This is a genomic window from Ethanoligenens harbinense YUAN-3 (assembly GCF_000178115.2).
In the GTDB taxonomy this organism is placed as follows: domain Bacteria; phylum Bacillota; class Clostridia; order Oscillospirales; family Ethanoligenentaceae; genus Ethanoligenens; species Ethanoligenens harbinense.
Window position 1 is genome coordinate 457,501 of sequence record NC_014828.1, and the last position, 110,827, is coordinate 568,327.

General features: G+C 55.3%; 118 protein-coding genes, 1 tRNA gene, 1 rRNA gene, 1 other RNA gene, 2 pseudogenes and 1 riboswitch (1 of these 124 cut by a window edge). Of the genes and pseudogenes, 48 read left to right on the plus strand and 75 right to left on the minus strand.

The genetic code is table 11. The annotated features are described in order from the left end of the window. Positions 1-185 precede the first annotated feature (185 nt). Positions 186-302, plus strand: a 5S ribosomal RNA gene (rrf, locus tag ETHHA_RS02215). Positions 303-856: 554 nt separating this feature from the next. Next, on the plus strand, positions 857-2,662 hold the full coding sequence (gene glmS, locus ETHHA_RS02220) for a glutamine--fructose-6-phosphate transaminase (isomerizing) (RefSeq protein WP_013484393.1): 1,806 nt from the start codon (positions 857-859) through the stop codon (positions 2,660-2,662). Positions 2,663-2,796: 134 nt separating this feature from the next. On the opposite strand, the gene ETHHA_RS02225 is transcribed toward glmS, so the two are convergent. After that, a complete protein-coding gene (locus ETHHA_RS02225; protein WP_013484394.1) occupies positions 2,797-10,422 on the minus strand; it encodes a GH36-type glycosyl hydrolase domain-containing protein in 7,626 nt (2,541 codons plus the stop codon). A gap of 199 nt (positions 10,423-10,621) precedes the next feature. Here ETHHA_RS02225 and ETHHA_RS02230 point away from each other — a divergent pair, with 199 nt between their 5' ends. From ETHHA_RS02230 to ETHHA_RS02245, 4 genes are all read left to right on the plus strand, one after another. Continuing rightward, complete coding sequence (locus ETHHA_RS02230; RefSeq protein WP_013484395.1) at positions 10,622-10,912, plus strand: YerC/YecD family TrpR-related protein; 291 nt, start codon at positions 10,622-10,624, stop codon at positions 10,910-10,912. Further along, complete coding sequence (locus ETHHA_RS02235; RefSeq protein ID WP_013484396.1) at positions 10,909-11,655, plus strand: class I SAM-dependent DNA methyltransferase; 747 nt, start codon at positions 10,909-10,911, stop codon at positions 11,653-11,655. The genes ETHHA_RS02230 and ETHHA_RS02235 overlap by 4 nt, the downstream gene beginning before the upstream one ends. Positions 11,656-11,660: 5 nt before the next feature. After that, positions 11,661-12,539, plus strand: a complete 879-nt coding sequence (gene hslO, locus ETHHA_RS02240; protein WP_013484397.1) for an Hsp33 family molecular chaperone HslO — start codon at positions 11,661-11,663, stop codon at positions 12,537-12,539. A gap of 44 nt (positions 12,540-12,583) precedes the next feature. Then, positions 12,584-12,660: riboswitch (Fluoride riboswitch) on the plus strand. A gap of 83 nt (positions 12,661-12,743) precedes the next feature. Beyond that, on the plus strand, positions 12,744-14,039 hold the full coding sequence (locus ETHHA_RS02245; protein WP_013484398.1) for a chloride channel protein: 1,296 nt from the start codon (positions 12,744-12,746) through the stop codon (positions 14,037-14,039). A gap of 244 nt (positions 14,040-14,283) precedes the next feature. On the opposite strand, the gene ETHHA_RS02250 is transcribed toward ETHHA_RS02245, so the two are convergent. Next, positions 14,284-14,964, minus strand: coding sequence for a metallophosphoesterase (locus ETHHA_RS02250; RefSeq protein WP_013484399.1), 681 nt, complete (start codon positions 14,962-14,964; stop codon positions 14,284-14,286). Between the two features lie 151 nt (positions 14,965-15,115). On the opposite strand from ETHHA_RS02250, the gene ETHHA_RS15750 reads away from it, so the two are divergent. After that, positions 15,116-15,283 carry a DUF1540 domain-containing protein gene (locus tag ETHHA_RS15750; RefSeq protein WP_013484400.1) on the plus strand — a complete coding sequence of 56 codons (168 nt, stop codon included), beginning with the start codon at positions 15,116-15,118 and terminating at the stop codon, positions 15,281-15,283. Between the two features lie 94 nt (positions 15,284-15,377). Here the strand turns inward: ETHHA_RS15750 and thrC are convergent, their stop codons facing one another. From thrC to rplS, 7 genes are all read right to left on the minus strand, one after another. Next, entirely contained in the window at positions 15,378-16,877 is a 1,500-nt protein-coding gene (thrC, locus tag ETHHA_RS02260) for a threonine synthase (protein WP_106919177.1), read from the minus strand. 155 nt (positions 16,878-17,032) lie between these two features. Beyond that, positions 17,033-17,410, minus strand: coding sequence for a YraN family protein (locus ETHHA_RS02265; protein ID WP_013484402.1), 378 nt, complete (start codon positions 17,408-17,410; stop codon positions 17,033-17,035). Continuing rightward, positions 17,397-18,020: a ribonuclease HII gene (gene rnhB, locus ETHHA_RS02270; RefSeq protein ID WP_013484403.1), complete on the minus strand. Its 624-nt coding sequence runs from the start codon at positions 18,018-18,020 to the stop codon at positions 17,397-17,399. The genes ETHHA_RS02265 and rnhB overlap by 14 nt, the downstream gene beginning before the upstream one ends. A 2-nt stretch (positions 18,021-18,022) precedes the next feature. Then, positions 18,023-18,883 carry a ribosome biogenesis GTPase YlqF gene (ylqF, locus tag ETHHA_RS02275; protein WP_013484404.1) on the minus strand — a complete coding sequence of 287 codons (861 nt, stop codon included), beginning with the start codon at positions 18,881-18,883 and terminating at the stop codon, positions 18,023-18,025. A gap of 43 nt (positions 18,884-18,926) precedes the next feature. Next, complete coding sequence (lepB, locus tag ETHHA_RS02280) at positions 18,927-19,511, minus strand: signal peptidase I (RefSeq protein WP_013484405.1); 585 nt, start codon at positions 19,509-19,511, stop codon at positions 18,927-18,929. A 24-nt stretch (positions 19,512-19,535) separates the two neighbouring features. Beyond that, a complete protein-coding gene (gene lepB, locus ETHHA_RS02285; protein ID WP_013484406.1) occupies positions 19,536-20,099 on the minus strand; it encodes a signal peptidase I in 564 nt (187 codons plus the stop codon). A 94-nt stretch (positions 20,100-20,193) separates the two neighbouring features. After that, positions 20,194-20,538 (minus strand): 50S ribosomal protein L19, encoded by a 345-nt coding sequence (gene rplS / locus ETHHA_RS02290; RefSeq protein ID WP_013484407.1) that lies wholly within the window; start codon positions 20,536-20,538, stop codon positions 20,194-20,196. A gap of 225 nt (positions 20,539-20,763) precedes the next feature. Between rplS and ETHHA_RS02295 the strand changes: the two genes are divergently transcribed. Further along, positions 20,764-21,558 carry a GH25 family lysozyme gene (locus tag ETHHA_RS02295; RefSeq protein ID WP_049776524.1) on the plus strand — a complete coding sequence of 265 codons (795 nt, stop codon included), beginning with the start codon at positions 20,764-20,766 and terminating at the stop codon, positions 21,556-21,558. Here ETHHA_RS02295 and ETHHA_RS02300 read toward each other — a convergent pair. From ETHHA_RS02300 to lon, 4 genes are all read right to left on the minus strand, one after another. Continuing rightward, entirely contained in the window at positions 21,546-22,043 is a 498-nt protein-coding gene (locus ETHHA_RS02300) for a DNA-deoxyinosine glycosylase (protein ID WP_013484409.1), read from the minus strand. The genes ETHHA_RS02295 and ETHHA_RS02300 overlap by 13 nt on opposite strands. Continuing rightward, positions 22,036-23,334 (minus strand): diaminopimelate decarboxylase, encoded by a 1,299-nt coding sequence (gene lysA / locus ETHHA_RS02305; protein WP_013484410.1) that lies wholly within the window; start codon positions 23,332-23,334, stop codon positions 22,036-22,038. The genes ETHHA_RS02300 and lysA overlap by 8 nt, the downstream gene beginning before the upstream one ends. Before the next feature lie 69 nt (positions 23,335-23,403). After that, the gene (yihA, locus tag ETHHA_RS02310) at positions 23,404-24,006 is read right to left on the minus strand and encodes a ribosome biogenesis GTP-binding protein YihA/YsxC (RefSeq protein ID WP_013484411.1); all 603 of its coding nucleotides are present in this window, start codon (positions 24,004-24,006) and stop codon (positions 23,404-23,406) included. A 2-nt stretch (positions 24,007-24,008) separates the two neighbouring features. Continuing rightward, positions 24,009-26,438, minus strand: a complete 2,430-nt coding sequence (gene lon / locus ETHHA_RS02315; RefSeq protein ID WP_013484412.1) for an endopeptidase La — start codon at positions 26,436-26,438, stop codon at positions 24,009-24,011. A gap of 210 nt (positions 26,439-26,648) precedes the next feature. On the opposite strand from lon, the gene ETHHA_RS02320 reads away from it, so the two are divergent. Both ETHHA_RS02320 and ETHHA_RS02325 read left to right on the plus strand, forming a co-directional pair. After that, complete coding sequence (locus ETHHA_RS02320; protein ID WP_013484413.1) at positions 26,649-27,905, plus strand: serine hydroxymethyltransferase; 1,257 nt, start codon at positions 26,649-26,651, stop codon at positions 27,903-27,905. After that, a complete protein-coding gene (locus ETHHA_RS02325) occupies positions 27,905-29,176 on the plus strand; it encodes a replication-associated recombination protein A (protein ID WP_013484414.1) in 1,272 nt (423 codons plus the stop codon). The genes ETHHA_RS02320 and ETHHA_RS02325 overlap by 1 nt, the downstream gene beginning before the upstream one ends. Before the next feature lie 62 nt (positions 29,177-29,238). On the opposite strand, the gene ETHHA_RS02330 is transcribed toward ETHHA_RS02325, so the two are convergent. Then, positions 29,239-29,514, minus strand: a complete 276-nt coding sequence (locus tag ETHHA_RS02330; protein ID WP_013484415.1) for a DUF3892 domain-containing protein — start codon at positions 29,512-29,514, stop codon at positions 29,239-29,241. A gap of 522 nt (positions 29,515-30,036) precedes the next feature. Between ETHHA_RS02330 and ETHHA_RS02335 the strand changes: the two genes are divergently transcribed. Genes ETHHA_RS02335 through ETHHA_RS02345 form a run of 3 tightly spaced genes read left to right on the plus strand, consistent with a single transcriptional unit; the run spans position 30,037 to position 33,069 of the window. Further along, on the plus strand, positions 30,037-30,801 hold the full coding sequence (locus ETHHA_RS02335) for a glycosyltransferase family 2 protein (protein ID WP_013484416.1): 765 nt from the start codon (positions 30,037-30,039) through the stop codon (positions 30,799-30,801). Between the two features lie 9 nt (positions 30,802-30,810). Continuing rightward, a complete protein-coding gene (locus ETHHA_RS02340; RefSeq protein ID WP_013484417.1) occupies positions 30,811-31,605 on the plus strand; it encodes a glycosyltransferase family protein in 795 nt (264 codons plus the stop codon). A 39-nt stretch (positions 31,606-31,644) separates the two neighbouring features. Further along, entirely contained in the window at positions 31,645-33,069 is a 1,425-nt protein-coding gene (locus ETHHA_RS02345; protein WP_013484418.1) for a lipopolysaccharide biosynthesis protein, read from the plus strand. Between the two features lie 85 nt (positions 33,070-33,154). Here the strand turns inward: ETHHA_RS02345 and ETHHA_RS02350 are convergent, their stop codons facing one another. The 3 genes from ETHHA_RS02350 to ETHHA_RS14275 form a co-directional block, all read right to left on the minus strand. Then, a complete protein-coding gene (locus ETHHA_RS02350) occupies positions 33,155-33,598 on the minus strand; it encodes a DUF2752 domain-containing protein (protein ID WP_013484419.1) in 444 nt (147 codons plus the stop codon). Next, positions 33,595-34,086 (minus strand): DUF4190 domain-containing protein, encoded by a 492-nt coding sequence (locus tag ETHHA_RS14270; protein ID WP_013484420.1) that lies wholly within the window; start codon positions 34,084-34,086, stop codon positions 33,595-33,597. Before ETHHA_RS14270 ends, ETHHA_RS02350 begins: the two co-directional genes overlap by 4 nt. 63 nt (positions 34,087-34,149) lie before the next feature. Beyond that, positions 34,150-34,572, minus strand: coding sequence for a DUF4190 domain-containing protein (locus tag ETHHA_RS14275; RefSeq protein WP_013484421.1), 423 nt, complete (start codon positions 34,570-34,572; stop codon positions 34,150-34,152). A 289-nt stretch (positions 34,573-34,861) separates the two neighbouring features. On the opposite strand from ETHHA_RS14275, the gene ETHHA_RS02365 reads away from it, so the two are divergent. Together ETHHA_RS02365 and ETHHA_RS02370 are read left to right on the plus strand one after the other, a co-directional pair. Continuing rightward, on the plus strand, positions 34,862-36,247 hold the full coding sequence (locus tag ETHHA_RS02365) for an NAD(P)/FAD-dependent oxidoreductase (protein WP_013484422.1): 1,386 nt from the start codon (positions 34,862-34,864) through the stop codon (positions 36,245-36,247). Positions 36,248-36,283: 36 nt separating this feature from the next. Beyond that, on the plus strand, positions 36,284-37,372 hold the full coding sequence (locus tag ETHHA_RS02370) for an undecaprenyldiphospho-muramoylpentapeptide beta-N-acetylglucosaminyltransferase (RefSeq protein WP_013484423.1): 1,089 nt from the start codon (positions 36,284-36,286) through the stop codon (positions 37,370-37,372). Between the two features lie 54 nt (positions 37,373-37,426). Here the strand turns inward: ETHHA_RS02370 and ETHHA_RS02375 are convergent, their stop codons facing one another. Then, a complete protein-coding gene (locus ETHHA_RS02375) occupies positions 37,427-37,903 on the minus strand; it encodes a metal-dependent transcriptional regulator (protein ID WP_013484424.1) in 477 nt (158 codons plus the stop codon). 154 nt (positions 37,904-38,057) lie between these two features. Here ETHHA_RS02375 and ETHHA_RS02380 point away from each other — a divergent pair, with 154 nt between their 5' ends. After that, positions 38,058-39,359 (plus strand): Nramp family divalent metal transporter, encoded by a 1,302-nt coding sequence (locus ETHHA_RS02380; protein ID WP_013484425.1) that lies wholly within the window; start codon positions 38,058-38,060, stop codon positions 39,357-39,359. 2 nt (positions 39,360-39,361) lie between these two features. On the opposite strand, the gene ETHHA_RS02385 is transcribed toward ETHHA_RS02380, so the two are convergent. The 3 genes from ETHHA_RS02385 to ETHHA_RS02395 all read right to left on the minus strand — a co-directional run bounded on the left by ETHHA_RS02385 (position 39,362) and on the right by ETHHA_RS02395 (position 42,024). Beyond that, positions 39,362-39,850 (minus strand): DUF1648 domain-containing protein, encoded by a 489-nt coding sequence (locus tag ETHHA_RS02385; protein WP_013484426.1) that lies wholly within the window; start codon positions 39,848-39,850, stop codon positions 39,362-39,364. Positions 39,851-39,881: 31 nt separating this feature from the next. Then, complete coding sequence (locus ETHHA_RS02390) at positions 39,882-40,568, minus strand: DUF1648 domain-containing protein (protein WP_013484427.1); 687 nt, start codon at positions 40,566-40,568, stop codon at positions 39,882-39,884. A 121-nt stretch (positions 40,569-40,689) separates the two neighbouring features. Beyond that, on the minus strand, positions 40,690-42,024 hold the full coding sequence (locus ETHHA_RS02395; RefSeq protein WP_013484428.1) for an alanine/glycine:cation symporter family protein: 1,335 nt from the start codon (positions 42,022-42,024) through the stop codon (positions 40,690-40,692). A gap of 193 nt (positions 42,025-42,217) precedes the next feature. Between ETHHA_RS02395 and ETHHA_RS02400 the strand changes: the two genes are divergently transcribed. After that, positions 42,218-42,294 (plus strand) — tRNA-Met (locus tag ETHHA_RS02400). 163 nt (positions 42,295-42,457) lie between these two features. Here the strand turns inward: ETHHA_RS02400 and ETHHA_RS14280 are convergent. Further along, positions 42,458-43,870, minus strand: a complete 1,413-nt coding sequence (locus ETHHA_RS14280) for a tyrosine-type recombinase/integrase (RefSeq protein WP_013484429.1) — start codon at positions 43,868-43,870, stop codon at positions 42,458-42,460. Further along, positions 43,842-44,597, minus strand: a complete 756-nt coding sequence (locus ETHHA_RS14285; protein ID WP_013484430.1) for a helix-turn-helix domain-containing protein — start codon at positions 44,595-44,597, stop codon at positions 43,842-43,844. Before ETHHA_RS14285 ends, ETHHA_RS14280 begins: the two co-directional genes overlap by 29 nt. A 171-nt stretch (positions 44,598-44,768) precedes the next feature. Between ETHHA_RS14285 and ETHHA_RS14290 the strand changes: the two genes are divergently transcribed. The 7 genes from ETHHA_RS14290 (at position 44,769) to ETHHA_RS02450 (ending at position 50,730) form a co-directional block, all read left to right on the plus strand. Next, on the plus strand, positions 44,769-45,005 hold the full coding sequence (locus ETHHA_RS14290; protein ID WP_013484431.1) for a helix-turn-helix domain-containing protein: 237 nt from the start codon (positions 44,769-44,771) through the stop codon (positions 45,003-45,005). 56 nt (positions 45,006-45,061) lie between these two features. After that, positions 45,062-45,397: a plasmid mobilization protein gene (locus tag ETHHA_RS02420; RefSeq protein WP_013484432.1), complete on the plus strand. Its 336-nt coding sequence runs from the start codon at positions 45,062-45,064 to the stop codon at positions 45,395-45,397. A 12-nt stretch (positions 45,398-45,409) separates the two neighbouring features. Then, positions 45,410-46,813: a relaxase/mobilization nuclease domain-containing protein gene (locus ETHHA_RS02425; protein WP_013484433.1), complete on the plus strand. Its 1,404-nt coding sequence runs from the start codon at positions 45,410-45,412 to the stop codon at positions 46,811-46,813. A gap of 470 nt (positions 46,814-47,283) precedes the next feature. Beyond that, on the plus strand, positions 47,284-47,505 hold the full coding sequence (locus ETHHA_RS02435) for a helix-turn-helix domain-containing protein (RefSeq protein ID WP_013484434.1): 222 nt from the start codon (positions 47,284-47,286) through the stop codon (positions 47,503-47,505). A 135-nt stretch (positions 47,506-47,640) separates the two neighbouring features. Continuing rightward, positions 47,641-49,146: a type I restriction-modification system subunit M gene (locus ETHHA_RS02440; protein WP_013484435.1), complete on the plus strand. Its 1,506-nt coding sequence runs from the start codon at positions 47,641-47,643 to the stop codon at positions 49,144-49,146. Next, entirely contained in the window at positions 49,133-50,167 is a 1,035-nt protein-coding gene (locus ETHHA_RS02445) for a virulence RhuM family protein (protein ID WP_013484436.1), read from the plus strand. Before ETHHA_RS02440 ends, ETHHA_RS02445 begins: the two co-directional genes overlap by 14 nt. Then, on the plus strand, positions 50,164-50,730 hold the full coding sequence (locus tag ETHHA_RS02450; RefSeq protein ID WP_013484437.1) for a restriction endonuclease subunit S: 567 nt from the start codon (positions 50,164-50,166) through the stop codon (positions 50,728-50,730). Before ETHHA_RS02445 ends, ETHHA_RS02450 begins: the two co-directional genes overlap by 4 nt. Here ETHHA_RS02450 and ETHHA_RS02455 read toward each other — a convergent pair. Next, complete coding sequence (locus ETHHA_RS02455; RefSeq protein WP_049776526.1) at positions 50,719-51,342, minus strand: restriction endonuclease subunit S; 624 nt, start codon at positions 51,340-51,342, stop codon at positions 50,719-50,721. The genes ETHHA_RS02450 and ETHHA_RS02455 overlap by 12 nt on opposite strands. 77 nt (positions 51,343-51,419) lie before the next feature. On the opposite strand from ETHHA_RS02455, the gene xerA reads away from it, so the two are divergent. Then, entirely contained in the window at positions 51,420-52,412 is a 993-nt protein-coding gene (gene xerA / locus ETHHA_RS02460; protein WP_013484439.1) for a site-specific tyrosine recombinase/integron integrase, read from the plus strand. 13 nt (positions 52,413-52,425) lie between these two features. Then, the gene (locus ETHHA_RS02465) at positions 52,426-52,962 is read left to right on the plus strand and encodes a restriction endonuclease subunit S (RefSeq protein WP_013484440.1); all 537 of its coding nucleotides are present in this window, start codon (positions 52,426-52,428) and stop codon (positions 52,960-52,962) included. Here ETHHA_RS02465 and ETHHA_RS02470 read toward each other — a convergent pair. Further along, positions 52,951-53,532, minus strand: coding sequence for a restriction endonuclease subunit S domain-containing protein (locus ETHHA_RS02470; RefSeq protein ID WP_013484441.1), 582 nt, complete (start codon positions 53,530-53,532; stop codon positions 52,951-52,953). The two genes, ETHHA_RS02465 and ETHHA_RS02470, sit on opposite strands and share 12 nt — an antisense overlap. A 106-nt stretch (positions 53,533-53,638) precedes the next feature. Between ETHHA_RS02470 and ETHHA_RS02475 the strand changes: the two genes are divergently transcribed. Together ETHHA_RS02475 and ETHHA_RS02480 are read left to right on the plus strand one after the other, a co-directional pair. Next, positions 53,639-56,656 (plus strand): type I restriction endonuclease subunit R, encoded by a 3,018-nt coding sequence (locus tag ETHHA_RS02475; protein WP_013484442.1) that lies wholly within the window; start codon positions 53,639-53,641, stop codon positions 56,654-56,656. Between the two features lie 72 nt (positions 56,657-56,728). Then, positions 56,729-57,400, plus strand: coding sequence for a restriction endonuclease (locus ETHHA_RS02480; protein WP_013484443.1), 672 nt, complete (start codon positions 56,729-56,731; stop codon positions 57,398-57,400). Positions 57,401-57,517: 117 nt separating this feature from the next. Here the strand turns inward: ETHHA_RS02480 and ETHHA_RS02485 are convergent, their stop codons facing one another. From ETHHA_RS02485 to ETHHA_RS02530, 10 genes are all read right to left on the minus strand, one after another. Beyond that, positions 57,518-58,084 (minus strand): recombinase family protein, encoded by a 567-nt coding sequence (locus ETHHA_RS02485; RefSeq protein WP_013484082.1) that lies wholly within the window; start codon positions 58,082-58,084, stop codon positions 57,518-57,520. A gap of 293 nt (positions 58,085-58,377) precedes the next feature. Beyond that, positions 58,378-59,160: a C1 family peptidase gene (locus ETHHA_RS02490; RefSeq protein WP_013484444.1), complete on the minus strand. Its 783-nt coding sequence runs from the start codon at positions 59,158-59,160 to the stop codon at positions 58,378-58,380. A gap of 2 nt (positions 59,161-59,162) precedes the next feature. Beyond that, positions 59,163-59,417 (minus strand): hypothetical protein, encoded by a 255-nt coding sequence (locus ETHHA_RS02495; protein ID WP_013484445.1) that lies wholly within the window; start codon positions 59,415-59,417, stop codon positions 59,163-59,165. A 12-nt stretch (positions 59,418-59,429) separates the two neighbouring features. Continuing rightward, positions 59,430-60,605: a glycoside hydrolase family 25 protein gene (locus tag ETHHA_RS02500; RefSeq protein ID WP_013484446.1), complete on the minus strand. Its 1,176-nt coding sequence runs from the start codon at positions 60,603-60,605 to the stop codon at positions 59,430-59,432. A gap of 74 nt (positions 60,606-60,679) precedes the next feature. Further along, a complete protein-coding gene (locus ETHHA_RS02505; RefSeq protein WP_013484447.1) occupies positions 60,680-61,408 on the minus strand; it encodes a gp53-like domain-containing protein in 729 nt (242 codons plus the stop codon). Positions 61,409-61,421: 13 nt separating this feature from the next. Further along, positions 61,422-62,477 carry a hypothetical protein gene (locus ETHHA_RS02510; protein WP_013484077.1) on the minus strand — a complete coding sequence of 352 codons (1,056 nt, stop codon included), beginning with the start codon at positions 62,475-62,477 and terminating at the stop codon, positions 61,422-61,424. Beyond that, positions 62,477-63,754, minus strand: a complete 1,278-nt coding sequence (locus ETHHA_RS02515) for a phage distal tail protein (RefSeq protein WP_013484076.1) — start codon at positions 63,752-63,754, stop codon at positions 62,477-62,479. Before ETHHA_RS02515 ends, ETHHA_RS02510 begins: the two co-directional genes overlap by 1 nt. Beyond that, positions 63,754-64,659 (minus strand): hypothetical protein, encoded by a 906-nt coding sequence (locus ETHHA_RS02520; protein ID WP_013484075.1) that lies wholly within the window; start codon positions 64,657-64,659, stop codon positions 63,754-63,756. The genes ETHHA_RS02515 and ETHHA_RS02520 overlap by 1 nt, the downstream gene beginning before the upstream one ends. Continuing rightward, positions 64,659-65,204, minus strand: a complete 546-nt coding sequence (locus ETHHA_RS02525) for a phage tail family protein (RefSeq protein ID WP_013484448.1) — start codon at positions 65,202-65,204, stop codon at positions 64,659-64,661. Before ETHHA_RS02525 ends, ETHHA_RS02520 begins: the two co-directional genes overlap by 1 nt. A gap of 12 nt (positions 65,205-65,216) precedes the next feature. Continuing rightward, a complete protein-coding gene (locus tag ETHHA_RS02530) occupies positions 65,217-68,396 on the minus strand; it encodes a tape measure protein (RefSeq protein ID WP_013484449.1) in 3,180 nt (1,059 codons plus the stop codon). Between the two features lie 72 nt (positions 68,397-68,468). On the opposite strand from ETHHA_RS02530, the gene ETHHA_RS02535 reads away from it, so the two are divergent. Continuing rightward, a complete protein-coding gene (locus tag ETHHA_RS02535; protein WP_013484450.1) occupies positions 68,469-69,005 on the plus strand; it encodes an SHOCT domain-containing protein in 537 nt (178 codons plus the stop codon). On the opposite strand, the gene ETHHA_RS02540 is transcribed toward ETHHA_RS02535, so the two are convergent. From ETHHA_RS02540 to ETHHA_RS02685, 31 genes are all read right to left on the minus strand, one after another. Continuing rightward, the gene (locus tag ETHHA_RS02540) at positions 69,002-69,610 is read right to left on the minus strand and encodes a bacteriophage Gp15 family protein (protein ID WP_013484451.1); all 609 of its coding nucleotides are present in this window, start codon (positions 69,608-69,610) and stop codon (positions 69,002-69,004) included. The two genes, ETHHA_RS02535 and ETHHA_RS02540, sit on opposite strands and share 4 nt — an antisense overlap. Beyond that, positions 69,607-69,990 carry a DUF6673 family protein gene (locus ETHHA_RS02545; protein ID WP_013484452.1) on the minus strand — a complete coding sequence of 128 codons (384 nt, stop codon included), beginning with the start codon at positions 69,988-69,990 and terminating at the stop codon, positions 69,607-69,609. The genes ETHHA_RS02540 and ETHHA_RS02545 overlap by 4 nt, the downstream gene beginning before the upstream one ends. A 13-nt stretch (positions 69,991-70,003) precedes the next feature. Then, positions 70,004-70,507, minus strand: a complete 504-nt coding sequence (locus tag ETHHA_RS02550; protein WP_013484453.1) for a phage tail tube protein — start codon at positions 70,505-70,507, stop codon at positions 70,004-70,006. A 2-nt stretch (positions 70,508-70,509) separates the two neighbouring features. Continuing rightward, a complete protein-coding gene (locus ETHHA_RS02555) occupies positions 70,510-70,929 on the minus strand; it encodes a hypothetical protein (protein WP_013484454.1) in 420 nt (139 codons plus the stop codon). Next, a complete protein-coding gene (locus ETHHA_RS02560) occupies positions 70,929-71,339 on the minus strand; it encodes a minor capsid protein (protein ID WP_013484455.1) in 411 nt (136 codons plus the stop codon). The genes ETHHA_RS02555 and ETHHA_RS02560 overlap by 1 nt, the downstream gene beginning before the upstream one ends. Positions 71,340-71,343: 4 nt before the next feature. Beyond that, the gene (locus tag ETHHA_RS14295) at positions 71,344-71,766 is read right to left on the minus strand and encodes a DUF6751 family protein (protein ID WP_013484456.1); all 423 of its coding nucleotides are present in this window, start codon (positions 71,764-71,766) and stop codon (positions 71,344-71,346) included. Continuing rightward, positions 71,763-72,131 (minus strand): head-tail connector protein, encoded by a 369-nt coding sequence (locus tag ETHHA_RS14300; protein ID WP_013484457.1) that lies wholly within the window; start codon positions 72,129-72,131, stop codon positions 71,763-71,765. Before ETHHA_RS14300 ends, ETHHA_RS14295 begins: the two co-directional genes overlap by 4 nt. A gap of 12 nt (positions 72,132-72,143) precedes the next feature. Continuing rightward, complete coding sequence (locus ETHHA_RS02575; protein WP_013484458.1) at positions 72,144-73,319, minus strand: phage major capsid protein; 1,176 nt, start codon at positions 73,317-73,319, stop codon at positions 72,144-72,146. 12 nt (positions 73,320-73,331) lie between these two features. Further along, entirely contained in the window at positions 73,332-73,871 is a 540-nt protein-coding gene (locus ETHHA_RS02580; protein ID WP_013484459.1) for a phage scaffolding protein, read from the minus strand. A 162-nt stretch (positions 73,872-74,033) separates the two neighbouring features. Then, positions 74,034-74,255, minus strand: coding sequence for a hypothetical protein (locus ETHHA_RS02585; protein WP_013484460.1), 222 nt, complete (start codon positions 74,253-74,255; stop codon positions 74,034-74,036). 2 nt (positions 74,256-74,257) lie between these two features. Then, positions 74,258-75,928 (minus strand): phage minor capsid protein, encoded by a 1,671-nt coding sequence (locus tag ETHHA_RS02590; protein ID WP_013484461.1) that lies wholly within the window; start codon positions 75,926-75,928, stop codon positions 74,258-74,260. Next, positions 75,928-77,352, minus strand: a complete 1,425-nt coding sequence (locus tag ETHHA_RS02595; protein ID WP_013484462.1) for a phage portal protein — start codon at positions 77,350-77,352, stop codon at positions 75,928-75,930. The genes ETHHA_RS02590 and ETHHA_RS02595 overlap by 1 nt, the downstream gene beginning before the upstream one ends. Before the next feature lie 26 nt (positions 77,353-77,378). After that, positions 77,379-78,830, minus strand: coding sequence for a phage terminase large subunit (gene terL, locus ETHHA_RS02600; RefSeq protein ID WP_013484463.1), 1,452 nt, complete (start codon positions 78,828-78,830; stop codon positions 77,379-77,381). Between the two features lie 229 nt (positions 78,831-79,059). Further along, positions 79,060-79,554 carry a transcription termination/antitermination NusG family protein gene (locus ETHHA_RS14305; RefSeq protein WP_013484464.1) on the minus strand — a complete coding sequence of 165 codons (495 nt, stop codon included), beginning with the start codon at positions 79,552-79,554 and terminating at the stop codon, positions 79,060-79,062. Further along, positions 79,551-80,123, minus strand: a complete 573-nt coding sequence (locus ETHHA_RS02610) for a phage protein Gp27 family protein (RefSeq protein ID WP_013484465.1) — start codon at positions 80,121-80,123, stop codon at positions 79,551-79,553. Before ETHHA_RS02610 ends, ETHHA_RS14305 begins: the two co-directional genes overlap by 4 nt. 21 nt (positions 80,124-80,144) lie before the next feature. Continuing rightward, positions 80,145-80,471, minus strand: a complete 327-nt coding sequence (locus ETHHA_RS02615; protein WP_013484057.1) for a hypothetical protein — start codon at positions 80,469-80,471, stop codon at positions 80,145-80,147. Continuing rightward, the gene (locus tag ETHHA_RS02620) at positions 80,464-80,802 is read right to left on the minus strand and encodes a hypothetical protein (protein WP_013484056.1); all 339 of its coding nucleotides are present in this window, start codon (positions 80,800-80,802) and stop codon (positions 80,464-80,466) included. The genes ETHHA_RS02615 and ETHHA_RS02620 overlap by 8 nt, the downstream gene beginning before the upstream one ends. A 297-nt stretch (positions 80,803-81,099) precedes the next feature. Further along, on the minus strand, positions 81,100-81,297 hold the full coding sequence (locus tag ETHHA_RS14310; protein WP_013484466.1) for a Mor transcription activator family protein: 198 nt from the start codon (positions 81,295-81,297) through the stop codon (positions 81,100-81,102). Positions 81,298-81,357: 60 nt separating this feature from the next. Beyond that, positions 81,358-81,795 carry a phage protein GemA/Gp16 family protein gene (locus ETHHA_RS02630; RefSeq protein WP_013484467.1) on the minus strand — a complete coding sequence of 146 codons (438 nt, stop codon included), beginning with the start codon at positions 81,793-81,795 and terminating at the stop codon, positions 81,358-81,360. 30 nt (positions 81,796-81,825) lie between these two features. After that, positions 81,826-82,491 carry a hypothetical protein gene (locus tag ETHHA_RS02635; RefSeq protein WP_013484053.1) on the minus strand — a complete coding sequence of 222 codons (666 nt, stop codon included), beginning with the start codon at positions 82,489-82,491 and terminating at the stop codon, positions 81,826-81,828. Further along, positions 82,488-82,751, minus strand: coding sequence for an AbrB/MazE/SpoVT family DNA-binding domain-containing protein (locus tag ETHHA_RS02640; RefSeq protein WP_013484468.1), 264 nt, complete (start codon positions 82,749-82,751; stop codon positions 82,488-82,490). Before ETHHA_RS02640 ends, ETHHA_RS02635 begins: the two co-directional genes overlap by 4 nt. Position 82,752: 1 nt before the next feature. Continuing rightward, positions 82,753-83,193 carry a hypothetical protein gene (locus ETHHA_RS02645; protein WP_013484051.1) on the minus strand — a complete coding sequence of 147 codons (441 nt, stop codon included), beginning with the start codon at positions 83,191-83,193 and terminating at the stop codon, positions 82,753-82,755. A 101-nt stretch (positions 83,194-83,294) separates the two neighbouring features. Further along, complete coding sequence (locus ETHHA_RS02650; protein ID WP_013484469.1) at positions 83,295-83,603, minus strand: hypothetical protein; 309 nt, start codon at positions 83,601-83,603, stop codon at positions 83,295-83,297. Then, the gene (locus tag ETHHA_RS02655) at positions 83,596-83,988 is read right to left on the minus strand and encodes a hypothetical protein (protein ID WP_041686600.1); all 393 of its coding nucleotides are present in this window, start codon (positions 83,986-83,988) and stop codon (positions 83,596-83,598) included. Before ETHHA_RS02655 ends, ETHHA_RS02650 begins: the two co-directional genes overlap by 8 nt. An 87-nt stretch (positions 83,989-84,075) precedes the next feature. After that, positions 84,076-84,363, minus strand: coding sequence for a DUF3789 domain-containing protein (locus ETHHA_RS02660; RefSeq protein WP_013484471.1), 288 nt, complete (start codon positions 84,361-84,363; stop codon positions 84,076-84,078). A gap of 10 nt (positions 84,364-84,373) precedes the next feature. Continuing rightward, a complete protein-coding gene (locus ETHHA_RS02665) occupies positions 84,374-85,324 on the minus strand; it encodes an AAA family ATPase (protein ID WP_013484472.1) in 951 nt (316 codons plus the stop codon). 15 nt (positions 85,325-85,339) lie between these two features. Further along, a complete protein-coding gene (locus ETHHA_RS02670) occupies positions 85,340-87,292 on the minus strand; it encodes a Mu transposase C-terminal domain-containing protein (RefSeq protein WP_013484473.1) in 1,953 nt (650 codons plus the stop codon). 25 nt (positions 87,293-87,317) lie between these two features. After that, positions 87,318-87,384, minus strand: an RNA gene (locus ETHHA_RS14905) — hammerhead ribozyme type II. A 2-nt stretch (positions 87,385-87,386) separates the two neighbouring features. Continuing rightward, positions 87,387-88,220, minus strand: a complete 834-nt coding sequence (locus ETHHA_RS02675) for an ATP-binding protein (RefSeq protein WP_013484474.1) — start codon at positions 88,218-88,220, stop codon at positions 87,387-87,389. 1 nt (position 88,221) lies between these two features. Continuing rightward, positions 88,222-88,563 (minus strand): conserved phage C-terminal domain-containing protein, encoded by a 342-nt coding sequence (locus ETHHA_RS02680; RefSeq protein WP_013484475.1) that lies wholly within the window; start codon positions 88,561-88,563, stop codon positions 88,222-88,224. A 16-nt stretch (positions 88,564-88,579) separates the two neighbouring features. After that, the gene (locus ETHHA_RS02685; protein ID WP_013484043.1) at positions 88,580-88,759 is read right to left on the minus strand and encodes a hypothetical protein; all 180 of its coding nucleotides are present in this window, start codon (positions 88,757-88,759) and stop codon (positions 88,580-88,582) included. A gap of 157 nt (positions 88,760-88,916) precedes the next feature. Here ETHHA_RS02685 and ETHHA_RS14315 point away from each other — a divergent pair, with 157 nt between their 5' ends. From ETHHA_RS14315 to ETHHA_RS16285, 3 genes are all read left to right on the plus strand, one after another. Next, complete coding sequence (locus ETHHA_RS14315) at positions 88,917-89,327, plus strand: helix-turn-helix domain-containing protein (RefSeq protein ID WP_013484476.1); 411 nt, start codon at positions 88,917-88,919, stop codon at positions 89,325-89,327. Next, positions 89,314-89,730 carry an ImmA/IrrE family metallo-endopeptidase gene (locus ETHHA_RS02695; RefSeq protein WP_041686602.1) on the plus strand — a complete coding sequence of 139 codons (417 nt, stop codon included), beginning with the start codon at positions 89,314-89,316 and terminating at the stop codon, positions 89,728-89,730. The genes ETHHA_RS14315 and ETHHA_RS02695 overlap by 14 nt, the downstream gene beginning before the upstream one ends. 419 nt (positions 89,731-90,149) lie before the next feature. Then, complete coding sequence (locus ETHHA_RS16285; RefSeq protein WP_423219401.1) at positions 90,150-90,443, plus strand: restriction endonuclease; 294 nt, start codon at positions 90,150-90,152, stop codon at positions 90,441-90,443. A gap of 558 nt (positions 90,444-91,001) precedes the next feature. On the opposite strand, the gene istB is transcribed toward ETHHA_RS16285, so the two are convergent. From istB to istA, 3 genes are read right to left on the minus strand one after another with little or no spacing between them, the layout of a single operon-like run. Continuing rightward, entirely contained in the window at positions 91,002-91,799 is a 798-nt protein-coding gene (istB, locus tag ETHHA_RS02705) for an IS21-like element helper ATPase IstB (protein WP_013484478.1), read from the minus strand. Beyond that, the gene (locus ETHHA_RS15970; RefSeq protein WP_242822084.1) at positions 91,796-92,281 is read right to left on the minus strand and encodes a Mu transposase domain-containing protein; all 486 of its coding nucleotides are present in this window, start codon (positions 92,279-92,281) and stop codon (positions 91,796-91,798) included. Before ETHHA_RS15970 ends, istB begins: the two co-directional genes overlap by 4 nt. 37 nt (positions 92,282-92,318) lie before the next feature. After that, positions 92,319-93,017 carry an IS21 family transposase gene (gene istA, locus ETHHA_RS15975; RefSeq protein ID WP_106919181.1) on the minus strand — a complete coding sequence of 233 codons (699 nt, stop codon included), beginning with the start codon at positions 93,015-93,017 and terminating at the stop codon, positions 92,319-92,321. A gap of 464 nt (positions 93,018-93,481) precedes the next feature. Between istA and ETHHA_RS02715 the strand changes: the two genes are divergently transcribed. Genes ETHHA_RS02715 through ETHHA_RS02730 form a run of 4 tightly spaced genes read left to right on the plus strand, consistent with a single transcriptional unit; the run spans position 93,482 to position 96,827 of the window. After that, positions 93,482-94,033, plus strand: coding sequence for an RNA polymerase sigma factor (locus ETHHA_RS02715; RefSeq protein WP_013484479.1), 552 nt, complete (start codon positions 93,482-93,484; stop codon positions 94,031-94,033). Next, complete coding sequence (locus ETHHA_RS02720; RefSeq protein WP_013484480.1) at positions 94,020-94,814, plus strand: hypothetical protein; 795 nt, start codon at positions 94,020-94,022, stop codon at positions 94,812-94,814. Before ETHHA_RS02715 ends, ETHHA_RS02720 begins: the two co-directional genes overlap by 14 nt. Continuing rightward, a complete protein-coding gene (locus ETHHA_RS02725; protein WP_013484481.1) occupies positions 94,805-95,695 on the plus strand; it encodes an ABC transporter ATP-binding protein in 891 nt (296 codons plus the stop codon). The genes ETHHA_RS02720 and ETHHA_RS02725 overlap by 10 nt, the downstream gene beginning before the upstream one ends. Next, the gene (locus tag ETHHA_RS02730; protein ID WP_013484482.1) at positions 95,676-96,827 is read left to right on the plus strand and encodes an ABC transporter permease; all 1,152 of its coding nucleotides are present in this window, start codon (positions 95,676-95,678) and stop codon (positions 96,825-96,827) included. Before ETHHA_RS02725 ends, ETHHA_RS02730 begins: the two co-directional genes overlap by 20 nt. Before the next feature lie 112 nt (positions 96,828-96,939). On the opposite strand, the gene ETHHA_RS15980 is transcribed toward ETHHA_RS02730, so the two are convergent. Then, the gene (locus ETHHA_RS15980; RefSeq protein WP_041686603.1) at positions 96,940-97,155 is read right to left on the minus strand and encodes a hypothetical protein; all 216 of its coding nucleotides are present in this window, start codon (positions 97,153-97,155) and stop codon (positions 96,940-96,942) included. Here ETHHA_RS15980 and ETHHA_RS15985 point away from each other — a divergent pair. From ETHHA_RS15985 to ETHHA_RS02750, 4 genes and pseudogenes are all read left to right on the plus strand, one after another. Then, a complete protein-coding gene (locus ETHHA_RS15985; protein WP_013484483.1) occupies positions 97,144-97,548 on the plus strand; it encodes a hypothetical protein in 405 nt (134 codons plus the stop codon). The genes ETHHA_RS15980 and ETHHA_RS15985 overlap by 12 nt on opposite strands. A 114-nt stretch (positions 97,549-97,662) precedes the next feature. Continuing rightward, on the plus strand, positions 97,663-98,094 hold the full coding sequence (locus ETHHA_RS02745; protein ID WP_013484484.1) for an RNA polymerase sigma factor: 432 nt from the start codon (positions 97,663-97,665) through the stop codon (positions 98,092-98,094). A 39-nt stretch (positions 98,095-98,133) separates the two neighbouring features. Then, a pseudogene (locus ETHHA_RS14925) lies at positions 98,134-98,343 on the plus strand (DUF3847 domain-containing protein); the annotation flags it as partial. A gap of 335 nt (positions 98,344-98,678) precedes the next feature. Further along, a complete protein-coding gene (locus tag ETHHA_RS02750; RefSeq protein WP_242822085.1) occupies positions 98,679-99,974 on the plus strand; it encodes a MobA/MobL family protein in 1,296 nt (431 codons plus the stop codon). A gap of 48 nt (positions 99,975-100,022) precedes the next feature. Here ETHHA_RS02750 and ETHHA_RS02755 read toward each other — a convergent pair whose 3' ends face one another. Then, complete coding sequence (locus ETHHA_RS02755) at positions 100,023-100,298, minus strand: type II toxin-antitoxin system YafQ family toxin (protein WP_013484485.1); 276 nt, start codon at positions 100,296-100,298, stop codon at positions 100,023-100,025. Between the two features lie 2 nt (positions 100,299-100,300). After that, the gene (locus ETHHA_RS02760) at positions 100,301-100,576 is read right to left on the minus strand and encodes a type II toxin-antitoxin system RelB/DinJ family antitoxin (protein ID WP_013484486.1); all 276 of its coding nucleotides are present in this window, start codon (positions 100,574-100,576) and stop codon (positions 100,301-100,303) included. A gap of 464 nt (positions 100,577-101,040) precedes the next feature. Between ETHHA_RS02760 and ETHHA_RS02765 the strand changes: the two genes are divergently transcribed. The 7 genes and pseudogenes from ETHHA_RS02765 (at position 101,041) to ETHHA_RS02790 (ending at position 106,110) form a co-directional block, all read left to right on the plus strand. Next, positions 101,041-101,241, plus strand: coding sequence for a transposon-encoded TnpW family protein (locus tag ETHHA_RS02765; protein ID WP_013484488.1), 201 nt, complete (start codon positions 101,041-101,043; stop codon positions 101,239-101,241). A 262-nt stretch (positions 101,242-101,503) separates the two neighbouring features. Beyond that, a pseudogene (locus tag ETHHA_RS14930) lies at positions 101,504-101,614 on the plus strand (transposase); the annotation flags it as partial. Between the two features lie 233 nt (positions 101,615-101,847). After that, entirely contained in the window at positions 101,848-103,179 is a 1,332-nt protein-coding gene (locus tag ETHHA_RS02770; RefSeq protein ID WP_013484489.1) for a ferredoxin reductase family protein, read from the plus strand. 34 nt (positions 103,180-103,213) lie between these two features. Further along, positions 103,214-103,597: a cytochrome b5 domain-containing protein gene (locus ETHHA_RS14935; RefSeq protein WP_013484490.1), complete on the plus strand. Its 384-nt coding sequence runs from the start codon at positions 103,214-103,216 to the stop codon at positions 103,595-103,597. A gap of 79 nt (positions 103,598-103,676) precedes the next feature. Further along, positions 103,677-103,931, plus strand: coding sequence for an SHOCT domain-containing protein (locus ETHHA_RS02780; protein WP_013484491.1), 255 nt, complete (start codon positions 103,677-103,679; stop codon positions 103,929-103,931). Positions 103,932-103,987: 56 nt separating this feature from the next. Further along, positions 103,988-104,674, plus strand: a complete 687-nt coding sequence (locus tag ETHHA_RS02785) for a response regulator transcription factor (RefSeq protein WP_041686605.1) — start codon at positions 103,988-103,990, stop codon at positions 104,672-104,674. Beyond that, complete coding sequence (locus ETHHA_RS02790) at positions 104,671-106,110, plus strand: sensor histidine kinase (protein ID WP_013484493.1); 1,440 nt, start codon at positions 104,671-104,673, stop codon at positions 106,108-106,110. The genes ETHHA_RS02785 and ETHHA_RS02790 overlap by 4 nt, the downstream gene beginning before the upstream one ends. Positions 106,111-106,382: 272 nt before the next feature. Here ETHHA_RS02790 and budC read toward each other — a convergent pair whose 3' ends face one another. After that, entirely contained in the window at positions 106,383-107,159 is a 777-nt protein-coding gene (gene budC / locus ETHHA_RS02795; protein ID WP_013484494.1) for a meso-2,3-butanediol dehydrogenase, read from the minus strand. Next, on the minus strand, positions 107,156-107,875 hold the full coding sequence (locus ETHHA_RS02800; protein ID WP_013484495.1) for an SDR family oxidoreductase: 720 nt from the start codon (positions 107,873-107,875) through the stop codon (positions 107,156-107,158). The genes budC and ETHHA_RS02800 overlap by 4 nt, the downstream gene beginning before the upstream one ends. A gap of 246 nt (positions 107,876-108,121) precedes the next feature. Here ETHHA_RS02800 and ETHHA_RS02805 point away from each other — a divergent pair, with 246 nt between their 5' ends. Beyond that, the gene (locus ETHHA_RS02805; RefSeq protein WP_013484496.1) at positions 108,122-108,994 is read left to right on the plus strand and encodes a LysR family transcriptional regulator; all 873 of its coding nucleotides are present in this window, start codon (positions 108,122-108,124) and stop codon (positions 108,992-108,994) included. A gap of 560 nt (positions 108,995-109,554) precedes the next feature. On the opposite strand, the gene ETHHA_RS02810 is transcribed toward ETHHA_RS02805, so the two are convergent. Beyond that, a protein-coding gene (locus tag ETHHA_RS02810) for a phosphodiester glycosidase family protein (RefSeq protein ID WP_242822086.1) crosses the window boundary here: on the minus strand, positions 109,555-110,827 show its final stretch. Its footprint extends 4,022 nt past the window's final position; only the last 1,273 of its 5,295 coding nucleotides appear in the window; its start codon lies beyond the right edge, outside the window; it ends in the stop codon at positions 109,555-109,557.

Below are 110,827 nucleotides of genomic sequence, written 5' to 3' on the forward strand. Positions count from 1 at the left end.
AGAGTACCAGTCTGCGGGGTTGCAAAACCAAACGGATTGTGCTATATTAAATAGGCCTTTTTCCGGCGCGATCACTTCAAACCGGATGAAGATACAACCACAGGGCAGCAGACAGGTAAAGGTTTCAGGCAGAGCCGCATTTGGTTTCTGCTGAGTATCCTGAACCTGGTTGCATGGCCAGTGCAGCCGGTGTCAATGACGATGAGGTTCCACCCGTTCCCATTCCGAACACGGCAGTTAAGCTCATCGGTGCCGAAGATACTTGGAGGGAAGCTTCCTGGGAAAATAGGTCGGTGCCGGCACAAGCAGACCAAGAGAAGAGGAACAGTTAAGTTTTTTGCTGTTCCTCTTCTTTTTGTCTGTTGTTTTGCGTTATATGCAAAACAATTTTTTGGCTAAGCACATATATATGTAACATGCACAACGATTTCACTGCCAAATAACTTGACAATAAGAAAAAGTCGTGTATTATGAAGGGTATAACTTGGAGTGCTTGAGAAAGGAGGTTCTATATTCAGATTTAGGAAGGAGGCCATAAACCAATCGAAAACATATGCAGCTAGCGCCTGGACCGGTTCTGGCCGGTTGACGAGGAGAAAGGTTATCGAAAGATTCGGCGGATGCCTTTCCGGCCGCTTAACCACGGTCGTTACATTTGCCTGTAAAACCCGCGGGTAACCGCGAAACAGAGGGTAGATGCTGGTGAAATTGTGTTGCGCATTTTTAAAAGGAAACAGTGTGGGCCTGTATGGCATCTTGCACGCAAAGATGCATAGGCCTTTTTGAACAGACCGGGCCGGTAATATGTCCTGTAAAACAGAGGTCGGACGGTTTTGGTGAATGGAGGATCAACCATATGTGTGGTATTGTAGGATATATCGGTGAAAAAGATTCAGCGGATGTTTTGCTTGATGAACTTGGAAAATTAGAGTATCGCGGATACGATTCGGCAGGGATCGCAGTTTTTGAACAGGGCAAAATCAAAATCGTCAAAGCCAAAGGGCATCTTTCGGAGCTGAAAAAAAAGCTGGAAAAAACGGGAACACCGCGCGGGGTTTGCGGGATTGGCCACACGCGCTGGGCAACACATGGAGGCCCGTCGGACGTAAACGCGCATCCCCATGCTGCTCCCAACGTGACGATTGTGCATAACGGCATCATTGAAAACTATCTGCAGCTCAAAGAGATGCTCAAGGGGCAGGGTTACGATTTTGTCTCGGATACCGACACGGAAGTGATGGCAAAGCTGATCGATTATTCTTATCACGGCGATCCGCTGAAAGCCATTGCAGCCGCACTTGGGCACGCGCGCGGTTCCTACGCACTGGGTATTCTGTTCGCGGATTTTCCGGAACGCATTTATGCGGTGCGCAAAGACAGTCCGCTGATTGTGGGTGCAGGGCAGGGGGAAAACTTTATTGCGTCCGATATTCCCGCTATCCTCAAATATACCCGTCATTACTATTTGCTGGACGAAAATGAAATCGCGGAGATTACCATGCAAGGCGTCACGTTCCACACGCTTTCCGGTGAAACGGTGGAAAAAGAGGAGCAGACCGCCGCGTTCGATATTGCCGCCGCGGAAAAAGGCGGGTTTGCGCATTTCATGCTAAAGGAAATCTATGAGCAGCCCAAATCTGTGCGCGATACCGTCAACCCGCGTCTGCTCAATGGGTTGCCTTCTTTGGGCTGCGGGGATCTTTCGGGGGTGGAACGTGTCCACATCATAGGCTGCGGCACGGCCATGCATGCCGGTCTGGTGGGGCGCGCCGCCATTGAGCGCTTCGCGCGGGTGCCGGCGGAAGTGCATGTCGCTTCCGAATTCCGGTATGGCGATCCGATTATCGGCAAAAAGGATCTGGCGGTCATCATTTCGCAGTCCGGCGAAACAGCCGATACACTTGCGGCTCTGCGACTGGCCAAGCAGAAAGGTGTCCGCACGATGGCGATCGTCAATGTCGTGGGTTCCTCTATTGCCCGCGAGGCCGACTGTGTTCTGTATACCTGGGCGGGACCGGAGATCGCGGTGGCGTCCACCAAGGCGTATTCCGTGCAGTTAGCCATGCTCGACCTGCTGGCACTTCAGTTGGCACTGGACCACGGGCGGATCAGCCCGCATGAGACGCGCGTGCTCTGCGCAGACCTGCAGAAACTGCCGGATATGGTGGAAGAAGCGCTGAAGCTCGATGCATCGTGCAAAGAGGCTGCCGCGGCTTATGCCAAACAGGAGATCGCGTTCTTCATTGGACGTGGCGTGGATTACCCGTCTTCCATGGAGGGTGCGCTCAAACTGAAAGAGATCGCGTATGTGGAGAGCGAAGCCTATGCCGCCGGTGAACTCAAGCATGGTACCATTTCACTGATTGTAGAACATACGCCGGTGATCGCGTTGGCGACGCAAAGCAAGCTGTTTGAAAAAACGGTGAGCAATATCAAAGAGGTGAAGGCCCGCGGAGCGGAGGTGCTGCTGCTTTGCGGAAAAGGCGCGCATGTGACGGAGGATGTGGCAGACCATGTCCTTATGTTGCCTGATGTGCCGGAATGGCTCATGCCCTCGGTTTTGGTCGTGCCGCTTCAACTGTTTGCGTATTACATGGCGGCGGAACGCGGCTGCGATATCGACCAGCCGCGCAATCTTGCCAAGTCCGTAACGGTGGAATGATTGAAGGATATGCCGTTCCTGCCGTTTGATTGAAGCACGGCCTGCATGCGCTTGCCGGGCGGATTACACAGAGAAACGCACCGGATGATTTGCATTCGGTGCGTTTCGTTTTTGCGGTTATGCGGAAAAGGTTCTTATATTCCGAGACGTACGGTATGGGTTCTCCCGTCGAGCGGAATGGCCTTCACCTTGTCGCCGTTTACCGTCAGCCCGGGCGCGCCGCCTTTTTTCACCCGCAGTGAGATGTCGCTCCCGCGCAGGCGCAGGTGGGCGGAAAACCCGTTCCAGTCCGACGGAAGTGAAGGGGATATAGTCAGTTCTTTTGCCCGGATGTGCAGCCCCAGCAGGTGCTCCAGCACCACGCGGTAATACCAGCCCGCCGCGCCGGTGTACAGGCTCCAGCCGCCGCGCCCTTCGATGGCGAGGTTGGAGGAAATGTCCCCTGCCATTGCGTAGGGCTCCAGACGGTAAATGCGTGCCTGCCCCGCGTCCAGTGCGCGGCCCACCGGGTTGAGCCATTGCAGGATGCGCCAGGCGTCGTCCGCCCGTCCGTCGGACAGCAGCCCCAGCGCCGCCCAGACCGCGCCATGCGTGTATTGTCCGCCGTTTTCCCGGATGCCGGGTGGATAAGAGCGGATATAGCCGGGGTTGTGCATCCCGTGATCGAACGGCGGGGTAAACAGTTTGACCAGCTTCAGACGCCCGTCAGCCAGATGTTCCAGCATGGAATCCAGCGCCTGTCGGCGTCTGCCCGCGTCCGGCATGTCCGCGATGGCGGCAAATGCCTGCGGCAGGATATCGATTTTGCATTCGTCGCAGGTCTTTCCGCCCAGCGGCGCACCGTCGTCATAGAAACCACGCAGATACCACGCCCCGTCCCAGCAATGCGTGTCCACCGCCTCGCGCAGTGCCTGCGCCCGCGCGGTGTAGGTTTCGGCGCGCGCATCGTCGTGCATGCCGCGGCAGATGGGGGCGAAGCGGTCGAGCACATGGGCGAGGAACAGCGCCAGCCAAACGCTTTCGCCTTTGCCGCCCGCGCCGACCAGATTCATGCCGTCGTTCCAGTCGCCCGCACCGAACAGCGGTAGGCCGTGCGCGCCGAAAGCCGATGCGCGCTCGATGGCGCGCACACAGTGCCCATATACATTTTCCTGCTCGTCCGACCGGCCGGGTGCGAAATACCGGTCACTCTCGGTCTGCTCCAACAGCGGCCCGTCGAGGTAATGGATGACGGTGGCCAGAACCCGGCTGTCACCGGTCTTTTCGAGATAGTCGCAGACCGTGAGCGGTAACCAGAGCAGGTCGTCCGAGATGCGGGTGCGTACGCCGCGTGCACCGCCGTCGCACGGGGGAAGCTGGTGCCACCAGTGCATCACGTCGCCTTCGCGGAACTGGTGCGCCGCGCAACGGAAGATATGTGCTTTTACCAGCCGCGGGTCGAGCAGCAGCGCCGCGCCGCAGTCCTGTAACTGGTCGCGGAAACCCCACGCACCTCCGCATTGGTAAAACCCTGTGCGCCCCAGAATGCGCGCGGACAGAAATTGCCGCCGCAGTACCGACATCAGCCGATTGAGCGGTTCATCCGGCGTTTCCACCTCGATCTCATCATCCGTATACGGCGGCTGCCCGCGATAGGCCGGTGCTTGGGACGCGGGAGGAGTGAGCGGCGGATCTGCGGTAGCCATATCCGTATCGGTTGCGGCCGTACCGGTGAGGACGGCGGGCGCGAGGGGCGCAGCGGCTTCCATTTCGGCAAAAACCGCCGCCGGCACGTGATGTTCGGGCGCAGGAGTCTCCGCGCCGCCCATGTCGTTCGATTCGGGTGTCGTAAGTTGTAAAGCCATACGCGCGATGTCCAGCGCGGCCTGCTCGCGGGCGCCCCAGCCCAGTGTAAAGGCGAGCGCCTTGCGTTTGCCCGGCTCCAATGTGCCGTGTTGCACCAGCGCCGCGCAGGAGCCGGGCGCATGAGCGCCGGCTCCCGACCAGTCGCCCGCAAGGAACGCCGCCCGCCCGGTGACCAGCGCACTTTTTCCCTGTGCCGCCAGAACCCCCACGCCCGAAACGGTGGCCCATGGGTTGCACAGCAAAACGGCGTCGTTCTGCTGCTGCACGGTCAGGCAGCGCCGCGTGCCCAGATGTGCACCGCAGACCGGTTCGGTGTAATAGGCGATTTCATAGGGCACGGGGCGGTTCCCGGCGTTGGCCAGCTCCACCGTGAGGGTTTTGGCCATTAGATTGCCTGGAATATGCACTTGCAAAGAAATGGAGAGTTCTTCCACTTCACAGTCGTATCTCGCTTCGTTCCGCGTAAACGTCACCCGCGCGTTGGCGCAGAGGTCGTAGATATGCCGCCCCAGGCGCAGCAGTAGCAGTTCGCCCCGGTTGTCGCTTACGGGGTCGTTTAGCCAGGGGGTCAATTTGTTTTCGTGTGCGTTGACGGCCCAGGTGCAGCCCAGCGCGCGGTCGGATACCAGCGTGCCGAACGTCTGGTTGGCGAGGATGTGGCACCACGGCGCGGGTGGCGTCTCCTGACCGTGCGGGATGAGCACATCGCTTCCTACGAAACCGCCCGCATAGAACGGAAATGCGGGCGCGTCGCCGCCAGACGGTTTGGGTGCGCGCAGCGGCGCAGCGGCGTAGGGTGTGAATGCGGGCCGGGCGGACGGACGCGCGATATGGCAGGCTACCGCCCGCAGCAGGGTGCCGGTCTCCTCCGGGTGGTGGCTGAGGTTGACCAGATGCACCCCTCCACGGGCACCGATGAGATAGTCGCTGCCGCAGGTTTTCAGAACCGCCTTGATGCCGTCGGCCTGCGGGCGGGCGTAGTCGCCGCCCTCCCGGTAGGTGATGGCGAGGTCGCAGGTGATGCCCTGCAGCCGCAGCGCGCGGTGGGTGCGCACATAGGCATCCAGTTGCTCACTGGCTCCGTGGAACGGGAACAGGATGAGCGGCAGGTCGCCTGAAATCCCTAAGCTCCACAGGCCCGGCTGACCCATCCGGTTCCTTGCTTTTGCTTCTGCGCGCTCGCTGTCCCCATCCTCCGCCAGAAAAAGGATCTGGGGCAGAATGAGGGCGGCCAGGCGTGATTCGATGCCGCTCCCGTTTTTGCCGGCCGCGTCCCGCAGGATGGCATGGAAGCCCTCGCGCCGTGCCTCGATCAGCCTGGCTTCTGCCTCCTCGTCGGTGTTGGCGGCGGCAAGCAGCAGCGTCACACTTTTTTTGCCGTGGGCGGGTGCGTTTAGACGCAGGCGCAGGGCAGCCGCGGCATCCGGCACCGCGCCGGTTCTGCGGGAAAACGGGGCGTCGAACGCGCCGGCCAGCGAGGCAATGCCGTCCGGTCGGGTGAGTAGCGCGGTTCGGTCCAGCTCAAATGTGAACGGCGTGTCCAGCTCCGCGAACCCCACAGCCAAAAACGCGGGCAATTCGGTGCCGCGCGGTCGGCGCGCAAAAAGCAGCACGTGGGTGTCCTCGCGGTAGGCCGCGCGTAAAAACAGGCGGGAGAATGCCGGATGAGCGGCTTCATCCGCCGTTTTGGCCAACAGCGGTTCCAGATAAACCAACAAGTCGGCACTTACCGCCCGGGAGCCGGTGTTGGACAGCTCCAGTGCACGCGCCTCGCAGGGTGCCTGCCCATGCAGGCAGACGCGCATGGAGAGTCCCCACGAGCCGGTCTCGGCTTTATAGAGCGCGCCGTCCGGCAGGAAAGCGGCGGTATGCTTCACGGCGCGGTCCCGCATGTAAAAAGGCGCGGCAGTAGCGCAGACGGTCTTCTTCCCGACGCGTGCAAGCGCGAAAACGCCAGCGGGACGGCGCAGCAGATCGTCGCTGCGCTTGGTGAGGTCGATGCCGCGGAACAGCGAAAACGAAACGCCGCAGTCCGTGAGTACCAGGGTGTATTCGCCGTTGGCGATGGTGTGCGCTCGCGGCGTGGCGGGACTGACCTGCTCGAATTCTTCCCGCACGAACTGCCCGCGCCCCGGCTTGTCGGGAATCTCACGGCGGGGCACGTCATGGAAGACCACCGCGCCGGAGGGAATCTTCTCCTGCAACAGATCCTGTGCGGCGCGCATACTGCTGTTGCGCAGAAAACGTTCCTGCATCACGCCGCCGAACAAGGCGTTCGCACAGGCTACGATGCTCATGCCTACATGGTGCGCCATATAGCTTTTGACGATGGCACCCCGGCCGCCGGTGCGTGCGGCGGTGAAGTCCACGGCCTCAAAGAATCCGCAGCGGCCGTACAGTCCCAGTTTTTCCAGACGTTCCAGGTTGCGCAGGCTGTTGGCGGTATCAAATGGCAGCGCCAGAAAGGTGGAATACGGCGAGACCACCAGATCATTGTCCATGCCGCGCTTGAGCGCCAGTTTCTGCACGCCGTGCGCTTCATACTGATAATTGAGCGCGGCGTCGAACGCATAGAATCCGCTCTCGGAAATCCCCCATGGCACACCGTGGGAACGCACCCGCCGTTTCTGGCAGTAGAGCACGAACCGCAGCGTTTCAGCCGAGAGGGAGTCCTCGTAGACGGGCAGCAACAGGTGGGGCATGAGATATTCGAACATCGTACCCGTCCAAGAGACCGGGCCGGTGTAGCCGTTCTGTCTCGTGAGGGTGCGCCCCAGCGTGCCCCAGTGGCGTTTGGGCACGATGCGCCTGGCCACGGCGTAATAACTGGCCAGCCGGGCCTCGCTCATCAGCAGGTCGTAGTAGATGTTGCTCCGTTCTTTTTTTTCGATATCGTATCCGATATGGAACAGCTTGCGGCGCTTGTTGTAGAGAACGGCCATATCGGTGTTGTCCATCAGTTGGCGGATGCGTACGCGCAGCGGAGCAAACGGGGCTTCGGCGGCGTAGTCGCGCAGCCCCTCGTAGAGTGCCGTAAGGCAGCAGAGCAGGTTGCCGCTGTCCACAGTGGAGACATAGGCCGGGTGCAGCGGAGCAAGGGTGCGGGTATCGTACCAGTTGTAGAGATGGCCGTGCCACTTGGGCAGGCGTTCCATGGTGGAAACCGTGCTATCGACGCGGCGGAACAGCGTTTCTCCGTCAATCAGGCCGAAATCGCGCGCGGCCAGCGTGGCAAGTAATGCAAGGCCGATGTTTGTGGGCGAGGTGCGGTGGGCCACGGCATGCACCGGCGCTTCCTGCACGTTGTCCGGCGGCAGAAAATGGTCGTCTTCACCGGCAAAATCCTCATAATAGCGCCACATCGCGGCCGTGTAAGAACGAAGGATCTCTTTATCTGCCGGGCGCAGGCTGTCGTCCGCGGGGCGAGCGGGGCGGCCGGAGAACCACGCGATGAGCGGTGCGGCAATGAAAAACGCCCCCGCGATCTGCGCCGCGGGAGAGAGGGCGGCAAACAGGAACAACAGCCCAGCTGTCATGGCCGGCCAGAACCGGCGCAGACCGTCGCCGCCCCGGGCTCGCGTTTCGCTTTCGGCGGAGGTCGTCCACGCGAGCAGGTCCTTTCCGGTGTGCTGCCTCCAGAGTGCCCTGCAGAGAGCGTCCAGCGCCGTCCACGCGTGCACTGGAAGAAACAGATAGCCCAGAGCGCCCTGTGCCAGCGCGTTGACGGCCTGCGGCATTACCTTACAGTGGTATTTGCGCGAGAGCATGGACGGGCCGCCTGCCAGCACGGCCAGCAAAGCGTTCCACAAGCCTGCGCCCGCCACCGAGAGCACCGCCGCGGCCACAAGGAACAGCGCGAGCGGCAGCGGCGAAAATGCCGCCGAGATCAGGCAGACGAACGCCAGCACCGGCGTGAGGGAACGGCGCAGGTTGTCCCAGAGCTTGAACCGGGAAAGCCCGTCAAGCGGGGAATCGCGCCGCCCGCCGTCGGCGGCGGGAATGCGGCGGCCGAGAAAGGCGATGTTCTGCCAGTCGCCGCGGACCCAGCGGTGCAGGCGGGAGAACCAGGCATCCGGTCTTGCGGGAAAGCCGTCGGTCAGCTCCACGTCCGAGAGGAAGCCCGCCCGCAAAAAGCAGCCCTCGAGGATATCGTGGCTGAGAATGCGATTTTCGGGCAGCGCACCGCCGGCGAGCTGATAAAACGCGTCCACATGAATGAGCCCTTTGCCTGCAAAGATGCCTTCGCCAAACAAGTCCTGATAGATGTCGCCCGCCGCATTGTCGTAGGCCGTCACGCCGCCGCAGCCCGCCATCACGCGCGAAAATGCCGTATTGCCTGCCGATTCGAGGTCCACTCCGATGCGCGGCGCGAGGATGCCGTAGCCGCGCGTCACCACGCCGCGTGCCGTGTCCACTTCCGGCGCGTTGAGCGGATGCATGGCGGCGGCCACCATATCGGCTGCGCTGTCCATGATCAGTCCGGTGTCTGCGTCCAGCGTGATGAGGTATTTCACTTGCCGCACGTGCGCGAGGTCGCCCTCCGCCGTGATGATGGAAGTTTTTTCTCCCTTGATGAAGCGCACCAGCTCCAGGATGGCGCCGCGCTTGCGCTCCCAGCCCGCAAAATCGCCCTGGGTCTCGCAGAAGCGGCGGGCGCGCACAAACAGGCAGAAGTGCGGGCCGTATTTCCGGTTGAGCTTGGCGACAGCGCGTACGGCGGCGGTGACCACGGCTTTGTCCTCCGGGCGTTCGGGCAGGCGCGCTTCCCGCAGATCGGCCAAAATGCCGAACTGGATGCTGCCCCGCCCGTTCGCCATATAAAACTGCTCCAGTTTTTGCGCGAACGCCCCGACTTTCTGCGTGGAGGAGAGCAGAGTGGAAATGACCGCGAGCGTATCCGCTCCTTCGGGAATGACGCCATCGAGCTCAAAGCGCGGCATCTGTGTAACCGGCACGCCTTTCATAAAAACATAATCGAGCAGCGGGCGAAGCGTTTCCCACAGCGGCAGATAGAGCGGCAGGGCGGCCCACGGCGCGCCAAGCAGCAGCCCCAACGCCAGCCCCAACGCCAGCGGCGCGAGCCACAACGTGAGCAGATAGGCTTTGCCGCGCCGATGCCGGCGGGGACGGTCCAGTTCCTGCTCCAGAATATAATACCCCACATGGCGCGTGCGGGCAGAGGCGCCGTTTTGGGCGAGCGATACCGCCAGCTCGGCCGCCTGCCCTTCCGGCATGCCGCGTTTTCGGGCAATCTCGGCCAGGCGAGTGCGGTAGCAGGCGCGGGAACGCTCGTCCATTTTGGGGTAGACGCCCGCCGGGTCGGTGCTCAGGATGCGTTCGATGCGGCTGAGCTGCTCCACGATCTCCGAAAAATCGAAGGTGGTGAGGAAATGAAGCGTGCGCACCGCATCCGACACGGCCGTTTCGTCCGCTTCGGTTTGGGATACCCGCGTGCAGGCTTCGGCGGCGCGGTGGATGAGCGCCGCCCGCAGAAAAAGCGGAAAAGCCGCCAGTTCCACGCTTTCCAGTTCACGCGCCTGGTCCAGCGCAGACAGAAACGCCGTGATGGAGGCCGTATCAATCCGTCCGCCGGCCGCTTCGCAGAACCGCGCGGCATACCGGTGGATGAGTGGAAGGCCCGCCTCATCACAGGGCAGAGCCTCAGTTTCCCCCAGTGCACGGATGACAAGACGTCCCTCGCGCTCAAAAATGTAGTAATTGTCGAACAGCCATTCCGAGGCGCCCGCCACTGCCGCCCGCCCGTAGACCAGTTCCTTGTATGTCTCCCGGATGCGCGCCAGGTCGGCGTGCAGGCTTTTGCGCACCGCACTCGCTTTTGCCTGTTCATGCGGCGCGGCATATTCCGCTGCTTCTTTGGCCGCCCGCTCCATGGTCTGTCTGGTTGCTTCCTCCATGTCGTCCTCCCCGTTAGGCTCAAAATTCATGGATATTTTTGCCCAAAGCGGCGCAAAGCATACATGGGGTGGCTTTCAGTCTGTGCGGCCACATTGTCTTTGCACAAAAAGGCGGACCGTGCCAACGGTTTACTTTCTTATTTTATTGTGCTAAACTGGTCACATTAGGCATTGACCCACGCGCAAAAGGAGGATTCGCATGAACAGCAAGATCCAGGACGACCATTTGGATTATTTGTTCAAGGCAATTCTGTCATTGAAAAACATAGAGGAATGCTACAATTTTTTTGAAGACCTCTGCACGGTAGCCGAAATCAAGGCAATGGCACAGCGCCTGCATGTGGCCAAAATGCTGCGCGACCACCATATCTACAGCGATATCGTGGCCACTACCGGCGCGAGCACCGCGACTATCAGCCGGGTCAACCGCTGCCTGCACTACGGCAGCGAGGGATATACCACCGTACTGGAAAGGCTTGAAAGCGAATGAGCGCCTACGACGTGCTTGGACGGTATTACGATTTGCTAATGCAGGATATGGACTATGAGGCGCGGGCAGACTATCTGCTGTCGGTGCTGGAGCGGCACGGGGAAAAGCCCGGCACGGTGCTGGACCTCGCCTGCGGCACCGGCAGTTTGAGCGTGGAGCTGGCACGGCACGGCCGGGAGGTGGTGGGCGTGGATGCTTCCGAGCAAATGCTCGCGCAGGCGGCCGAAAAGGCGGCGGCGTTCCCGCAGGGGCAGATGCTGTTCCTGTTGCAGAAGATGGGTGAAATTGATCTCTATGGCACGGTGAGCGCGGCCGTCTGCACGCTGGACGGTATCAACCACCTGCTCACGGAGCATGATGTGCGGAGGGCTTTTGAGCGGGTGGCGTTGTTTTTGGAGCCGGGCGGGCTGTTCGTTTTCGACGTGAACACGCCGTATAAGTTCCGACATGTGCTGGATGGCAACGCATTTGTCTACGATTATGACGAGATTTACTGTGTGTGGCAGAACGCATTCGACGGGGAGAGCGGAATCTGCGAGTTCCTGCTCACCTTTTTCGAGCAGGAAAAGGGGCGGTACCGCAGGCAGGACGAAGCGTTTGCCGAGCGTGCGTATGGGGACGCGGAGCTGCGCGGCTGGCTGCGGGATGCTGGGCTGGCGCCGCTGGCCCGCTATGCCGATCTCTCGTTTGATGCACCGGGTGAAACAGAAGAACGCGTGGTCTATGTGGCGCGAAAGGAGTGAAACGGATGGGCAGACTGATACGGGCGATCACGGGAGACGGTACCATCGTGGCCTATGCGCTGGACGCCACCGATATGGTGCGGCAGGCCGAAACCATTCACAAAACGTCCGCGGTGGTCACGGCGGCGCTGGGGCGGCTGCTCACGGCCGCCTCCATGATGGGCGTGATGCTCAAAGGCAAGGATGACAGCATTACCCTGCGCGTGAATGGTGACGGCCCGGCAGGCATGCTCATCGCGGTAGCCGACAGCCAGGGCAATGTCAAGGGCTATGTGGAAAACCCCGTGGTGGAGCTGCCGCTCAATGCGGAGGGCAAGCTGGATGTGGGCGGTGCGGTAGGGCGCAGGGGCACGCTGCAGGTGCTCAAGGACCTCAATCTGAAAGAGCCGTATGTGGGGCACACGTCCATCGTTTCGGGAGAGATTGCCGAGGATATCACGCAGTATCTTGCCACCAGCGAGCAGGTGCCTTCGGTCTGTGCGTTGGGCGTGCTGGTCGATACCGACCTGAGCGTGCGCGTGGCGGGCGGCTATATCATCCAGCTCCTGCCGTTTGCCGATGAAGCCGCAGTGGGGCGCTTGGAACAGAACCTCAAGCGGGTGCCCGCCGTCACCGCCGCCATGGACGCGGGGCAGACACCGGAAGATCTGGTCCGGCAGGTGCTGGATGGGTTTGAACTGGAAATTCTGGACGAGTGCAACGCGGACTATGTGTGCGAATGTTCGCGTGAGCGGGTGGAAAATGCGCTGCGCAGTATGGGCGCGACGGAGTTGCACGCCATGATCGAGGAACAGGGCGGTGCAGAGGTGCTCTGCCATTTCTGCGGGAAAACCTATCGGTTCGGTGCGGAGGAATTGGAAAATCTGATCCCACCGGCAAAGTAAGCCATTGACGTACACCGGGCAGCGTGTTATCATAAATATAGAACCGCATATCGGGGAATGAAGTGCTCCCCGGGCGTTTGCCATAACTGCCAATACACAGGCTGATGACTTCTGTGATCGATGAGAATTACAGAGCTATCAGCCTTTTTGCGCGTATACCCCGGCATGCGGATACAGAGAAATGGGCAATTGGAGAGGATACAAATGGTCAGTTGGAGGAACCGGATACTGCTGCTGCTTTTAACAGCGGCAACAGGCGTGGCGATGGGTTCGGTGTCGGCGTTGTTCCTGTGGCTGCTGGCGCTGGTGACCGGCATGCGTGAGCGGCAGCCGCTCTGGATCGCGCTGCTGCCAGTGGTGGGCGTGTTCACCGTGTTTCTGTACACACGTTTTGGCAAAAACGCACAGCGCGGCAACAACCTTATCATCGACAGCGTAAACGAGAATGAGCAGGTGCCGCTGCGGATGGGAATATTCACCTTTATCTGCACGGTACTGACACAGTTGGTCGGCGGTTCCGTTGGGCGCGAGGGCACGGCGGTGCAGGTCGGCGGTACCATTGCCAATGTGCTTGGCAGGGCTTTTCATCTGCATCATCCCTACCATCGCATCCTGGTGATGGCCGGCATCAGCGCGGGCTTCGGCTCGGTGTTCGGCATGCCGCTTGCGGGCGCGGTGTTTGGCATGGAGATGTGCTTTGTCGGGCATCTCGGCTATGAGGCGTTGCTGCCATGCTTTGTGGCGTCATTTACGGCCGATTCGGTCACGCGTGCGCTGGGCATCACGCATGAGACGTATGCCATCACGTCGGTGCCGGCGGTGGGCTGGTATTCGCTTCTGGTCGTGGTGATTGCGGCGATGATCTTCGGCGTGGCAGGGCGGCTGTTTGCCGTGGCCATCCGCGCGCTCAAGCTTTTCTACGCCCGGAGGGTCAGCCATCCGATCCCGCGTGTGCTGCTCGGCAGCGCGGTTCTGTTGGTGGCCATGCTTGCCCTGCGGGCCGTTCCGTATGCGGGCTTGAGCACATGGATGATCGGCGCGGGATTTGCCGGCAAGGCGCAGTGGTATGACGGGCCGCTCAAGCTGTTGATGACCGTGCTCTCTTTGGGCGCGGGGTTCCAGGGCGGCGAGGTCACGCCGCTGTTCGATATCGGTGCAGGGCTTGGGGGCTGGCTCGGGCTGGTTGCGCGGCTCTCGCCGTCTTTGCTGGCGGCGCTTGGAATGATCTCGGTGTTTGGCTGCGCCGCCAATACGCCGCTGACGACGCTCATCATGGGCTTTGAACTGTTTGGCAACCAATCGCTTCCCTTTGTGGTCATCGCGGTGTTTGTCAGCTATTATGTTTCGGGCAGGTCGGGCATTTACGGTGCGCAGCGCGTTACAGCTGGCCGCCCGTTCTACCGTCCCGCGCATCCCGGCGAAACACTGGATGCTGCCGGAAACCGCAGCCTTACCGGCTATCTGGTCACCCATATTATGGCCAGGTTCAAAAAACGATAGGCGCCTTTACATAATAGCGTTTTTCCACTAAATGGACGACATCTTTGCGATACAGCTTCTGTTCGGCTGCGCTTTCAGCGGCGGCAAAGCCCGCTTTTCTCCTTATCCTTACAGGGCGAAAAATTTGCTTGCAAATTTTGTCATCTCTTCAATGGGAGAACAGTATAAAAACCAATAAGCAGACAAAAACGAGCGGGCGCAGATGCGTCCGCTCGTTTTTTATCTATACGACGGTGTGGCCAAATCACTCGATGAGCAATGGGTCGAATTTCAACTGGTCGGCGGAGATCAACGTGTATCGGATGCCGCCGTGCAGACCCTCCAGCGCATAGCGTCTTGCGCGCCCGTGCAGATGGCCGTAATAACAGCGCGTGATGCCATGCGCAGCCAGCACGTCGGTAATCTCGGCGCAGGTGAAATCCTTGTAAATGGGCGGATAGTGCAGAAACACCACCGGTTCCAGCCCCTGTTTTTCCGCTTCGCAGATGGAGGTGTGCAGCCGCCCGGCCTCGCGCAGCAGCACTTTTTTCTCGCCCTCGCTGTCGTAGAACCAGCCGCGTGTGCCGCACACGCAGCGCGCATCCACCGGGTATGCGGTGTTGTGTACGAACGACAGGCTGGCAAAGCCGTTTTGCGCCAGAAATGCGCGCATTTTGGCCATGGTGGCCCACCAGTAGTCGTGGTTGCCTTTCATGAGCACTTTGCGGCCGGGCAGGCTTTCCAAAAACGCAAAATCCGATTTCGTCTCTTCCAGGGACATCGCCCATGAGATATCGCCGGGGACGACGACGGTGTCTTCCGGCCGAATACGCGCGCGCCAGTTTGCTTCCAGCCGTTCCACATAATCCTGCCAGCCTTCAAAGATATCCATCGGCTTTTTGGTGCCGAGCGAGAGATGCAGGTCGGCAATGGCGTATAAAGACATGACATCCCCCTTCGGTGGGCGCCGGCTCCTTTTCAAAACGGTAAAAATGCGCGCGGCCCCCCACGCTGCAAAAGTTCGGTGCAAAAGAAAAAACGGTTGTATTTGCGTGCAGGGCGGGCACAATAAATATGCGAAAGGTGGTGAATCAATCATGGAACAGAGAAAAATTATTCCCGGTATCCATTGTGATGTTTCCAACTGTGTGTATAACGATAAACGGTCCAACTGCTATGCCAACGAGATCGAGGTCGGTCCACATCAGGCTCAGAAAAAAGACGACACCATCTGTGCGACGTTTCGGCAGGGCGAACATCAATAACATCAAGCCGTAGTTTTGCCGCGGGGGGTATCCCTGCGGTTACATAGCGATGCAGTACCACGCAAAAAGGACGACGGCTTGTATGCGAAAATGGTCAGTCGATGCCCAGCACCGTGAAAATGGTCTGCTGCATGCCCTCTTTGTCGCAGACGCCTTCAAATCGCACCGGTTTTTCAAACAGGGAGGAAATCTGCTTGGGCGGTTTGGAAAGCGAAAGTTTGGAAAGTTCACCGACCAGCGTGCGCTGGTCGGCATTGGCGGTCTGCTCACTGCGAATGGCGCCCACCACGTCACCCGCGAATTTGTAGGCGCTGGCGGTGGAAGCGATGATGGTCTTGGCCTCGTCGCCCGTCTTCTCGCGGTACTGCCGATAGACATTGAGTGCCACGGCGGTGTGCGGGTCGGTCACGCAGGCGTTCTTTGCATAGGTTTCCCGGATGGTGGAGCGGGTGCCGTCGTCGTCGCAATAGCTGGCCCAGAAATGTTCCTGCAGACTTTTCTTGATGGCTTCGTCCACCTCATAGCGCCCGGTTTTGGCAAGGCTGTCCATATAGCCGCGCACCTGCTTGTCGTCGCAGGCGGATAGGTCGTAGAGCAGGCGTTCCAGATTGCTGGAAATGAGGATGTCCATCGACGGGGAAATGGTGGTGTAGAACGGGCGGTTGCGGTCGTAAACGCCCGTCTGCAGAAATTCCGTGAGGACATTGTTTGCGTTGGAGGCACAGATGAGCTTGTTGATGGGAATGCCCATCTTTTTGGCATAGTAGGCGGCAAGGATATTGCCGAAATTGCCGGTGGGTACCACGATATTGATATGCTCGCCCGCAGAGATCCGGTTGTTTTTGATGAGATCACAGTAAGAGGAAATATAATAGACAATCTGCGGAACCAGACGTCCCCAGTTGATGGAGTTGGCGCTGGAGAAGACCATGTTGTGCTCCGCCAGCTTCTGTTTGACGGCGGTGTCGGTAAAGACGGCCTTCACGCCGGCCTGCGCATCGTCGAAATTGCCGCGGATGGCGCTGACATATACATTTTCGCCTTCCTGCGTGGCCATTTGCAGCTTTTGCAGGGGGCTTACACCCTGCTCGGGATAGAACACAAGGATGCGGGTGCCGGGCACGTCGCGGAAGCCTTCCAGGGCGGCCTTTCCGGTGTCGCCCGAGGTGGCAACGAGTATGACGACGGTTTTGCCCGGCTCGGCCTTTTCCACCGAAACGCTCAGCAGATGCGGCAGCAGTTGGAGCGCCATGTCTTTAAACGCGCAGGTGGGGCCGTGCCAGAGTTCCAGCAGATAGACACCGGGTTCCAGTTCATACAGCGGCGCGATGCTTTCGGTCTCGAATTTTTCGCGCGTGTAGGCTTGGGAAACGCAGTTCAGCACCTCACCGGGGGTGAAATCGCCTAGGAAGCGGCTGAGAATGTCGTTGGCGCGTGCCACATAATCCGAATCCGTCAGAATCTTCAGATCGGTATAGGACAGCCAGGGCATGCTTTCCGGCACGAACAGGCCGCCGTCTTCCGAGATGCCGCGGCTAATGGCCACCGAAGCGGTGACGGTCACGTCATTGTTTCTGGTGCTTTTATAATTCATCATCATATCCCCCAAGCGGGTCGTCTTATTATCGGGCAAGGCCGCCCTGTGTTTACGGTGTATCCGGTTACCGCTTTTATACTATATAGTAGTACATCTTAAAAAGCCTGTCAAAAGGCAGATTTCCAAAAAACATTGCCGTATTTTGCCGCAGTCTAGAAAGGGGACTGCGCTGTGAATGCGTTTGGAATGTGGCGGATGGTGCAGCGTGCAAAATCGCCGCCCGCTCCCGGGAGAATCTCCATTACATCGAAGCGCGGCTGGAGTGGGGTGGTGTGTGTGGAGAGATAGAGCAGCGCGGTGCGGACGATGCGGGCCTGCTTGCGGGCGTCCACCGCCTCGCGAGGGAGGAAGCGGGCGTTCGGTGCGCGGGTTTTCACTTCCACGAACGCCAGACAGGTGCCGTCTTCCGCGATGAGGTCGATCTCCCCGAACCGGGTGCGCACGTTCGCTCCCACGATGGTGTAGCCGTGCTCGCGCAGCCAGACCGCCGCCGCGCGCTCGCCCAGCGCGCCGATGTCACGCGCCTGCATACTGCTTGCGCTTTTCTTCGAGGTTGCGCAGAAAATACAGCCGGTGTGCGGGGCATGGCCCATAGCGCAGAATGGCTTCGTAATGCGCCCTTGTGGGGTATCCCTTGTGCTTGGCAAAGCCATATTGCGGATATTTGGCGTCCAGCTCCAGCATATAGCGGTCGCGGCTCACTTTGGCGAGGATGGACGCTGCCGCGATGCAGGCGCACCGCGCGTCACCCCTCACCACACAGGTGGAAGGGATGGTGAGCAACGGGTCGCGGTTGCCGTCCACCAGCGCGGCCTGCGCGGGAATTTGAAGCGACGACACCGCCCGGCGCATGGCCAGTAGGCTGGCGCCCAGAATGTTGTACTCCGCAATCTCCCGCTCGTCGGCGCTGGCGACGGCACAGGCAAGCGCCTGATCCCGGATGCGGTCAAACAGGATTTCGCGCCGCTTTTCACTGAGCTTTTTCGAGTCGTTCACGCCCTCGATCATCACGCCGCGCGGCAGGATCACCGCCGCCGCGAACACCGGACCGGCCAGCGGACCGCGCCCGGCTTCGTCCACGCCGCAGACTGTCCCGAAGCCTTGCGCATAGAGCGCATGTTCATATGTCAGCCAGTCCATGCTCAATCCTCCGCCCATTCGAGCGTGATTTGCCCCAGTTTACCCGCACGGTATTCCTCCAGCACAGTGCCGGCCGCGCGCAGGGTATCCGCCTCGCCGCCGGAGACGAGGAAACCGCGGCCCCGTGCCACCGCTTCGAGCAGGGCGCCGCCCTCGCGCGGCAGCTCGCCCTTACATTTGAACCGGGCGGTCAGCGCATCGGCGTAATGCGGCGCGAGCAGTTCCAGCAGGCGGGCCGCCAGTTCCTCGGTGTCCAGAACCGTGTCTTTTACCGAACCGATGAAAGCGAGCTTTTCACCTACGGACTGATCCTCGAACTTGGGCCAGAGCACGCCGGGCGTGTCCAGCAGTTCCACGCCGCCCCGCAACGTGACCCATTGCCGCCCGCGCGTCACGCCGGGGCGGTTTTCCGTCTTGGCGCGCCGCCCGCCTGCCATGTGGTTGATGAACGTAGATTTTCCCACGTTGGGGATGCCGGCTACCAGCACGCGCAGTGGACGGTTCTGCTCTTTTTGCGCATTGCGCGTGATCTTATCCCGCAGTACGTCTTTTAAAAGGGGCAAAAACCGGTTTAGGCCCGTGCCGCTTCTGCAGTCCACCGCCAGCGTGTGCAGACTTTGCGCCTGATAATGGGCGACCCAGCCTGCTGTGGCCGCCGCGTCGGCCAAATCCGCCTTGGTGAGCAGCAGAATGCGCGGTTTCCCGGCGCAGAGAGCGTCCAGTTCCGGATTGCGGCTGCTCTGTGGAATGCGCGCGTCGGCCAGTTCGGCTACGCAGTCCACCAGCGGCAGGCATTCCGCGATCATCCGGCGCGTTTTCGCCATGTGTCCCGGGAACCACTGCACGGTTTGCATGTCTGCCATATTTTCCTCCATCCATTTTCCCTAAAAGCGGTGCGCAGATCCCTCAGTGCACGGCGATGGGCGCTGTCTGCAGGATCGTCGGGTTGGGGAACAGGCGGATTAACGCATGCCCGAGCACATCGTGCACGTCGACCATGCCGACAATGCCGCTGCGGCTATCCAGCGAATTGTTGCGGTTATCGCCCATCACGAAGATATGGCCGGCCGGCACGGTGACGGGCATGGATACAGGAACCACGCCCTCAAAGGCCGTGGGCTCGCGGATATACGGTTCGTTCAGCACGTGGCCGTCCACTTTGACGGTGTGCTTCTGGTAGTCGATATCCAACGTCTGCCCGGCCGTGGCAATCACACGCTTGATGATGGGCTGCTTTTCCGCCGTGGTGTAGAGCACCACGATATCGCCGGCTTTTGGGGTATATCCCGCTTCCGCCAGAATGAGATGGTCGCCGTTCTGCAGCGTGTTCATCATGGACGGTCCGTCCACGCTCACGGTGCGCAGCAGAAAAGTAAAGATGAAAATGATGACGAACACAGTGCAGGTCAGCGTGCCCATCCAGTCATAGCATTCCCGCAGAAGCGGATTTTTCGGCGGCTGCCCGGCCGCCCCGGATATGGGTTGTTCCATATCGATTGCATGCCTCCAGTTGTACTACCGCGCCAGAGGGCCGATTTTAAAGAGAGGAAACAGGCGGAACACCGCGTGACCAATGATATCCCGGTCATCGATCATGCCGACGGCGGAAAAGCGGCTGTCGTAAGAATCGTTGCGGTTGTCGCCCATCACAAACACATGATTGGGCGGCACCGTGACCGGAAATGTGACATCGCCGCGTTCGCTGGTCGGCTCACGGATATACGGTTCGGACAGCGCCTTGCCGTTCACATAGACGGTGTGCGTCTGAAAATCAATGTTGACTGTCTGCCCGGCCGTGGCGATGACCCGCTTGACGATGGCTTCCCGCACCGCTTTGGTGGACAGGACGACGATGTCGCCCTGCCGTGGTGTGTCGTGGGTGGTGGAGAGGATAAGCCGGTCGCCGTCGTGCAGGGTGTTCATCATGGAGACGCCCACCACCGTTGCGGTGCGCAGCACAAAGGTAAACACCAGCAACACCACTGCCAATGCAAACACGGTCGAACTGACATACTCGTACACCGTCTGCATGGTGGATGGCTGTTTGTTCGAATTTTCCATAGCTGTCGATTCTGTCATGTTTTCCGCCTGCCTTATGATGCACGAAGCCGGGCTGTTCACGGGAGCCCAAGCCGCCCGGTATAGCAAAAAAGGGACGTACCGTCCCCTTTTTTCAGCGCAGTTGTTCTTTGACCTTTGCGGCCTTGCCGACCCGCCCGCGCAGATAGTACAGACGGCTGCGGCGCACGCGGCCGCGGCGCACAATCTCTACTTTTTCCACGTTGGGGGAGTGTACAGGGAAGACCCTTTCCACACCCACGCCGTACGAGATGCGGCGCACGGTGAAGGATTCGGAGATTCCGCCGCCCCGGCGGGCAATGATGGTGCCTTCAAACATCTGAATACGCTGGCGGTCGCCCTCTTTGATGCGCACCGACACCCGCACGGTGTCGCCCACGTTCAGTTCGGGGATCTCGGTTTTCAGTTGGTCTTTGACCAGTTCCTGCAAGCTGCTCATTTGTAAAACTCCTTTTGGCAGAACATTCATGCCTGCAAACCGCGGCAGAGGACTGTTCGTTTTCATTCTCGGTTGCCCGGCAACGAAACCCCGCAGGCGCGCGTGCGCGCCGCGAAAAATTCAATAGCCTAAATAGTATAGCACAAACTGCACCCGTTGGCAAGCGAGAATTTTTTTGCAACATAGCCATGCGGATGCGCATTGCCAGACTGCGCGCGGCGTGATATGCTGAAAGAAAAAACGATGGAGGAAATGGGGATGAGACGGCTTGCACGGGCGCTTCGCGAACACCGGTGGATTGTGGCGGACGCCGCCTTGCTTTTGGGGGCGGCGCTGCTACTGTTTGTGCTATATCAGACCGGGATCTGGGAGCCCAACCGGCCTGCGTCCAGCAGCTATACCGTGCAAGGGGTGGATGTGTCGGCTCACCAGGGCACGGTGGATTTCGCCCGCCTGTCCGCTCAGCGGATACGGTTTGCGTTTGTCAAGGCGACGGAGGGCGCGGGGTTTCGGGACAGCCGGTTTGCGCAGAATTGGGACAACGCCCGCAAAGCCGAGTTGAAAACGGGCGCGTACCACTTTTTTCATTTTGATGTGGACGCGGCTGCGCAGGCGGTCAATTTCATCCGCACAGTGCCCGTGGAGGCCGACGCGCTGCCGCCGGTGGTCGATCTGGAATTTTACGGCCGCTATAAACAAAACCATCCTGCCCGCGCGCAGGTGCGCCGGATGCTGGACACGCTGCTGCCCGCGCTGGAAGCACGGTACGGCAAACCGCCCATCCTCTACTGCACCGGTGATACCTGCGGCGCCTATCTGAAAGGGGCGTATGCGCGCAATCCCGTCTGGATACGCAGCGTGGGCTTGCCGCCGGCCAAGCCTGCGAATTGGACGTTCTGGCAGTATTCCGACAAGGGAAAGCTGGACGGTTACAGCGGCAGCGAGCCGTTCATCGACCTCGACGTCTTCTGCGGGTCGGAGCGGGAACTGGAAGCGTTCGCCGCCGGTCAGGCCAGATAAGGTAGGAGCGCCCGCCATGCTTTCCATTTGGCCGCGTAGCCGCCGCGCGCGTTGGCCGGGCTGGTGGACGGCAGGCCGAAGTAAGGGAGCGCCACCTGCGGCGCGTGGTATTTTTTATAGAAACGCAGGGCCGCGCCGCCGTTGAGAAACACCGCGCGCAAGGCGGGGCAGCGTGCGGCCAGCCCTGCAATGTCGCTGGGGCGCTCGTCGCGGATGGCGCTGTCGAGTGCGCCGTCGCGGGCGCAGCTTTCCAGTGTGTCCCACAGCGCGATGCGGCGGCGCAACAGAAATGCGCGCTTTTCTGTGGGGGACACGCCCGGATCGTCGCCCGTCAGTTCCGCGAGGATGCGCCAGAACGCATTCTGCGGGTGTCCATAAAAAAAGCCCGCGCGCAGCGACGCAGGCGATGCCATGGTGCCCAGAATGAGCACGCGGCTCTCGGGAGAGCAGACGGGTGCAAACGAGGAAATGCGCGGTTCAGACATCGTTGCGCACGAGGTCCTCGAACGATTCCCGTCGGATGATGACGCGTGGCTGGCGGTCGCGGATCATTACCGTGGCCGGCCTGGGGATGCGGTTGTAATTCGAGGCCATGGAATAGTTGTACGCCCCGGTGGCGAAGACGGCGAGAATGTCCCCGGCCTGCACCGGCTGGATGGCGGTGTGTTCCTGGATGAGGTCGCCGCTTTCACAGCATTTGCCCGCAATGGTCACGGTTTCGGTGGGCTTTTCGGCGGCCTTGCCCGCCACCACTGCGGCATATTCCGCCTGGTAGAGGGCATAGCGCGGGTTGTCGCCCATGCCGCCGTCCACCGACACATAGGTGCGCACGCCGGGGATATCCTTGACTGCGCCGACCGTGTAGAGCGTGATGCCGGCGGACGCCACGATGGAGCGTCCGGGCTCCAGCATAATGAACGGCGTTTCCATATCACGCGCTTCACAGGTTTTCTTCACGGTTTCCGATACCGCCTGCATGTAGCGGTCATACGGCACGGGGTTCTGCCCGGGTACATACTGGATGCCGAAGCCGCCGCCGAGGTTGAGCTCGGTGAGGTCGGCACCGTGGCGGTCGCGCATGTCGGCCATGAAATTGACCATCACTTCGGCGGCCAGCTCGAACGGCGCGATGTCGAAAATCTGTGAGCCGATGTGGCAGTGCATGCCCGTGAGCGAAACGCCGGGCAGGGCGACGGCCTGCCGCACGGCTTCCTCAGCCTCGCCGGTTTCCAGCGCCAGGCCGAATTTGGAATCGATCTGCCCGGTGCGGATAAAGTTGTGGGTGTGCGCGTCGATGCCGGGCTTGATGCGGAACAGCACAGAAGGCTTTTTGTTCCGCGCGAGCGCCAGCGTGTTCAGCAGGGCAAGCTCGGTGAGATTGTCCACCACAAAGCGGCCCACGCCGCAATCCAGTGCGTAGTTGATTTCGCCGGGTGTTTTGTTGTTGCCGTGAAAGCAGATGCGGTCGGCCGGGAACCCCACGCTCATGGCGGTGTAGAGTTCACCACCGGAAACCACGTCCAGCCCCATGCCCGCGTTTTCCATGATGCGGCAGATCTCTTTGCAGCAGAACGCCTTGCTGGCATAATACACGCGCCCGCGGCTGTTGTAATACGTGCCGATAGACTCGACGTATTTCCGGCAGTTTTGGGTGATGGTGGCTTCATCCATCACATAAAGCGGCGTACCGAACTGCTCCGCCAGCTCCAGCGTGTCACACCCGCCGATGGTTAGGTGCCCGCGCAGGTTCACGTTCAAACAATCTGAAACAAACATATTGCAACTCTCCAGCCTGATAGATTTGTGGGTCTGCGCGGCCGCGCAGGAGGGAGGGATGTTTATTGGTCACTCTTTTCCGGGCAGAGCGGCTGCGATGGCGGCCGTGAGCGCGTCCACGCCGAGGCCGGTGCGGGCGGAAAACGGGATGATGCGAGCGTCTTCCACGCCGGTTTCGGGCGGGAACGCGGCCAGCCGGGCGGCCTGCTCGGTCACGTTGAGTTTATCCATCTTGGTCATGGTCACCACGAAGGGGATGCTTTGTTCACGGAAATACCGCAGCATGTCGGCGTCGTCGGCGGTGAGGGAGCGGCGGCTGTCCACCAGCTGCACGGCCAGCACGGCCGGCCGGCCGACGAGGTAGCTTTCCACCAGCGACGACCATTTGATTTTCTCCGCGCGGGCGGCCTTCGCGTAGCCGTAGCCCGGCAGGTCCACCAGCCGGAAATCACCGGGCCGGTCGCACCGGTAGAAATTGACCGAAACGGTCTTGCCCGGCACCGAGCTGACGCGCGCGAGGTTTTTCTGGTTGGCCAGCTTGTTGAGCATGGAGGACTTGCCCACGTTCGAGCGCCCGGAAAAGACGATCTCGGGCACGGTGCAGGGCGGCAGATCCTGTGCGCGGTAGGCCGAAAGCTCGAACCGCGTGTGCACGAGCAGAATTTTCTCCATACTCATTGCTCCACCACCGGTGCAGAGGTGTGGGCCACGGGCGGCACGGGCAGGGGCGGCGCGGTTTGCGCGGCGGCCTCGGCGCGTGCTGTCCCGGCCTGCGGCGGGAAGAGGATGGCGTTTTGCAGCACCGTGTCCATATGGTCGGCGGGGATGAAGCGCACATGCTCTTTCACAACTTTATCGACCTCGGCCAGATCGGGCTGGTTGTCTTGGGGGATGATGACGGCACGAACGCCGGCACGGTAGGCCGCCATTGATTTTTCCCGCAGGCCGCCGATGGGCAGCACCCGTCCGCGCAGGGTGATCTCGCCGGTCATGGCGATGTCGCGGCGTACCGGCAGACCCAGCAGCGCCGAAGTGAGCGCGGTCGCCATGGTCACGCCCGCCGAAGGGCCGTCTTTGGGGATGGCGCCTTCCGGCACATGGATATGCAGGTCCTTGGTTTTGTAGAAATCGTGCGCGATGCCAAGCGCATCGGCTTTGCTGCGGATGTAACTGATGGCCGCCATGGCGGACTCCTTCATCACATCCCCCAGCGAGCCGGTCAGTTCCACCTTGCCGCTGCCGTCGAGCACGGCGACCTCCACCGGCATGGTCTCGCCGCCCACCGACGTCCACGCCAGACCGGTGACCACACCCACCTCGTCTTTGGAGGGGATGCTCTCCGGACGGAAACGGTGCGGGCCGAGCAGGCTTTCCAACTGTTCGGGGCCGACCGAAACGGTTTTCTGTTCCCCGGCGGCGATGACGCGGGCGGCTTTGCGGCAGAGAGCCGCGATCTGCCGCTCCAGCCGGCGCACGCCCGCTTCGCGTGTGTAGAAATCAATGAGATCGTAAAGCACGGCATCGCTTACTTTCAGGGTACGGCGGGTCAGCCCGTGTGTGTGCAACTGTCGGGTGAGCAGATGCCGTTTGGCGATCTGAAATTTTTCTTCGCGGGTGTAGCTGGGCAGCTCGATGAGTTCCATGCGGTCGAGCAGCGGCGCGGGGATGGTGTCGATGTTGTTGGCGGTGGTGATGAACAGTACGTCGCTCAGGTCGAACGGCAGCTCGATGTAATGGTCGCGGAACGCATGGTTCTGTTCGGCGTCGAGTACTTCGAGCAGCGCGGCGGACGGATCGCCCTGATAGCTTTCGCACATCTTATCGATCTCGTCGAGCAACAGCACGGGGTTGCGGGTGCCGGCCTGCGTGAGCGCCGTGAGGACACGGCCGGGCATGGCGCCGATATAGGTCTTGCGGTGGCCGCGGATGTCGGCCTCGTCGCGGATGCCGCCGAGCGATACGCGCGCGAACCGCCGTCCCAGCGATTTGGCAACGGCGCGGGCGATGGTCGTCTTGCCTACGCCGGGCGGCCCTTCCAGGCAAAGAATCTGCCCTTTCTGCTCCGGCGCCAGCTTGCGCACGGCAAGGCTCTCCAGGATGCGGTCCTTCACCTTTTTCATGCCGTAGTGTCCGGCGTCCAGCACCTTCTGTGCCTGCGCAAGATCAATCTTATCCTTGCTCTCTTTGTTCCACGGCAGAGTGAGACATGCGTCCAGCCAACTGCGCACCACGGTGGCTTCGTGGCTGCCCTGTGGCATCCGCGCCAGGCGGTCGGCCTCTTTATGCAGCTTTTTGGCACTTTCCTCGGGGAGCGCCAGTTTATCGACGGCCTGATGATAGCGGGCGGATTCGTCTGCCTCGCTTTGATCGCCAAGTTCCTCCGCGAGCGTTTTGAGCTGCTCGCGCAGGTAATAGTCGCGCTGCCCCTTGTCGATCCTCTCCTGCACCTTCTGGGCGATCTCCTGCTCCAGCCGCAGCACTTCGATCTCATGGCGGAGCATGCGCAGTACCAGCGTCAGCCGCTTGACGGGGCTGAGTTCTTCCAGTGCGGTCTGCTTGTCTTCCTGCTGGGGCAGGATGTTCGAGGCGATGTAGTCCGCCGTTTTGCCCGGCTCTTTACCGGCCACGATCTCGGTCAGCAGCTCTTCGGGCAGCTTGGGACCAATCTCGGTGTATTCCCCGACCAGGTCCTGCGCCTGCCGAAGCAGGGCCTGGGCCGTTGCGGCCCGCGGAGCGCGGCCGGTCTCGGCGCAGGGCTCCACGGCGGCCACGAAGTACGGGTCTTCCTGCACGATCTCGCACAGGCGTGCACGGAACAGCCCCTCCACCGACACTTTGATGTTCTCGCCGGAAACATGCAGCAGCTGCCGGATGCGGGCCACCGTGCCCATGACGTGAAAATTCTCCGCCGTGGGCTCCTCGGTGCGGATATCTTTTTGTGCCACCAAGAAGAGCATCTGGTCGGCTTTCATGGATTCGTTGATGGCAAAAGCGGACTTTTTCCGGCCCACGTCGAAGTTGAGCAGTGTGCCGGGAAAGACCACCATGCCCCGCAGGGGCAGCAGCGGCAACGTCGTATTTTCGCGGGGGGCTTGAGTGTTCATCGGGTCTCCTCCAGAAACGGGGTGCATAGGTGCGCTTGGCGCGCTTGTTTTACCTATTATAAAGTAAGCGCCGCCGAATTTCAACAATATTCGTTTTCCAGTCTGCCTGCCCTTGCGTTTCGTCGGCACGGAGGGGTATAATAAGGTAAAATTCTGCGTTTTGCGCCGGGTGGGCGCGCCACTGAGAGATAAGAGAGGAAGTACGCTGTAATGTACGCGGATATGCTGGATACCATTGGATTTGTGAAACAATACGACCCCGAAGTCGGCGGCGCGATGGAGGGCGAACTGAAGCGGCAGCGCCGCAACATCGAACTGATCGCGTCGGAAAACATCGTCTCCCCCGCAGTGCTGGCCGCCATGGGCACGGTGCTCACCAATAAATATGCCGAGGGCTACCCCGGAAAACGGTATTACGGCGGCTGCGCCAATGTGGATGAGGTGGAGACCATCGCCATCGAGCGCGCAAAGAAGCTCTTTGGCGCGGAGCATGCCAATGTGCAGCCGCACAGCGGCGCGCAGGCCAACTCGGCGGTCTATTTCGGCCTGCTCAAACCGGGCGATACCGTAATGGGCATGAGCCTTGCCGAGGGCGGGCACCTGACCCACGGCTCCCCGGTGAACATCTCGGGCAGCTATTACCATTTCATCCCCTATGGCGTGGACGCCGAAACGGGCCTGATCGACTACGACGCCATGCGCAAACTGGCGATTGAAAACAAGCCGAAGATGATCGTGGCGGGCGCGAGCGCCTATCCGCGCGTCATTGACTTCAAGCGCATCGGCGAGATTGCAAAGGAAGCCGGCGCGCTGCTCATGGTGGATATGGCGCACATCGCCGGGCTGGTGGCCGCCGGGCTGCATCCGTCGCCGGTGCCGTATGCCGACATCGTGACCACCACCACCCACAAGACGTTGCGCGGCCCGCGCGGCGGCCTCATCCTTTGCAGAGAAGAATACGCCAAGGCCATCGACAAGGCCATTTTTCCCGGTACGCAGGGCGGCCCGCTCGAGCACATCATCGCCGCCAAAGCCGTCTGCCTGGGTGAGGCGCTGCACGACGATTTCAAAGCCTACCAGACGCAGATCGTCAAAAACGCGGCGGCGATGGCCAAGGGCCTGCTGTCCCGCGGCCATCGTCTGGTGACCGGCGGCACGGACAACCACCTGATGCTGCTGGACCTGCGCGGCACCGGCGTGACCGGCAAGGAACTGCAGCGCCGGCTGGACGACGTGTATATCACGGCCAACAAAAACGCCATCCCGAACGATCCGGAGAAGCCGTTTGTGACCAGCGGCGTGCGGCTGGGCACCCCGGCGGTGACCACCCGCGGCATGGTGGAAGCGGATATGGACAAGATCGCGGAGTTCATCTCCATCGCTGCCAGCGACCGTTTTGAGAAAGAAGTGGAAGAACTGCGCGCGGACGTGAACGCTCTCTGCGCGAAATACCCGCTTTACGAATAATGCCACCGCTTGCAGACCGACTGCGTCCGAAAACGCTGGATGAAGTGGTGGGGCAGCGCCACCTGCTCGCGCCGGACATGCTGCTTCGGCGCGTGGTGGAAACCGGGCAGATCCCCAACCTGATCTTTTACGGCCCGTCCGGCGTGGGGAAGACCACGGTGGCGTCCATCCTCGCCAAGCAGGCGGGAAAGACGCTGCACAGGCTCAACGGTACCAATATGTCCACGGCGGACATCAAAGCTATCGTGGGGGAGCTGGATACTTTCGCCGGGATGGGCGGGGTGTTGCTTTACCTTGACGAGATCCAGTATCTCAACAAAAAGCAGCAGCAGTCTTTGCTGGAGTTTATCGAGGACGGGCGCATTACGCTCATCGCGTCCACCACCGAGAACCCGTATTTCTATATTTACAACGCCATCCTCAGCCGGTGCACGGTGTTCGAGTTCAAGTCGGTGCCGTCTGCGGAAATCGCCAAAGCGGTGCGCCGCGCGTTTGCCGTGATGGAGCAGGACAAGGGCCGCACCATCCGCGTGCCGGATGAAGTGGTGGCGCAGATCAGCACTGGATGTGGCGGGGATGTGCGAAAAGCCATCAACGCCGTGGAGTTGCTGGCGCTCGCCGCCCGTGAGGCGGATGGTGAATTGACCGTAACGGCGGAAGACGCCGCGGCGGCCGCGCAGAAAAGCGCCATGAAATACGACCGCGAGGGGGATGAACATTATGACCTGCTCTCGGCGCTGCAAAAATCCATGCGCGGTTCCGACCCGGACGCGGCGGTGCATTATCTGGCGCGTCTGCTGGAGGCGGGCGACCTGCCGTCGGTCTGCCGGCGGCTGATGGTTTGTGCCTGCGAGGATGTGGGGCTGGCGTATCCGCAGATCATCCCCATCGTGAAAGCCAGCGTGGACGCGGCGTTGCAGGTGGGCCTGCCGGAAGCACGCATCCCACTGGCGGACGCGGTGGTGCTGGTGGCCACCTCGCCGAAATCCAACAGCGCCTATCTGGCGGTGGACGCCGCGCTGGCGGACATCCGCGCGGGGCGCAGCGGTTCCATCCCGCGCAACTTGCAGAACAAGCATTACGACGGTGCGGACAACGCCCGCAAGGGGCAGTTTTACAAATACCCGCATGGTTTTCCCGGCCGCTGGGTGGCGCAACAGTATCTGCCCGACGCGCTGGAAGGCCGGGAATATTACCATTTTGCCGAGAACAAAACCGAACAGGCCGCCAAGACCTACTGGGACGCGGTGAAACGGAAAAGCGAACCGTGATTAGAAAACGCCGGTACTTGTCTATAGACAAGTACCGGCGTTTTGGTAGCAGTTCGGTAGTTTTACGTGCGGGGCAAGTTAAGTAAATTATCTTTCAAAGATGAATCGGGTGTGGAACGCACATATTTTTCTCCTCGAGAACTGGTCGCCGGGACGATATTGGGGTATGGGTAAATATTCACCTGGATGTTTCCGGGGCGCCCAATAAGATAATTGTGGATATCTTCTTTTTTGTAATATCCCACTTGTTGGCAACCTGTCAAATAGATACTGTCAATTTCAGTTAATTCGTCGGAGGAGCTGCGACCTGGCTTCATGCGGATTTTTGTTGCTTGCATTTTAATTTTTCCTTTCTGTTGTATGATTTGAAAGGAAAAGGAAATGCCTGTTATGTAACCCCTCTTTTCCAGCACTTTACATAGGAAAACCATTGCTATTTTGATTTTCCTGTGATATCATAAAAATGTATAAGCATGTTATCACAGATAGCGTGTTTTCCATGGCAGAGTAGTTGTAATACTCTGCCATTTTCCTTTCCCTGTGTTTATATCATACAACAGAGCAGGTGGCCTGTCAAGACGATTGTATAAAATATAAAAACCTAAAGGATAATTGATAAGCAAAATTGAAGAATGCCAGATTGTAGAGTATAATAGAACATGTCGAGTGGAAAGCTCGTGGATTGAAATAGGTTTTTATATTTTATACATGCTGACAGGGACAGAAACAGGATGGCTTAAGCCGTCCTGTTTCTCATTTGCAGTTGTGTTCACATTTTCCTTCTTTTCTTCCGGCGCGTGATGGTGTATAATAAGGCCGTTATGCATATCTTATGGCAAATCCGTTGGAGAAGGTGGCCTATGCCCGCATATGACGACGGACTGGTGTCCATCATCACGCCGGTCTACAATAAGGAACGCTATATTGCGCAGACCATCGATTCTGTGCAGGCGCAGACATTCGGCGACTGGGAATTGCTGCTCACCGACGACTGCTCCACTGATCGTTCCGCCGCCATCATCGCGGAATACGGAGAGCGGGATGCCCGCCTGCGGTATACTTGCCTGCCGCGGAACGGCGGCGCGGCGGCGGCGCGCAACGAGGCGCTGGCGCGCGCGAAAGGGCGCTATGTGGCGTTTCTGGATGCGGACGATCTCTGGCAACCGGAAAAACTGGAAAAACAACTGGCCCTGATGCGTGACAAGGGCTATGGCTTTACATATACCGCTATCGAGATGATCGACGAAAACGGTGCGCCCCGTACCGGCAAACGCCCCGTACCCGCGCGGGTGGACTACCGTTATCTGCTTGCAAACACCGTGATCGCCTGCTCCTCGGTGGTGATCGACCGCGCCGTTATTGGCGATTTCCGTATGCCGCCGGTTCGCAAGGGGCAGGACTTTGCCACCTGGCTGTCCATTTTGCGCAAAGGGCACCGGGCTTACGGCATCGACGAGGCGCTGGTGCGCTACCGTGTGGCGCCCGGTTCCATCTCCTCAAACAAATGGGCGGCTCTGGCGCGCACATGGCGTATCTACCGGCAGCAGGAACAGTTGTCGCTTTTCTCCGCGGCATGGTATTTTGGATGGTATACGTTCCATGCCGTGAAAAAATACTGGATGTGAGGTGCCCGGGTGGAAACCTTCGATTATGTGTTTGTGGTGCTGGTCTACCGCAACCCGCACGACCTGCGCGGTTTTCTGGCGTCGCTGGCCCGGGTGGAGGGAAGCCGCAAGGTCATTGTGGTCAACAGCTTCTACGATCAGCCCACGAGGGATGAAACGGCGGCCGTCTGCGAAGAGCACGGCTGTGACTTTCTGAATGTGGAGAACCGCGGCTACGGTGCGGGAAACAACGCGGGCATCCGCTTTGCGCGCGCGCACTACCGCTTTGCCTTTCTGGTGATCAGCAACCCGGATATCGAGATACAGGCGCTGCCCGCGACGGTTTTGGAACAAAAGGGGCGGACCGTGCTGTTGGGGCCGCTGGTGCGTACCGAAAACGGCAAGCGGCAAAACCCGTATATGCCGGCCCACAGCGCGCTGCGCGAGCGGCTGATGTGCTTCTATACCCGGCACTCGCGCAGCATGGCACCGTTCTGGGCGGCGGTGGCTCTCAACAAGACGCACCGCATTCTGTTCAACGTGCTGTTCGGCCGCAGGGAGCGGCGGGTCTATGCGCTGCACGGCAGTTTTCTGCTGTTCTCGGAGCCGGCGCTGCAAAAGCTGGGCCTGCCGTTTGACGAACGCATGTTTTTGTTCCGGGAAGAAGATCATCTGGCCCGGCGCGCGCGGGGCCTGGGTATCCCGATGCGCTACACGCCGGGTATCCGCGTGCTGCACCATGAGGACGGCAGCGTGCGGTTTCTCAGCGCGCAGACCAGGCGCTATGCGCTCGATTCGCTGCGGATCTATTTCGGGCTGCAGTAGCGCCCGATTCGTCCTATCGCAGAAAAAAGGGGGATGCGCGTGGCAAACGGCGTCATCAGGCGGGGCATCGCCAATGTCAAATATGTGCTGCTCTCGCAGTTCTGCTATTATGTCGTCACATTCCTGACCGCATTTGTCCTGCCGGGCGTGCTGGGCGTGGTGCCTAACGGCTATTACCAGATCTATTTTTTCTACACGGCCAATTTTGTCGGGTTGATGCACATCGGGTTCAACGACGGTATCTATCTGAAATTCGGCGGCTATGAGTTCGACAAACTGCCGCAGGAGCTCTTCCGCACGTTCATGCGGCTGTATATCTGCATGAACGGCATCGAGATGCTGGCGCTGCTGGCGGTGGTGCTGTGGGAGCCGAATCCTAACAAACGCTTTGCATTTGTGTTCGCGGTGCTGAACATCCTGGTGGTCAACCTTTCGGCGTTGCTCAATTACATCAACCAGGCCACCGGGCGCATCCGCCTGTACAGCTTCATCGTCATCGCCCAGCAGGTGCAGCTTATTGCCGGGCTGGTTGTTTTGTTCCTGCTCCGGCATGTGGATTTCCGCACCGTAATCGTGCTGGACTTTGCCGCCAAAACCGTGGTGGTGTTCATCAATGTGGCCTGCTGCCGGGACCTGTTTTTTGGGAAACGGGCGCCATGGCGCGCCGCGTGGGGGCCGTATTGGGACAATATACGCGTGGGCGTCAAACTGATGATCGCCAACCTGATGGCCATGCTGGTGATGGGCGCGGGTAAGCTGGTGATGGAACGCCTGGGCACGGTGGCGGATTTCAGTGAGTATTCGTTTGCGAGCAATGCCATCAATATTGCGATGGCTTTCATTTCCGCGGTGGGGCTGGTGCTCTATCCGGTGCTGTGCCGGCTGGAGAGAAAAACGCTGCCGTATTATTTTCAGCGAATCAACCGGCTGCTCTGCGCATTCATCTTTAGCATGATGCTGCTGTATTATCCGCTGGTGGTGGTCATCCGCGTCTTCCTGCCGAAATACGACGCGGTGCTGTCCTATCTGCATCTGCTGTTTCCCATTGTCATCATGCAGAGCAAGATGCAGATGCTCATCAACAACTATTACGAGTCCCTGCGTGAGGAGAGAGCCATGATGTGGGCCAATCTCTCCGCCGTGGGGCTGTTTGTCGCGGTGGCGCTGCCGCTGTACCTATGGCATCCGTCGGTGCTGGTCATCGTGTGGGCGACGCTGGGCGTGTTCGTCTGGCGCTGCTATGCCTCCGAATTGTTCTTAAAGCGGAAAATGGGTATCCACAGCATGCGCAATATGTTCGAGGAATGGGGCATGGGGGGGCTGTTCATCGTGGCGAACAGCCTGCTCGGCTGGGGGCCGGGGCTTATGCTTTATGCCGCCGCCGTGGCCGCTTATCTGCTCTATTACCGCAGGGAACTGCTTCCCGCTGTGCGCACGGTGATGCAAAGTGCACTTGACCGCTGACGAGGGGATTGGGGCGGTTTGAAGTGATAAAAAGCGTGCGCCGCCCGTTTTGGGCCGCGCACGCTTTTGTCTTTTACCGCGGATATCACCGGAAAAACTGTGCGAGGAAAAACACTGCATCCACCGCGCCGACGGTACCGAACAGCACCGGCTCCAGCACGCGAAGTATGCGCGGCATCCGCCCCCGCACCAGCCATACGCCGCGCAGCGGGATCTCAAACAGACAGAAGACATACAGCAACACGCCGGGCAGGCTCATCCGCAGGGCTTCCGCGAGCTGTCCGTGCCCCATGAACGCGAACGTGCGGGTCATGCCGTCCACCGGACAGTTGTAACCGGTGAGCAGATGGAAGACGCAGACCGTGCGCAGCGGGATGGAAATCGCCCCGAGGTGCGCGGTGGTCAACCGACCGTCGGTGGTGAGGAAGAATGAAGCAAGCACCGGCAGAAAGGCCAGCAGAAAAAAAGTGAGCGAGGTTCCCCGCTCGGCGGGCAGGAGGACCGGACGGGCTCGGGAGGCGTGTGTCATTGCTGTGCCTGCTGATATTGCTCGATAATCCGGCGGTATTGTTCCATCGCCGCCGGGTCGTTGAAGACGATGATGACACGGATCAGCACAACGATGGTGATGGCGATTGCCACTGAGGAAAGGATGATGCCCGCCAGCGCCAGGCCGGACCCCCGGGCACCGGTGCGGGCGATGCGCAGTTTGGAAATGATGCCGAAGATCAGGCCGATGATGGCGGGGATGACGCCGATGAAGCAGCAGGAAGCCACCACCCCGATGATGCCGAGCACCATGGATGGCGTCGCTAGGCTGTCCTTGGGCACGTTCTGATACGGTGGGTATCCATTGTAGCCGTTTCCGAAAGGCTGTCCGCCATTTTGGGCGCTCTGATACGGCGGGTTTTGCTGCCAGTCGTTTGGTGGTTGTGTGGCGCTGAACAGATAGCCGCAGTCCGGGCAGATAATCATGTCATCCGCGCAGTCGTGGTGGCATTGGGGACAGTTTTTCATGCAATTTCCTCCAAAGCGGCATTTGAAATGCCACATGTTTATGTATTCCATCTGAAAAGATGGTCAGGCGCTGTAATCACCGCCGTCGGTATGTGAGAAGAGCGCCCCACCGGTATCGCTGTAGGTGTCTTGCCGCTGAGAGGATGCCGCGCTCCCGATGGCGATAAGAAACACAACAATCAGCAGCGTGATAAAAAGCGCAAGCCCGCCCGTGACCAGCCCGGCGATGGCCATGCCGTGCCCTACGGCCCGCCTGCGCGCGGTGCACAGTACGATCAGGCTGAAGATGACGGCCAGAATGGACGTGATGACTCCCAGACCGAACCAGAACGTGCAGATGCCGATGATGCCCAGCACCATGGAAGCGACGGCAAACCCGTCGCCCGTGGGGGCGGGGCGGCCCCATGCGGGCAGGGGCGCGCCGCATACGCCGCAGTATGTATCGGAATCGGCGCAGGCCGCGCCGCATTTTGCACACCGTTTCATGTCTTCCGTCCTCTCTTGTGGCGTCGTCTTCGTAAAAGCATGGTGTATAATCGTAGTATACAGGATTTAAAGGAAAAGATAAAGAGGCGGACTGCATGGTTTGTTTTCGGGAAAAGAATGCAGGTTTGCCCGCCGTTTTTGCATGGCGGCGGGATGTTGGATTCCGGGCTGTGCGGCGATGGTCGCTGCCCGGTTGGTCTGAACAGGAATGCAGGCTTGCCTGCCGGGGCGGAGGCAGGTATAATAGGAACGGCTGCCGCAGCATGCGGCGGAACAGGGGGAAACGACTATGCTCAAAACGCATTATGATATTGTGATCATCGGGGGCGGCATCGGCGGGCTGATGTGCGCGTGGCGTTTGGCTGAAAAATGTCCGGATGCTTCGGTGGCCATTTTTGAAAAAGGTGAGGATATCAACAACCGCCGCTGTCCGATCGTTTCGGGACAGGCCAAATCCTGCATGCGCTGTAAAAGCTGCGCCATCATGGAGGGCCTGGCTGGCGCGGGCGCATTTTCGGACGGAAAATACATCATTTCACATGAATACGGCGGCTGGCTTCCGGAGTTTCTACCGGGCCAGACCGTGGTGGATTATATCGAGCAGGCGGACCGCATCCTGGTTTCATGCGGGGCGACCACTGAACGCTTCCAGCCGGACGACGCGCTCAAAAAGCTCTGCCTGGCACACGACCTGCACATGCAGCAGGCTGTAGTCAAGCACCTGGGCACCGACGCGAATCTGGAGACCATGCGCCGTATGGTGGATCAGCTGCGCGGCAAATGCGCCATCTTCACCCATGCGGAAGTGACCGACGTGCAGGCCGACAGCCGCACGCTTGTGGTCCGCCTGCCGGATGGGGAACACACCTGCACGGCGGAGAACATCGTTTTCGCGGTGGGGCGCGCGGGCAGCGGTTTCTTCTCGGCGTGGTGCGCGCGCAACCATGTGGAACTGCACAACAATCAAGTGGACGTGGGCGTGCGGGTGGAGCTGCCCGCCATCGTCTGGGAGGACTTTTCCAAGAAAATCTATGAGCCGAAGATCTGGTACCGCAGTAAGAATTACGGCGATGTGACACGGATGTTCTGCTTCAACGAGCGCGGGCAGGTGGTCACCGAGAACACCGGAGGCATCCTCACGGTGAACGGCCACGCCTACCGCGACCCGGCCAAAAAGACGGAAAATTCCAATTTCGCGCTGTTGGCCACCATGCGCTTCACCAGCCCGTTCAGAGAACCGATCGCATACGCCAAGCATGTGGCCAGCCTGGCCAACCTCATCAGCGGGGGAAGCGTGCTGGTGCAGCGGCTGGGCGACTTGGAACAGGGCAGGCGCACCGATGAGAAACGCCTGCACGACAGCACCACCCGCCCTACGCTGCGTGCCGTGGCGGGCGATTTGAGCCTGTGTATGCCCAAGCGCCAGTTGGACGACATCATCGAGACCCTGCACGCGCTGGACGTCATCGCCCCCGGCACGGCCAATCACGATACGCTGCTCTACGGCGTGGAGTGCAAATATTACTCCGCCCGCCCGGAGACGGAGGATTTTGAACTGAAAGGCTACTCGCATATCTATGCCATCGGCGATGGCGCGGGATTCACACGCTCGCTCGCACAGGCCTCGGCCAACGGGCTGTATCTGGCGGATAAACTTGCGCGCGGGCGCATATAGATGACAGGGATGGCTGAAGGGAACGGGGGAACATCTTTGAAAAAGATCGTACTGACCGGCGGGGGCACGGCGGGGCATATCACGCCCAATCTCGCGCTGCTGCCGCTTTTGCAGACAGCCGGTTTTTCCATATCGTATATCGGGCTCAAAGACGGTATGGAGGAAGGACTCATCCGCCCTACCGGCGTGGCGTTTTACGGCATTACCGGCGGCAAACTGCGCCGTTATGCGGATCTGAAAAATTTTACCGACCTGTTTCGCATCGGCGCGGGGTTCTGGGAGTCGGTGTCGCTGCTGCGCAAGCTCAAACCGGATGTGCTGTTTAGTAAAGGCGGGTTCGTGTCCACGCCGGTGGTGTGGGCGGCGAAGCTTTGCGGCGTGCCGGTCGTCACCCACGAATCGGACAGCACGTTCGGCCTGGCCAACCGTCTGAGCGCCCCGTTCGCGCGGAAGATGTGCTATACGTTTCCCGAGAGCGGCGCACATCTGCCCGAAGACAAGGGCGTGTTCACCGGTCTGCCTATCCGTGAGCAACTGCTGCACGGCAATCGGGAAAAGGGCCTGCGGCTCTGCGAATTTTCGGCAGACAAACCGGTGCTGGTGGTTACGGGCGGCAGCCAGGGCGCGGCTTTCATCAACCGCATGGTGCGCCGCTGCCTGCCCAAGTTGCTGGAGACCTTCCAGGTTTGTCACCTCTGCGGCAAAGGCAATGTGGATGAAAAGCTGGAGGGCATGCCGGGGTACCGCCAGTTTGCCTATGTGACCGACGATCTGCCGGATGTGTTCGCCATGGCGGACATGGTGGTTACACGCGGGGGCTCCACCAGCCTGTTTGAATTGCTGGCCCTGCAAAAGCCCATGCTCATCATTCCGTATTCGCGCAAGGCCAGCCGTGGCGACCAGATCATCAACGGGCGCTCGTTCCAGAAGCAGGGTTTCGGCGAGGTACTGATGGAAGCGGACGAAAACGGTATGGACATGATGCCGGCCGCATTTTTGCGCGCGGTGCGGCAGGTGTATGAGAACCGAGAGCGCTATATCGAAAACATGCAAAAAAGCCCGGCGCGCGGCGGCGCGCAGAACGTCTTCGCCGTTCTCTGTGAGGTGGCGGGGCTTTCGTCGTAAACTCGGAAATGGTCTGCTGCAGCCTGCCCGCGCGTCCGCGCGGACAGGCTGTTTTTACGTTGCCCCGGTGTTCGGGAACGCAAGACGGTACTGCTCAATGACCTCGGGCCGGGCGGATAGAAACCGCACGAAATGCTCCAGGCAGAGCGTGGACTCGACGCCGAACATATGCTCGGTTTTTTCGGTTTCCTCCAGCACCAGCGCCTCGGGCACGGCGATCATCCGCATGAACCGCTCGATGGCCCGGTGACGCTGCATCAGCCATGCGCCCGCTTGCTTCCCCTTTTCTTCCAGTGTGAGAAAACCGTATTTCTGGTAGCGCACGTAGCCTTTTTGCGCGAGGCGTTGTACCATCTTGGTGGCCGAGGATTGCCGGATGTGCAGCGCCTGCGAAAGCTCGTGGATGCGGGTGAAACCGTTGGGACCGGAGAGCCGCCAGATCATTTCAAGATAGTCCTCCATCGACGCGGAAAGGGCGCCGTCCTCTGTTTTCAAATATTCGTGAAACGTATAAAACCGGTCGTTTTGCATCTGCCCGCCTCCCTTAACGATTTTGATACAGTGTATTCGACCGGGGAAACATTCATTCCCCGGTGTAACAAAATGGGAGCTGTCCCCGTATAGTGGTACTGCCCCTGTTCTGCTCCGGCAGGGCGGGAGGATACCACACGGGAGGGGACATCTCATGCAGAGCAAAGACAGTCCAATCGAGCTTACGTTCAGGCATGCGGGCAAGGAAAAACCCGGGTGCCGTGCAGTCCGGCGCTCGGGCGGAAGATTGGGCCAGATGCTGAAATTTATCGGTCCGGCGTTTATCGTCAGCGTGGCATACATAGATCCGGGCAATTTCGCAACGAATATCGAGGGCGGTTCCGTTTACAATTATACGCTGATCTGGGTTATCCTGTGGAGCAATGTGCTGGCCATTTTTTTGCAGACGATGTCTGCTAAACTTGGTATCGCCACCGGGCACAACCTGCCGGAAATGTGCGCAAAGGCATACTCCAAGCGGGTGAACCGGGTGTTTTGGGTGCTGGCGGAGGTCGGCGCGATGGCGACCGACCTGGCCGAGTTCCTCGGCGGCACGCTGGGGCTGAATATCCTGTTTAGAATGCCCATGTTTTATGCGGGCCTGCTCACCGGCCTGCTGACGTTTTTCATCTGCTGCCTGGAGCGGTATGGGCAGAAGCTGGTGGAAATAGTTATCGCCGGATTCGTGGCGGTCGTCGGCGCCGCATATCTGCTGGAGCTTTTTCTGGCAAGGCCGGACTGGGCGCAGGTGGGGTGGCATACGGTCGTCCCCTCTCTGCCGGACGGCCATGCGCTGATCCTTGCGGCTGGTATGCTGGGCGCGACGGTGATGCCGCATGTGATCTATCTGCATTCGCAGCTGGTGCGGCACCGGTGCGGGAACGGGTCGGCGGAGGAGAAACGGCATCATTTCAAAATGGAGAAAATCGACATCGCCATTGCCATGAACATCGCGTTCTGCGTGAACGCCGCGATGGTGGCCGTTTCGGCCGCGGTGTTTTTCCGGCACGGCATGGTGGTGGATACCATGCAGCAGGCACAGCAGTCGCTCACCCCGCTTTTGGGTCCGTTGTCCGGCGGGGCGTTCGGCATCGCGCTGCTGGCATCGGGGCTGTCGTCGTCCGCCGTAGGCACCATGGCCGGGCAGACCGTTATGCAGGGGTTCGTCAATCTCAGCATTCCGGTCAACCTCCGCCGGCTCATCACCATGCTGCCGGCGCTGGTCATCATCGCCGCCGGGGTGAACCCGATGCAGGCGCTGGTATGGAGCCAGGTCGCGCTCAGCTTCATTCTGCCGCTGCCGGTCTTGCAGATGCTGTCCATCGCGGGGAAGCGCAAATGGATGGGCGAGATGGTCAACCGTCCGTGGGAGCAGGCGCTGGGCATTGCCGCCGCGGCTGTTATCATCGCCATGAACGCCCTGCTGCTTGTGCTGACGTTTACCGGGCAGGCATGATGTCAACCGTACGGATGGTTGAGCTTGTCCGCCCGGCGCTTGATACGCCCGCTATACAAAACGATGAACACGACCAGCGCGGCGACGGGAATGCAGTCCAGCCAGATCCATGTGATCTGCCGGGCGGATATGCAGATGGTGATGATGAAAAACGTGACCGCCACGCAGGTTCTGCACAGGACGAGGATGGTCTTGGTGGCAGAATAAACATAGGCGCGGCTGCGCTCGGTGACCTCGACGGATGTGTTCCAATTCTGTGGAAACCGTTGCAGCCATAGAAGGGACGCATACATCCCAACGGTGACGAAGGGCACGATGAACAGTTCGTTTTTGCTGCCGTAGCGGTTGATATGCCCGGCGGCGTCGAAATGCGCGGGGATGCGTGCGGGCAGCCTGCTCCACAGGCTCAACACATAGACAAACTGCGCGATGAGAAGCAGAATATTGACAATTTCCAGAACGGTCTGAAGCCGGGTGTATTTGGTTTTCACAGATGTCACATCCTTTGGTGGAAAGCAGGTGTCAACAATCCTTCGCTTTTTTCCGTGTTATGAAAAAAACGGAAAGGGTGGTGATGAGAGCGGGATAGGAGAGAAGTTGAACAAGAACGGCGGCGTCGTCCGGGAGGAACAGCATCAGCCCCAGGGCGAGTTGTGCTGCTCCGCAAATCATCCCGGTCCAACCGGCAAACCGCCGCGCCGTTTTTTTCGCTGCAAACGGCGGCAGATGTACGACATCTGCTTCACTCCGTAACGGCGGGGCCATTCGCTTGCCGATCACAAGGAGCAAGATACCCGAAAGTGAAAAAACGATGCGCAGGATGACCAGACCAGGCAGGTGCGTGCGCATCAGCGGCATGAATTCCAGCATGAAAAAGGCGAGGAGGGAGAGCAGCACCGTTAAAAACACACCGCTGTATTTCGCCACGGTCAATGTATCCTGTGGGTCGAGGTCGCTTCGTCCATGTTTGGCGCCGGCTTTGGCGAGCCACTCCATCGCCTGCCCAAAAACAGGACCGGTAAATCCCAGCACGATGCCGATGAGCATTGTGGCACTGCTTTTGGAACTGAATGTGGTGCCACCCGCACCGTAATGTGTGGCAATCTTTTCCGGCAGGTAGGGGTAGGCCAGCATATAGCAGAGGACCGGGATGCTGGCAATGCCAAGTTCCACTGCCAACCGGTCAGAAAATTTCCGTGTTTGCTTCATGTGCGGCCTCTTTTTCATTTGTCACCAGGTATTCTAAAGCGTCCGGCGGTTTCTAAAAAACAGAATACCAGGAAGCAATGCGCTTTTCAAGGGATATGCGTGAAAAGCGGAGGGATGCTTTTTAGCGGTGCAGCAACCCTCCACGGCGCATTTCCCGGCGGGTCTCCCGTACGGCGATGCCACTCAGCGCCCACAGAGATATAAGGTTGGGAATGGCCATGAGCGCGTTGGCGATGTCTGAAAAATTCCATACGGCGTTTACGGAAATGACACCGCCGAAAAAGATCATGGCGATGTAGACGCACTGATACGGCAGGATCGCGTGCGGACCAAATAGATATTCCACTGCTTTTTCCGCGTAGTATGACCAGCCGATGCAGGTGGCGAACGCAAAGGTGAATAGCGCGACGGCCAATATGCCGGGCCCCATGACGGGGATGCTGTGGAACACGGCGTTTGTGAGCGCGCCGCCGTCCAACCCCTGTCGCCAGACGCCGGAATTAACCAGCATGATACCGGTAAGCGCCGCCAGCACAACGGTGTCCCAGAAGACGCCGGTGGAAGAAACGAGCGCCTGGCGCACGGGATTTTTGCACTGGGCGGCGGCGTCCACGATGGGGGAGGAGCCCAGGCCGGCCTCGTTGGAAAACAGCCCCCGCGAGATACCGAATCGGATGGCGTCTTTTGCGGCGGCTCCGACAAATCCGCCGACAGCCGCCTGCCCGCAGAACGCGCTTTGCAGAATGAGCGCCAGGCTTTGCGGTATGCTGTGCCACCCCATCCACAGAATGATGAGGTTGCTGAAAATATAGAGTGCGCCTGCGGCCGGGATCAGCAGGTTGCAGACTTTTGAAATGCTGCGGATACCGCCTAAAAGGATGCAGCCGGCCAGCAGGGCGGTGACCAGCCCGCTTACGACAGGGGGGACGCGGAAAGTCTGCTGAAACAGCGCGGCGATGGAGTTGGACTGCACGGAGGCGCCTACTCCCAGAGCGGCAACGGCGGTAAAAAAAGCGAACACGCAGCCGAGCGGCTTGCAGCGCAGGCCGTTCTGCATTACATACATAGGGCCTCCGGCCATGGCGTTTCCCCGCCGCATACGATATTTGACGGAGAGCAGCGCTTCGGTATATTTGGTCGCCATGCCGAAGATGCCGGATATCCACATCCAGAAAACTGCCCCCGGACCGCCAGCTGCTACCGCCGTGGCTACGCCGATGATATTGCCGGTGCCCAGCGTGGCGGCCAGTGAAGTGGTGAGGGCCGCAAACGGAGAGACATCTCCGTTTGCGCCCTTTTCTTTTGTGACGGAAAAATGGATGGCTTTTCCGATAAAGCGCTGGATGCCGCGCAGGCGGACTGTGAGAAACACATGCGTACCAAACAGGGCAAAAAGCAAAGGCTGTCCCCACAACGCCGATGCGAGAAGCCCCAAAATGTTTTCCAATACAGGCACGGCGGTTCCTCCTTTTGGATCAGTTGCCTGTGCATGTATATGTGCGCTTTGCAGGCAACATACATGGGCGAAGAAGGAGCGTAACGGGGAATCTTGCGGATGCTTCTGAAGAAAATATAAAATTTAAGTATTAAAAACATTGACTTTTTAAAATGAGCATGCTATACTATTTAGGCACTCAAAAATAGGATATCGCGGGATGGAGCAGTCTGGTAGCTCGTCGGGCTCATAACCCGAAGGTCGTCAGTTCAAATCTGGCTCCCGCAACCAAAACAAACCGCTTAGGTAAGCCATTCGTGGCTGGTCTAAGCGGTTCTCTTTTTGCTTGAACATGGGAAATGTTCAACTTTTGTTCAAGTATGGGGCTTAAAAACGCCGCCAAACAGCGGAGTGTACCGGCAATCTCTAAAGATGGGCAGAGGTGTTCATGGTCTCACGAGGTCTTTCCTTTGCTCTTATCTGTTGGTGGCAGTAAAATATCTTCCAGCGCGTCGCTGGCGGCTTCCTGCGCGCTCTTAATAGCGTGGCTGTAAATGTTGACTAGTGTGCTGGCCTGCGCATGTCCGGTGCGTGCCTGCAATGTGCGGATATCTACACCGGCCGCAATCTGTAATGTCGCGAACGTATGCCGTAGGCCGTGAGGCGTGATGTGTTCAAGCTGGTGCTGCTCCAGAAAACGATTCATCCAGTAATTGATGGTGTCCGGGTTAATCGGCTTGCCGTCTGCCTGAACAAATAGCCGTTCCTTTTCTCCGTGCCAGCTCTCCCCATACAGCAGTTTCTGCTTATTCCACCATGCACGGTAAGCGCCGAGCAGTTCAACTACAAAAGCCGGTATTTTGATGGAGCGAATGCTGCTCTCATTTTTCGTCGATTTTTCTACCACACCTTTCCCGCTCTGATACTGTGAGGCCCGCTCAATATTGATAAGATGCCGTTCAAAGTCTATGTCTGGCCATGACAGGCCGCACAGTTCCCCCCGGCGTGCACCGGAAAAGAGCAAAAGAATGAGGGCGGCTTTCACGCGAATGTCCGGCTCGTTCAGCAGTAGCGTAAGCAGCGTGTGCGCCTGTTCATCGTCCAAATATTTGGCCTCTTTGTGTGCGGCTTTGGGTGCAGTAGCATGCTCGGCGGCCACATTGAACGGAACCAGCCGTTCACGCTTGGCTTTGGCGAGAATGGCGCTGATGAGCCTGTGATGATGCAAGATCGTTTTATCGGATAATCCGGTATCGCTCATATGAATTGTAAAAACGGCGTCTACTGGCTTGCCCAGCGCCTTGCAGATGGCCGCTGCCTTTTCAGAACTGATATGTTTTCCACGGGCAGCGGAGCTGATCGTAATAGCAGCCACACCAGCTTGCATAGCTAAAGCGGCCCGCGTCAGTTTTTGCTTTTTCATGAGAGCATCCAATTTTTCCGATACAGCATAGCTGCCGCGATGGTTAACGCCCGCCTCGGCCAGATTTTTGTAGAATGCTTCCAGATGATGCGCTTGCAGCTTATCCAGCCGAATATGCCCAATGGCAGCATTGATGCGTTCTAACATTTCCGTGTACCGTTCTTTGGTCTTAAAAGCAAGCGACTCGTTTTCAATCCATTCTTTTGCATAGTCGCTGAATCGGGTGGAACCTCCGAAAGCGGTAAGGCCCTGCTTAACCTGCTCTTCAAAAAGAGTGGACTGTATGTTCAGCTCTTTTTCTTCGGCGGATGGGCGCATACCGGGTTTGGGCTTCCACGTCATGGACTTTACGATCTGGTGGCCGGTGCCGGTTTCATCCACATAAACGCGAATGAGATAGGCTGTGCTACCGTCCTTATTTTTCCGTTTCGTGATATTTGCCATGATCGGTATCCCCTTCCTCCAGATCATCTTCCAGCAAATCATCCGGGGATTCCGGTTCGCCCTCATAAAAAGCGGGCTTGCGGATGCCCAACGTTTCCATCAGCCATTGTTCCGGCATATCCATCACAATGTTGCGGATGGTCGTTTCCGCGCGGTACGCATAGAAATCGGACAATTCCTTGTTGCTGAGAATTTCATAGCCGGTCTGCCGTGCTTCCCGCACAAGTTCCTGTGAAGCACCGGTCGGCATAGACTGGTCGGCGGTTTCCCGCATCTCCCGGTCGTGCGCCTGCTTATGTTTTTGGATGCTCCCTTGAAGATCGCCCAGAAACCGCCAGAAGTTCTTATCCGCCAAGATACGGGAAATGATTTCAGACTGCGTGATACAGGTAGGTTGACTATCCTCGTCCAACTGCTCACGGCGGTAGCTTTGTAAGGCATGGATAGCGGCATCTGAAAGCCCCAGCGTATCCGCCAAGTCGAAATGCTCCCGTACACGGCTTTCTGTATCGCCGATCAGATATTCATAAGGCACCTCGAAAAAACGCGCCAGCGCCCGGAAATTGTTGATGTCCGGGATGGTTTTGCCGTCTTTCCACTGCGCCACGGCCTGCCGGGTTACGCCGACATAATCCGCCACGTCCTGCTGGGTGTGCCCGGCATTGTCCAACAGCTCCCGCAGGTGCTTTGCGAAGATGCGGTTCTCGTTTTTGCGCTCATCGGCCATCTGCTCATCTCCTTATAAGTTAATTATACTTTCTTTTAATAATAAATGCAATATAGTATTGCAAATAATTTTGCGGCGTGGTATACTGTATTTCCTGGCAATGAAAGCATACAATCCCAACTCGATGCTATTATGCCTGACGAAACCAACTGTTTGACATAGGAGGATTCGTTGGAGACTGCATTACATCCCGTCAAAATGTTGACCATCAAGGAAGCGGCTCGGCTCGTGCCCGGACTGACCCGTTACCGCATCCGCACCATGTGCATCAACGGAGAGCTGCCCTGCGTCCGGGCGGGGCGAAAGTATCTGATCTGTGAGCAGGTGCTGCTCGAATATCTTCTGCATCCGAAGCAGGAGGCAAAACAGCCGGTTGTCAATGGCATCCGTCGGGTGGATGCCCGATAGCAGAGAGGAAGGCGGCCGCACAGGCCGCTTTTCCGCATTTTGGGAAAGGAGCAGCGTTGGCAAAAGAACGCGGCGTTGGTATCTATTTCAAAGTTTCAGAAAAAGAACGAGGGCTGATTGGGAAACGCTGTGAGGAGGCCGGCATTCGAAACCTGTCCGCTTATTTGCGGAAAATGGCGCTCAACGGCTATATTATCCGGCTGGATATTACCACGTTGAAAGATCTGGTGCGCCTGATGCACGTCACAGCCAACAATGTCAATCAGATTGCCCGCCGGATCAATGAAACGCACAGCGTTTATTTCGAGGATATGCAGGACTTGCAGCAGGGCTACTCCCAAGTCTGGAGTGGCGTGCGGAACGTTCTGCGGGAACTGTCAAAACTGACTTGAGGGGGTGACAGTTTGGGAACGACTCGCATCATCCCCATGCATGGCAGCGCGGGCAAAAGCATCACGCGCGCCATCTCAGCCCATACGAATTATGCCATGAATCCGGCCAAGACGCGTGGCGGGGCGCTGATCTCCGCCTATGAGTGCAGCCCGGAAACCGTGGATGTGGAATTCGCTTTCTCCAAGAAAATTTACACTGACCTGACTGGGCGAACATCCAGCGCCCGGAAAGACGTGGTGGCCTATCAGATCAGACAGTCGTTCAAGCCGGGCGAGGTTGCGCCGGAAACGGCAAACGAGATTGGCTACAAGCTGGCGATGGAGTTTACAAAAGGCCAGCACGCCTTTATCGTAGCGACGCATATCGACAAGGCCCATGCTCACAACCACATCATTTTCAACTCCACCACGCTGGACTGCACCCATAAATTCAACAATTACGGCTATTCCATCAAAGCCGTGCAACGTATCAGCGACCAGCTTTGTCAGAAATATGGGCTTTCCGTGGTGGAACATCCCGCCGCCAAAGGCAAGCACTATGCCGAATGGGTCGCCGAGCGCAAAGGGACGAGCTGGAAAGCCCTGTTACGCCGGACGATTGACGAGGCGCTCCCCGATTGCAAGAATTTTGAGATGCTGCTCGCGCGGATGCGGAAACAGGGTTATGAAATCAAGCGCGGCAAATACATATCGTTTCGTGCTGTGGGGCAAGAGCGTTTCACACGCGCCAAAACCTTAGGGGCCAACTACACGGAACAGGCGCTCTGCGAGCGGCTCATGGAGCAAGTACGGCAACCTGCGCCGCAGAAGCTCCCCCAGCATGTCGGCGCAATTCAGTGGCTGGTGGATATACAGGCGAAAATGCAGGTGGGCAAAGGCCCCGGTTATGAGCACTGGGCAAAGTTGTTCAATCTCAAAGAAATGGCCCGGACAATGAATTTTCTGTCCGAACACGGTATTTCCGATATGGAGCAGCTACAGCAGCGGGTCGCGGAACTGCAAAGCTCCTTTTCCGATGGGCTGGAGCAGATGAAAGTTGCGGATAGACGGCTGAAAGAAAACTCCGCGCTTCGCAAAAATTACGCGGACTATCTCAAAACCAAGCCGGTTTACGATGCTTATCGAAAAAGCAAACGCCCTGATGCCTACCGCGACGCCTACGAGGCCGATCTATTGGTTTATGAGGCAGCGCGCCGGAATCTGGCCGCTTTTCACTTGAACCAACGCCCGGATATAAGCGCGCTGCAAATGGAAAACGCAGAACTTTCAGCCCCAAAGAAGGCGCTCTACGCAGAGTACCAACAGACCAAACAGGAAATGCTGGAATGGCGGACGGTGCAGGGGAATGCGGAACGGCTGCTCCGGCAGTCAGAGAAGACTTTGGAAAATCAGCGCTCAAGCGATATTGAAAGATAACGGTTTTGCAAAAGGCTGCCCCGGTTCAGGACAGCCTTTTGCTTTGTATTGGAGCACGAGGCTTCCGGAGAAAACACGGGGTTTGGGGGTATCCCCCAACAAGCGAAGTTTTTGAATTTTCCTGTATCAGGAAAATTGCAAAAACGGGGAAAAGTATATACTTTTCCATCGCTTGCCCTGCCTCCCGTCACATGCAGTCTCAGCTATTTGCATTGGGCTTGGACGTTGCTTCTCCCTCGCCTTTGAAAACGCTTAATATAGGAGCATCGTCGGCCGATTTTATGTAAAGTTCTTCGCTTTTCATCTGTGCGTACTTTAGAAGTTCAATGGCGTCTGTAATCGAATTAAATAAGGAAAAATACATTTCTTTATAATCTGGCATTTTCATCACCCATGCATATTATGGGACTATTTGTCCAATATGTCAATGGGCCAGATTGGCCCATTTTATAATAAACTGGGTGATAGTAATGCGACTAAAAATTCGAGATTTGCGGGAAGACCATGACCTGACCCAGCAACAAATAGCAGAGTATCTGAAATGTGATCGGTCGCTCTATGCAAAATACGAGCGTGGTGAACGGGATGTGCCGCTGCAAACCGCCGTAAGATTGGCAATTTATTACAAAACAAGTGTAGACTATCTGGTAGGGCTGACGGACGAAAGGATGGCATACAGCCGAGCAAAGTAGGGTCGAGTTTCAGTGGTCACGTGGCAGCTCTTGTGCTATACTGCATATATACAGAAAATAATCGCGCTTTTTGCCATTAACACTATTGCTTTCACTTCAACATGGCATACGCGAAATATTTTGGAGGAAGTCATTGTGGCCACAACCAACAGTGCAGAAACCGGCTTTGAAAAACAAATTTGGGACGCGGCTTGTATCCTGCGTGGCAACATGGATGCTGCGGAATATAAACACGTCATTTTAGGCCTTATTTTTTTGAAATATATTTCGGATCGATTTGAATTTCGGTATAACCAATTGGTAAAAGATAAGAATGGGGATGAAGAAGATCGCGACGAGTATACCTCTCAGAATGTCTTTTATGTGCCGCCGTCCGCTCGATGGGAAAGTATCACGGCACAGGCACATATGCCAGAGATCGGCAAGATCATTGACAATGCGATGGATTCCATTGAGCGTGAGAACAAAAGTCTGAAAGGCGTGCTGCCTAAAACTTTTGCGCGCCCGGAATTGGACAAACGCCGTCTCGGTGAGGTCGTCGATCTGTTTACCAATATTACCATTGCAGAAACCGGCGGTAAGATGGACATGCTTGGCCGCACCTACGAATATTGCCTTGGGCGCTTTGCGGAACAGGAGGGCAAGCTGGCAGGGGAATTCTATACGCCGGCCAGTGTGGTACGCACGCTGGTAGCCGTAATCAAGCCATTTGATGGGCGTGTTTACGATCCTTGTTGTGGCAGCGGCGGAATGTTTGTACAGTCGGCAGAATTTGTGAAAGCCCATGCGGGCAATATTCGAAACCTGTCCGTTTACGGGCAGGATTCCAACCCTACCACATGGAAGCTCTGCCGAATGAACCTTGCTATTCATGGGATCGACGCCGATCTTGGAGAAGCTGCGGCGGACACCTTTTTTAACGACCGCCATCCGACGATGAAGGCAGACTATATTCTTGCCAATCCGCCGTTCAATCTTTCCGGATGGGGTGCGGACAAATTGGCCGATGACCAGCGTTGGAAATACGGTCAGCCGCCAGCGGGCAATGCCAACTTTGCATGGATGCAGCACATGATCTTCCATACGAGCGCCAAAGGCCGGATTGGCATGGTATTAGCCAATGGTTCCCTCGCTAGCCAAAACGGCGGAGAGGGCGCCATCCGCAAGGCCATTGTGGAGGATGATCTGGTGGAAGGTATCATCGCCATGCCGCCGCAGCTTTTTTATACCACGCAGATTCCGGTATCACTGTGGTTCTTGGACCGTGCAAAAAAGCAGCCGGGCAAAATGCTGTTTATCGATGCTCGCCACATGGGCACGATGGTCAGCCGCCGCCTGCGCGAAATGACCAAAGAGGACATCTCAAAAATCAGCGATACTTTTGAGGCCTTTGAAAACGGTACGCTGGAAGATGAGGCGGGCTTTTGCGCTGCTGTCCCGGTAGAAGAGATTTCCAAACAGGATTATATTCTCACGCCTGGCCGGTATGTTGGCTTGGCTGCGGAAGAAGACGATTGCGAACCATTTGAAGAAAAGATGGATCGTTTGACAAGTGAACTCTCTGAAATGTTTAAACGCTCGCATGAGCTGGAGGAAGAAATTCGGAAAAGACTGGGAGCGATTGGGTATGACATCAAATAATCCAGAAATTGTCATGTATCAGACCGAGGATGGACATACAAAGATAGATGTTCGTATGGAGGATGAGACCGTCTGGCTGTCACAGACACAGATGGCGGACCTATTTCAAACGACGAAGCAAAATATCAGCCTGCATATCAACAATACATTTGAAGAGGGAGAATTGGATTCATCGGCAACTGTCAAGGAATACTTGACAGTTCAAAGCGAGGGCGCACGCGAGGTTAGTCGAAAAATTAAGTATTATAATCTCGATGTGATTATCTCGGTCGGATATCGCGTGAAATCTCTGCGTGGCACGCAGTTTCGCCGCTGGGCATTGGAAATCCTGCGAGAGTACCTTGTCAAAGGCTTTTCGATGAACGACGACCTGCTGAAAAAAGCAGGCGGCGGCAATTACTGGCGGGAATTGCTGGAACGTATCCGGGACATCCGATCCAGTGAAAAGGTCTTCTACCGTCAGGTGCTTGATCTCTATGCTACAAGTGTGGATTATGACCCAAGAACGCCGGAATCATTGGAATTTTTCAAAATTGTTCAGAATAAGCTCCATTTTGCGGCCCATGGCCACACGGCTGCCGAGATTATCTCGGAACGTGCCAACGCAGAACTGCCTTTTATGGGTTTGACGACTTTTTCGGGCGAGCACCCTACAAAGGGCGAAGTGAGTATTGCAAAGAATTATCTAACTGAAGAGGAACTCTCTACGCTAAACCGTATGGTGTCCGCATTTTTCGACCTTGCGGAGCTTCGCGCAATGCAGCATCAGCCGATGTATATGAAAGACTGGGTCGTAGAATTGGACGATTTCGCGAAACGGTACGGCAAGGGCATTTTGCCCGGTGCAGGCACAGTCAGCCATCAAGCCGCGCTTGCAAAAGCGGAGGCCGAATATAAAAAATATCGTCAGAAATCTATAGGCAATCTTTCGCCCGCCGAGCGGGACTTCCTTGCAAGCATTAAGGATACGCAGAAACGGCTGGAGGGTAAGAAGAAAACAAGAAGGGACGGAGACGGATGAGTACGACCTCTGTGTGGAAAACCGAACCCCTTCGTAACGTTGTTAGCTATATTACTAAAGGCGTCCCTCCCGTTTATGCACCATATGAAAGCGAAACGACGGTGAGGGTTCTTAACCAAAAATGCAATCGCAATTTTTCAATAAGCTACACAGAATCGCGGCTGCACGATCTTTCAAAGCGAAACGTACCATATGGAAAATATCTATGTGATAACGATATTTTGATTAACTCAACGGGCACCGGAACGGCAGGGCGTGTTGCCCAATTGTATTGCGTTCCTTGTCCGACAATTGTTGATGGTCATATGATAATCGTGCGCGCAATAAATGACATAGTGCCGCGATATCTCGGCTATGCGATGAAAGCTCATCAAGCTGAGATATTGCAACTGGACGAAGGCTCTACGGGGCAAACCGAGCTTAATCGCGAACGGTTACTTTCAGAAATTGAAATATCGTACCCCGTTTCGCTTGATGAACAGCTTAATATTGTCGGCATACTATCGGCCCTCGATGCACAGATTTCCGAAAACACAAAGATAAATCATCATTTAGCGGCCTAAATCGGCAACAGATAGCTCGCCGGACATTAGGCGGGGTAAGAGAGAATCTCGTAATTCAGCGAGTCGTATGTTCTCATTCGAGTTGTTAAGGATGATTTCGTAAATAGGAGCGACTTTTTCCTCAAATGAACGGGCTTCAGCGGTAGTTATATCCGGCACAATCTCACTTTCAAAATCTCTTGTGACGATTGCGTCGAAAACTGCTCCGGTGGCTTTGTGTTTAAGGCTTTCCACGACGTGCTGAGCGAGATGATAAACATAATGTTGTCCCAAACCTTCAGTCCCGACAAGGGCATAACACGATTGGTTCATTGCCATAGGGCGACCAGCAAGAGCGAGCTTTCCGACAGTACCTCTGGCAGTCAAAAAGACTGTGTTGACGGGATAAAGCCGACTGTTGCAGTTGGAAAGGCCTACTTTTGTAAGCGTCTTTTCCGTGGTCAGCGTAAAGATGCCAGAGGCGTCTTTGGGCGTAAAGAATGGAATCACACCATTCCAAAACGTTTCTGTTCCTGTTTTAGGCGTTCCGCCACTCAAAACCTGAACAACCTCAGTAAAGGGCCTCGATGGCTCGAAATCCACAAACCATGACTTGAAAATGGCCTGTGCCATCTGCTCTAAATGATGATTTATTACACTCCTCTTTGCCTGCGCTAACCTCTATATTCTATAGAAAGGCAGGAAAAAATATGAAGGATAAACTGATAACGGAAATTCAGACGTATATGTCTCGAATGTTATCTGTAGCGCAGGTGGAGGAATTGCGGCGAGTATTGACGCACTGTTTCCATAATGTAGAAATTGTAGAGAAGAAATCCACCGAAAAAGAAGACATTACAGGCAATCCAAAATTACTTGAGATTTTTATCTCGGCAAAACGTGTGGAAGGGTGCTCTGAAAAATCGCTTAAATATTACGATGCGACCATTCGGCACATGATCGTTGATATTGCAAAACCAGTGAGAGAAATTGACACCGGCGATTTGCGTATCTATCTTGCGAACTACCAAAAGTTAAGGAATTCCAGCAAAGTAACCATAGATAATATGCGGCGTATCTTTTCCAGCTTTTTTGGATGGTTGGAAGATGAAGATTACATACTGAAAAGCCCGGTTCGCCGTATTCATAAAATTAAGACAGAGAAAACAATCAAAGATACATTTTCGGATGAAGGATTGGAAAAACTTAGGGATGCTTGTGATGAACTTCGCGATTTGGCCATGGTTGACCTGCTTGCCTCGACGGGCATGCGTGTCGGCGAACTGGTACAGTTAAACCGCGAAGACATGAACTTCCACGAGCGCGAATGTTTGGTACTGGGGAAGGGCGGAAAGGAGCGAATGGTCTATTTTGATGCCCGCACCAAGATTCATTTGCGTAATTATCTGGACAGCCGGAGCGACGATAACCCGGCGCTGTTTGTATCACTTACAAGTCCGCACGAAAGATTGTTGATAGGTGGCGTGGAAACACGCATTCGTGAAATTGGCAAAAATGCCGCATTGCAGAAGGTTCATCCGCACAAGTTCCGACGAACACTGGCCACGCGGGCTATCGACAAGGGTATGCCTATTGAGCAGGTGCAGCGCCTTCTCGGTCATGTTAAAATAGATACGACCATGCACTATGCAATGGTTAATCAAGAAAATGTAAAAAATTCTCACAGGAAATTTATTGGATGATGAGGCATGACAAATGGATCAATGGAAACTGGTACGGGCTATGGATTTTATTGACTTTAACCCGCGGGAAAGCATCACTAAAGGTGTAGTAGCCAAAAAAGTGGCAATGGAGCACCTGCTCCCCTTTACAAGAGATGTCTCTTCATATGAATTTTCTCCTTTTCACGGTGGCTCAAAATTTCGTAATGGTGATACACTGATGGCACGTATCACGCCGTGCCTTGAAAACGGAAAAACTGCCTTGGTTAATATTCTGGATCAGGGCGAAGTTGGATTCGGCTCGACGGAATTTATTGTGATGCGGGCAAGACCCGGAATCAGCGATAAGGATTTTATTTATTACTTAGCACAAAGTCCTATTCTGCGAGATAAGGCAATCAAATCAATGGTCGGTAGCTCGGGACGCCAGCGGGTACAGCTGAGTGTTTTGAATGACACAAAGTTTTATGCTCCACCGTTGGAGGAGCAAATTGAAATTGCAGGAATTCTGCGGGCGTTGGATGATAAAATTGCAAATAATACAGCGATAAATCATCATTTAGCGGCTTAAATCGGCAACTGACAGTTCGCCGGACATCAGGCGGGGTAAAAGCATGTTGCGGAGAGAGACAAGCCTTTTATTTTCCTTGTTATTGCCATTAAGAATTTGCAACATGGGACGTACAGTTTCGAACCAGTCTAACTGTACCTCAATGGGCGGCAGAACTACTGAGATACCTTTCAAGTGTGATGACGGACGGGCAATGGAGGGCACGCCAGTTTGAGAAGCATTAGCAAGCAGCTTTCCTTGCCCCACGCGGCTGTGAAAGAAGTAGTTTATGTACTCTGGTAGTGCCTTTTTCTTATCGCAGCGAAGATAAAACTGGCGTTGCGAAATGACATAATAGGGGTAGTCGCAGTTATCAGGAATCAATGCCACCTGACCAATGTTGCCCGCATGGGTGAATATAATGTCTCCAGCACGGACAAGCGAGTTCGACAGCCGTCGGGCGTGTTCCTCCGTGATGAAGTTATATTCCAGTTCGTCAAGATAAAGCCCTCGCAGGTGATTGCCGCTAATAATTGGAACACCGCTATCTACAAAGGTCTCTACCTTTATGTTAGAGCCAAAAGGCCCCATTGCGACTTTCTCGGCAAGGTACTCAATGGTTTGTATACTCCACCCGGAAGGGATTTCGCCCAATTCGCTGGATTTATGGTAAAATATAGGTCAAGGAAGTGATCCTATGCCTTATGCCGAAGCCAATTTTGAAAATGCCGTTATGATTTTACTGGAAGAGCTGGGGTACGCTAAGCTCTATGGCCCGGATGTAGAACGGGATTTTCATAACCCGCTTTACTTGGATGCGCTCACTGGACAGCTTCCCCGCATTAACCCGATGGCTGATCGGCAGGCGGTGGAAGAGGCCCTTCACAAGCTGACGCATATCGAGCATGGTACACTTCTACAGAAAAATAAGCGGTTTATGGATTGGCTGCAAAATGGCATAGAGGTTACTTACCAAAAGGGCGGAGAAACGAAAAACGAGCTTGTCCGTTTAATAGACTACGAACACCCGGAATACAATATGTTCTGCGCCATCAACCAGTGGACGATAACGGAACATGAGACGAAACGGCCAGATGTGGCGGTTTTTGTCAACGGCTTGCCTCTTGTGGTAGTGGAATTAAAAACCTGTATGCGCGAAGATACCGATTTTTCCGACGGCTACCGGCAGATCAAAAACTATATGAAAGAGATCCCGGTACTGTTTCAATATAACGCTTTCTGTATCATAAGCGACCTGATCGATTCCAAAGTGGGAACGATCACCTCGGAGTTTGACCGGTTTGTGGACTGGAAAACGGTGAACGGCGATTATGAAGAAACACAATTCGCCCGTTATGACGTGCTCTTTCGCGGAATGCTGGAGCCAAGGCGTTTTCTGGACATCCTGCGGTACTTTATTCTCTTTTCACAGGATATACCGGAAGATCACAAAATACTGGCAGGCTACCACCAGTATTTTGCAGTACGTAAAGCCATTGAATCAACTCGCCATGCGGTGGAGACTGACGGTAAGGGCGGCGTGTTCTGGCACACTCAGGGTAGCGGTAAAAGCCTTTCGATGGTGTTCTACGCCGCACTGCTCCAGCAGGCGCTGGACAGCCCCACCATTATTGTCATTACTGATCGAAACGATTTGGACGATCAACTCTATGGACAATTTTCTGCCTGCAAAGATTTTTTGCGCCAGACGCCGGAGCACGCTCAAAGCCGCGAACATTTGAAAGAACTGTTGGCCGGGCGGCGAGCCAACGGTATCTTTTTTACCACCATGCAGAAGTTTGAAGAGGCTCACGAACCGCTGAGTGAACGACGCAACATCATTGTGATGGCGGATGAAGCTCATCGCAGCCAATATGGCCTAACAGAGCGCGTGAAAAAGGATGGAACGTTAGTTGTCGGCGCAGCGCGCGTTATCCGCGATAGCTTGCCGGATGCAACGTTCATTGGGTTCACAGGTACGCCGATTTCTTCTAAAGATCGCGACACGCGTGCGGTTTTTGGCGATTACATTGATATTTATGATATGACGCAGGCTGTAGAAGATGGCGCGACGCGCCCTGTTTATTATGAAAGCCGCGTGATGAACCTCGGCCTGAAGGAGGATGTCCTTCGTCAAATTGATACGACCTATGAACTGCTGGCACAAAACGCAAACGAGCAGGACATTGAACGCAGTAAAAAAGAGTTGGGTAATCTGGAAGCCATCCTTTCTGCACCTGAAACCATTGATACGCTTTGCCGTGACATCATCGCACACTATGAGCAAAACCGCGAGCACTTGCTTACCGGCAAGGCGATGATCGTCGCCTATTCCCGCTCAATTGCCATTGATATCTATCATAAGCTATTGGAATTACGGCCGGGTTGGCAGAAAAAGGTCAAGGTGGTCATGACATCCGGAAATAACGACCCGGAAGAGTGGCGGAACATTATTGGCAATAAAAGCTATAAAAGAGAGCTGGCGCGCAAGTTTAAGGACAATGACGATTCGCTAAAAATTGCGATTGTGGTGGATATGTGGCTCACCGGATTCGATGTCCCCAGCCTTGCCACAATGTACGTCTACAAACCCATGAGTGGTCATAACCTGATGCAGGCCATTGCGCGTGTCAACCGCGTTTTTCGAGATAAAGAGGGCGGGCTCGTAGTCGATTATATTGGGATTGCCCGTGCACTCAAGCGGGCAATGAATGATTACACCGTGCGCGACCGCAGTAATTACGGCAACTTGGATATTGCCAAAACTGCGCTGCCAAAGTTCGAGGAAAAGCTGCGCGTTTGTGGAGAGCTGCTGTACGGGTTTGATTATTCTGCATTTCTGCTTGAGACGAGCAATGACCGCCAGCGCGCTGATCTGATTGCGGGCTGCATTAATTTTGTTTTGGGTAAGAACGCAGATACGCAAAAGACGTTTGCAACAGAAGCATTGCTACTCAAACAGGCGCGTACACTTTGCCAGAGCCTGCTGAATCGGGAGCAGCGCATGGAATCTGCGTTGTTTGAAGCTGTGCGCGTTGCGTTAAGTCGCATTTCCGGCACCCAAAAGTTGTCGCTGAAAGAGATCAACGACCGCATCAATGAGATGTTGCAACAAAGTGTGCATAGCGAGGGCGTTATCAATCTGTTTGGAGAGCAAAGCGCGGAATTTTCATTGTTTGATCCAGCTTTTTTGGAAGAAATCAGCCGAATGAAGCAGAAAAATTTGGCTGCGGAGCTCTTGCGCAAGCTACTGGCGGAGCAGATCTCCGCATATCAGCATACCAACTTGGTTCAGGCTGAAAAATTCTCTGACCGCATGCAGAAACTCATGAACGCCTATCGCAATGGACAAATTACCAATGCCGAAGTAATTGAAGAGTTACAAAAGATGGCAGCAGACATTGCAAAAGCGCACCAAACCGGCGCATCGCTGGGCCTATCGCCGGAGGAACTGGCATTCTACGACGCCATTACCCGTCCAGAAGCAGTAAAAGATTTTTATACCAACGACCAGTTGCTGCATATGACCAAAGAATTAGCAGATACACTGCGCCGCAGTCGAACCGTTGACTGGCAGAAAAAAGAGAGCGCCCGTGCCCAAATGCGTGTGATGGTTAAGCGTCTGTTACGCAAATATAAATATCCCCCCGATGGGATGCAGGATGCGATTCAGACTGTGCTGGCGCAGTGCGAGCTATGGACAGATGAAGCATAGGGTTCGATCTGAAAATGAATATAGAATATTGTATGCTTAAACTAATTAAGAAATGACGGAGAAGATACGTTTATGGCCGTTCCAAAATATAATGAATTTATGAAGCCGTTGTTAGTCTGCTTGTCAGATGGAGAAACACATAAAAGCAAAGAAATTCAGCAGAATCTTGCTGAATACTTTCATCTTACTGATGAGGATCGGCAGGAGTTGTTGCCGGGAAGCGGCCAGTTAGTATATAAAAACAGGATTGGCTGGGCTTCTACCTATCTGAAAAAGGCAGGACTAATTTCCAGCCCCGCCCGTAGTATCATGCAAATAACTGATACGGGGCGGCAGGTTGTTCGTGAAAACCCATTAGCTATTGATGGGCATTACCTTTCCAAGTTTGATTCTTTTCGGGCTTTTTCTTCTCCGAAACCTGCTTCATCTTCACAATCGGACATTGTTTCCAATCCCCCCTGTGATCTTGCTACACCAGAGACGCCGGAAGAGCAGCTAAAGCAAGACTATGAGATGGTACTATCAAAGCTTTCAGATGATCTTTACGAAAAAGTGATGACCCTATCTCCAGAAAAATTCGAACTGCTTGTAATTGATTTAATTCGTGCGGTTGGATACGGATATCCGGATGAAAGCAGTTTTCGTCATACAGGCAAGACGGGGGATGGCGGTGTAGATGGTATCGTTCAGGAAGATAAATTTGGCTTTAACTTGATATACATTCAGTGTAGCTTTTCGCGCTAAATCCGAAAACTTTTCGCGCTAAATTCGAAATATTTTCGCACAAAATGCAAAAACCCAAAAAAATCAAGCCCTAGAAATTCCCGCAAAGGCGCTTCTAGGGCTGTTTTAAAGGCTTTTTCAGTCGCGCAACTGGTTCCGCGATGCCACATAGCGGTATAAAGTGCTCTTGGAAAGCCCTGTGGCACTGCAAATTTCGGGGATTGTGTATTCCTGGCTATCGTACATTTTGAGCGCAGTATCCGCTTTTGGATTTCTTTTTGAGGGTCGGCCACCATGCCGGCCACGAGATGCAGCAGCCGCAATTCCTTCTCTCGTCCGTTGAGAAATAAGATCACGCTCAAATTGCGAAATTCCCGCAAAAATAGTAAAAAGCAGTTTTCCCTGCGGCGTGGTTGTATCGATCCATGATTCCTTTAAACTTTTGATATCGGCGCCCGCCAATTGGATACGATCCACGATAGAAAACAGATCTTTGGTACTCCGGCTCAATCGTGTAAGATCAGAAACTACGATTACATCTCCTGACCGTAAATGATTCAAGAGTTCATTTAATTTTGGCCGGTCGACCTTTGCACCAGTGACTTTCTCATGATAAATTTTTTCAACACCGGCCAATTCTAACGCGTCAATTTGCCGATCCAGCAGCTGTTCGCCCGTACTCACCCGAGCATATCCCAACAACATATACCCATCCCCCTTCTGATACTTCAATCGTACCATAAAAGGGTTAAATCTGCAATGTGTGGGAATCGTTTTGGGGAATATTTTATGGGACTTTAAAAATGGCTTTAAACTGTTTTTACCAGCCTTTTAAAAATCATCCCATTAAACGGTCGTTTATTGGGATGATACAACGCAGCCTATGGCATGTTTTTAAGAAAACCATGCCGTTTTGTCAACCGAAAATATTGAAGCACTAAAATCAGCCCTCATGCTGCATTGCATGAAGGCTGTTTTTAATGTTTCAGGTGAAAATGCTACTGTACGATCACCCACGTATCCATAAGCAGCTGCTCCAGCACCTCATACGACGCCTGGAAATAACCGCTGCCGCCCAGTCCGATGCCGGTGCCCCAACTGTTGCGAATCTTGACATTGCCCGTGGATTTTTTAAAGAAAACATGCTGAATGAACTCTTTGGCCTTGCAACCGCTTGCCGGCTCGTCATGGTGCCCGACGATGACCAGTGCATGACCGCCCAGGAGCGCGCCGCGCGGCGCGGGAATGATACCGGTGCTCAGCGTGGTTTGCGACTCAAAATTTTCGTATATCCGGATGCCGATGAGCGGCGTGTGCCCGGCGGAAAGTGCCTGCCGGATCTGGTCGATGCCGGATACGCGGTAGTAGGTGTAGATTCTGTCGTTGTCGAAATTGGCGTTGTTATAAGCCGCCTGTGGGGGCTTTATGGCAAACTTGGAGATGTCATACGGCCAAATGGTCGCGTCGCACACGCCATTTTTGGCCAGAGCCGCACAGGTGTCGCGCAGGTTGCCGCCGGCGTCCTGATTGACCGTGCCCTCGATGACGCGGACATTATAATACTCGAACAGGTGGGAGGGCGTGAACGCATAACCCTTGATATAGACATCGATGGCGTCGATGGCGTGACTCTGGCAGCTTCCGAGCTGCCCCTGGTCCCAAATGGGAGGAAATTTGGCGGTGTAGTCGGTGTCGTGCAGGATGGAGACCGGCGCAAGTGAAGAGAAGGTAAAATCGCGCGCGTCCTCGGGGTCTTTTTTCAGTGTATATTTATGCGGCATGTTTAGTCCTCCGTGTCTTGTAGGCCTTTGGCGATCCGTGTGGCCCTGATTTGAGCGTCGGCTTTGATCCGGGCCGCGGACTGGATGCCGTTGGAAACGATATAGGCGATGAAAGTGCCGGCTGCGGAGATGATGGCGGTGATCTGCTCGATGCTCCCCTGCGGTACGTTGTAAGCGATCAGGATGGAGGTGACGAGGGAAATGACGGCCGCCCAAAACGACTTGTCCGAAAGCAGGCTCTGAATGGCGTTTTTCATAAACAATCCTCCTTATTTTCCGGGATACCGAACGTATCCGCTTTTGGTTTCGCTCCCGCGGGCGGTGTCGTACAGAAGAAGTGTGCGCCCGTCTGCGCAGCGTTTCAGGATCGTGGCGTGTTCATATGGGCTGAGCGTGCCCATATATTCGCCATCTACAGTATATGCGGGCTCGTCCGACCTGCCATTTTTCCACTGGCGCCAGCCGGTGTTATGCAGGTGTGCCTCGTCATTGACGATATAGCCGTGAAACCAGCCGTCGGCGGCGTAGTTGGGATACAGCACCTCGGTGAGCTGCGTGGCGTAATCCACCGACAGGATGATGAGCGGGTCACCTGCGTCTACCTGGTGGCTGCTGATGCGTGCGCCATCCCGGTCCCGGATGTAGAAATCCGCCCCGGCACGGCTGTTGGGGGCCTGTGGCAGGCTTGGAACCTCGTAGTAGTCCGACGCTTCACAGGACGGCGCAGGCACGGGTCGGTTGGCAATGGCGGCTGCCGGCGCAGCCAGGAAGATTTCCGCCGTGGCATAGTCCAGATCGACTTTGCCGTTGGCAATGGCGTCTATCTGCCCCCGCTCGCTGTACTGCCAGGCATCCCATGCCCCCCAGCCGACCACATCTCCGGCATATCCCCGGTAATCCGCCAGCCACAGCGGACAATCTGTAAACTGCCCGTGCAGGATGTCATTGGCGTAGGCCGTGTAGGTGTAGAGCACTGGTGTGATGCCGGAAACGCGCTGAAACTCCGTGATGAATACCCGGATGATCTGCCGCATGGAGGCGGCACTCTGTTGTCCGTCGTAGCTTTCTACATCTACGGCAGGAACAAGAGAATATCCGGTGCCCCGGATGCGCGCCCAGAAACTGTCTGCCTGTTCCACGGGGTCGCTGTTAAGACGCAGGAAGTGATACGGCCCCCATGCCATGCCGTGAGCGGCTGCTGCGGTGCGGTTGACCGTCCACATTCTGTCCACATACGATATGCCTTCGTCGGTTTTTATGTAGACGAAATTCTGTGTTTGCGCCAGTCTGTTCCAATTGATCTGTCCGTTGTCGCTTGTTCCGTGATAGATATCCACGCCGTGATAGAACACCGCGCCGCCCGGCGGCGTTACGGCCATCACCGTCGCCGAAAGAAGCACCACCATAAGAGCCCCTACAGCGGCGCGTTTGATGATATGTGTCAAAATCGTCCCTCCTTGTTTTTGGGTATAAAAATCCGCCCGAAAGGGCGGCGGTCTGCCTGTATAATGCATGTGAATCACATCCTTGTCACCGCCATCGGGCCGATGGCAAACCAATGCATGAGATGCGCCACGCTGTCCGCCTGAATCACAGTAAATTTGGCCGCTGTCCATACGGCGGTGGACACGGCGGAGGGCGCGCTGTCCTCCATGGTGGCCACGATGGTAAACGGCACGGCGCTAAATGCCTGCGGGAAAGATACATCCGTGTAAGCGGGGAAAGCGCCAAGCGAGAGTGTGCCCCATTGCAGTGCCAGACCGTTCCCCAGCAGCACATAGCCGTTGGACCCCAGCGAAGCGGATGCTACCGCCGCGAAGGGGTTGTCCAGCCCGGCGTAAACGCGCCCGCTGCCGTCGATGTTTCCGGCCACGATGCTGCTTGCCCCGGCGGGCACCGTGACGACCGCCAGCAGAATCTGGTTGGCTGCCTCCGTGGTGGCGCCGGGAACATCGACGACGGTCGTGGTCATGGCGGTGGCGTCGATTTGCAGCACGATGGCGTCGGTGCGTGCGTTTCCGCCGGTGTTGGTGGGAACGGGAACGGCCTGCGTGGTGTCGTCGGTCGTCAGCACACCATTCAGGATGGCGCTGCCCGCCGCGACGTTGACTGTCATGCCGGATGACGGGGCCGTGACCTGATAGCCGCCGATAATGCCGCTGGTGGTGAGCGCGTTCATTGGCGCGATGAAGTCCGACGCGCCGTAGACGGTCGTACCGTCGCTGAAAAATTGGGTGCGGTTTGCCATGAAATAGTCCTCCTTATCCGGCGTAAGCGCGGCGCTGCGGGCCTTGCGGCTTATATACCACGCTGCCCACGGTGATCTCGCGCGTCTGTTTGTCGTCATCCTGCACCATGCGCAGCACCCGCACGCTGGCGGTGTAGTCGAAGTAGGGCGCGAGATGCAGAGTCACGCGGTCGCCGATGGCGAGATCGTCAAACGGGCAGAGCGTGCCGTCGGTGCAGGTGAGGGTGATGCTGTCCGCCGGAGCGCTGTCCAATGCAAGCGCCGCCTGCGTCTGCGTATCCAGCGTGGATTGATCGGTTACGCCGTCATTGGGGCTGAACGTGCCCTCATACAGGCCGTAGGTGGACTGGCTGGATGCGTCCTGCTGTTCGCTGGTGATGGTCGTGCTGTTGTTGCTATCGTCGGTCACGGTGCTTTCGGCGTAGACGTCGTTGGCGAGGTTCAGGATGTCGCGCGCCAGTGTGGGCGCGGCGGTGATGTTGTCCGCCTCGCCGCCGTATTCGAGCACATACTGGGGCTTGTCCGCGCCGCGCCGTAGGGCGAAATGGAACACGCGGGCGGCATCCACCCAGTAGTCGTAGTTGGCATCGGCGCAAAAGTCTTTGATCTTGGCCAGCAGCATGTCCGTCGCCTTGACCTCGCGCGTCGTCTGGATCGCGCCCGGCGCGATGTCGTACCCGGTCAGCCCGATGGGATCATCCGACCGCGCCGCCTGACAGTCCGCAATCATCTGCCGTACAAGGCTGCCGTAATCCATCGTGCCGTACTGCTTGGCGCGCAGGCGGCGGTATTTCAGCAGGGCGTTGTAGTCCACGCAGTTGAGAGTGAGCTTTGCGTCGTTGAAACTGTGCCCGGCAATGTATCCGCCCCAAATCGTTGTGCCATCGTCCGCCGCATACTCGATATGGTTGCCAAGCCGCGTGTTGGCGGGTGTGCATTTGGGATCGGCCAGCGCGATGTCCAGCGTGAGGGTGTCGATGTCGTTGAGCGTCCAGCCGTATTTCGGCGGGCTGAACTGGTACAGCTCGTCGAGCTGTATGTGGCTGCGGTCAAAGAGCTTGACGTACATTACAGATACCTCCCTTGCAGGCTGACGGTGCAGTGGCGCTTGGTGTCGTAGCCGTTGCGGGCGAACGTCAGCACATTGTCACCCGGCGGGCAGTGTATCCACCCAAGTTCCTGCTTGATGCCGAACGCCAGCGTGCCGTTGAGGTAACAGCCGCGCGTGGCGGGGCGGCAGTCGATGACGAGCGTGTCCGTGCTGCCAAGGGCGAGGTTGACGGAGATGCTCTCCCCGGTCGTGTCATTGGTCACGGATGGGTTGGCGCACGCGCCGGTGATGGTGATGACCGGATAGGCGTCCACATTTCCGGTGTTGGTGATGGTGCCGGTTTCACCCTCGGCGGGGTAGAAAATGACGCCCTGTGTACCGGGGGACACCCATCCGGTCGCCGTGCTTCCGGATTCGACCTGCAGACCCACCGCATATTGCGAGCAGGCTGCGCCGGCCGGAATAGAAATCTGCACGGACGGAATGGACTGCCCGGATTGTGCGGTGAACGTGGCGGGGCTACCGACGGATACGGTCGCGAATGGATTGGGTAGTGTAACGGTTTTGGCGCCATCGAAATACGATGGAAACAATGCCGCCATCTGGGCGGAGGTGAGATTGTAAAGCGGGTTGGATGCATCGGTTCCCATGTCAATAGCCATGAAGGATTGGACGGAGATGTTGTCCCATCCGGATGTTCTTCTGTCGACAATAGCCGCATAAAAATTTGAAACCGTTGCTGTTACTATGCATGACAATGGCTCATACTTTCCGTCACCTGGATGAGTAACGGCAGTACCATTTTGGGCGTATAGGACTACGCCCGTAGATGTAGCCTGCACATAACAGCGTATGAAATATTTATGACCTGATAAATATGGATAATTGTACATATCAAGCTGGCCACTCTGTGCAGTCGCTCTAAATGTCTGCGTGTTATTTGTGCAAGATACTGCTACCCCATGTCCTACTGCAAATCCCGTCGCCAGATTATTGCTTGACGTGGCGAAATTACCATTGGTTATGACCTGTGTAGCTTGCGCCGTCTGCGTTATGGCCGCCGTCACCGTTCCGGTCGCATAGCCGTTTTTGACGGTAAGCGAAGCGGTGTAGGCACCCGTGCCGAGTGTGACGGCGTTTGCGGGCAGGGTGAAGGTGGTGTCCGCCGTGGCGGTTCCGGAAAGCGTGACCAGCCCGTTTGCATCCACCTGTGCGGTGACGCCGTTTGCGGACTGCGCGCTGGAAAGCAGCCTGAGCAGGTTTTTGGGGGCTCCGAAGATGACGTCATGCAGCATCAGACCACCGCCCCCGTGCTATCCACCCAGGTTACAGTGCCGTTGACGTTGGATTTTACCCAAATGGGCTTGCCAAGGGTGGTATCAAAATACTGATAGCCTGGTATGACAGGCACGTTATCCATGATTTGCGTTGGGCGGGAGGAGGTGGGGCCGCTCATTGTTGCTAGGGATGATGGCGCGACTGACGCCACTTCTCCATACACGGAAGTGTCTCCGTTGATGGTTGTATTTCCGTTAATTTGGGCACCGCCATTTGACGTGAATTTTTCATTAGAAGTCAGAGGGCCTCCGTTTACATTCAGCCCCGTAGAAGGAAGATTCATGTTTGCCGCCCCGTTAAATTCAAGCATTGTAATCCCGGTGACATTTATTCCGTTTCCATTTTCATCAACCATTCCAAACAGTCCGGAAACATTATCTAAATTTACGCCACCTTGGGCTTGAGCCCCCCCGAGATATCCGACATTAGATAATATCATATGATCATCATCTTCTGCCATGATGGTTGACGCCTTACCTATATAGGTGTACCCATCCTTGTCAATGCTTCCTACGGATACGCCATCTACTCCCTCCACTGTCAGCGGATCATGCACCCCATCTGACTTTAGCGTCAGCTGGGAGAGCGTGGCCGTTCCATCCGTGGATACGACCTGCTGCAAAGCCGCCACGGTCTGTTGCAAGGTAATCACCGACTGCGCCAGCGAAGACATATCGACCTGATACAGTTTCCAGATTTTTAAGTCCTTGACGTGCGTGGTGCCATCGCCCATCAGCAGCCACAGCTCATCAGCCGGGCTGTCGGTGATGACACCCAGCACGCCGTCCGGCAAAATGATGTTGTTGTTCTGCCAGTTTGCCCATGTGTCGCGCCGGTTAAGTAAATCGTATAAAGCGGCCATCAGTTGCTCCCTCCTGCATCCAGTTGCGTGCGTGCGGCGCTGTCTGAGTTGTCGGCATCCAGTATGGTGCGTGCAGCGTTGTCCGAGCCGCCCGCGTCCAATGCGATGCGTACCGGGTCGCCAAATATCACCCCGTTTGCGATGGACGGCTCCAGCGACAGCGTGGAGGGCTGCAGGGCGTACCAGTGCGGGTCTGGCATGGTGAGCTGCATCGATTGCATCAGCGGCGTGTCGTCTGCCCATGCAAAGGTAGTCACCTCGCCATATCCGTACAGCCTCCCGATGTCCGTGTCGATGATAAGCATTTTTAACGCGTTGCCTGCTACCATCTGGTTGAGTGTGGCGAGCCGGGCGAGGTCTTGCGCTGCCGCCGTAATATTAAGCACCAGTTTGCGCTCGGCCACCTTGCTGCGCCCGAAGACCTGCCCGTCCCCGAGGATGTCATCAAGCGTGAGCGCCTTGTCACTGTCGAACACGCCGCGCAGGTCACTGGAGAAAAAGCTGTCATTGAGTGCCACGCCGTTGAAACTGACCGGTGAGATCACAGTATCGCCTCCTTATATGGCCGCCAAAAACTGTAGCTGCTGGAGCGTCTGCCGCTGATTGCCCTGATCGGTCACGTTGACCGGCCCATTGATGTTGATGACCGGCGCTTTCGTCACAGAATTATCGACGGTCTGCGCGCCCGTGCCGGATGTCCCCACGAATACCGCGCTCTGTTGCGCTGCCACACTGGCCTGCATTTTGGCGGTCATCGCGTCCATCTGTGCTTGCATGTCATTGATTGCGTCCGGCATAGACGCCTCAAAACCGATGGCAATCCCCGGTGGCAGCATCTTGCCGATCTCGTCACGGAACAAGCGGGACGGGGAGTGGATGCCGAGTGCGGACTTGAAACCACTCACAAACCCGCTTGTAAGATTCTTCACGCCGTCTGTAATCGTTTTCCACGCTCCGGTAATGCCGTTCCAAAGACCCTGTACGATGTTTTTACCGATGTTTTCAAGGTCTCCGGGCAAGCCGGTGAAAAATCCGACGATCCCATTTACGACACCGGAAGCCGCATTCTTTGCTGTGGAAAGCATCTGACTTCCCCAAGACACAAGGATAGAGACCGCGCTGACGATAGCTTCCCAAATGTGCCCCGGCAGTGAGGAAAAGAAGGTAATTACGTTTGAAACAAGACTGGATGCGGCACTTGCGGCAGTGTTAAGCATCTGCGCACCCCAAGTGGCCAAAAACAATACTGCACCGACAATAGCCGCCCAAATCAGGCCGGGGAGCGATGTGAAGAAGCCGATCACGCTGGAGATGAATTGGGGTACTGCTGTGGTGGCCCACCCAATAAGGTTCATCCCGAAATTCACAATAGCCTGAAAAGCCGCTGTAATCACGCCCCATATTTGTCCAGGCAGTTGGGAAAAGAACGTGACAACATTACTAATAAAGGCAGGAATCGCCGTAGTGGCCCATCCAATCAGGCTGAATCCGAAGTTTACAACAGCTTGAAAAGCGGCTGTAATAATACTCCAAATGCGTCCGGGCAATTGAGCGAAGAAATTCCCCACTGCTGCAATAAAATTTGGGATGGCCGTGGTCGCCCAAGTGACAAGATCAATGCCCCATTTGATTACTGTGCCAATCGCAAAACCCAGTGCAAAGGCGATTTGCATAGGTAATTGCAGAAAAAACTGCCCGACCGCGTTGATTCCGGTCAGCACTGCGTTTCCAACATCTGCGAACAGTTTAGAAAAGAATGCAACGATTTGCCCCCAGTGTTGGGCAATCAAAAGGGGAATCCCCAAAATAGGAAAGATGATAGCAAGGATAAGCGGCCCCCATGTCTTCATAAAGCCGATGAAAGCGTTCCATGCGGCGGGAATCGTCTTAGTGAAGAATCCGACGATGGCGCCGATAACAGTTTGAAAAACGCCCACGATTCCATTCCATATGCCGATCACTGCGTCACGGAAACCCGCGTTGGTGTTCCAAAAATAGATAATGGCCGCAATGGCTACGGCAATCAGCGCGATCACGATAATGATTGGGTTCGCTGCAAGAATGTCAAACAATCCAGAGATCCCACTGGCAAGCCCTTTGACGGCACCCATCAGACCGCCTGCGACCGTCTTGCCGAGTGAGACGAAGCCGCCGCCGATGGTTTTTGCTGTACCGACGATTCCACTGCCAACGGATTTAAAAGAGCCGCTCACGTCGGAAATTGCACCCTTTAAAACACCAATGTTATCACCTGCTTTTTTAAACGGCTCCGCAATTTTAATGGCGATCCCACCTGCGTTTTGTACTCCTTTTACGGCAGATGCAGCCGCATCCAGCCCACTAAACGCTCCTCGCAATCCTTTCACGGCACCTATAAGCGTCAGGAAAATGCCCACAGGAGGATTCTGTTGCATGAGTGCGCTGTAAAACCCGCCCATAAGCTGAACGGCAGCCTGTGCGAGTTGTGGAGCCGCTTTAAGAAGAGCTTGAACTACCGCAACAATTAGTTGTTGCGTAACCGATACGATTTCCGGGGCGTTCGCAGCAAATCCTTGCACCAGTGCTACAATAAGCTGTGCCGCCGCCGCGATAAATTCGGGAGCATCCTGCCCAATATAATCAATGATTTGTGCGATCATAACCCGGATATTCGAGGCGATATTTCCGGCATTTGCAAAAAGCCCTTTTGCAAATGCGGTCATGAGTTGAAATGCCACATCGATGAACTGTGGCAAAAGCATGGTGAAAGCACTTACCAGCTGCGTGGCAATATTCGCGGTGGCAGTGGCTATTTTAGGGGTATTGGATATAATCCCGTTCAGAAAAGACTGAATGAGGAGTGCCGCCAAACTAATGATTTGGGGGGCCTGCTCCGATATCGCAGTAATTGCCTTGGCCAGTACGCCCCCAAAGGCCTGTACAACTCCTTGCACTCCCCCGGAAGCAAAAGCATTTTGCAGTTCGTCCATCCAGCCGTTGACCATCGGCAATGCCGTATCTTTCAGACTGTTTTGCAGCCCAGCGGTCAGTTGGCCAAGGAACTGCATGGCGTTATCCTTGAGGGTGGAGAGCTGACCGTTGAATGTCTTCGATTGGGCCTGCATCGCGTTGAAAAACTGGCCGCCCTGACTGGTGGCTGCTTTGAAAGCGTCTGCTACATCTTGCGCACTGATTTTACCGTTTTCCATTTCGGTGCGCAGGTCTGCCATACTCTTTCCGGATTTCTGTGCCATGACCTGTAAAGGGTTAAATCCGGCATTGACAAATTGCAGCAGATCCTGCCCCTGCATTTTCCCGGCGCTGCTCACCTGCGCAAAGGCCAATGTTAAGGCGTTGAATCGATCCACGTTGCCCTGCGACACATCGCCGAGCATCTGGATTGTTGGCATGACATCTTTTGCAGATACGCCGAAAGAGAGGAGCGTCTGCGTGCCTTTGGCAAGGTCGTTGAACTCGAACGGCGTATCGGCGGCAAACTTTTTGAGATTGACCACCATGGCCGCCGCCTTATCCGCCCCGCCGAGCATTGTGCCAAAACTGGTGATGTACTGCTCCATTTCGGAGTTGTATTTCACTCCGGCCACGGCTGCGCCACCCAATGCGGTGGCCGCCCCACCAAGAAGCCCGGTAAGAGCACCGAGGACGCCCTTTGCAACTCCGTTGATTTTTTCAAGCCCTTTTGTGAAGCCGGATCCGTCTATGCTAGAATCAATATTGATACTGCCGTCGAACGCCAACGCAAAAACCTCCTTTCACGCGGATTGGAAATGTGATAACATGGAAGAAAACAACGGATGGAGAGGATTATAATGGCCGATGATTTGATGGATCAGCTGCCTGATAACGTGGCACGCGAAATTCCGAATACAGAAAAGATTGAGTTGTGCCTAAAAGGCACTAACAAGGAATGGCTGGTTTGCACGACCGCAAAGCTCTATATCATAAAAAAAGGATTTATGACAGGGCACACATTTGGAAGCGGTATCTACCAAATGCCGTACAAAAACATTACGGGCGTTCAAACGGAATATCACGCACTGTCTGGATATTTTCAAGTAAGCACAGGTGGCATGGCAGATAAACCCAAAGATTATTGGGGAAAAGGTGCCGACAGGCCACAGGAATCCCCTAACTGTGTGACGATTACCGGAAAAACACTTCTTGCTAGATTTCGTGCCGGTTGTGATTTCATAAATAACAAGATTGCGGACGCTCATGCTCCGGTAACGGCAGCACAGGTCCCCTCTGCCGCCGACGAACTAAAGAAATTTGCCGATCTCCACGCTCAGGGCATTCTTACCGATGAAGAATTTACCGCAAAAAAGAAGCAATTGCTCGGTATTTAAGCACCACGTTCCCTTGCCCATGTCTCCGCCGCCGCGAACCGGGCGGCCACGCGTTCCTTTGCCGCCTGTTCCTGCGCGGCCACTGTCAGATTTTCCATGCCTAGCGGGCGCAGGCGGTATTGCGCCTGCTTATCGGCGTAAAATTTGCGCTCTTTGCCTTTGAAATCGGATAAATCCATCGTGCGGTATCCCGTGATGCGGCTGAATTTGCAGTCTTCTGGCAACGCAATCATCAGCGACCGAAATTTCCACCAGTGCAACGAGACTTCGTTCAGATCGATGCCGTAGGCCTGCATAAAAGCCGCATAGATGTCCAGTGCGTCCACCTCAAAATCATAGGCCCGTTTGGATTGTTTCCCGCCACCACCCGCGCCGTCCTGCTTTAACGGCGCGCCACAACGATAAAACCACAACAGCCCGTCTATTGCCTGTTTCAGGTCGTGGACGGGCTGCTTGTATAGCAGGTCAAGGGCCAGCGGAAGCCGTGCGTCCTGCGGCACGTCCGGGTCGCCCAACATCAGTTCCAGTTGCACCATGACGCGGAAATCGCTGCGGATAGGAATCCCGTCAATTGCTTCCGGCAACTCGTCCAACAGGATATTCACGACCGTTTCGCCGGGTGCCGGCGTTCGGTGCGGCTGGGCCGGTATTTGGCATAGACAGCCTGCATGCGATCATTCTGCGCGGCAACATTTTTTCCGATGGCCGCCATCGAGCCAAACACAGCGTCACCCAGCGTCACAAACGCGTCGATATGAGGCGTGAACTTCATGCCCTCAAATAGCTTTTCGGCGGTGCCCTCTCCAAAGATGCTGTCAAAGCAATCGTTGACGGCCTCGCACACCTTTCGGGCACCGGTCACATAGTCGGTCGATTCCTGCAACCCGTCCAGTTGCTTTTGGGCATCAGCCACCGCGTCGCGCGCTTTCTGCGCAATATCCAGATCATCCAGATCCAGATCAAGCGTTACGCCGTTGATCTCCATGGGTCAGCCCTCCTTACGATCCGCTGGAATAGGTGTAATTGGTCGGGGTCGAGGTGCTGGTCATATCCACCTTAAAGGTGGCGTTGTCGCCAGCATCGCCGGTCTGCGTGTCGCTCACCACGATGGTCACGGTTCCGCGCTCGCCGACACCTGTCAGCATGTTGAAATAGATATACTTGCGCTCCACCGCCGCACCGACACCGAACACAATAGCATTGGACAGGCAAAAATCCTGAAAAGCATCACCATCGCAGCGGTCGCCCTCAATGGAAAATTTGCGCTGTGTGCCGGTCTTGGTTGTTTTTTTGCCGGTGCGGATGTACTGGTTATCTTTGGTTTCGGCATCGGCGGACGCTTCGGACTTGGTGACACCTGCTTCCACCACGGCATAATCGGCATCCGCCGTGGACGTGGTGCCGTCTCCGGTATCCACCGCCAGCACAAAGTCATCATTGGTAGCAAAACCCGCATAGGTCGCGCTGGGTGTCTTGCCCTGCATTAATTCAGATAATTTCATGGTTATCCCTCCTGGTAGTAGACAATGCGGCACTGTATTTGATACCGCGCCGTTTCAGCGTCGGCCCCAAACAGGTATCCGCTGGTCTGTGCTTCAATTTTTTGCGGTACACAATTGGGCGGCAGCACAGGAAAGTTTTTGGCCTTGTTCTGCTCGTCCAGCCACGCCGCAAAATCCCCATAGAATCCGCTGTTGGAAAGGTTTTGGAGCACATCTGGCCCGTAAAAATCCCGGCTGCCGAACGCATACAGATATTGCCGGAGTGTTGCCCCGCGCGCATAGCGTTTGATGATGGGATCACCCGTAATGGTATCAATGGTATATTCCCGCGCGGTCTCCGGCAGATAGTCCACATTGATTTTGTTATCCCCGAGCAGCGGGCAGCTTTTAAAATACTCGTAAAGGCTGTTTATAATACTCATTACCTGCCTCCCGCAATCTTTTTCACCCCGGCGATCCACGCAGGCTTGTTGGTTGCCTTGCTGCGCTCAAACCATTTCCCGCCGCGCTGGGCATCATAGGTGCGCGATAGCGATGTGCTGTAATATTGATAACGGGCGTATGGTGCATTCCACGTCACCTGTCCGCTGCCGATCACAGTGCCGAGTTGGCCGGACTTGATGAGCGCGCCGGTCTTGATCGGCACAAACGGCGTCGTAGTGCGCAGCACCTCCGAATCAAGGAACTTCTGCGCCCTGGAAAAGTCGCCGGTCTTGCGGTCACCAAAATCGGGATTCCATGTCAGCTTGGCGGTCACCTTGCCGCTTTTGGTTGTGGTCTGAATGACCTGCCCGCGAGGTGTTTTGACAATGATTTTCGGATTCCCAGCCACGGCATCACTTCCCGTCTATCCGCCAGTGCTGCAGAGCAGCGGATCCCCGTCGGTTGTCCTTCCAGCCAATCACCGTGCAGCACCGGCTGCCATACTTTGCGGTCAGATCCGATGCCTTTGCTATGTCGTCGGCCAAAAGCCCGTTTATCAGGATATCTCCCGGCTGTATCGTCCACAATGCGCCCAGGTCGTCGCTTTCAGTGGGTGCCCAATCCTCCGGGCACGCAAATGTGCGCCCGGCAGGCGCCGCATCCAAAGGGATCCTCACGATATAGGCATTCGCCGCCTGCAGGCCGTGGTCGGTCACCGTGGTCACAACACCCCCGCGCCAGCTCACACCAGGGATCTGCACGCGCTTCCACTCGGTCAGCCGCGTCTGGCGGTTGTACCACTGGTTGAACAGGGTGATGTCGGCATTCGTTGTCATGTCACACTCCTATCCATCAGCCCGGTGTACAGCAAGTAGGTAGCCGCTGCATCCGCAAAGCTGGCTTGAAACTGGGCGCGGATATCGCTCAGCGTGTTGAATGTCTGGCTGAATCCGTCGTTGTTTTCCGACCTGACGGCGGCATTTACCTCCATTGCGCCGGACTGTTTTGCCGCCTGCATGCGGTCGATCACCGCGCAGGTGGCCATGCGCACCTCGTCCGTCACCGGCGCGCCGGTCTTCAGGCGGCCGAAGGTGACCCGGTCGATGAAGTTAGAGGCATCCCGCGCTAGGGCGGGAAAATCGCTCTCCGAAACGGCAGCACCTGCGTAGGCGCCGCTGTAAAAGGCATAGTCCGCATACATATGCGCCCTCCCTTATGACGCGGCCTGCAGCGTGATGGCCACCGGAACCGGCGCGTTGGTCACGGTCACGGTTGCGGTCTGCGGCACGTACCCGTCCGCCTTGATGGTGGCAGGATAGGTCCCAGCACGCAGGTTGAACACCGCCGTGCCGTCCGCCGCCGTTTTCTTGTTCGCGCCGTTTACATTGACACGCACGCCCGCGATCGGATCCGTGGCATTGTCTTTGACGGTAAAGGTCACGGAGTAGTCGGTATACGGCGTCGCGGCCTCAATGTACGCAAACGGCACATTTGTGCGGTCGCTGTTCACGGCGGTAGCCGGGTTCGGCAGCGCCCAGCCCAGCCGCATCACCACCCGCAGGGCAATCATGTCCTGCTGCGCGAGGTTGTAGATGATCTCTTTGGTGTTCGGGTCCTGGATGACGCCCTGGTCGAGGATTTTCACGGTCACGTCTTGACGCATGGCATAAACGGCCTGCGACCATGCGCCCGCAATCATCTGCGCCACAGTCGCGTTGAACGCCCCGTTCTGCTGGAACGTGATCGGCGTGCCGTCCAGCGTATAGGTGGTGCCGCTCTGCATGTCCGGTACAAAAATCGGGCGGTTGTTGCTGTCCTTGATGCCGCGCAGGCCCGCGCGGGTTTTAATGGAGGCGAGGATACCGTCCACCATATAGCCGGATTCCTCCACTTTGGAGATCAGTCCGTCCTGCCCCATGATGTTGTCGTAGGTGATGCCGCCGCTGGCGGATACGTTGTTCCCGGCCTGCCTAGCCAGCGTGATGATATCGTTCTGCCATTCGGACGGGCGGCCCACGCCGAATGCGATCGCGCCGTCGATGACGGCCCCCATTGCTTCGTTTACCCGCGGCTGCACCTCGCCCATGATGTCATAGCTGGAATCGTCCAGCACGGCTTCGGGAATCGGCACAATGGCAGCCATTTCGGCAGCGGTCAGCCACACATTTTCCCACGCCTGCCGGGTGGTCTGTTTATATCCGGTGTCTCCGTTCACCCAATAGGCAAGCGGCAACGTGTCCAACACGGGGATGCGCGTCTGCTTGCTGGTCATGTTCGGCAGTTTCCGCATCAGCGACAGCGTGGAGGACTGCTTGGGCACGTCCTCAAAAATGGTGTTTACGATCTGGTCCTGAATCAGGGCCTGTGCGGCCTGTCTGTCAATCGGCATAGTTGCACTCCTTTACTGGCTGACCCTGCCGAATGCTTCGCGCAGGGCGGCGTTTGCCTTGTCGTTTCCGGTCAGCGTGTCTGCGGCCGGGCCGGGCGTGGAGCCGCCGAAGTGCGGCGCGGGGGCGTCGGATACAAACGCACCGGGGTCGGTTTCCTTATACGATTTTGTGAAATCGTCGTACCCCAGCAGCTTTCCATCCTGCAGGGGCAGCTTTTTCGCCACCAAATCGGCCAGGAACGCTTTTTTGGCGCTCTCGCTGGTAAACTTCATGCCATTCACGGCGGTGGCCGCCGCAAATTCATACTGCAGAGCGGCCACCTTGCCGTCCGCTTCCTGCTGGGCCGTGGCCGCCTTGGTCTTCCATTCAGGGTCATATCCGGCCAGCTTGCCGTTGGCCTCGCCCAGCTGGGTCTTCAGGCCGTCGCGCTCGGCGGTCAGGGTAGTGATGGTATTTTTCTGCTTCTCAAGATCGGCCCCGTGGAGATCCATGATCTTGTTCACGGTTGCCTCGTCGCCGATGCCCAGCGCGGTAATGTCCTCGCGTTTCATACACAGGCTCCTTTCGGTTGCGGTTTATGCGTGCGCCGCTACGCTTTTTTACGCCGGTTGCCTCGGCTGCGGCCCCGTAGTTTTACGACTTCGGGCCGGTCAACAGGTAAAAATGCGCATAAAAATGCACCCTCCAAAGAGGGCGCATACACGCGCGGACAATTATTTTTGTGTGTTCAGGTAATAGACGCTGTCGTATACCCGCTGGGCCTTGCGTCCGAAATCATTGTAATCGTAATAGTGCGGGGGCGCATATCCCTTTTCTTCAATCAGGTCAAACAGGGCATCCAGCACATTGCCGAGGGAGGATCCACTGAGCAGCGCATCCGCATTTTCAAGATTTCGGCGGATAAAGGTTTTGTCGCTTTCTTCAAATTGCAGCATGCTCATTTCCTCCTTGGATTTGTCTGAATGATTCGCTTATCCCGGACACTTACGGACACTGTGGCGTTTTTCCCGTAAAAAGTCTGGCGGATATCGCCGTCCGCCATCGTACGGGTTTTGCCCACGCGAAGCGGGTTCAGCAGCGCGTCTTTTGCATCCGACACCGGCACCCCCATGCGCATATCCGGGTGCGATGTGGATGTTTGCCCAATCAGGCGGTCGATGAAATGCGTGGCGTAGGATTCGATTTTCACGCCGCTTGCCGTGGTAACCCCGACGATTTCTTTGTCCACTGCCTGCGCTGTATGCGTGTATTGTTCAAATCCCACCAGCGGCGAGATGTCGCCCTTCTTCACCGCCCGGTTGTAACCCGTCAGCAGCTCGTGGTCAGGAGAGTTATTATACTTCTTCTGGTAGTATTTTGCAAGTGTTTTCGGTGCTGCACCGTCCGCTCCGATGCCGTGTGTCCACTGCCTGTAATGCTTTTCGGCGGCCTGGCGCGCCGTTTGTGCCTGACTGCGGCCAAAACCGAGGCTCTGCTCGCGTTCCCGCTGCCGATTCAGCCCGGTTTTTTCAGTGAAGTCCTTCAGCCTGGCTTCCTGACGCTTCAGCGTCACGGATGCCCTGTTGTATTCTTCCCGCATGGCATTCCGCACGCCCTCATCCTCCGCCTGCAGGCCGGTGAAATATCCGGCCAGTTCACGCTTGGTCGCGCGGATCGCGCGTTCCATGGCGCGCTGCTTCTGCGTTGCTTCATAATATGGCACCGTCTCGCCGTTGTATGGAACGGTCTTGTTCTCATACTCGGCCAGCTTGGTACGCGGGTAAGCGCTGGTGGAAAGCCCCTCAAAAAAAGGGAAAAAGCTGTGCCGGCAGTTCCAGCCGCATAAACCGCCTCCGGAGCCGTACCCGGTGGAGGATACAAAATCCGGATACCTCCCACGGTCACCGCACCGGCTGAATACACGGCCCTGCCACACCGCATGCGACGGTCTGGCCCCGGGGTGCGCGGTGGTTTCCACCAGGTCGCATCCCATGTCATCCGCATAGTGCAGGGACACCTGCGCCGCTGTCTGGCTCACGCCGGTCAGCACCGCTCGCCGCACGGCCACGTCCAATGCATCCGTGTGCCCGGAAGGGTACAACACAGTCGTGCCTGCCTGTGCGGCCGTGCGCACCGCGTTCCGGATGGCGGATATGTAGTCAAAAGCTCCCGATTCCACCTGCATTTCCGCCAGACGGGCGGCATCTTTGTATGCCTGCTCGGTGCTCGCCGCCGTGGTCATGGTCAGGTTGCGCAGGTGTCCGGCGGTTTTTTGCAGTCCGGACCGCAACACCTGTGCGGCGGCGGCCGACTGTCGCAGCGGCACGGGGGATAGCCCTGCGGCTTCATAGATGGAAAAATCAACTTTCAGCGCCTCCACCCCGCCGTCTTCAAACAGCGCCCGCATCTGCGCGGTGCTGGAATCCGTCATGGCCGACACCGCCCGGATAACGTCCTCATACAGCATACCGCTCGCCTGCAGGGCGTTTGCCTGCCAGCGTGCTGTCTGCGTGATATCTCCGGATTTCAGAATGCGCCTCACAAAGTCCCGCATAATAGACTGGTCAAGCTGGCTGTACAGATCAAGGATGTCGTCGGCCGCGGTGTCGAACCAGTCCGGCGCCAGCATCAGGCGTCACCGGAGCCGGAGGCCGGCGGTGTCTGGGCGAACCCAAAGGGGTTATTGAAATCGGCCTGCGTTTCGTCGGCGATGGTCTTGGCCTCGTCCTCAGTGTATCCCTCAAACTCCACCAGGTACCGCCACATGGGGAATTTGCCCGCGGTGACATAGCTCCAGAACATCTGCTTGCGCTGGTTTGGGTCGTTGACGATACTGTCGTCCCAGTCGTAGGCCGCCGTGTAATTTCCGGCAGGTGTCAAATTATATAGGGTAGCCAGCGTGTCCATGGAATACAGCAGATCGTCCAGCGCGTGCTGCAGCGCTTTCTGGATGTCGCGGACGGTGCTGTAGCTGCGCTGCTTGCTGGCGGTGATCTCCGTGGCGGTGCGGTCCACTTCCTGCGGGTCGGATAACGTGCCGTAAGCCAGACCAGACTGATATTCAATGCGCTTCAGAATGGTGTTCAGCCCGCGCGAGTAGGCTTCATCCCGCAGCGCCGGGGCAAATATCTGGTAAAAGTTGCTGCCTTCCGCCATATCTCCGGCGCGCCGGCGGTATAGCCGCTGTTCCAGCCGCGGGAATGACACACTGCCGTCCGGATCATGCTTCATCATGGACTCGTCCATTTCCACGGCCAGCTGTCCGCCTTCATATTCCCACAGCATCCGGCCATATTGCTCATCCGCGTCCCGGATGGTTTCCGCTGCATCTGCGTAGACGGATACCCCCAGCGGCGACTGCCGGTCTTGCTTGTTGGCCCGCGGGATCCGAAAATAGGCAAACAATGGCCGGTCAACGTCTTCAATCGTCACCAGAGGCTGGATATTTGCCCATTCCGGTACCGCTGTCAAATCCACCGGCGACCCAATGGTGGAACTGGATCGGCTGGCAAAGGCTTTGCTTTCGATGGTGTAAGTGCCGCTGTTGAACTCATGGTGATCAGCGCGGGTGTAGATCATGTCCCGGCGCTTGATCTGCGCACAGAAAATTGCGCCCATCATCTGCCCTGAGGTGTCTACCGTGGTGGGAAAAAAAGCATCCGCCTGCACCGCGTCAATGCAGATGCGGCCGCCGTCCACATAGGGCTTGAATACCGCGCCGCCAAGCGCGCCGCCCAACTCCACATGTCTGCGCATGCTATCCAGAAATGGACCCAGTTGCGCCTGCAGAAAATCGGCCCGCGCGCTGCCCGTCACCGAAACGCCCATCTCGATGGTGACCAGCCGGGCAATTTCCGATGCGATGGCCGCCGGCAGCCGCAGGCTGTGAATGCCGGATTTCCCACCGCACCAAGGGCCGCCGTCTTCATACATCCGCGCCCACAGTGCCAGAGCGGACGTCATCCTGTCGGACAGAATAATATCTGCGCCCACGCCCTGATCGAACATCTGCGAAAGCATGGAGCGCAGCCACCGCAGCAGCTTTTCAAACACCGTTCATTCCTCCTTTTCCAACCTTCTTACCGTTGTGCCTGCACGGTTTCGGCCATGCCGGTCGTGGCGTCCGGCGCGTCATCGTGCGCGTTTTTTCCTTCCCTCTGGTAGTCCATCATGGCATTATAATATGCCGGCCACCGGTCCCGCCAGTTCACGGGATAATAGGTGTGCTCCATGATCCACGGCGCGGCCGTCAGGATGCGCGCCACTTTGTTCCGGGTCTGGGCGAACCACCGCACGTTGGTGGAGTACCAGTGCAGTCGGTCGTCCAGTATCTGCTTGATGGCGCGGGCAAAGCCTTTGCCGCCGTTGTTGCTCTCAATGCGTGCCACAGTCACACCGTAAGCCTGCTGGCGCTTGGCGACCTCCGGCTCCGTAATCTCCATCGGCTCCTTAGTGTAGTAGACGTCGAGCACATAGGCTTCGTGTCTGTACACGCCGAAAATAATGCTGCAAAGATAGTCGCTGCCCTCGTCGGCGGTGTCGGTGTAGCTGTAGATGCCGTCGAACAGCGGATGGCCGCTGATAGCGGGAATCTCCGCGTAGGTCTTGAACCCGCTGTACAGCCGCCCTTTCACGTCGATCGGTTCCTGCTGGTAGTTCGCGGCGGCGATCTCGGGCGCCATGGTGCGCGTTTTGTTTTCATAGCTCTGCAGGCTGAGCACTTCGGGACATAGCATGGTGCCGTCGTCCTGAAAGGCTTTCATAGACAGGATGCGAACGGGTCGCCCCTGTTCGGCAAAGGTCTTCACCGCGCGCCCGGCCAGATCGCCGGTTGCCCAGCGCGTCATAATAATGATGATCTTGCCACCCTCTTCCACGCGCGAGAGCATCGTGTCCGTAAACCAATGCCACTGGTTATCCAGCAGCGGCGCGTTGTTGGCTTCATACGCATTTTTGATAACATCATCAATAATGAGAAGCCCGCAGCCAAAACCGGTTGCCGTGCCCGTCGGGCTGGTGGCCAAATAGCTGGCATATTGCCCCTCCAACGCCCAGAGGTTGGCCGACGCGTCTCCCCGCTGGATGTGCACCCCCGGGAAGATGTCGCTGTAGACCAGCATCCCCGGGTCGGTCTTCTGCTCGGCGATTCCGTTTCGGACGGATTTGGCAAACTGGGTGGAAAGGCGCTCGTTGTAACTGCCCGTCATAATTTTTTCAGCAGGATTGCATCCAAACACCCACTGAGCGAATAATCCGGCCGTCCGGCTCTTTCCATGCCGCGGCGGCAGGTTGATCACCAACAGCTCGTCGCCGCTGCGGTAAAAATCTTGCAGTTCCGCACATAGCTGCACCAGGTAGGCCCGGTCGGGCTTGTAAAATTCCGGCGCACAAGCTCGGCAAAACGCGAAAAAGTCCGTGCGCGCCCGCCGCATCACGGAGGTGCTCACGGCTCCACGTTTCCGCTTTGGCCCTTTTCCCAGTTTTACCATTTCGTTTAACATCCGGATGCTTCTGTCCTGTTTGGTCTCCATCTCCATCACCTTCTCAAAATCACGCGCTGAAAGCCCCTGTGCGCCACGCTGGGGAACAGGGACAAAATGGGGCGGCAAACTCATTCAAAGCCGCGTTAAAAGCTGTTAAAAGCCTTATAAAAGGCCTGCGCATGCTCCGCCATCCCGTGACGGTAAGCCCGCCCGGTTTTTTGTTCCGTTTAACCTCCGGCTCCCGGTTTGGGACGAATCAACCGCCCCGGGCGTCGGATTATTTGATCAGCGTGAACGACATGCGTAAGCAACGGTTGTGCATCATGGAAAGCGGTTCAAATACAAATGCCCGCCGCTGGCGCCGGTTGTACAGGATGCGCACGCCCGCGTCCGCATATTCCTTCAGCGGGCCGTCCACCGGTTCAAACGTGTCGCCTGCCAGCTGCCGCACATGCGATTCAAAAGTCTGGCTGCCGATGCGCCGGATCAATGCTTCTTCATCCGGTAACAGTGCGGTGGCGTCCCCGGCATGCAGCTCCAACCAACGCAGCACCCCCGGCACGCGCCGGATCCGGTAATACATCGCGCAAACGTTGCCCACCACCACAAACACATAGCCGCCAAACAGCAGATAAGGCCGCGTCTGCCAGATGCCGCCGGAGCGGATCTGCCGGTTTTCTTCCGGGGCATAGGCGGGAATACCCTGGTCAAGCAGCGCGGCCCGCACGTCCTTCTCGGCCCCCGAAAGCACCTGCAGCACATACATGCTCATGGCGATTTCTCCTTTTTGGGCCGCAGGCTGCCGTCCCTTTTCTTTTCCGAAAGGAAGGAGGCTACTTGCTTATACAGTTCCGGCCGTTCTTTGGACATTGCCTGGAACACGATGGATTTCACTGCGTCGAGGCCGACGTCGGCCTCGGCCCGCACGGCGGCGTCCGTCCGCTTTTTATAGGATGCCGCGCGCGCCAGCCCCAGTGCGCTGTCCAGCAATTTGTCCTTGTCCAGATTGTTCCACTGGTCTTCATTCGTGTTGGCCAGGGCGGCGAACACGTTTTGGCTGGCCAGCCGGATGATCGCCTCGGTCGTGTCGAGATCCGGATACTTGTCCATTTCCTGCATCATGCGGCTGAAATTTTCCTGCGCCACATTCAAGAGGGCGGCGTTGGCGTTATACCGCTGCGCGTACCGGCAGACACTGGCCGCGCTGATGGCTACATCATGCCGTGCCAGATAGTCGATGACGTCCGCATAGGTACTTTTACCAGAGAGCAGCATCTGCTCCACTGTACTGCGCAGCGCGGGATTCAGCCCGTCGATGATGCCATGCGCGCGGTTCGCCATTCCGATTCCCTCCCATCTGTCTCAGATCGATACCGCCGGGTCGGCCGCATAGCCTTTCAGCAGCTGAATGCCTTTGGCCGTCAGCCGCACCTCGGTATCGTCCTGATCGGCCTCGGCCACGTCCACGTCCGCGCCGTAGGCGGCGTGCCGCGCATGCAGATATCCGGCCTCCTGCAGATAATACAGGGATTCGGCCAGCTCGCCTTTGGACACATCCGGCAGTGCATACTGTAGGCTGCGCATCTTGATATCCCGCCCGGACAGGATGTTGATGGTACGCAGCAGCCGGCCGTTGTTGGCTGCAAACGCACCGCCCTCGATGCGGCGTTCCAGTTCTTTTTTATCCACGGTTCTTATCTCCCTTCATTTCCAGCAGCACGTCGAAAATGCGATCCTGCCGTCGGTTGACATCGGCAATCGCGCGCACAAAGTCGTCCTTGCGCATGTAATTGTCTTTCAGGGCGTCGATGCCTTCCGACAGTTTTCCAAGGCCGGATTTCAGGTCGTCCTGCAGGCAGTCCATTTCTTCTTTCGTCACGTATTGGTCTTTGATAGCGCTGATTTCGGTTTCGTGCCGGTCGACCAGACCGATTGTTCGTTTCAAAAAAAAACCGATGATGCCGACAAGAACCGAGAGTATAAGCGGAGGGATTGCGTTCAGCCAGTTGGATGCATTCATATATGTACCGCCCCTTCGGCGTGGATTTACAATGCGCCGCCGTGGTGCGGGCACGGCGGCAAGAACAAGAGGCAAGAAATGGAGGTTGTGGCGGGCGGCAAACAAAAAAGGCAGGCTACCGGCCACACCGATAGTCTACCTTACAAGGCATATATATTGTAGATACAGGATTAAAACATTTTTTTATCAAACAGGTTGATTTGCCCGGAAATGGGGCCATACCGCATCCGTCTGGCGTCATCCTCTACGATCAAGCGAACGGTGCTTTCCGAAATTTGATACTCCAGCGCCAGCTCTTTATAGTTTTTTTCCGTCGAATTTCCGGCGGATCTGCTCGTTGCGGTCTTTGCGAAGCAGGCTGTTCGGGGCCTGCACATACACATAGGTTCCGCCGTGGTGTGTGGCCAGTGCCCGATAGGCTTCCATGCCGATCAGCTCCGCGAGTTCGCGCTGGTCGCCGTCCAGATCCTCCAGTGTAACACGTTCCAGATTCATCCACCGCCCACCTCCCGGATGTGCCGCTTCTCCGCATTATAGCAGTAATTTTTCAGAAACTCAATCAGTTCGCCGCCCGCGGCCTGGTCCAGAAACTGCATCGGCTTTTTTGCGGTGCAGTCCATGCCGAATTGCCGCCGGATGATCCCGCACAGCCGGTCTCCAAGGGCAGCGTCCACCGGCTTGACGTCGAATTTTTTTCAGCTCGTACATCAGCGCCCACACCTTGCGCTGCTGGTCGGCGGTGATACCGCCGGGCGCTTCTTCGTAATGCCTGGGCTTTTTTCGGGCCGGAGGCACCGGCGGTGTGCCGCGCATCCGCCGCATCAGTTCCGCAATCACGCGCTGGGCTTCGTCCCGATCAAGCGCCGTAATGGATTCTTTGCCCGTCAGGCCATCCACCAACGCGTGCAGCTCATCGTCGTGGCCGCGCCCCACGATATGCAGCCCCGCGCCCAGGGCATAGATGGATTTGATCTGCTGCTTTGTAATGTTCACCGCCGGTTCCTCCTTCTCAGTTTCTACCCGCTATTTTGAAGCCTCCACGGTCACTTTGGTGCCTTCCTCGACGACCACGGCTGCTTTCACGATATCGCGCGCGGCCTCAAATGTCCCTGTGTATCCGGCCGCCTGCAATAGCTGCCGAAAGCGCGTATAGGCCACGATCTCCGCCGCCATGTAGGCGTATTCCTCGGCGTCCGTTTTCGAAAGCCCGGCCACATCAATCAGGGCCTTTTTGTCGCGTTTGAAGTTGCCGCACAGCTTTTTGCGCAGGGTTTTGTTCGTTTTATCGTCATCGGCCACCCGCGCAACGATATCGTCCAGCGACCCCTCCAGATAGTTTCCCGCGGCGATGGCGGCCAGCAGCTGCTTGCAGGCGGCGGTGGGCTGATAGGTCACGGGCTGCTCCTTGAACAAATCCCCGAAAACGCCCTGTAAAAGTGTTTTAAGAGCCGTTTCCGAAAGAATGTCCACCTTTTCGCTTGTGCCCACCTCCACGCGTCCGGCTGCGCTCCACCACGCCACGGTCTTTTCCTTGGTGTTCTCCAGGGCGTCGATGCCCAGGCGTTCAAAATAACCTTGCAGGTCGCCGATCTCGGCCTTGATTTTGCTTTCCTGCGCTTTCAGGGCAACCAGTCTGCCCACCCGCAGCACCGTTTCCTCCGTGGAGAAAAGAGGTTCATTCTCCATCATGCACAAAAGTCCTCCAGCTTTTCCGCCGCCAGCGCGGCCAATTCACGCGCGCATGCCAGGCAGATTTCTTTGCCAGCCACGGTGACGACTTCCGTGGTGCCTCCACAGAAGATGCAGCTGGGCACATGCTTCCGGATGAGGATACCGTCTCCTGCGTCTTCGATGTCGATCGGCGCGCCGGGTGCCAGCCCTGCGGCATGCCGCACCGCCTGCGGGATCGTCAGGCCGCCCTTTCCGCCCAGTCTTTTGCTTACGGTCATGTCAGTCCGCCTCCTTCTGGATTGTGTTCAGGTTCGCTTCCGCTTCCGCCAGCTTGCACAGCGCATCCGCAAGATACGATGCGCAGCGCCCGTCACTTTCCAGATCGACGCCCCGGGCGGTCATCTCGCAAATGGCTCTGCACACCGATTCACGTGCATCCTGCATGGTGCAGGGACCCCGTTCCTCCGGCTTTGCGGGGGCCAGCGGCGCGCCTGCAACCTTTGCGGCGGGCACCGGCGTCCAGTCCGTGCCGTTAAAATCGTCAATGTCCGGTTCCCAGGGCACCAGCGGTGATAAGCCGCCGAGCGGGCCGTACGATTCCGTGCGCAGCAGTTTGCCGCCTGTCAGCAGGACATACCGCGCTTTCATGACCCCGATCTGGCGCGCGATGCATCCGCTTCCGTCGGTCATGGCTTGCCTGATCGCGTCTTTCAGTTCCATATCCATCCTCCTTTGTTTTGGTTGGTGCTGCCTCCCTCTGCGTTTTCCGGGCTGGGGACCGGCTCTGGCCGCATTAAGGCGGGGCTTGCGCCCCCATATGTTCAATTCCAGTTGGATATCCGTCCGGGTCTTTCTTCACAATACAGTGCAAAGCTGTGCCTGCAACTCGGGTGATCCGGCGGCGCGTTTTTTCCGGCTTCAAACCCGCGTCTGTATCCACGGGCATATGCCTTGTGCCGCCCAAATTCGTACCCGAGCAGGATACCGAGCGCCAGCACCAGCACCAGCACCGCCAGTTCCGCCGCCCAGCCGGGCGCAGACATTCCGCCCACCGATGCCGCCAGCACGCCGCCGGCGCTGAAAACCGCACCAAAAAGGATTCCTGCCCAAAACCATGCCAGTTTACGCATGTGCCTGTCCTCTCTTTCTCTCCCGGTGCCGGATTTCCTCCAGCACAACCCGCAGCCTTGTTTTTTCGCGTTGTCCCTGCGCCACGCGCTCCGCATATACGTCCGCGGCCGTATACAATTCCTCATCGCTCAGCCTACGCACTGCGGCTTCCACGGCCGTCACATTTTTGGCGGCGGCCAGTGTCTCCGGCAGCTTCAGTTCTTCTTTAGGGGACGGTTCAACCGGCGCGATGGCAAACTCCGCCGGATCAAACACTTCCCAATCTTTCGCCAGTATCTCGTTCAATGTCAGGCTGGCACTCCGGTACGCCACGGAAAGGCGCGTTTCCGGTCCAAACGTAGCTTTTGCCATCATTTGGGGATACGACTGCGGCCGGATTACCATCTTGCGGCCCTGCCCAATGGGCAAACATACACAGGTTGCGCCGCAAGCCCACATTGACTTCACAGCCGATACAAAATCCATGCTGTTTCATCTCCTCCCGTATGCCATGCGCTTGTTCAGCTCTTTTTTTACCGCCTGATACCGGTCTGCCACATGGTATCCCTGCGCCTTGTAAGAACCCAGCGCGGCTTTGGCAATACGCAAGTCGCGCGTGTCCGCCTGGTGAAGCTGCTCCAGAAACACGGCGCTTTCGACCGCCGACAAATACCACAACCCCAAAGTTTCATCTCCTTTTCGTTTTCCAATTTGCAGCAGGCACATCACCGTCACGCCGGCGGACGCGCCGAAAAAACTGCCGAGAATAAATAATCCCATGTTTATTCCCTCATATGATACCGATGCCCATTTCCCGGGCCTGCAGCGTCAGCATGTCGATTCCAATGTTTTCCGCGTCAACCGCATTGTTGTACACATTTACGCCGCCGCGGATTCCGTAACGGCCCTGGCAGATGCCGCGCAAAAAGTTCAACTCTCGTTTTTTCCCTTCCAGCGCGGGAAACAACAGCGCGATATCTTCCGGTGTTACCTGTTTGGTGGTGTATTTTCGGGTGAGCCGCTTGCGGGAATAGAGCTGCGCAAAGCACGATTGCCTGCGTCCTTCCATCCGGTCGTAGATTTCGGAGTTTCCGATCAGCACGATGCCGATGCCTTTTTTCCCATCAATGTGCGGCTCGGAAAGGGGCCGAATCTCGTCCAGCGCCCGCACCTGCAAATGCTGGGCTTCGTCGATGATGAGGACTTTGTCCGTATTGTACAGGCGTTCCTTCAGGTCGATGATCATATCCAGCTTGCTGCGCCCCTCGGGGATATGCAGCGCCCGGCAGATCAGCTTCATCACGTTTCCTACGGTGCCGGTGAGAGGGGTCACGGTGATCAGCACGGCGGTGTTGGGGTTGTCCCGCAAATATTTTTCGGCCGCCATCGTCTTCCCGATGCCCGCGTCACCGTGCAGGATGGTGATGCCTTTTTTCAACTGCCCAAAGCGGATTGCCTTGCGGATGTCCTCGCTGACGCTGATCGGTATGTAGGTGTCCAGCACGGGCTGAAATGGTTCAGCGCGTTGCGCCTGGGCGGCCGCCTCGTCCTGCAGCCGGAAATACTCCCTCAGGCTGGCTTCCACCTCATCCACACGTCCGCGCTCATAATCGCTGCGACGGTATTGGCTGATGACGCCGTCGCTCCATCCAAGGATACGGGATGCTTTGGCTTGGCTACCGCACTGCTTGATCAGTTCCTCTACGCGAGCCTGTAATTTTACATCGTATGTTTGTGCCATTTCCTGTTCCTCCTGTCAGATGTCCTTATGTTGAGACGCCCTTTGGGCGTTTTCGGCATTTTTCAGCATGGTGTCCAGCGGCAATGCGCCGTTCACCACACGCGGCGGCATCAGCGGTTCCTCGCTCACGCGGTGGATCTGCAGTACCGAGCGGTCAGGTTCCCCATTTTCCATTCGGGCGGCAATATTCCGCTGCGCGTCACCCAGCACCAGATCCAGCGCGTCCACCTGATCCATAGAGGCCAGTACGCGGGACTTGATCTCCTGCCGGGCCAGCTTCTTGGCGGACTTGATTTTGCTGATGGATTCTTTCGCAACTTCCTTGCTGGTAACATAGCCGGATATGATGTTGCTGTTCGCCTGAAGGACGGCGATAAACCGGTCCTGCTCATCGTAGACGCGCACGGAACTGATGTTTTCCGGGTCGTAGCGCACATAAACCTGCTCGCCTTGGTAACGCAGGCAAAACGCGTCGTCCCGGTAGTCAATGCGGAACCCGCCAATCGTCAGATGCACGCCCATTCGGCCAACCTTTTGCAAGCGCGTGCTGCGCATCAGCATCAGCGTCAAGTCGTCGGCGGAGGCCACGCGTTTTTCTTCCAGATGGTCGTAGTAAACGTCCTTCCGGTTTTGTCCTTTGTCCGCCGCGACGGAGCCGTTGTAAGGCTGCTCGTTGAAGTATCCTTCCAGCAGTTGCCCCACAACCTCGCGCAGCCGGTGATCCGCAGGCACATGCCCGGCTTTCAGCACATGTTTCAGATTTGCGGGCTTTTCAAGCACGTTCCCGCCCGTGAACGTCATAAATAGTCGGCTGATTTGGTTCTTGAAATCAAGGAACCGGCGTTCGATGATCTTCGCCCGCGCATTCCGCACCTGCGCGTTGATCATCGTAATGCCAAGCCTGGCGAAAATCGGCGGCGGCGAAAAAGTATCCGCGCTTTTCTTTTTCCGGCGGTGCCCGAGGCCCCCAACGTCGTATGTAAGGAACTCGCGGCCGTTATCTACATAGATATACTTTGGAATGCCATATTGCAGGATGCCCGCGCGCAGCGCGTAAATTGTGGCTTCGCTGGATGGGTTATCCGTGATATGGAACCCTGTGATGATGCCGGAGCGCGCGTCCATGAATGCTGTGAGGTACAGGCGATGCCTTGTCCCGTTTTCCCCCTCGCTGATGATGTCGAAGGTGTGGTTGTCCGCAATCCAGAAATCATTGGATGCCATGTCGTCGTAGATGCGGGGTAGATACGGCCCGCATCGGTCGTCAAATACCTTGTCGCCCTCGCGACCCAGCACATTGAGCGCCTCCGGTATCTCGGCCTTCCAGCGCCGGTAAAAAGCGCTGTAGGATGGGATCCCGGCCAGCAATTCCGGGTGTTCCTGCTCACACCAGAGCTGTGTGTAGTGGATGCATTGCTTCATTGGGTACTTGCGCAGGTCGAACCAGTAGGACAGGAAGCATTCCCACACCGTTTCATCCATCGCGTACCGTCCTTTGCGCCACTTTCCGCGCCGGTCGATCAGTCCGTCATAATGCTGGTCGCGCCATGCCTTCCAGCGGCGGTACAGCACGTCCGTCGAGATAGACAGTTCCGGTTTCCGCTGCCGCATCTGCGCCACAAAGGCTCCGTCAGCTACTTTTCGGTCGCGACCGATGCGGTAGGTCTTCCATTCCTGTACGATCCCGATCCACAGCTCGATTTCCCGGCGCTCCTCGTCGCTGTAAGCATCCAGCGGCTTGGGCGGCTCCTGCGGCGCGGTAATGGCCTCGGTTTTTGGCGGCGCCGCCCGGCCGTAGTATTTGGCCTGCAGTTTTTCCGGTAGCGCCGTCACCGGCACCAGATACTGCCTGATGTGGTTGCGCGGGTCGCCGTCCAGCACATGCTCCAGCTTGCCTTTGGCAATTAGTGCGCGCACATACTGCGGTGTGCACCCTTTAACCTGCGCCACCTGCGCCACTGTCAGCATTTCCGTGTTGCATCACCTCTTTTCGGTTGGCCTGCCATCATCAGCGCGAGGAGGCCATCCCCAGCGGACAGGGCTTTCACCCCGTTTCGGCTTTTCACTGCGAGCGGTAATCCTTCCCGCTCATTGGCACATCATACGCCATCCCGTGCAGCCGACTGACGATGCCGGTGGCCGTTTCCCGGTCGCTTTGCAGGGCCAGCCGCCGGATCAGCGCGTCGTCCACATAATTGGTGGTCACGATGGTGGGCCGCATCTGGCGGTACCGGCCGTCGAGAATGCCAAAAAACTGTGCCAGGCTCCAGTCGGTCACATGCTCCTTGCCCAGGTCATCCACCACCAGCAGATCGGCGCTCACATAAGCGCGCATCGCTGTATACTCGGTTTCATTCAGCGCCCCGTCCATCACGGCCCGAAAATCCAGCAGGATGTCCACCGCCGCCTTGCAGATCACCGCATGCTCCTTTTCACACAGCGCGCGGGCAATGGCGTATGCCAAATGTGTTTTTCCCAGCCCGTTGGCGCCGTGCAGATATAGTCCCATGCCTTTTTTTCGCTGCGCGCCGAATCGTTCAACATACGCCGAAACCATCTCCAACGCCCTTTGATCGCCCGGCGGGACGCTATAGTTTTGCAGGGTGCAGTGCGTATACCGCGCCGGAATATCCATGGCTTTAAGCAGTTTGTCCACTTTCCCCTGATGTAACTGCTCCACACGGTATTGCTCTTGCTTGGCCTTGGCAGCTGCCGTTTGTTCGCGTCTCCGCACAGCGCCCTCACAATCGCATATTTCATAGATTCCCAGCAGATACGTTTGTCCAGATGCCACCGTGTGCGTCAGTTGATGCAGTATCCTCCCACAGTAGGGGCATTTCTGGTCCGGAAGCGGCTGAAACCAGCTTTCCAGCCCGTTCTTCATCGCCTGTTCCATATCAGTCCTCCAGTAAGTCGGAGGCCGACCGAAACCGCCCGGTAGCCGCCGGAGCGGCTTTCTTCTTTTGCCTGCGGCGTGCTTCTTGCAAATAGCTTTCGGTCTTTCCCTGCGAACGAAAGAGCGTCTCTGGCCGAAGATATCGCGCGAAGTCGGAATCCGCCCATGCGGCCGACATACCGTCGATCACGTCCAGCAGATCCTGCTCGCTAAAACCGTCTGCCAGACGTGCCAGCACATGGCGTCTGTTCGCCGCTGCTTCTGCCCGGTAACGCGCGCCTGTTTTTTCATTCAGGTACGCAATCACCCGCCCGATCACGGTCTGTTCTTCCTGTTTATCCATGTCTCCCTCCTGATGATTACGATGCTTGGCGGCTGGCCCGTTTGAGGCCCTTGATGACCAGGCTTTCCGTCGCCAGCGCGATGGACATGCTGTTCTCGTCCGCATATTTTTTGATGGAATCGTATACCCCCAGCTCGTACCGCACGGTAACGGGCTTCGTCGGCGTGCCACGCGCTCGGGTCTTCGCAATTTGCATTTTGCACCTCCTTTGTGGTTGCAACGCGGTTGCATGTTGTGTTCCTGCGTGATACACTTGCTTTATGGTGGTTGCATAATCACATTATATTTCTACAAAGTGAAATAGTCAATAGAATTATATCTCTTTATAGAAATATTTATAAAGGGGATTATATATGGAATTTAAAGATATATTGATTTCGTTGTTAAACCAACAGAATAAAACCGTTTATCGCTTGTCTAAAGACATCGGTGTATCACCCAGCCTTGTAGGTTACTGGAAAAAAGGTGAGAAGACACCTTCTATTGTCAATATGCAAAAATTAGCCGACTATTTTGGTGTATCTGTAGACTACCTCCTTACCGGCGAAAAATCACCTGAAACAGATCCGCCACGCGATCCCGAGGAGGCCGAGATCGACAGCCAGATCACAGGCATAAAATACGCCCTTTCTTCGCTGGATCGGGACGCGATCGGCGACCTCACCATAGGCGAAAAAAAGGACGTTTTAAAATTCATCAACTTCTTGAAGTCGCAGCGGCCAGGCGCGAAAAAGAAAGAAGGGAACAGTGGTGACAACCCTTGAATATCTTCTTCAAAAAGCAGCCGATAATGGAATTTCTGTTTATGAATTATCTCTTGAGAACATCCAGTCCATGATTGCGGATTTAAAAGACATGGACCCTGCTATTTGTCTGAGTTCTTCTGGCATTTCCTCATCCCGGGAAGCTGCCGAACTGATGGCGCATGAACTGGGTCACTTCTTTACGGGTACATATTATGATTCACCCTATTGTGCCAATAATCGTGGAAAAATGGAGCATAAGGCCAATACTTGGATGGTGAAAGAATTGCTTCCGTTCGCCTCCCTTCGGGAAGCTCTAAAAGATAGTTGCCACGAATATTGGGAGATTGCGGAATACTGCAATTGCACTGAGCATCTGGTGGAAACGGCCATTCAAATTTATCAGCAAAAAGGATTATTATAATTCATTTTTCAATAAGTAATTTTAGTTTTCGCCAGGGTCGCGCAACCAGTTGCGCGACAAGAAAATTTTAGTTGCGCGAGTTGCGGGTGAATTTTGTAAAATTTGCAATTTTTACACAGATTCACCCGGAATGCCGACATAATCGTAAAAAGCCTGTAAAACCAGCGTTAAAGCGGTTTTACAGGCTTTCTTTTAATTTTTAAAAGGTTTTAAAAGCACATTTTTCAAAAGCAGGGGAGCAGCATGTTCCCCCTTTATCTCGTGCGAAAACGCCCCGTTTTCGTTTTCGCACTATTTGCAAATTTTTTATTTTTTCACGGCTCATTTTCACGATTTTTTGGCTTATCTACGCCGTTTTTCGCATTTTTCCGGTTTTTTTCATCAACTCAGCCTTTTTTGCATTCTTCCCGAAAACTCACATTCAGGCCAAGCACTGGAATGAAAACCATGCGGTTGGTAGCAAAGAAATACGTGATTTTTATGGTGCAATGGGCGCGGGAGACAAAAGCAAACGGGGTATTTTCGTTACCACCTCTTTTTTTACAGACGATGCCAAAGAAACATCCAAACTGTTTTTTGATCGTAAGATGATTCTGATTGACCGGGATAGATTATTACGTCTCATGATTGAAAACAATGTGGGTGTTGTGCCTAAACACTCTTATGTGCTCAAAAGTGTAGATGAAAATTTGTTCGACGAAGAAGAAGGATAGCCCCATTGGATATTTTGAGTTTGAGAATACAAAAGTATTTTTAGCCCTAACAGGAAATAGTTGCATACATATCGGGGTTGCGCATGATGCCAGCAATGTTCAATCCGTGTTCAACTTTTGTTCAAGTGACCTACGAAAAATGGCCAAAGAAGAGTGCCAAATACTAAACGTCAATTTTGAGTAAATGGCTTATTTACGCGGATTGATCGAAAATACGAGCGTTTGCCGCAAAAACTGTTTAGCTCTCATAACCCGAAGGTCGTCAGTTCAAATCTGGCTCCCGCAACCAAAACAAACCGCCTAGGCAAGCCACTCGTGGCAAGCCTGGGCGGTTTTCTTTTTGCTCAATATAGCGATTTAACGCATTTTTTACGCATTACTGCCTCAAAAGTTCAGCCCTCCTGCTTTGCCTTTGGCCTCAATACCACATCGGCTATGCACTTGCTCGCGGCCTCGTCGGCCTGCTTGATGATATGGGAGTGTCAACGCCGATTTGAATTTGCAGGTTTTCGCCAGTTAAAAAATGCATGAAAACAGCGGTAAGGAAATGTTGAAAAATTAGTTTTGGCCCTGCTCGAAAAGGGTGTTGACGATGCGCTGCTTCTGCTTCATGTACTCCTTTCGCTCTTTAAGGCGATAGCTCTCACCCTTGATATTGACAACGGTGCAGTGGTGCAAAACACGGTCTAGGATTGCAGAGGCGATAGTGACGTCGGCGAAGATCTCATTCCATTGGGAAAAGGTCTTATTGGAGGTAAAGATCGTGGAGACTCTCTCATAACGTCTTGCAATCAGTTGAAAAAACAGATTCGCCCCCTGAATATCCATCGGGAGATAGCCAATTTCGTCAATGATGAGCATTTTGTACTTGCCCAGAGTTTTGAGCTTGTCCGGTAGTCTATTCTCAAAATGAGCCTTTTTGAGCTGCTCAATTAGGGTGTGGCAGTTGATGTAATAGGTGGAGAATCGATGCTTGGCGGCAACCAGCCCCAGTGCTGAGGCCAGATGGGTCTTGCCCACACCGGGCGGGCCGAGGAAGACGATATTCTCTCCGTTTTCAAGGAAACGCATGGTAGCCAGTTCTTCAATCTGGCGCTTGTCAATGGAGGGCTGGAAACTGAAATCAAAATCCTCCAACGTTTTTTTGATGGGAAATCCGGACATTTGCACCTGCTTTTCATAGGCGCGTCGCCGTTTTGACAATGCTTCCTCGGCAAAGATATGGTCGAGCACATCTACAACGTTAAGTTCGTCCTTTACAGCTCTTTCAAGATAATTGTCCAATATCTCCAGCGTGTTTTTCATCTTAAGGCTTTCGAGGTTTTCCCTGAGACGTTCCATCGTCAGTTCCGTCATAGCAGCACCTCGTCATACCGGTTCAAATCGTGTTGTTGGATAGGAAAGTCGATGACACTGTCGCCGTCCAGCAGGGTGTTTTCTGTATCAAAGGATTGCTTGACGGTCAGCCTGCGATAATGATGGGCATTGACGACCATGTCTTTTTTCTGGTAGGATATTCGGTGCAGGGCAATTTGCTTTCCTTCATAGTAGACAGCAAGCACGTTGTCCAATGCTACGACTGCCACATCTTCGCCGGCGTATTCCGATGGCACGGAATACTGATTACCGCCGTACGAGATGAGGCAGTCTTTTTGTACCCGGCGCAGATTGATTTTGTCGATGATATATTCACGTTTAAGAGGGTTAAGGCCCTCTTTTTTTAGTCTCTCGAAGGGAATTTCATTTGTTGTGGCGTGGACTTTCCCATTGACCTTATTACACCATGCGAGGGCCTGGCCATTGAGGTCGTCAAGTGAAGAGTACTTGATGCCAATCATGAAATTATCCCGTACGAACTGTACCGTGCGCTCTATTTTACCCTTTGTCTGGCCTCGGTATGGCCGGCACAGCACATGGCTTGAACCCATAGAATCCGGCGAAATCCTCAAACTGCCGGTTGAGGGTACTGTCTTCCTGCTTCAGCAGCCGTTTGATGACGACCTGCTTCATGTTGTCATACAGAATTTCCTCCGGGTAACCGCCTAAATACCGGAACGCGTTGGCATGGCAGCGGATCAGAGTGTTGGTACTCATGTTGGTCACAAACTCTATGTACCGTGTCCGCGAGTACCCCAAAATGAACAGAAAACAGTACAGCTTTTTCAGCTTCCCATCCTCCGGCACGGTGTGATCCTCAAAAAACGCCCAGTCCATCTGCCCTTGAAGTCCCGGCATCGTTTCAAACCGCACCGTTGCTTTCTCGTCCAACTGTTCCTTCTTGTTTCGCACGTATTCCCGCACGATGCTGTGCCCACCCTCGAAGCCCTGCTCCTGAATTTTCTCCAGTATCCGCTCCGCTGAGTACGGCGCTTCCTCCAGCCATACCGTTATCTGCTCCTTGTAGGGGTCCAGCTTCGACGGCTTCGTTGCGCTCAGGCTGTATACCGGTCGCGCCTCGCTCTCGGCGTATTTCTTCGCCGTCCTCGGGTCAATGTTGTACTTGCGCGCTATCTCTGTGTAGCTCAGTCCTTTTTGCCGGTCGCTTCGGATATCCATCCGGTTTGCTCCTTCCATTTTGACACCCTTTCCGCCTGCTGCTTAACAGACAGATTTGAGTGTACCATATTGCATCCCTTTCCGCTGCAAACCTACATTTTTTGACCGGCGTTTTTCTTCATTTTATCACTGGCGCTGACAGCGAAAAAAGCTAGAATCGAGGCTAGAAAAACGACTTTGCGCACTGAGGATATAGAAAAGGGTGTGTTTATCCCTGCCGACAGTTTGCCGAATGCGAAGTATAAGAAAATTGCTCCAAAAAATATGGGATCTGCTACCATAAGCGCTCATAGCCAATAGGAAAGCAATAATAGGTCAGCCGATAGACAATCGTTGTACAGTCTGTCTTATTGTAATAAAATGGAGATCGGCAGATATGCGGATGGCAGCCATGCTAAATTCCGAAGCATGTAAAAAAATTATCGTTGGTTAAAACCTTTTGGAAAGTTATTCTGTTATATATAGTGAAGGGCGGTGATGATTTGCCCACAGATTCCGAATTGATCAAGGAAATACTTGATGGAAGTCAGTCTGCGATGGAAGTGCTGATACGACGCCATTATAAGACGGTTTTTGCTTTTATCTATCGGCATCTTGGCGACTATCATACTTCTTATGATCTCACCCAAGAAGTGTTTATCAAAGTAATGAAATCGTTGAAGTATTATAGAGAAAGTAATCAATTTGAACATTGGATTATAAAAATTGCCGTAAACTGCTGTCGAAACTACTATAGCAGCCGTGAATACGCCGACAAAAACTCATTGGTTCCCTATGATGAGATAACAGGAGACACCAACATCACCAATCTTTTTGACCAGTCATCAAATCAGCAGGAAATCAAAAAAGCAATATTGTCACTTTCCAAGGATCAAAGGGACGCCGTAATTCTTTTTTACTATTCAGGGTACAAAATAAGAGAAATCTCAAAAATGACCGGAAGCAATGATGCCACAGTAAAATCACGATTGCATCAGGCACTAAAAAAACTCAAGAAGATATTTGTGGGAGGTGGCTATTTTGCAGAACGATGACGTTAAGAAGCCTTTTGGTCAAATCGAACAATATTTAGCGTCATATCAGGTTCCTTATCCATCAGAAGATGAAATTTCGGATACTATTGAGACCTTGCGGCAATATGTCCCTTCAAAGCGAAAACTGCTTGTTACCCGATATAAGACCTTTAGACGCATATTTGTGGATATGCTTATAACAATTAATTTTATGAGTGTATCATATTGGATAATTACAATATTGCTGTTCACAATAGGATATCTTTCTGCCGTCCAATTCTCGCAGAATCCATATAAGCTATCTTTTGTCTTTGCTCCAATTCCTATGACATTTGGCTTGATTGAAGTGTTTAGGGGACGCGAAGAAGGAGTAACCGAACTTGAACTGTCATGCAAAATATCTCCACAGGAAATGCTTATAACAAGAATAATCGTCATTGGCATCTATACAGCTGTTCTTAATGCATCCTTATGTGGATTTGTGTTTCTACATGGACAAGCGAATGTTATACTGTGGCGAATAACGCTTTTATGGTTGACTCCAATGGATTTAATTGGAAGCATTACCTTGTGGTTTTGCTCAAGAATCAAGGGTACGTATTCTGTCATGCTTTCGTTGTTTTGCTGGTCTGGAGCCTCTTACGTATTTGTGACGAATGAGGGCCTATTCAGAAATTTTCTTTACTTGAACCCACTGTGTTACCTTATTCCGCTTTTCATAGGTATTGGTATTTTTGTTAAGGAGATTATAAAACTTAAAGATCGCTATATTTTTGAAGGGAGGAATTCCTCATGGAATTAAAAATTGAAAATCTTTCGAAGCAATACAAAAAAAGGTGGGCGGTAAATAATTTCTCCATTTCTATCGGAGAGGGCGTTTATGGACTTTTAGGTCCAAATGGTGCAGGAAAATCGACATTAATGCGAATGCTGGTGGATATTCTTAAGCCAACATCCGGTCGCGTTCTGTTAGATAATCAGGACATTCATCAAATGGGAGACAGTTACCGGGATGTAATTGGCTATCTGCCTCAAAATTTTGGAGTGTACAAAAATTTTACTGCACACCGGTTTCTCCTTTACCTCGCATCATTAAAGGGAATTTCACGCAGAGAGGCTGAGCCCAAAATTGATCATCTTCTCAAGTTTGTAAACCTTGAAGAAATGAAATCTAAGAAAATACACACATTTTCCGGCGGTATGAAACAACGACTTGGAATTGCCCAAGCCCTGCTAAACGATCCCGCAATTTTGATTCTAGACGAACCAACAACGGGACTTGATCCCAATGAACGTATTCGCTTTCGGAACTTACTGTCCGAGTTATCGTCAAATAAAATTGTCCTTCTCTCGACACATATTGTATCAGATGTCGAATATATAGCCAAGGACGTCATTGTAATGAAAAAAGGGCAGCTTTTACGACAAGCGCCTTCAGCAGAATTGATCGACGAGATGCAAGGAAAAGTGTGGAAAGTAAAGGTGACCGAATCTCGCTTAATGGAGCTGAAACAGCAGTACGTCATTGGTAATATCTTACGGCACAAACACGATGTCGAAGTAAAAATAATTGCCGATGAAGCCCCAGAGCCTGGAGCCATTTCAACGGAGCCTGATCTCGAAGACTATTATCTTTATCATTTTGGAGAGGAGGCTATTCAGGATGGAACTTTTTCGGCATGAGTTATACAAGGTATTCACCAGAAAAATGGTGTGGATCGGACTTATATTTGCAACTGTCTTGGTTTTGTTTTCCTCATTTGCAACTTCATCTCAGTTGACACAAATGTACGGGAACATGAACGGTTTCTATAAGAATTTCTACAGCGGTAATGAGGGTCCCATTACCGATCAACTGAGGCAGAAGGCCAGCGAGTGGATTAAAACTGATGGGAAAGCTTTGAACTTGAAAATAGCTACTGGTCAGGCAACCGTGCAAGATAAGCAGACATTAGCTTTTTATTCTCAAATAGCTCAGCCCGATACTTTGACCTCCAATAGAGCGGATAAAATTTCCGGTCTGAAGAGTGATGAACAAAAGGCCAATGACGGATATGACCAAAAGAAAGCGAATTTGAATATTGCAATGCTGAATGGCATACAAACATCCAGCCTGTATTTTACCCTTCCTTTGGGCAACGATATAGAATTTCCTATAGGATTAGGGTTTGTTGTTATGGGAATTCTAATTCTGCTTGGGGTTTCCCCAATATTCACAGATGAGTATTCAACAAATATGGATTTGCTGATACTCAGTTCCAAAAGAGGCAGACGAAGTGTTGTCACATCCAAAATCCTATCAACGGTTGTTTATTGCATGGCCGTTTCCCTATTTGTATTACTCCTCAATTTTTTGATTCAAGTGGCTTCCTTGGGAATACACGGATTAAACGCTCCTATTCAGCTAAATTCAGTTTTTACTGATTCTCCTTATGCGATAACATATGGGAATTATCTTATAATTCAATTTGGACTTTCCACATTAGCATGCGTATTTTTTGGACTTCTGGTTCTTTTCGTTTCCTCCGTTTCAGTAAATGTTTTGTTGCCATTTTTTATATGCGGAGCGCTTTTCGCATCAACAGCCTTTATTAATTCATTGGGATCTGCTGTGCCAACTGCTTTGGCAGAATTTTCAAATCTAAGTTATACTGAACTGATGCGCGTGGATGAGCTCTTTAAATCCTTCAAAACCTACAATTTGTTTGGGCAACCTGTGCTATATCTAAATCTGACGATCGGCCTATATATTATTATTACCGCTCTTGCTATCTGTCTTACATATATTATTTTCAAGCGGCGTGAAGCGAAATAGAAAGTAGACAAAGCGATACCTACCAAACAAAAAAACACGAGTTTGGCAGGATAGTTTCTATGCCTTGTTATGAATAAGAGATCCTCCAAATCCGTGGGTTTGGGGGATTTTTTTATGCTTGTTCTTGCCACAAAAGCCATCCGACCGCATTTTTGCGGCCGGGCGTGACCAGCGGAATTTTCCATTTACCTTGACGCTCAATGGGATACCTTCCCATCGGGCGTTTTTCTGTCTTCTGGTAATTCTCTACCTCGTTGTCGTTCGCCTCCAGCGTCTTTTCCGAAAGTTTAACCGATTCGGAAAGGGCGGGAAAATCATGGAAGTACATATCAATATCAACGGGCAAAGTGTGGCTGTTGACGTATCTGTCGAGGTCTTTGCCTACATGGATCGTGCAAATCATAAAGACGAAAACCTTTCCCATGAAAAGCGCCGTCATTGGGACAGACGCGAGTTTGACGAATACATTGTTTCCCATGAGTGCAGCCGGAGCTATTACGAAACGCCGGAAGAGTGGCTTTGCCGAAAAGAAACCGTGCATGAGATCACGGCGGCGTTGGAAACGTGTACGGCAAAACAGCGGTATCGTTTCCTGCTTTTCGCTTTGGAGGGGTTCAGTTGTTCCCAGATTGGTAACATCTGCGGCTGCTCAAAATCCGGCATCCAGAGAAGTATTGAGGAAGTCAGGAAAAAAGTAAAATGCGCTTTACAAGCGGAGTGATCGAAAACGCATTTTCAGGCTAACCCGTATGGAGGGCTTTTGCCCTATCATGCAAGCACGAGGGACAGGCAGTTTCAAGCTGCTTGCCTCTTTTGCTGTCCGGAGGTCAGCCGTATGCCCAAGCTCAACTTGCGCAAATATTACCCGTTTCTCAGTGAAGACTGCTTTATCGAGGTCAGCGATGAAATTGCCGAAGCGTTTTTGTTGTCGAAGCGACAAGAAGACAACTATCACCACCGGACTTGGTATCACAAAGCCTATTATTCTCTGGATTGCAACGACGGCATCGAAAACAGCATTCTTCATACAGAACCGTCGCCCGAAGAAATCCTTGTGCAAAAGGTTTCAATGCAGCAGCTTTATGAAGCACTTGACCATCTGCCGCCGATTCAGGCATGGCGCGTGTATGCGCATTACATTCTTGGTATGAAGAAAATAGACATTGCCCGCGCCGAAGGCGTAAACAGCAGCGGCGTATGCGATTCCGTGAAGAAGGGCGTGAAAAATCTCCGGCGTTACTTTGAAAAGAAAAAATGGATGGAGTGATAGAAAACGAAAAATGTTCCATCATCACAGGAGCCGGAAGCCGTACGGGAGAAAATTCGCCAGCTTGAAAACCGACAGAAAATTTTGCTAAACCGGAAAGCCGACGCCGAACGAAAAGCACGGACGCACCGTCTGATTGAGAGCGGGGCCATTTTGGAAAGCGTATTTCCCGAAATCATCCCCATGTCGGGCGAACAGGTCAGGGCGTTTCTGCTAACATTACGATGCTCCAACGGAGGCACGGGATAACCGGCAGTCCCGGAGGGCGCACTTATACACCCTTACGGGTGCCGTGCGCTCTGCGAGGCCGTTGCGCCCTGCGGGCGCGATGAAGGGCTACGCCCTCCAAACCTCTTGTGTAACCTCATGTCGCATCGAATTCTCTGCGGAGAATCCAATGCGGCATGAGGTTTTTTGTACCCGCCAGCGGGAGGATTTTGCCTATGGCCATCTATCATTGCAGCATCAAAGTTATCAAACGCAGTCAAGGCCGGAGCGCCGTTGCTGCCGCCGCTTACCGCAGCGGCTAAAGGCTCACAAACGAGTGGGATGGCATCACGCACGATTATACGAAAAAGGGCGGTGTGGTACATTCGGAAATTTTTCTTCCAGTCCATGCCCCGCCGGAATTTTCCGACCGTTCCACGCTCTGGAACAGCGTGGAGGAAAGCGAAAGAAGCCGCAATGCCCAGCTTGCCCGCGAAATCGAAATTGCACTTCCGGCGGAGATCGACCGGCGCTCTCAAATCCAGCTTGTGAGCAAATATGTACAGGATATTTTCGTCTCCGTTGGGATGTGCGCGGATTACTCCATTCACGATAAAGGGGATGGAAATCCGCACGCGCATATCATGCTCACCCTGCGCCCAATTCTGGAAAACGGTGAGTGGGGAGCAAAATGCCGGAAGGAATACGATCTCGACACGCGCGGCCAGCGCATCCGGCTCCCCGGCGGCGGGTACAAGAGCCACCGGGTCAACATCGCCGACTGGAACAATCCGGGCAAGGCAGAGGAATGGCGCGCGCAGTGGGCGCGATACGCCAACGCCATGCTGGAAGTTCGCAACCTGCCCCAGCGCGTCGATCACCGCAGCTATGCCCGGCAGGGTATCCAGCAGGTGCCCACCGTCCATATGGGCGTTGCGGCCTCGCAGATGGAGGGCCGGGGGCTTGCCACCGAAAAAGGCCCCATCAACCGCGAAATCGCCGCACAGAATCGCCTTTTGAAAGAGATCAAAGCCCGGATCACCCGGCTCTACAACTGGACAAAGCAGCAGGCAGCCGTCCAGTTGGAACCGAAGCAAAGCATTTGGGAGCAGCTTCAGCAGGCGCAGGCGGCAATCCAGCCTATCACCCGATACGGCAAGGTCAAGTCGCTCAAAGAAAGCGCCGCCCTGTTCAACTTCTTACAGGAGAACGGCGTTTCCTCCATGCAGGAGCTTTATGCCAGAGTTACCGCCATGCAGACGGAGTATTACGGCCTGCGCAGCGAGATTGCGGCCACAGACCGCCAGATCGACGGGTTGAAAAAGCACCTCTCCATGTGGAAGCAGTATGCCGACAACAAGCCGTACCGCCAACGGCTCGCCTCTTTGAAACCACGGGCGCGGGCCGCGTATCAGGATGAGCACTATACCGAATTGGCCCTGTATGACGCCGCCGTGCGGTATCTGGACGGATTGAAAGACCGTAGTGAAAAGATTACACCCAAGGCATGGCAGGCCGAGGCGGAGCGACTTACCACCCATCACAATGCCCTGTACCAGAGGATGAAAGCCATGCGCCCAGATGTGCAGGCCGTGGAAAAAATCCGCCAAGCCGCTGACAGGTTGGCCCGGTTGGAGAAAAGCAGAGATCAAGGGCAAGAATACGACCGATAGCGAAGGGGGGATGACAGATCGTCACCCCCCCTCGTCAATATTGGCCGCTCACTCTCCAAACAAATCACTGTGCGAGCCTGTACGGGACAGCGTTAAAACCAGAACGCCATTCTCAATTCGATACACAAGCAGCCAATCGCTTTGAATATGGCATTCCCGGTATCCCACCCAATTTCCGGTCAGAAGATGATCGCGGTTCTTCTCTGGTAAAAGCTGACCTTTGGAAAGCTGACGGATGATATTGTCCAGCAAATCCATTTTCAGCCCGCGCTTCATCGCCAGCTTGTAGTCCTTCTTAAATTGTGTAGTCCAAACGATGTCCAGTTTTACTTTTTCAGTTCCCTCAACGCTTCCTCCACATCGCTGAAGCGTTTTGCGTTGGGGTCTTTAGCAAGCCGCTCCGCTTCCTGCATGGCGGCGAGGGTAACGGCGTTCGGCGTGTTGAGCGTCACGTCGAACGGGAAACCGCCAGATCGAAGCGATTGCCGCAAAAACACGTTGATAGCCGTCGTGAGATTCACACCGAGTTCACTGTAAAGCGCCTCGCACTGTTTTTTAATATCGCTGTCCATGCGGACGCTGAAATTTGTCGTATTGGCCATAGCAAGCAGCTCCTTTGCAATCCATTGTGCTTATATTATATGCCTATTGCATTGCAATATCAATCTTAAAGCTCAAAATATTTAGAATCGAGGTGGTAAATATATGGCTTCCATAATATGTCCCAAAACGATACCGAAGCACAACACTTTCTGTCCGCCTGTCCTATCCTTACCCGGACTCCTCATATGCACAGACGGGGCTTACAGGGCCGATTTCCTCGAGAAGCGGCACCGGAAACCTACAGAAAATCCGTCTACCTCTCTAAGACAGCGAAAGGAGCCTGTTTTATGCCGAAAATGAGCAAAAAGCGCAAGCTGGAATGGCAGTTCTTCTTAACCCCCCGAAACCGTATGACATACAATCCGCTTTGCCGGAAATGTGCTCACAGTTGCAAACAGAGTTTCCGGGCCGACGTGGCGGACTGCCCGCGCTATCTGTCCAAGCGGGCAAAAAGGAGCTATTGATGAATGGTGAAAAGATTGTCAATATAAACGCTGCCGACAGCGTGGTTCCTCTGTCTACGCAGGAGGACGAGCGTCCTGCACTGGTGAAGAAAATCGGCAAGACCACCTACCGGGTTAAAATCCATTTCAGCACCACCAGCCGGGAAACCATGAACGACAAAATCAAGCGGATGCTCCGCAATGAAGCACAACGAATATGACTCTTGACTTTTTAGCAAAATTTCAAAATTGTTGATACGTATAGCGTGACATTATGACTATCGACAAGCTGACAAGGGAAATCTTGATTGAACTGGTTGACCATATCAAGGTATACGAGGGCGGCGACATTAGCATAAGGTTTAAGTTTGCCGACGAGTTACGCCGCATTATCGAGTATATCGAAGTCAACTCGCATTTACAGGTGGGATAAGCCTCCCCGCTCGAACGGTTTGTTGGTTTTCCTAATATATAACGCTCATAATATCCATGCTTGTGGAAATTCCGCCAAACATTACGGTATCCAGTTTTATGGGGTATCTAAAAGGAAAGAGCGGCTTAATGATAGACGAAAAATTTCCGAAACTGAAACATTAATATCAAAATCGGGAATTTTGGTGCTGTGAGCAGGTGGTCCGATCACACCTTGAGCTATACCCGATTTGTTGGGGAATCTAGCGTAGCGTAAAATAAAAAGCACGACGATGGGGTATCCATAAAATCGGGTATCGCACAATCGTTAATGTTTTTTTAATTTGCTTATTGTATATTAAAACAGTAGACTTCAACATGTGGCATACTAATAACAAACAGGGCGGTGATTAGTAATGATAAAAAGAATTTTTTCCCTCGCGGCATATTTTTTGGCGCCCGTTCTGCTGGTGGCTGTGATCTTTTCCTCAAACCCCGGTTACTATGGATCGGTTGGTTTTGTTCCTATGGTGCTTGGCGCGGTGGCCTATACGTTGCTAAACGCCCAACTGATTTTAAGTGCAAGACCAAAATGGATTGAATCCGCCTTCGGACTGGACCGGTTTTACCGCTTCCACAGCCTGATGGCGGTCATTGCCATCATTCTCGCATTTGCCCACAAACTGCTGGAGGGAAAGGCTTTCCCGGAAAGTTTTCAGACAAAGCTCGGCGATATGGCCCTCGTCCTTTTCATCGGAGTTTCCGCGCTAGCACTGGTTTTCATGGCCGATACACTGATCCGCCTGTTCCGGCCGCTACGGTGGGTACGCTCCCTTTTCGTCCGGCTGAAAGTCGGAAAATATAATGTCCAGCGTATTCTTCACAACGCAAGCGTTGCGGCGGTGGTGCTGGTTTTCGTCCACGTCATACTCACCTATTCCGCGCATGACCCGCTCGTGAAAGCCTTTTATATCCTCTATTTCGGGGGAGCGATGGGATTCTATCTCTATCACAAAATTTTCAGAAAGCTACTGGCCGGAAAATGGTTTACGGTCGAAACGGTCGTTCCCGAGTCCGGCTCCATGACGACACTCCTGCTCAAGCCGCAAAACGGCGCGGTCTTCCCCTATCTGCCGGGGCAGTTTGGTTTTCTGCGGGTGTTTCAGCACGGTATTTCGTCGGAAGAACACCCATTTTCCATTTCTTCACAGCCACTGGAAAAAGAGCATCTGCGCATGACCATTAAGAATCTGGGAGATTGGACCTCCGGTGTGCAGAAAATCGAGCCGGGCAGTAAGGTGCTGCTCGATGCACCGTACGGCCGGTTCAGTCCACCTCTTTACGATTGCCGGGAAGGCATCGTTCTGATTGCAGGCGGTGTGGGTATCACGCCCATGCTGAGCATCCTGCGCTACTATGCGCAGGCAGACCGCAGGCAAAAAATCATGTTGCTCTGGGGCGTCAACCGGCAGGAAGAACTGATTTGCCAAAGCGAACTGCGGGCGATGGAAAATGAAATGGAACACTTTATGTTTCTGCCGGTCGCAAACGACCCCGGTTTTGCAGGGAAAAAAGGCTATATCACACGCGAACTGGTTGAGCGTACCCTGCGTGAGCAAAATGCCGACATACAAAAACAACACTATTTCTTCTGCGGCCCGGCGCCCATGTGGGCCAGCATCCGGAAAAACCTGAAAACCATGGGCATCCGGGAGCGGATGATCCATGCGGAACGTTTTTCTTTGTGAACCATTCATCTGATTTTAGAAATGGGGAACCTATATGAAAAAACATACGTTTTTGCTGCCGGCTGCGACGCTGGCTGTCGTGGTCTTTTTGGCCGGATGTGCTGCAAACCAATCCGCGGCGTCCCCGAGCGCGGCGGGCACCACGTCCGTCTCGGCTGCATCTTCTGCCGTTTCTTCTTCCTCCTCCGCCCAGAAAGTATTTACGCTCAGCGAATTGAAGCAATATAACGGAAAAAACGGGAACCCCGCATATATCACCGTAAACGGGGTCGTGTATGACGTGACGAATGCAAAAGACTGGAGCGGCGGCTCACACCACGGTTACTCGGCCGGGCAGGATCTCACGCAGGCCATCCAGCAATCCCCGCACGGCACGTCCGTCCTGAAAAGCCTGCCGATCATCGGAAAACTGCAGTAACGAAAAAGGCGGGCGACCATCATATTTCTGCCACAGTTCTGCCGTACTCTTGGGTTATCGACAGAAAGGAGACATCATTATGATGTATTTTGGAAGAGGGTTCGGCGGCTGCTTGGGGTATGGCAGTCCTTTTGGGGGCATTGGCGGCATCCTGATGGGTGTGGTGTGTGTGTTGCTGATTGCCGCAATGATCGTCTTTGTGGTGCGCGCACTGAAAAAAGCGGAGCATTCCCGCCCATCCACCGGAGCGATGGAGGCCCTGAGGCTCCGGTATGCGAAGGGCGAGATCACTGAGGAGGAATACCTGCGGATCAAAAAAACACTGGAGCAATGATGCGGCATAGACACATTCCCCGCCGATGTGTTACGATGGGGGGCGGGGGTGATGGCATGCAATACACAGTCATGATTGTGGAGGACAACGCTGAAATACGCGGAATCGTCACAAAATACCTGGATGCGGAAGGGTATATCCCTCTTTTTGCAAAGGATGGTTTCGAGGCGCTGGCGCTTTTTGCCCAGCGCCTCGTCCATCTTGTCCTGCTTGATGTCATGATGCCTGGGATCGATGGATTCGAAGTGCTGCGCGAGCTGCGGAAAATTTCGGATGTGCCGGTGATCCTGCTGACGGCCAGGCAGGAGGAAACAGACCGCCTGAATGGATTCGACTGCGGCGCGGACGACTATGTGGTCAAGCCGTTCAGTCTGAAAGAACTGATGAAGCGTGTCAACGCGCTTATCCGGCGGGTCTACCATGACGCCGATGGAATCGTTTATCGGTATCGGGATCTGAGCCTGCACACCAGAGCAATGAAACTGTATAAAGGCGACGCGGAAATCTCCATCACAGCGGCGGAATATGCGCTGCTGGACGCGATGTTCCGTCATCCAGGGCAGGTGCTCAGCCGGGAGCAGTTGATCGAGCTGGCATTCGGCAGCAGATACGAGGGGTATGACCGCAATATCGACAGTTATATCAAGCGTATCCGGCAAAAAATAGAGGACGATCCCAAGAATCCGCAGATACTCATCACGAAATACGGTGCAGGATACCGGTTTGGAGGTGCGGAAAAATGACGCTGCGGCGGCAATGGCTCATTTTGCTGACCCTCACGGCCGTTTTGGCTGTCGGCATCCATTCGGTCGTGCTGGGTTCGCTCATCAACCGTTATTTTCAGGCGTATACGACCGCTAATTACCAGAAAAATCTTGCCCAAATCAAACAGTTTTCACAGAAAACTCTTATGGAAAAAAGCTATACGATCGAACAGCTCGATACACAGCTGTCGTCCTATCTCAGCGACCCCATTCTTCGTATCCGGCTGTACGACGCAAAAGGCGGTCTGCTGGCCGACATAGGCGGCGCGGAAGCGGCAGAAGGCATGATGAGCGGGATGATGGAGCAGATGATGAGCGGCAGCGGTGCCCGCCAAGTCGATTCCACACCGGTTGTGGTTTCCGGAACCGTTCTTGGCCGGCTTCTCATCACGCGCTATGAAACCGTCGGCGATTCTCTTGTGAACGCAAAGTTTCGGGACGCGCTCATTCGAGACAGCCTGTGTTCCTTCGGCATCGTTCTGGTGGCACTTGTGTTTGTCGGCCTGTTTGTGAGCCGGAGAATGAGCCGTGACCTGACACGGACAGCCTCTATGGCGCTGGATATTGACATGGACAAACAGGCAAACGGCCCTTTGTCCAATATCCGTGAGGTCCGTGTGATTCAACAAAGCCTATTGGAGCTGCAGTCCAGACTGCGGCTTCGGCAGATTGGGCGAAAACATTTGGTAGATGAACTGGTACATCAGACAAGAACTCCGCTGACCATTTTGAAAACGCACCTGGAAGCCATGCAGGACGGCATGCTGCAGATAACGCCGGACGTGATGCAGACCTGTGAAGCACAAATTGAGCACCTTTCCTCCATTATCACGAACATGCGACGGATGCTGGATGCCGAGCGTGAAAACAGGCCGCTCCACATCGAAACCTTTGACTTTTCCCCGTTTATCCGGCAGATTCTCTCCGGCCTGAAGCTGCAGTTTGGCCGCAAACAGGTTGAATTGCGGCTGCTAAACCAAAATAAAGCGGTTTTGACAACCGACCCGTATCTGTTGAGCCAGTGCATTTACAATCTGCTGACCAACGCGTATAAATTTACGGAACCGGGCGGCAGAGTGCGTGTATCCTACGAGCGTTCCGGAGAAAGCTTTTCCGTCTGCATTAAAGATTCAGGCGTGGGCATCAGTCCAGAGGAACAGGGGCACCTGTTCGACGCCTACTTTAAAGGCAGCAATGTCGGTAGCGATTCGGGCGATGGCCTGGGTCTATATGTAGTAAAGCAGAACCTCGATCGCCTAAACGGAAGTATCCAGGTCGAATCCGCTCCCGGACAGGGAAGCAGCTTCCTTATCCGCATAACGGACGGGCGTCGCAAGTATTGGCCAAGCCGCTGCAAAACAAGCACTGGCACGGGGTGCCGTCACCATAAGCCGTCTGCAGCCCATCACCGTTGAACCCGTATGTATATGTTTGACTCCCTGACGAAGTGGGTTCTGCCAGGCCAAAGGAAAAAATATTGGTATGTAGATATTCATCGTTCCTGGTACTCTGTGGATCATCTATGCCGGTACTTGAAATCTCCCGGAGCAGATATTACGCGTAAAAAAACCGAAGACCGGGGAATGCGCCTTGAAACGGTTTGAAAAGCCCGTTCAAGACGCATCCCTTATACACTGTTTTCTGAAAAGGCTGTTTTACAACAGCCTTTTCCCAATCTATATCCGATTTATAGTAGATGCGGTTGACCGGTAGAAGCACTAGTGCCGCCGTCGATGGGAAGCACAACGCCCGTGATGTAAGCGGCGTCCGGCGAAGCCAAGAACAGCACGACCGGGGCGATATCTTCCGGGGTTCCAGGCCGCTCCAAGGGAATACGGTCGATAAACGGAACAAGCTGTTCGGGTGATCCCGCCACGTCAGCGGTCATATCGGTGATGGTAAACGCCGGGGCAACGGCGTTCACACGAACGCCTTCCCCGCCCCAATCCAACGCGAGAGAGCGGACAAAGCCGCTGACCGCATGTTTGGTGGCATTGTAAGCGGCCTGTTTCCAGTCTCCGTTCAGCCCGGAAACCGATGAGGTCGCAACCAATGTGCCGCTGACTTTCCGCAATGCCGGAAAAGCAGCTTGGGCAAGATAGAAAAGCGCATCAATATTGACTGAACACAGATGTTCCCATGTTTTTTTGTCCAAATCCACCAAGTCTCCGCTCGCATAAGCGCCGGCGTTGCTCACCACTACGTCCAGATGGCCGAAGCGCTTCAGCACCTCCGCCACGATTTGTGCGGCGGCTTGCGGCTCGGAGATATCTCTGGAAATTGCCAGGGTGCGTTCTTTCGGATAAGAGGCGAGCGTCTCCCTCAACGCTTCCATGCGCCGGCCAATGATGACGACGGTAGCGTTATTCTCCAAAAATGCACAGGCTATCGCCCGACCAATCCCACTGCCGCCTCCGGTTATCAAAACGACCTTTTGATGGAACGGATAAGTGTTTTTCGTCATGTGTGCCTTGTTCCTCCTTCCACATGGATCGTTTCTCCGGAAACAAATCCGGCACCGAGCAGCCATATGGCGGCATCTGCGATATCATCAGCCGTACCGGCCCGCCCGACCAGGCTGGACACCGAGGCACTTTCCAGCAGTTCCCTTTTGTTCTGCTTTCCAAGGACGTTCCAAGTGCCGGAGTCGGTGATGCCCGGCGAAATTGCATTGACACGGATAGGCGCAAGTTCCTTTGCTAGTTGCGAAACCAGGAAGGCGACCGCTCCATTGGTCACACCCATCACCGTATATTCGGGGGAGGGTTTCCATGCGGCCACGCCGGAGAACAGAAGGATAGATCCCGCCGGGGAGATAATCGGCGCAAAATGCTTCGCCAACAGCAGAGGGCCGATCACCTTCGCTTCAAACGCGGTGACGATTTTATCATGTTCCAGATCCTGAACCCGCACATTGTGATGAGCAGATGCGGTGATCACCACATGATCGACATGCCCCAGTTGGGATGCCGCGGCGGCAATCGTGCCTTCGTCCGTAATGTCCACGCGGATCGCACTTGCCAGCGGAAGCTGTGCGGCCGCCTGAGAAGCCTGCTCCGGATTGCGCGCTCCAATGACCACTTCCGCTCCGGCTTCACTCGCTTGTTTTGCGATTGCCAAGCCCAAATATTTCGATCCGCCTATTACCAGTACTTTTTGCTTGTTTAATTGTCCGCTCATTTTGTTCTCCTTTTATGTGTCGAAACGTGTTTGCGTACCATGCGAATTTGGAATTCGACTGTGTGCCCCACCTCCAAGATCGCGTCCGGATTCGATTTATTTTCCGCAGCGTAGTCCCCCTTTCAATTCGGCCTGCTTTATGATAAACTGACCTTGCTTATATGATAAACTCTGCTGACGGGCTTGCCTAATTGCTCCTGCACATATTGGGTATAGCCGGAACGCATAGCATATGAAAGGAATACAATGATCAGCCTCGAGCAAATACAATATTTTCTTGCAATCGTCCGTTACGGCAGCTTGAACAAAGCATCCGAGCACCTTTACATTTCGCAGCCGTCGCTTTCGAAACAGCTGCAACATCTTGAAAAGGAGCTTGGCTGCAAACTGTTGATCCGAAACTATGACGGCATTGAAGCGACCTCTCCTGGAAAGCTGTTCTATGAGCAAATGAGCGGCATTTTGGAAGAATTTGATCGGGCAATCGATAAAGTCAGACATTTTGATGAGGTGCGTCAACTGCGCGTCGGCGGACTTGGAAATCTGGTGACCTATTTTCTCCCCCGGTATATAGAACGGCTGAAAGCAGGCGGGCGGAATCAGGTGACCGTTGATACCCGCTTCTCCAACGAGGAACTTGTAAAAGGGGTCGAAAGTGGAAAATTCGACTTGGTACTGCTTTCCAACGCGGAGCCGCAGCAGAATCTTGCCGTGATCCCGCTCATGACGGAGCCGCTCTATGTGGTGTTTCCTGTTGCCCACCCTCTGCGCTGCCAACAGAGCATTAGTTTTATGGAGATCGTCCTGCATGAAAAACTGGTGCTCTATAAGGATCCCTGCACCATCCGCGCCTCGATACGCAGGCAGTGCAACCGCATGAAAGTGACGCCGAATATCGTGCTGGAGCTGGACCTGACAGAGTCGCTCTTGCGCTACGTGAGCCATGGAGACGGCATCACCCTTCTGCCCTCGATCGTGGCAAAAGGGATTCAGGACCCTTCCATCGCCACACGAGAAATCAGCCGCATTCCGATCTACCGGGAAATATCCGTCGCCATGAAAAAGGAAAATGTACCCTCCTATCTGCCCATGTTTTCCGAGAACATTAAGGCATTCTGAGCTTCAAACCAAGGCGTTTCTGCATCCGTGTTGAATTTAAAATACAGGCATTTCTGATTTTAACCGAAAAAGGAACTCCTGCAAATTTCCATCTAAACCAGTTCCCCCAATTTGCAAAATGTTATAGAATGATGAGGCTTTTCATTAATGTTTTATGATGAGCGATGGAGGTGCTTTTTCACAAAAACAATATAAGCCGCGAAAAGATTGGTTTGGTGTAATATTGCTACACAACATCATCATAAGACGATGAAAGCAATTTGATTCCGTTCATATTATAAATCAGAACGAGTCTTCTTTTTTGCAGCTTGCACAAGTGTGCGTTATGTTTATCAAAACGCAATAGAATTTTACAGGATTATCACGTGAGAAAGAACACCGTTTGAGACTGAATTTGAGCCAATAATATCTATTGTAGTACATGAGGAGCTCGTTCCGACGCTTTAAAACCATTGACATATATATAAAAAATCCCTCTGCGGCACTTTGGCAAAGTTGCGGCAGAGGGATTTTTACAATTCGTAAATCTTAAAATTTGTTAAGCGTTCCGGATGTTCCTTTTATCGGCTTTCCTTTTTCCGGCGGCGAAACAGCACCACCACGAAGGCGCAGGCGCCGACCAGACCACCGGCTGCTGCGACCGGCAACGCAGAAGACTGCGCAGCGCCCGTTTTAGGGTTAGACGCATTGGAATGGGAAGACGCATCGTTGGAGGATGTTGTCCCATTTCCGGCCGAAACCGGCACCAGCCCGTTGACCGCATTCTGGAGGCTGCCCGTCAGTTGGTTGACCGCATCCTGCGTGATGTTTTCATCCGTCAGCGCTGTCTTGGCCGCTGTCAGTTCCTGACGGAGTGTCTCCGCGCTCGCAGCCGTGTATTTGGTAAGATCCATTTTCGAGGTGGCATCGACCAGCTTGGCCAAGTCGGTCTTATCCGCTTTGACACGAACTTTTGCAAGGGCGTTGAGCAAGGCGCTGTCTGCGCTGTCCACCGCGCTCTGCGTCGCATCGTTCTGCACCAGCAATGCCTGCGCCTGTGCCACGAGATCAGAAATCCCCTGCAAGGTGGCCGGCGCGTAGCTGCCTGCGTTGGCGAGCACCTGGCCTGCCAGCGAAACGGTGTTGCTCAGCGCCGCCTTGTTGGAAACCGTCACCAGTGCGTTCACCGCGCCCGCCAAATTGCTGTAGGCGGTCTGGATATCGGACGCATTATTATCCAGATCGGCAGCTTCGGCCTGTGCGGCGCTCAACGCCGTCTGCAGGCTTTGCCAACTGGCATTGGTGTATTTGCTGCCATCCAGTTTCTGCACCGTTACAATTAGTGCGTTCAGATCCGTACGGTCCGCGATTTCCTGCAGATTGGTAAGCGCCTGCAGTACCGCGGCTACCGCGTTATCCGCTTCGGTTTGCACGGCGTTCGGGTCGTCCAACACAGCCTGTGCTGCCGCGACCGCATCGGTCAGCGCCTTCACACGCGCAGGTTTGTCATTGGATGTATCCGTGTTTTTCGCCAATGTGACGATCTGTTGCAGCGCAGATTTATCTGCCGCAAACACCAGACTGTTTTGGGCTGTCAGCAGTGCGTTGAACGCCTCATTAATGTCTTCCTGACGCGGGTGACCGGCCAGCACGGTCTGCGCAGCCGTCAATGCATCGCCGAACGGTTTCCAACTGTTCGGCGTATACTTGGTGGAATCCAACTTCTCCGCATTGGACACCAGCGTGTTCAACTGGGTGCGATCAACCGTCACCACCGCGCTCTGGAACGTGGCCACTGCCGTGTTCAGCGCAGTTACCGCCGCAGCCACGTCTTCCGGCGTGGCATTGTCGTCG

What these genes read in the sequence shown, in the direction of transcription:
- glmS (WP_013484393.1), top strand. Translation starts at nt 857, where the DNA reads ATGTGTGGTATTGTAGGATATATCGGTGAAAAAGATTCAGCGGATGTT.
- ETHHA_RS02225 (WP_013484394.1), bottom strand. Translation starts at nt 10,422, where the DNA reads ATGGAGGAAGCAACCAGACAGACCATGGAGCGGGCGGCCAAAGAAGCA.
- ETHHA_RS02230 (WP_013484395.1), top strand. Translation starts at nt 10,622, where the DNA reads ATGAACAGCAAGATCCAGGACGACCATTTGGATTATTTGTTCAAGGCA.
- ETHHA_RS02235 (WP_013484396.1), top strand. Translation starts at nt 10,909, where the DNA reads ATGAGCGCCTACGACGTGCTTGGACGGTATTACGATTTGCTAATGCAG.
- hslO (WP_013484397.1), top strand. Translation starts at nt 11,661, where the DNA reads ATGGGCAGACTGATACGGGCGATCACGGGAGACGGTACCATCGTGGCC.
- ETHHA_RS02245 (WP_013484398.1), top strand. Translation starts at nt 12,744, where the DNA reads ATGGTCAGTTGGAGGAACCGGATACTGCTGCTGCTTTTAACAGCGGCA.
- ETHHA_RS02250 (WP_013484399.1), bottom strand. Translation starts at nt 14,964, where the DNA reads ATGTCTTTATACGCCATTGCCGACCTGCATCTCTCGCTCGGCACCAAA.
- ETHHA_RS15750 (WP_013484400.1), top strand. Translation starts at nt 15,116, where the DNA reads ATGGAACAGAGAAAAATTATTCCCGGTATCCATTGTGATGTTTCCAAC.
- thrC (WP_106919177.1), bottom strand. Translation starts at nt 16,877, where the DNA reads ATGAATTATAAAAGCACCAGAAACAATGACGTGACCGTCACCGCTTCG.
- ETHHA_RS02265 (WP_013484402.1), bottom strand. Translation starts at nt 17,410, where the DNA reads ATGCAGGCGCGTGACATCGGCGCGCTGGGCGAGCGCGCGGCGGCGGTC.
- rnhB (WP_013484403.1), bottom strand. Translation starts at nt 18,020, where the DNA reads ATGGACTGGCTGACATATGAACATGCGCTCTATGCGCAAGGCTTCGGG.
- ylqF (WP_013484404.1), bottom strand. Translation starts at nt 18,883, where the DNA reads ATGGCAGACATGCAAACCGTGCAGTGGTTCCCGGGACACATGGCGAAA.
- lepB (WP_013484405.1), bottom strand. Translation starts at nt 19,511, where the DNA reads ATGGAACAACCCATATCCGGGGCGGCCGGGCAGCCGCCGAAAAATCCG.
- lepB (WP_013484406.1), bottom strand. Translation starts at nt 20,099, where the DNA reads ATGACAGAATCGACAGCTATGGAAAATTCGAACAAACAGCCATCCACC.
- rplS (WP_013484407.1), bottom strand. Translation starts at nt 20,538, where the DNA reads ATGAGCAGCTTGCAGGAACTGGTCAAAGACCAACTGAAAACCGAGATC.
- ETHHA_RS02295 (WP_049776524.1), top strand. Translation starts at nt 20,764, where the DNA reads ATGCTGAAAGAAAAAACGATGGAGGAAATGGGGATGAGACGGCTTGCA.
- ETHHA_RS02300 (WP_013484409.1), bottom strand. Translation starts at nt 22,043, where the DNA reads ATGTCTGAACCGCGCATTTCCTCGTTTGCACCCGTCTGCTCTCCCGAG.
- lysA (WP_013484410.1), bottom strand. Translation starts at nt 23,334, where the DNA reads ATGTTTGTTTCAGATTGTTTGAACGTGAACCTGCGCGGGCACCTAACC.
- yihA (WP_013484411.1), bottom strand. Translation starts at nt 24,006, where the DNA reads ATGGAGAAAATTCTGCTCGTGCACACGCGGTTCGAGCTTTCGGCCTAC.
- lon (WP_013484412.1), bottom strand. Translation starts at nt 26,438, where the DNA reads ATGAACACTCAAGCCCCCCGCGAAAATACGACGTTGCCGCTGCTGCCC.
- ETHHA_RS02320 (WP_013484413.1), top strand. Translation starts at nt 26,649, where the DNA reads ATGTACGCGGATATGCTGGATACCATTGGATTTGTGAAACAATACGAC.
- ETHHA_RS02325 (WP_013484414.1), top strand. Translation starts at nt 27,905, where the DNA reads ATGCCACCGCTTGCAGACCGACTGCGTCCGAAAACGCTGGATGAAGTG.
- ETHHA_RS02330 (WP_013484415.1), bottom strand. Translation starts at nt 29,514, where the DNA reads ATGCAAGCAACAAAAATCCGCATGAAGCCAGGTCGCAGCTCCTCCGAC.
- ETHHA_RS02335 (WP_013484416.1), top strand. Translation starts at nt 30,037, where the DNA reads ATGCCCGCATATGACGACGGACTGGTGTCCATCATCACGCCGGTCTAC.
- ETHHA_RS02350 (WP_013484419.1), bottom strand. Translation starts at nt 33,598, where the DNA reads ATGACACACGCCTCCCGAGCCCGTCCGGTCCTCCTGCCCGCCGAGCGG.
- ETHHA_RS14270 (WP_013484420.1), bottom strand. Translation starts at nt 34,086, where the DNA reads ATGAAAAACTGTCCCCAATGCCACCACGACTGCGCGGATGACATGATT.
- ETHHA_RS14275 (WP_013484421.1), bottom strand. Translation starts at nt 34,572, where the DNA reads ATGAAACGGTGTGCAAAATGCGGCGCGGCCTGCGCCGATTCCGATACA.
- ETHHA_RS02365 (WP_013484422.1), top strand. Translation starts at nt 34,862, where the DNA reads ATGCTCAAAACGCATTATGATATTGTGATCATCGGGGGCGGCATCGGC.
- ETHHA_RS02375 (WP_013484424.1), bottom strand. Translation starts at nt 37,903, where the DNA reads ATGCAAAACGACCGGTTTTATACGTTTCACGAATATTTGAAAACAGAG.
- ETHHA_RS02380 (WP_013484425.1), top strand. Translation starts at nt 38,058, where the DNA reads ATGCAGAGCAAAGACAGTCCAATCGAGCTTACGTTCAGGCATGCGGGC.
- ETHHA_RS02390 (WP_013484427.1), bottom strand. Translation starts at nt 40,568, where the DNA reads ATGAAGCAAACACGGAAATTTTCTGACCGGTTGGCAGTGGAACTTGGC.
- ETHHA_RS14280 (WP_013484429.1), bottom strand. Translation starts at nt 43,870, where the DNA reads ATGGCAAATATCACGAAACGGAAAAATAAGGACGGTAGCACAGCCTAT.
- ETHHA_RS14285 (WP_013484430.1), bottom strand. Translation starts at nt 44,597, where the DNA reads ATGGCCGATGAGCGCAAAAACGAGAACCGCATCTTCGCAAAGCACCTG.
- ETHHA_RS02435 (WP_013484434.1), top strand. Translation starts at nt 47,284, where the DNA reads ATGCGACTAAAAATTCGAGATTTGCGGGAAGACCATGACCTGACCCAG.
- ETHHA_RS02445 (WP_013484436.1), top strand. Translation starts at nt 49,133, where the DNA reads ATGACATCAAATAATCCAGAAATTGTCATGTATCAGACCGAGGATGGA.
- ETHHA_RS02450 (WP_013484437.1), top strand. Translation starts at nt 50,164, where the DNA reads ATGAGTACGACCTCTGTGTGGAAAACCGAACCCCTTCGTAACGTTGTT.
- ETHHA_RS02455 (WP_049776526.1), bottom strand. Translation starts at nt 51,342, where the DNA reads ATGGCACAGGCCATTTTCAAGTCATGGTTTGTGGATTTCGAGCCATCG.
- xerA (WP_013484439.1), top strand. Translation starts at nt 51,420, where the DNA reads ATGAAGGATAAACTGATAACGGAAATTCAGACGTATATGTCTCGAATG.
- ETHHA_RS02465 (WP_013484440.1), top strand. Translation starts at nt 52,426, where the DNA reads ATGGATCAATGGAAACTGGTACGGGCTATGGATTTTATTGACTTTAAC.
- ETHHA_RS02470 (WP_013484441.1), bottom strand. Translation starts at nt 53,532, where the DNA reads ATGGGGCCTTTTGGCTCTAACATAAAGGTAGAGACCTTTGTAGATAGC.
- ETHHA_RS02475 (WP_013484442.1), top strand. Translation starts at nt 53,639, where the DNA reads ATGCCTTATGCCGAAGCCAATTTTGAAAATGCCGTTATGATTTTACTG.
- ETHHA_RS02480 (WP_013484443.1), top strand. Translation starts at nt 56,729, where the DNA reads ATGGCCGTTCCAAAATATAATGAATTTATGAAGCCGTTGTTAGTCTGC.
- ETHHA_RS02485 (WP_013484082.1), bottom strand. Translation starts at nt 58,084, where the DNA reads ATGTTGTTGGGATATGCTCGGGTGAGTACGGGCGAACAGCTGCTGGAT.
- ETHHA_RS02490 (WP_013484444.1), bottom strand. Translation starts at nt 59,160, where the DNA reads ATGCCGCATAAATATACACTGAAAAAAGACCCCGAGGACGCGCGCGAT.
- ETHHA_RS02495 (WP_013484445.1), bottom strand. Translation starts at nt 59,417, where the DNA reads ATGAAAAACGCCATTCAGAGCCTGCTTTCGGACAAGTCGTTTTGGGCG.
- ETHHA_RS02505 (WP_013484447.1), bottom strand. Translation starts at nt 61,408, where the DNA reads ATGGCAAACCGCACCCAATTTTTCAGCGACGGTACGACCGTCTACGGC.
- ETHHA_RS02510 (WP_013484077.1), bottom strand. Translation starts at nt 62,477, where the DNA reads ATGTACGTCAAGCTCTTTGACCGCAGCCACATACAGCTCGACGAGCTG.
- ETHHA_RS02515 (WP_013484076.1), bottom strand. Translation starts at nt 63,754, where the DNA reads ATGCTGCATGACGTCATCTTCGGAGCCCCCAAAAACCTGCTCAGGCTG.
- ETHHA_RS02520 (WP_013484075.1), bottom strand. Translation starts at nt 64,659, where the DNA reads ATGGCCGCTTTATACGATTTACTTAACCGGCGCGACACATGGGCAAAC.
- ETHHA_RS02535 (WP_013484450.1), top strand. Translation starts at nt 68,469, where the DNA reads ATGGCCGATGATTTGATGGATCAGCTGCCTGATAACGTGGCACGCGAA.
- ETHHA_RS02545 (WP_013484452.1), bottom strand. Translation starts at nt 69,990, where the DNA reads ATGGAGATCAACGGCGTAACGCTTGATCTGGATCTGGATGATCTGGAT.
- ETHHA_RS02550 (WP_013484453.1), bottom strand. Translation starts at nt 70,507, where the DNA reads ATGAAATTATCTGAATTAATGCAGGGCAAGACACCCAGCGCGACCTAT.
- ETHHA_RS02555 (WP_013484454.1), bottom strand. Translation starts at nt 70,929, where the DNA reads ATGAGTATTATAAACAGCCTTTACGAGTATTTTAAAAGCTGCCCGCTG.
- ETHHA_RS14295 (WP_013484456.1), bottom strand. Translation starts at nt 71,766, where the DNA reads ATGACAACGAATGCCGACATCACCCTGTTCAACCAGTGGTACAACCGC.
- ETHHA_RS14300 (WP_013484457.1), bottom strand. Translation starts at nt 72,131, where the DNA reads ATGTATGCGGACTATGCCTTTTACAGCGGCGCCTACGCAGGTGCTGCC.
- ETHHA_RS02575 (WP_013484458.1), bottom strand. Translation starts at nt 73,319, where the DNA reads ATGCCGATTGACAGACAGGCCGCACAGGCCCTGATTCAGGACCAGATC.
- ETHHA_RS02580 (WP_013484459.1), bottom strand. Translation starts at nt 73,871, where the DNA reads ATGAAACGCGAGGACATTACCGCGCTGGGCATCGGCGACGAGGCAACC.
- ETHHA_RS02585 (WP_013484460.1), bottom strand. Translation starts at nt 74,255, where the DNA reads ATGCTGCAATTTGAAGAAAGCGACAAAACCTTTATCCGCCGAAATCTT.
- ETHHA_RS02590 (WP_013484461.1), bottom strand. Translation starts at nt 75,928, where the DNA reads ATGCTGGCGCCGGACTGGTTCGACACCGCGGCCGACGACATCCTTGAT.
- terL (WP_013484463.1), bottom strand. Translation starts at nt 78,830, where the DNA reads ATGGAGACCAAACAGGACAGAAGCATCCGGATGTTAAACGAAATGGTA.
- ETHHA_RS14305 (WP_013484464.1), bottom strand. Translation starts at nt 79,554, where the DNA reads ATGAGCATGTATGTGCTGCAGGTGCTTTCGGGGGCCGAGAAGGACGTG.
- ETHHA_RS02610 (WP_013484465.1), bottom strand. Translation starts at nt 80,123, where the DNA reads ATGGCGAACCGCGCGCATGGCATCATCGACGGGCTGAATCCCGCGCTG.
- ETHHA_RS02620 (WP_013484056.1), bottom strand. Translation starts at nt 80,802, where the DNA reads ATGAATGCATCCAACTGGCTGAACGCAATCCCTCCGCTTATACTCTCG.
- ETHHA_RS14310 (WP_013484466.1), bottom strand. Translation starts at nt 81,297, where the DNA reads ATGAATCTGGAACGTGTTACACTGGAGGATCTGGACGGCGACCAGCGC.
- ETHHA_RS02635 (WP_013484053.1), bottom strand. Translation starts at nt 82,491, where the DNA reads ATGATGGAGAATGAACCTCTTTTCTCCACGGAGGAAACGGTGCTGCGG.
- ETHHA_RS02640 (WP_013484468.1), bottom strand. Translation starts at nt 82,751, where the DNA reads ATGACCGTAAGCAAAAGACTGGGCGGAAAGGGCGGCCTGACGATCCCG.
- ETHHA_RS02645 (WP_013484051.1), bottom strand. Translation starts at nt 83,193, where the DNA reads ATGGAACTGAAAGACGCGATCAGGCAAGCCATGACCGACGGAAGCGGA.
- ETHHA_RS02650 (WP_013484469.1), bottom strand. Translation starts at nt 83,603, where the DNA reads ATGCGTAAACTGGCATGGTTTTGGGCAGGAATCCTTTTTGGTGCGGTT.
- ETHHA_RS02655 (WP_041686600.1), bottom strand. Translation starts at nt 83,988, where the DNA reads ATGGTAATCCGGCCGCAGTCGTATCCCCAAATGATGGCAAAAGCTACG.
- ETHHA_RS02660 (WP_013484471.1), bottom strand. Translation starts at nt 84,363, where the DNA reads ATGGGATTATTTATTCTCGGCAGTTTTTTCGGCGCGTCCGCCGGCGTG.
- ETHHA_RS02665 (WP_013484472.1), bottom strand. Translation starts at nt 85,324, where the DNA reads ATGGCACAAACATACGATGTAAAATTACAGGCTCGCGTAGAGGAACTG.
- ETHHA_RS02670 (WP_013484473.1), bottom strand. Translation starts at nt 87,292, where the DNA reads ATGCTGACAGTGGCGCAGGTGGCGCAGGTTAAAGGGTGCACACCGCAG.
- ETHHA_RS02675 (WP_013484474.1), bottom strand. Translation starts at nt 88,220, where the DNA reads ATGGAACAGGCGATGAAGAACGGGCTGGAAAGCTGGTTTCAGCCGCTT.
- ETHHA_RS02680 (WP_013484475.1), bottom strand. Translation starts at nt 88,563, where the DNA reads ATGGATAAACAGGAAGAACAGACCGTGATCGGGCGGGTGATTGCGTAC.
- ETHHA_RS02685 (WP_013484043.1), bottom strand. Translation starts at nt 88,759, where the DNA reads ATGCAAATTGCGAAGACCCGAGCGCGTGGCACGCCGACGAAGCCCGTT.
- ETHHA_RS14315 (WP_013484476.1), top strand. Translation starts at nt 88,917, where the DNA reads ATGGAATTTAAAGATATATTGATTTCGTTGTTAAACCAACAGAATAAA.
- istB (WP_013484478.1), bottom strand. Translation starts at nt 91,799, where the DNA reads ATGACGGAACTGACGATGGAACGTCTCAGGGAAAACCTCGAAAGCCTT.
- ETHHA_RS15970 (WP_242822084.1), bottom strand. Translation starts at nt 92,281, where the DNA reads ATGATTGGCATCAAGTACTCTTCACTTGACGACCTCAATGGCCAGGCC.
- istA (WP_106919181.1), bottom strand. Translation starts at nt 93,017, where the DNA reads ATGGAAGGAGCAAACCGGATGGATATCCGAAGCGACCGGCAAAAAGGA.
- ETHHA_RS02725 (WP_013484481.1), top strand. Translation starts at nt 94,805, where the DNA reads ATGGAATTAAAAATTGAAAATCTTTCGAAGCAATACAAAAAAAGGTGG.
- ETHHA_RS02730 (WP_013484482.1), top strand. Translation starts at nt 95,676, where the DNA reads ATGGAACTTTTTCGGCATGAGTTATACAAGGTATTCACCAGAAAAATG.
- ETHHA_RS15985 (WP_013484483.1), top strand. Translation starts at nt 97,144, where the DNA reads ATGGAAGTACATATCAATATCAACGGGCAAAGTGTGGCTGTTGACGTA.
- ETHHA_RS15980 (WP_041686603.1), bottom strand. Translation starts at nt 97,155, where the DNA reads ATGTACTTCCATGATTTTCCCGCCCTTTCCGAATCGGTTAAACTTTCG.
- ETHHA_RS02745 (WP_013484484.1), top strand. Translation starts at nt 97,663, where the DNA reads ATGCCCAAGCTCAACTTGCGCAAATATTACCCGTTTCTCAGTGAAGAC.
- ETHHA_RS02760 (WP_013484486.1), bottom strand. Translation starts at nt 100,576, where the DNA reads ATGGCCAATACGACAAATTTCAGCGTCCGCATGGACAGCGATATTAAA.
- ETHHA_RS02765 (WP_013484488.1), top strand. Translation starts at nt 101,041, where the DNA reads ATGAATGGTGAAAAGATTGTCAATATAAACGCTGCCGACAGCGTGGTT.
- ETHHA_RS02770 (WP_013484489.1), top strand. Translation starts at nt 101,848, where the DNA reads ATGATAAAAAGAATTTTTTCCCTCGCGGCATATTTTTTGGCGCCCGTT.
- ETHHA_RS14935 (WP_013484490.1), top strand. Translation starts at nt 103,214, where the DNA reads ATGAAAAAACATACGTTTTTGCTGCCGGCTGCGACGCTGGCTGTCGTG.
- ETHHA_RS02780 (WP_013484491.1), top strand. Translation starts at nt 103,677, where the DNA reads ATGATGTATTTTGGAAGAGGGTTCGGCGGCTGCTTGGGGTATGGCAGT.
- ETHHA_RS02785 (WP_041686605.1), top strand. Translation starts at nt 103,988, where the DNA reads ATGCAATACACAGTCATGATTGTGGAGGACAACGCTGAAATACGCGGA.
- ETHHA_RS02790 (WP_013484493.1), top strand. Translation starts at nt 104,671, where the DNA reads ATGACGCTGCGGCGGCAATGGCTCATTTTGCTGACCCTCACGGCCGTT.
- budC (WP_013484494.1), bottom strand. Translation starts at nt 107,159, where the DNA reads ATGACGAAAAACACTTATCCGTTCCATCAAAAGGTCGTTTTGATAACC.
- ETHHA_RS02800 (WP_013484495.1), bottom strand. Translation starts at nt 107,875, where the DNA reads ATGAGCGGACAATTAAACAAGCAAAAAGTACTGGTAATAGGCGGATCG.
- ETHHA_RS02805 (WP_013484496.1), top strand. Translation starts at nt 108,122, where the DNA reads ATGATCAGCCTCGAGCAAATACAATATTTTCTTGCAATCGTCCGTTAC.